Here is a 103859-nt window from a genome sequence, read left to right as displayed (position 1 = left end):
CCGTTGATCACCCTGCGGTGATCCGCCCACTGCCCACCCGGCTTGCCGTTGCCGGGCAGGAGGGGTTCGATCTTCCGCCACTGCGCGTCCGTGAGTTCGTGTCGCCGCACCATACGGGCGTCCTGCCCGGTCAACTACGAGATCACCCAGCCCACCAAGAGCCATCAGAAACGACCTAGTCGGGAAACCCCTCATCGGAACGGGTCACCCCGGCGAACAGCACGACCGGCTCCTCTTTGTCCTCATGGCCGACGCTCACTGCGACCAGGCGGTCGCCGACCCGCCAGTACAGGAGGTCGCCGAAGTATCCGCTCTCGCACAGCTCCCGGAAGAAGGGCGGGAGCTCGTCGTCGTCCGGGTCCAGGAAGGCGTTGGCGTAGTCCTCCATGGACATGGACCCGTGCGGACCCCACCGGGCGTCCAACGCCGCTGCCAGGTCCTTCAGCTCCGCCTCGAACTCCTCGCTGGTCCGCATGAGTTCGTCCCAGTCGTCGTTCGGCGGAGCGAAGTCCCTGCTCTCGCGCAGGGTCACGAGGTGGTAGGCGTCGCCGCCGGTCAGGGGGCGGGCCAGGAGTTCGTCGATGCGGGCGATGTACTGCTGCACGCTCATCGAGGGGCACTCACTGTTTCGTCGTTCACCGAGATCTTGAACCGCTCACCGACCCGCACCGTCACAGCTTCGCCTCCGTGGCCGGGACCGGCAGGGGGTCCAGAGCACCGGTCCCGGCAAGCGTCTTGTGAGCGGCGAGCACCGCCTGGGTGGACGGCGTTCCGCCGGAGCTGTCCGCGATCTCCAGCACAACTCCGCCGTGCCTGCCGGGCAGGCGCCGCAGAGCGGAGAAGTCGTCCGGGACGCGCGCGGCGCGGCTCTCCGACAGGTAGACCGCCCACCCCGCGCGTGGGTGGGAGGCCCGCAGGCCGTAGGCCGACCTGAGCTCGTTGTACAGCGGCCGGTCGTAAGTCAGCCCATGGTCCGCGTCCCACACGTCCGCCAGAAGCGCCAGCACCTCGGTGAACCGGCCCGTCAGGGGTACGGCCGCCGAATCGGACGCGGGGAACAGGTGCACCACCGCCGTGAACGGGGAGTATTCGTTCGAGCCTCCCGCGATCACCCTGGCCCGCACGTATGCGCCGTCCGACTGAGTGGCCACGACATTGGCTGTGTAGCCGAGGATGTCCCGGTCCTCCTGGGTATTGGCCGCCTCCAGTGCCGCAGCGAATTCCTCGGATTCCACGGGTACGAGCTGCCCCGGGCCGGAATCCTCCTCCCAGCGCCACTCGGCCGGCGCCCCCTCCGACAGCTCGGACAGCTCCGACAGGCCGGTCAGGAGCTCCAGCCACCGCTGAGCCAATTGCTCAGGCGTCTCCGGCCTGGGCCCCCAGGAGACCTTCACGACCACTTCGCCCGACATACGCGCTCCTCTTTCCTACTTCTCCGCCGGGATGTGCTTGACCACTACGTCCAGGTCGGCGTCGTCGAACGCCTTCTGTGCGGCCTCGGCCACCCGTTTGTTGGAGAAGTTCCATTCGACGGGCTTGCCGTTCGCAGCGCGCAGCTGGCGCTGCGCCTGCTCGATGAACTTGTCCGCCTGGGCCTTCTGAAGAGTCCCGTCCTCGCCGACCTTCTTGCCGTATCCGAACTTCGCCTCGATGTAAGTCTGCCGTGACGAGTCCCAGCCATCGAAGTCGACATCCCTGCCCGTCCTCGGATCCTTGACAGCGTATTCCTTGCCCCGCTTCACATTGGTGACCTGCTCCTGGTAGCGCATCCAGCGCTCCATGCTCGGCCAGTACGCCACCGCCTTCTTGGCCTTCCACTGGCCGTCACCGCCGTCCTTGGAGCCCTTTCGCGGGTTCTTCAGGTCGTTGTACCAGGAGGGCTTCTTCCACTTGGCGACCTTCTTGCGGCTTTCTTCCTTCTTCGCCTCCTTCTCGGCCGCCTCGGCCTCCTCGGCCTGCTTGCGGGCTTCCTCCGCCTGCTTTTTGGCCTCCTCGTCGCAGCCGCCTTCGGCCAGTACGACATAGGGGGCGCGGGACCCGCCGGCGGCGAGGACCGTGGTGCCGCTGCCGGCGGACCCGGTCAGGCCCGGGATGTCGCCGTACGGGACGCGGCGGCCGGGAGCAGAGGCAATGGTGCAGCCGGATTTCCTCGCCCTCTCCTCGGCCGCGTCCGCCGCCTCGTCGGCCTCCTTCGCCGCCTTCGCTGCGGCGTCGGCGTCACCGGCCTTGGCCGCCTTCTTGGCGTCCTCCGCCGCCTTCGCGGCTTTCTCGGTGAGCTTGCCGACTTTGCCGAGTTTCCCGAGTTTGCCGAGTTTCTGAACGATCTTGGCTTCGCCGTAACCGGGGATGAAGAGCGAGCCGACGTTCCAGACGACGTTGGTGACCGCGCGGGTTTTCTCGCCGTTGTTCCACTGGTCACGGACCTCGTCGCCCACGAACGTGTCGTCCAGGACCTTGACACCCGTGTTCAACGACGCGCCGCCCCAGTCGGTGAGCGCGTCGAAGTAGTCGCCGTTCTCCCACTTCTCGCCTGCGTCCTTGGCGTCCTCGGACCACTGGTCGCCCAGCGAGCTGCCGTAGTCCTTCAGGCCCTCCCACGCCTCACCCGGGTTGGTGACCGTGTCCCAGATGCCCGTGACGTCACCCCAGATGCCGTCGACGAACAGGCCCTGCCCCACCTGCTTGAACTGGTCCCCCACACAGCCGAAGAAGGCCCCGACGCCGGAGGTGCAGCCGTCGTCGCCGTCGTCGCCGCTGTTCCCGGCGGCCTGCTCGTCCTCCTCCCATCCTGGCTCGCCCTCAGCTGCGTCGTTCTTCTCCTCGTCGGTCTCCTCGGGGTACGAGACGGTGGTGTCCTCGCGGCCCTGCGAGGCGGAGCCGTTGTCGACGCCCTCCTCACCGACCTGGCCGCCCGAGTCGGACCCAGGGGTGCCCTGGCCTCCGGAACCGGCTCCGCCGGGCCCGTTTCCGCCGGCGCCGTCGTTCCCGGTGCCGCCGTTGCCTGTGCCGCCGTTGTCTGTGTCGCCGTTGTCTGTGTCGCCGTTGTCTGTGTCGCCGTTGCCTGTGTCGCCACTCCCCGTGTCACCGTCAGCGGATCCGCCGTTCTCGGCGCCTTGGCCGCCCTTGCCCTGACCGCCTTGGCCTTGGCCGGCTGCGCCGTCACCGTCGGTCTCGTTCGCGCCGTCGCCGGCCTGAACCTCCTCCCCGCCGTTTCCCGCTTCCGCCGGGCACGACGTTCCGGTGACCTTGCACACCGCCGACTGAATGCCGGTGAATATCTGCGTTCCCAGACCACCGACCAGCAGAGCGACGATGATCGCCGCGACCACGGCCACCAGCCCCACGTACTCCACCGCCGTCTGGCCCTCGTCCCGGCGCCAGCGGATCATCCGGGCCAGGGAGAAGGGGCGGCGTTCGGCCCTGGCCGACTCGGGGAGGCGGTACCAGTCGCGGCTGTCCCGGCGGGTGAGGAAGTAGAGGATCAGCGAGGGGAGGAAGAGCTGGGTGTAGCCGCGCGGTGATCCGTCGGTGATGTTGGATATCGAGCCGAGGATCAGCCAGATCTGTACGGCGATCAGCCCGCCCCTGATCCTCGCTCCGCCCTCCCAGGTACGTCGGGCCAACCACCAGCCGACTGCTCCTGGGGCGGCGGCGTAGGCGGTCAGGGCGAGTACGCCGCCGTCCAGGGCGTCGTACGAGGCCGCGGTGAGCAGGAGGCCGAAGCCACCGACGACCGTGACCGCGAAGAGGGTGTGGACGAGGACCAGCGCCGTCGCGAGCGAGCCGGGCAGGTCCCGCCGCCCACCACTCCCCGACGGCCACCCGGCCCCGAACTCCGGCGCTCCCCCGATCGAGGCCATGTCCCCCCCAACCTTCGTTCTGCGACACGGCCCGAGGGTAGGAAGGGGACGGCGGGACGGGATGGGCCCGTGGCCCCAAAACGGGGCCTAAACGACGGGGCCTATCGCTCGAGTACGCCGGCGCCGCGTACGTACGCCCGGGCGCCGTCGTGCGGAAGCACGGCCCACATGCGCGTACCGCCGCCCGGCTCGCGCGCATCGCCGAAACCCCAGTTGCCGCCGCACGCCTTGACCACACAGGCGAGCACCCGCAGGGACGCTCGGCGGCGGGTGTCGCAGGCCGCCGCCAGGCGGGGATTCGTGTGACGCGGGTGGCCGTCGTAGAGGATCACGCGCAGGGCGGACTCCCGGTAGCGCAGCGACATGTAGACCTCTGCGGAGGGTGTGAACCGGCAAGCACAGGCCGCGAGTTCGCCGACCGCTTGCACGGCTGCGTCGGTAACGTCCTCCAGGCTGTGGGCTCGCAGGATCGTCCGCGTCGCCGTGCGGGCGATGGCCAGGCTTTGGAGTGCGGCAGGGAGCGTGAGGCTGTAGGCGAGGGTTTCGGGGGTCGGGGGTGTGGGGGCGGTGGCCGGGGACGAGCAGGTGGTCACGGACGCGGGCATGGCAACTCCCTTGGTCGTCGGGGGATTCCGCTCCGCCGGGTGGCTCGTCTCCCTGACGCGGGCCCACCGCTCCCAGGGCAGGAGTGTGCGGGCGGGCACGCGTGATGCGCTTCCGTTTTCGGCGGAGAGTTGTGTAGTCGATCTGTCACTGACGGTAGAGCAGTTGGCGGCACTAGTGCCACTTACTCCTCAACATTGCCTCCTTTGAGTTGGCTCGGTTCCTCAGCAAGGGCAGAATGAGTCGGACCACAGAGGAGGAAGGTGCCAATGCCGACACGGACCATGCCCACCGAACGTCAACGGCGTCTGGGTGCCGAGTTGCGGAAGATGCGGCTGGCGGCCGGCAGGACCACCGAGTACGCAGCCGGGCTACTCGGGTTGGACCGGACGAAGGTCTCCAACATGGAGGCGGGGATCCGCGCCACCTCGCCCGAGCGCATCAGAGTCCTCGCCAGCAACTATGACTGCGCCGACCAGGCCTACGTCGAAGCTCTCGTCGCCATGGCCGACTCCCGCAAGCGGGGCTGGTGGGAGCAGTACCGCGGCATACTCCCCCAGGGTCTGCTGGACGTCGCCGAGTTGGAGTGGTTCGCCGAAAAGCTGCGGTCCTTGCAAACCGTGCACGTACCCGGACTGCTGCAACTGAGCGGGTACGCCCGCGCCGTCTTCGGCTCCGCACTGCCACCGCTCCCCAAGTCGGAGGTGGAGCTGCGAGTTGCCCAGCGCATGCAGAGGCAGCAGGTTCTCGAGCGGGAAAGGCCTGTGGAATACGTCGCGTATGTCCACGAGTTGGCGCTACGCATGCAGTTCGGGGGGCGGCGCACGGCCAGGGAGCAGCTCCACCACCTGTGCGAGATGTCCGAGCACGACAACGTCGACGTACGGGTCCTGCCCGTAGAGGTTGGTGTGTTCCCAGGTGCGGGGCACGCGGTCCTGTACGCCAGCGCGGCTGTGCCCCAACTCGACACCGTGCAGCTCGACTCCGCACACGGCGGAGAGTTCACTCACGCCGAGGCCCAGTTGGCCAAGTACCGTGCACACATGGACTGGTGGCACGCCAAGTCGCTGGACCCGCAGGCATCACGGGACTTCATCCACCGCATTGCCCAAGCCCTCTGAGGAGCAGTCACCATGGCCGAGATCACGTGGGAAGAGCCCTACTGCGCTGAAGGCAACAACTGCTTCCGCATAGGCACCGACGCCGACGGCAACGCCTACATCGCCGTCGCCGGGCAGGAGGAGCGCCATCTGACCGACAGCCGCGATGCCCTCCGGGCGCTCATCCGGGACATCAAGGCGGGCAAGGCCGACCATCTGCTGTAGGCCCCCACTCCGAGCCGGCCTCCGCTGCCTCGGCGTTCCCGGCGGCGGAGCGGCGATCGCCGCCTCCAACTCTCCGAGGAGCGCAGCCGAGCGGTCGTCCGGAACCTCCGCGTGACCCTCGTCGTATGCCACGGATTCAGGAGCCGCTCTCCGCCGCTGCCGCCTCGGAGAGCAGGCGCGTCGCCTCGGCCACGGCGACATTCCGGTCGATGTAGCGCCTGGCGAGGTCCTGGGCCCACGGGGAGAACTGGTCCTCTCGCCAAAGCCAGGACAGAATGCCTTCCGCGGTCCAGGCGCCAATGCGCGTGGCCCACAAATCACCGAATTCCTCCCTGCTCGCCATACGGCACGCCCAGGCGGTAGAGGACGCTGATCGCATCGAACGCCGCAAATCTGGCGTGCACACACGCCTCAGCAAGAACGGCGGCCTCTGGGACGGCGGTCACCTGGCCGTGCTCCACAGCCTTCTCCAGCGCGCGCAACAGACCATGGGCACGTGACGACGCCGCATTGCGGGCGCGTTGGGCCATGAAGAGCCGCCGCTGGCCATCGGTAAGCGGCAGATCAGGCTCCCTCTCAAACCGCTCATAGAGGGCGCGATTCTTCGGAGGTCCAGTAGCCGTCGGTGGTCGGCGGAGCGTCGGCAATCGCTGCCGCCAGTTCCCCGAGGATCTCGGGCACCTGCTGATCATCGGTCATGAGGCCCCCAGATACTCCATCGCGGACTTCGGGTCCTTACGTGTCAGCACTGGTCACCATGGCCGAGGGTACGGAACGAGGGTGGTGGGAACAGTACCGGGGTGCCCTGCTTGGACCGAGGAGTACGCCCGCACCGTCTTCGTCGCCGTACTCCCCCGGCTCAGTCGCCTCGAGGCGAGGGACTCCGTACATCGGCCGGACGCTGGCATCACCTGGGAGCAGCCGCTGAAGAGCGTTACCGTTATGGCGCCCACTCCTGCGCGGCGTTCCTCGTCGTGGCCGGCAGGCTCGGGTCGAAGGCCAGTCGCGCCAGCGCTTCCCGGCTGTCCGGCACGTCATCCATGCAATGGAGGAACCAGATGGCCTCCTCTACCGCGCTGCCGCGCCGGGCGCACCGCTCGGCGAGTTCCGCGCCCCAGAGGGCCGTCGCCGACAGAACAGCCGGTTCCTTGTCGCCTGCCGCTCGTCCGCCTTGCGGGAGGTCAGCGAGCCAGCGGAAGACGGCCGCGGTGACCCGGTCAGCGATTTTCTTGCACCAGACAGTGGCGAAGCACGCGGCGTCGATGTCTTGAAATTCGAACCCCAACGACTGGCACTCGCGCCACGCCTCGTCCATTCGCTCGCGAGTGACCAGTCGTGGGTACGGCATCAGGGCGCGCACCACCTCAGCGATGGCACTGCAGTCCGCCGGAGCGTCACTGCACATCTGCGCGTCATCCGGCGCCCGCTCGACAGTCAGACACGCCTCCAGTGCTGAACGCGCCTGGGCGAGGCTGTGGGAATCCGGCGCGGTCGCGCCCCAGTCGAAGTCGTTCTGCCAGGAATGCGGAAGGCTCTGCAGCCCTTCGGGCAGCAGCGGCTCCTCGTCTCGGGTGACTTCCCGGGCCCGATCCTCGTACACCGAACGGCGCAGCCCGAGAAGCCGGGAACGCACATACGGGCGGAAGTCCCGGACCTGGTCGTCGCGTACGAGTTCCATCAGGGCCTGCTCGCCGCGCGGACGACCGAGCGAGACAAGCAGGCGCACCGCCGCCTCGACCGCCATGCCGACCCGCACGAACGCCGCTGCGAGCAGCGCGGCGTCTTCAGACTCCCCATCGTTCAGCAATTCCGCGGTAGTTGCACGCTCGATGAAAGCGAAGGCGTCGTACGCCAGCGCCTGCCGCACCGAGGCGGCCCACTCCGCCGCCACCCTGTCGACCCACTGTTCAGTCGGTGGCTCGGGCACCGTGGGAATCCCCATGTCAGCCCAGGCTCCGACCACCTGCACCACCCGCTCCCGGGTGACCTGAGACGTGGTCGGCATGATCCGGGTCAGCCAGGCGTCTGCCTCGTCCAAGGTGTGGTCATCACGGTCGTCGTAGAAGTCCCGTAGTTCCTCGTCCCAGTCGTGCACACTCTGCCGTCGGTCGGGCAGGCACGCGCGCAGCACGTGCCGAGCCTGCTCACGTCTCTCCTCCGTGGGGGCAAGTGCCTCCAGGGCCTGAGACCTGCGGTATGTCAGATCGTGCCAAGGCGGTGGTAGCTCGCGCATGGCTGCGGGCAGCAGGTAGGTGTCCACAAGTCGCTCTCCGTCCGTGCCCCGGCAGCTTCCCGAGGCGCTGGCGTCATGAGACGCCCAGGTAATCCATCGCTTCCTTCGGATTCTTCATCCTGGACCATTCCATCGTCCCAGCCTGCTTCCGGGCCTGGATCTCTGCCTCCATCCGCTTGAGCTGGCTGGGGGAGATGTCCGTACCCGCGATCCGTACGGGTACCCCGTTTTTCGCCATTGTTCCGGCCGGTGTCCCTTCCGGCTTGTACTTGACGCCGTCCCGCTTTCCGCTCTTGTAGCCGCTGAATATATTGGTCCATTTCTCTGTGGTCTCGACCTCAACTCGCGTAGCCCTGCCTGTGTTTCCCTTCCTCTGCCATTTGGCGAGATCCTCGACCTGCCGTTCGAAGTCAGCCTTGATGGTGGCATTACCCGTGTTCTTGACCTCCACAGCGTGAACCTTGCCGTCCTTGCCCCGATAGAGAACGTCGGCGTCGTTGATCTCGGAGATGTTCACCGTTTCGCCGTTGCCGAGATCGGCGTTCTCCTTGCCGAAATCCTTGCCGACTGCGGTGTGCACAGTCGTGCCAGGTGCTGCCTCGCTGTCGGCAGCCCGCTGGACGGCGTTCAGCTCAGCACGTGCCTGGCTGAGTTCGTCGGTGTTCTTGGCGTTCGTGACCTTGCTGGTCAGCGACGAACGTGCCTCCTTGGAGATGCTCTTCGTCCTGGCCAGTTTGGAGATGTCGTCCAGCGCTCGGGCGGCCTCCTCCTTGCCGATCTCCTTTTTGTTCGGGTCCGGGTTGTCCTTTGCCCGCTGAACGAACTCGTCGATCTTCCGCGGTGCGTGCTGGACGCCCTCGTCGTCGAGTGCCTTCCTGGCGGCCTCATGGCGATCCGCCAACTCGGCCCCGTCTGCGGCCCTGTCCGCCTCGTCGGCCTGTTTGCGAGCGTCCTGGGCCTGCTGTTTGGCCTCCTCGTCGCAGCCGCCCTCGGCGAGGACGATGTACGGGGAGTCGGAAGGGCCCGCGGCGATGACCCTGGTGCCTGTGCCGGAGGAGCCGGTGAGGAGGCCAGTGGTGGTGCCGGGTGGGTTGCCGCCGTACGGGATCCGGCGGGCCGGCGCCGCGATGGTGCAGCCCGACTCGCGGGCCTGCTTCTCGGCCGCGTCTGCCGCCTCGTCGGCGTCCTTCGCCGCCTTCCGGGCGCCCTCGGCATCGCCCGCCTTGGCCGCCTTGCGGGCCTTCTCGGCCGCGTCCGCCGCCTTGTCGAGGGATTCACCGACCTCGGCCAGCTTCTTGAACTTGGTGAACTTCGTGATGGTCTTCGGGCTGAAGATGCCGACGACGCCGACGACGGTGTTGCCGATGGAGGCGCCGTAGTTGCCCTTCTCCCAGTTCTCCTTGTCGATCAACGTGTCGGTCGCAAGGTCGGACACGAAGTCCTCGGGCGAGTTGACCCAGCCCCATACGGAGGAGACGTAGTTCCCCTTGTCCCACTCCTTGCCCAGCTCGTCGGACTTGTCGCCCCACCAGTTCGTGGTGTAGCCCTTCAGGCCGTTCCAACTGTCCTTGATCGAGCCGACCGGGTCGCTGACGACGTCCATGGTGCTGGCCAGGAAGCTCTTGGTCGGGGCCACGAAGAAGCCACGGACGTGGTCCATGAACGTCCTGTCGTGGCGTTCCTGGTCGTGTACGTCGTCCCAGAGCGACCTCTGGTCGAACGGCCCCGGAGCGAGAGGGACCGTGTCGTTCGTCCCCGCGCCCTCGTAGGTGATGATCCGAGTCGACCAGGCCGGACCGCCGTCGGTGTTGTTGCCGCCCGTCCCACCGTCGGCGGTCGTGCCTTCCTGGCCGCCGGGACCGGCCTGGGTGCCCGAGTCGCCTTCCGTACCTGTCTCGCCGTTCGCGCCACCAGCGGCATCTGCCCCCGCGCCATCGTCCGCGTTCGCGCCGCCGTCCGCGTTCGCGCGGCCGTCCGCGTTCGCGCGGCCGTCCGGGTCCGCGCCGTTGCCGCCGTGGGTGCCGGTGCCGGTGCCGGTGTCCGAACCGTCTTGCTGCGCATCGTCGTTGTTGTCCCCGGCCGCACCCGTCTCCGTGCCATCGCCCTGCGGAGCGGGGCAGGCCGTGCCGGTCACCGAGCAGACCGCCGACTGGATGCCGTCGGCGATGCGCCCGCCGAGGCCGCCCACCGACAGCGCGACGATGATCGCCGCGACCACCGCGATGAGCCCGACGTACTCCACCGCGGTCTGGCCCTCGTCCCGCCGCCAGCGGATCATCCTCGCCAGGTTGAACGCCCGGCGCTCCTCCCTGTCCTGGGGAGGGGTCTCGAACCACTCTCGCGACCGGGCCCGGCGCAACAGCACGATGACCGCGATCGGCATCGCCGCCTGTGTGATGCCCCGCAGATCGCCGTGCAACAGCGTGCCGAGTGACAGCCACACGATCCACGCCTGTACGGCGATCAATGCGCGGCTCGTCCACACCCCGCCCCGCCACAGGCGCCGGGCCAGGTAGACCCCCGCCACGCTGGGCAGCGAGTCGTAGACCAGGAGCCCGAAGATTTCACCGGAGTAGTACGTCACCACCGACAGCACGGTGACCACGTACAGCGCCGTCAGCGCGAACTGCACCCACAGGAGTACCTGCGCCCAGCCCAGCTCTCGTGGCAACGGCGAACGCCGGTCCCAGGAGGGGGTGTTCTGCGCACCCCACATCCCGGTCGGGGGTATCGAGCTACCGGCACCGGACATACGTGACCTCAGTTCGCGGGCGCCAATTCAAGGTGGACACCCGGCCGAGGCTAATGAGAATCGATTACCGACACATGGGCCCCTGGACCCAACCCTGGGCCCGCCTGAACCGCAGTTGCCCCCACGAGGTCACTCACGGCGAGGCACAGCTCTCTCACCGGAGTCGGGCTGGTCAGCGGTTCAGGTCCATGACCCCGACTCCGAGCCCGGCATAGAGTTCCGGCGCGACAGTGGTCAGGAGCCCTCCGTCGGGGAGCATCGCGTTCGGCCGCGCAGTATGTACGGCTGCCGCTACGCCGAAGCCGAGACCGTCTCGGCACAGCTCGGCAACGGTCACAGCCATCGCGTAGTCGTCTTCGACGATGCGGAGGACGTCCAGCAGCACACCGGCGTGAGCGACGATCCCCCCACGCTCGCGCTCAGCCTCGAGGAGGCACAGAACTGGCACCCACAGGCGCACGTCATCGCTGGCCGCCGCCGCATGGATGAGACCGGAGACCTGCTTGTTGCCTCCCATCGCCAGGAGCGTGGCGGTGTCGAGGACATAGTGTTCGGTGAGGTTCAACGCGACGACTCCGCCTCGGCGAGCGCGGCCCGATGAGCGGCAGTGGCTTCACGCATCTTGCGCCGCATCTCCGCAGAGTCCTCATCCGTCACATAATGCCCGAACCGCTCGGCAAGCAGGGCGCGGGTGTGCTCGGCCCGTTCCTTGATCTGCTCGGGAGTCAGCGTCTGAGCAGCTATCTCCTGCATGAGGGCGCGCAGGCTGGTCCCTCGCGCCTCCGCCACGGCGGCGAGCTGGTCACGGACTTCGGCGGGCACGCGAATCATGGCGTCGGACATACAGAGAGTATACGTGACGTATACGCCGAGCGCCTCCTGTCTGTGGCACACATGCCAGAAGCCCCTCCCAGTTCGCGGTTGTACGGGACGGGGCCTCCGGCATCCGAACGGCGCTCAGCTCTCCGTGCGCGGGAAGGAGACCTCGACACGGCGATTCTTCTTGCGGCCCGCTTCCGTGGAGTTGTCCGCGATCGGGTACTGCTCGCCGTAGCCGCGCACCTCATACGTGATACCCGAGTCCGCGAGCTCGTCGTCCAGGACACCGTGTACAGCTGAGGCACGCTTGCGGGACAGGACGTCGCCGTGGGCCGACGATCCCAGGTTGTCCGTGAAGCCGAAGACGCGGACCTTCTTCGCGTTCTGAGCCTTGATCTCTTCGGCGATGTCGGCGATGCGCGCCTTGGCCTGACCGCTGAGTTTCGCGCTGTCCTTGCCGAACAGCACCTCCGCCTGCAGCGCGAACTTCACGTCCGAGTTGGTGTCCTCGCGGCGCTCCTCGCCGCCCTGGTCCTCTATGACGGATTTGATGTCGAGGATCTTGGGCTCCGCGAGAGTCGCGCCGTCGACCAGCTTCAGGTCGGGGTCGTTCGCGTCGATTTTGACCGGCGCGCTCGCCTTCGGCTCGGTGCCCGGTGGATAGCTCGGGCCGTCGGCCGCGTGAGCGGAAACGGCACCGAAAAGGTTCGTGACGACCATGACTGAGGCTGCGGTGAGGATGACTGTCAGGCGTGGGGCTCGGGTCCGGGTGTGGGTCATGGTGGTCTGCCTCAGCCGGAGATCTTGATGGTGGCGGCGGCAAACTGCGGCAGCTGGAACGACGCTTCGGTCGAGCTCTCGGGCGGCGCCGGGAACTGCATGAAGACAGGGATGGACTCGCCGGCCTTCATGGAAGGGAAGTTGGTCGTGGTGAGCGGGCGGCCTTCTGTGTCGCGGAGCACGTAATACCGCTTCTTCCCCTTGGCGTCCACCAAGGTGGCACCTCCGAGCGACCGGCCGTTCCTGATGATCTCGGTCTCGTTTCCACTGAGTTGGGGAGGCACGTTGACTGTGTCACCGCCGTCGTTCTTCAAGTTCCCTCCGAGCGTAAGGAACCCGCCTGAGTCCCGCTCAGCCGAAGTGATCTGCAGAAGCAGACCGTCCGGGCCCTTCAACTCAGCGAGCGGCTCCTCCGACCGGCCCTCCTGCGCGCTCGGATTCGAGCCGGAGTCCTTGGAAGCGGACGCTGACGTGTCACCGCTCTTGTCGTCGCCGTTGCTGCAGCCGGCCACGCCGAGGGCCAGGCTGACCACAACTGCCGCTGCGGCCATCCCCCTGCGGGCCGTCGTGGTGAACCGAATGCTCATGAGTTCCGCTTCCTTTGTTCGTCAATCTTTATCAGTCGGCCAGATGGACGTCGAAGAGGTCATCGGGACCGGGCAGATCCGAGGGATCGTCTGCGTCGAGGTCCCAGTCCTTGCCTCCGCAGTTGAGCTGCGGCAGGTCCTCGTCGTTGTCGTTGCCCTCCTCGGGCGGTTGCAAGGAACAGCGCGGCTCGATCACGGCCCTGGCTTCTGCCGTGGCGTACGTACTTTCCGTGCCGGGGACGATGCTGTCGCCGACGGGATCGTTCGTCTTGACCTCGACCGTGTAGCCCAGCGGGTCCAACTCGGGCTCGCAGCCGCCTCCCACGACGTGTGCGTCGTTGGCGTCGGCGAGTTGCTGCGCCCGCCAGCATGAGGGGTCGAGCCCCTCCACCTTCCCTTGGAGGATGTCCTGCCAGAGGTCCGGATTGAGCAGGTTGTCCAGCCATCTGCCCACGAGTTGGTTCCGCTGATCCTGCGCAGCCCCGAGGGCAGCTGCGTCCGCCGCCGTCTGCGCGCCGTTCCGTGTCGCCGCGGCCTGGCCGACCGCAAGGTACGCGAACGCAAGGAAGAGCAGGCCCGCCACCACCGTGATGTAGATGGGGAAGGCCTGCCCTGCGTCGCTGTACTTACGGGGCCTCATCAGCCGTCGGTGACCTCGGTGATCTTGTCGGTGATCGCCTCGAAGATGGACTGGCCGATATCCGTACCCGTGATCGCCAACACGATCGCCACGACCACCGCAATGATCCCCAGGTACTCGACCGCGGTCTGTCCCTTGTCGTTGCGAGCTGCGCGGGCCTGCAGGTACGAGACGGTGGTGTTGATCCAGTTGCTCATGGTGGTGTTCCCCTCCAGTACCGGCCGGCCGCCTACCGGCCGACGTACACGTCTCTTGGGCGCTAACGGCGTTTCCGGTTTCCTCCTTGCCGGTGCCGCTTTCGACACGAGAAACGTACGGCGGAACACCCCGTCCACCAGAGGGTCCCAGGGCCCAATCCAGGGCCCAATCGCGCGGGCCCAACGAACTCTTCCCCCATACCGTCACCGAAGGTCACCCCAGTCCTCGGTATGAGCCCGGTGCCGTGCCGAGCCACTTCGCCGCGGCCTCGGAGCGGCTGGTGCTGTGGAGCTTGGCGAAGATGCGGTTGATGTGGTTCTTGACCGTCTTCTCGCTGATGAAGCAGGTGGCGGCGATCTGCTGGTTGTTCATGCCGGACGCGATGAGGTCCATGATCTCCGCCTCCCTCGTGCTCAGTTGGAACCGCGACCTGTCGGGAGCGGCCGGACGGCCACTCGTCCACCCAGACGAAGACTGTCCCACATCCGGTTGCACTTGCGAAAGGTTTTCTGGGGAAGTGGGTGGGGGTGGGACGTGCGGGAGGGGCATTTCTGCTGGTTGAGCGGGTTGTTGGGGTTGATTATGCGACCATGCGGAAGCGGAATTTCCGTATGCATTCGCATTCGCCTGTCCCAGTCCATCCGGTAGCGGCGAGTTCCCCGGACCTTGGCCGTGTCCCTGCCCCTGGCCCTGCCGGAGTTGGGCCAGCAGTGCTCCCGCCGCCGTGGGGGTGAAGTGGGCCCGGCCCTGCTTGATGTCCCTGACCGCGTCGACCAGCTGACCGGCCGTGAACTCGCCGTGGACCAGGTAGCCGCCCGCCCCTCGGCGGAGGGCCTCCTGGACGATCTCCGACTCCCTGCTGTAGGTCAGCATGACGACCGGGGCGATCCGCACCAGGTACGGGAGCGCCGAGATGCCGTCCACGCCGGGCATGCGGACGTCGAGGAGGACGACGTCCGGCTGGTGCTGTTGGGCGGCCTCGTAGGCCTCGCGGCCGTCGGCCGCCTCCGCCACGACCGTGATGTCCTCGCGGCCGGAGAGCAGGGCGGTGAGGCCGGCGCGGACCACCGGGTTGTCATCGGCCACGACGACCCTGAGTCGGCTCGGCTGTGCGGGCTGCGGGAAGTCGAACGGGTTCTGTTGCGGTGGCGGCTGTGAGGCGCCGGGGTGTGGGGTCGTCTGGTCCGGCATCGGCTGCCTCCTCTCGTGTCGTGGGGGACGTGTTCGGCGTGGTCAGGGATGTCATGGGTGGTCAGCCTGGTGGTGCGGTCAGGGCCGCCAGCGGTAGCTCCAGGCGGACTTCCGTTCCCTTGGGGTGGCCGCCCCGGCCGATGCGGATGCGGGCGCCCACCGAGGCCGCCCGCTCGACCATGCCGACCAAGCCGAAGTGGCCCGCTCGGCGCAGTTGTTCGAGGGTGGTTCCGGGCGGGAGGCCGCGGCCGTCGTCGTAGACGCTGATGCGGAGCAGGTCGCCGTGGACGCCCGCGCGGACGTCGACCCGGGTCGGGCCCGCGTGGCGGTGGGCATTCTCCATGGCCTCCGAGGCGATGGTGAGGAGCTGGCGGGCCACGGCGGGCGGCACGGGGGGTACGGAGTGGTCACCGGTGGGGCGGTAGACCGCCGGGAGGCCCGTGCGGGCGCTGAAGTCCCGGGTGCGCGCGGCCAGTTCGACCAGGACGTCCGTGCCCTGGCCGGGATCCGATTCGCGGCGCAGGTCCGCCAGGAGCTCGCGGGATTCGGCCGCGGCTCGGCGGGCCGACCGGGCGACCAGGTCGGCCTGCTGCTTCACCAGGGCCGCGTCCATGTGGGCGGCGCCCGCCGAGCCCGCCAGACCGTCTGCGGCCAGGGCCACGCCGTGCAGGGTCTTGGCGACCGAGTCGTGCATCTCGCGGGCCAGCCGGGCCCGTTCCGCGCCGACCGCCTCCGTGACGGCCAGGCGGGCCTGGACCGTCGTCAGAGCCTGGGTGGCCGCGCCGAAGCGGAGCATGAGGTTGCGGAGGCTGGAGCCGACGGCTCCGGCGATGACACAGAGGCCGGGGAGGAGGGACGACTCGGCGATGCCGGGCTGGGGGTCCTCCATCGCCGCCTGGATCAGGAGGAGCAGCAGCGCCTGCAGGGAGGCGAACACGGCCGCTCCGCGCCAGCCGTAGACCAGGCCGGCGAGGAGAGGGGTGCAGACACTGACGTAGGCGAGGGTGCTGCCCGGGCCCGCCGAGATGAGCAGGAGGGCGCCGAAGAGGGTGTCCGCGGCCAGGAGAGTGGGGTGGCGCAGGAGGAGGGGGCCGAAGCGTTCCCAGTCCCTGAACAGGACGTAGGAGGTCATGAAGGTGACGACCACGGCCGCGCCCACCAGGCGGGTGGGGAGGCCCTCGTTGGCGTTGATGAGGGCGGTGGGGGTGGCCAGGGCGATCATGGCCAGCCGGAAGCCGAAGACCTGCCGGCACATGGCCTGCAGGGCGTTGATCTGGATGGGTATCGCCGGGTGTTCGGGGGCGGGTTTCGCCCGGCCTTCGACCGGGATCGGCTTCCCGGCCGTACCACCCGCGGAACCCGTGCGGCTTTCGTTGCCGGGTGCGGGTGGACCCGGTGGGAGCTGAGCACCGTCGGTGGCCGAACCGCCGTTCGCGGATACCGGCATGGCCGTGAGCGCCCCGCCCACCGCCCCACCGAACGCCCTGCCCACCGGCGCGTCCGCCAGCGCGTCCGCCCGCTCCCACCCCGGCGGCAGCGCCGGTGTCGCCGACGTCACCGGGATGTCGGGGGCGCCTGTGCGGACGTGGGCCGGCAGGACGGTGCCTGCCGGTGGGGTGGTGATCTCCGGTGTTCTCGGGCGGCGGCGCAGCCGCCCGGTGCGTTCTCCCGTCATCGACATGGTGTCGCCCCCTACTCGCCCGTGACAACGCCGAAGTCGGTGCCCGAGCCCAGGATCAGGCCGGCGCCGAGGAGGAGCATTGTGGCCGGGACCATGAAGGTCGTGATCATCATCGTGGCCTTGGGAACGGCACGCGCGGCCTTGCGGCGGGCGTTCTGGGCGTCCGTACGGCGCATGTCCTTGGCGAGGGCCACCAGCGTGTCGACGATCGGGGCGCCCAGTTCCTCACCCTGCTGCAACGCCGTGACGAACATGGCGACCTGCTCGGAGTCGTTGCGGCGGCGCAGTTCCGCGAAGGCCTGGCGGCGGCTCATGCCCAGGTCCATCTGGCGCAGGGTGATGCGCAGTTCGTCGGCCCAGGGGCCCTCGTACTTCGAGGCGACGCGGTCCAGGGCCTGGCGGAAGCCCAGGCCCGCGCTCACCACGACCGCCAGCACGTCCAGGAAGTCCGGCAGGGTCCGCTCGATCACGTCCTTGCGGATGCGGATCGCCGCCCAGATGCCGACCTCCGTCCAGAACGCCCCGAAGGCGAGCAGGAGCAGTGCCACGACGAGCTGGCCCCGCATCAGGAAGACCAGGAAGCCGACCCCGCCCAGCGCCCCGTACACCGCCCGGCGGGCCGCGTAGCGGTCGATGGTCAGGCCGCCGGGGTTGCCCGCGAGGTCGATCTTGCGTCGGTACTTGGCGACCTGCTTGGGGCCCATCAGGCGCAGCACCGCGGGGGCGTAGCGCATGCCCAGGCGGTCGATGAGCGAGTCCACCGCGCCGGTACGGGTGGAGCCGACCTCCAGGGCGAGCGCGAGGTCGCCGGGCAGTTTGGCCTCGGCCCGGTACATGCGGATGCCGGCGAAGGCGCCCCAGACGCTGAGGCCCATGACCAGTGCGAGAAGAAGTCCCATGATTCGGCTCCGGCCTTCTCAGACGTCGATGCGGGACAGGCGGCGGATGAGGATGAAGCCGACGGCGTAGAGGGAGAAGGCGATGATGACCGCCCCCTGGCCGAACGGTGAGCCCGTCATGCGCTCCAGCGCCCCGTCCTTCACGCCGTTCATCAGGAACAGGGAGCCCACGCCCAGCACCGGCACCGCATACGACGTCATGTTCACCTGCGACAGCTGCGTGCGGACCTCCCGTCGCGTCTCCTTGCGTTCCTCCAGCGTCTCTGTCAGGTTCCGCAGCGCGCTGACCACCTGGCCGCCCGCGCGGTTGGACAGCACCAGCGTGGTGACCAGGACGACCAGTTCACGGGAGGGGAGGCGGTCGGCGAGTTCGCCGAGGGCGTCGTCCATCGACGCGCCGATCGCCAGTTGGTCGGCCACCTTGCCGAGTTCCTCGCCCGCCGGGGCCTCCAGTTCCTCCGCGGCCATGCCGATCGCCGTGCGCAGCGCGAGTCCGGCCTGGGTCGCGTTGGCGAGGATGCGGGCCAGTTCCGGGAGCTGGTTGATGAACTGCTCGATCCGTTTCTGCCGCTGCCAGTTGAGGAACTGCAGGGCCGCCCAGATGCCCAGCAGGCCGGCCAGCGGGCCGAAGAACGGGGCCAGGGCCGCCTGGCCGATCAGCCACAGGCCGGCGACCGTGGCGAGCATGTAGACGAAGAACTCGCCGGGGGTGATGTCCAGGCCGGTGGCGGCCAGGCGCAGTTCCAGTTTCTTGCCGAGCTTGGTGCGCCGCAGGCGGCGGTCGATCCCGCGGAAGTTCCGGCGCCGGCCGCCGACCTGGATCTGGCCGGTGGCCGACAGACGGTCGACGAGCGCTTGCCGCTGCGCCTTGCCCATGGCGTAGGAGTGCAGGCCCATGACCGTCAGGACGCAGGTCAGCAAGGTGATGCCGGTCGTGAGCGTGATGAGCGTGTGCAGTTCCATGGGGACGGTTCCTACCTGGCTTCTCGGGTGGCTAGCTGGTCCGCGGACTGGGCGATGCCGAAGGCCTGGGGAATGGGCTGGCTCGCCATGTAGAGGCGGTCGGCGGTGCGGCGCGGGAGGGGGTGGTACTCGAAGGCGCCGTGGATACGACCGTCCGCCGCCATGGGCCGGGCGTTGAAGCGGGCGACCGTGACCAGTCGGTACGGTTCGCTGCCGTGGCTCTCCAGCAGCGCGATCTCGGTGATGCGGCGGGCGCCGTCCGCGAACCGGGTGAGCTGGACGATGACATCGACCGCGCTGTTGATCTGGTCGTGCAGCGCCACGAAGGGGATCTCCACCTCCGACATGGAGGCCAGGGTCTGCAGGCGCATCAGCGCGTCCTCCGCGCTGTTGGCGTGGACGGTGGCCAGCGAGCCGTCGTGGCCCGTCGACATCGCCTGGAGCATGTCCAGCGACTCGCCGCCGCGGACCTCACCGACGACGATGCGGTCGGGGCGCATACGCAGGGAGTTGCGCACCAGGTCGCGGATGGTGATCTGGCCCTTGCCCTCCACGTTCGCCGGGCGGGATTCCAGGCGGATCACGTGCGCCTGCTGGAGCTGGAGTTCGGCCGAGTCCTCGATGGTGATGATGCGCTCGCCCTCGGGGATGAGCCCGGAGAGCGCGTTCAGCAGGGTCGTCTTGCCGGTGCCCGTCGCGCCCGAGACGATGATGTTGAACTTCGCCTGCACCAGTCCCGCCAGCAGGTACAGCATGTGCTCGTCCAGCGAGCCCAGGCCGATCAGCTCCTGGAGGGTGAAGGAGCGTGGGAAGCGGCGGATGGTGAGGGTGGCGCCGGTCAGGGACAGGGGCGGGATGATGACGTTGACGCGTTCGCCGGAGGGGAGGCGGGCGTCGACCATCGGGTTCGACTCGTCCACGCGGCGGTTGACCGTCGAGACGATCCGCTCGATCGTCTGCATCAGCTGGTCGTTCGAGGCGAAGCGCATCGGCAGCTGCTCCACGCGGCCGCCGCGCTCCACGAAGATCGCGTCCGGGCCGTTGACCATGATCTCCGTGATGGAGGCGTCCTCCAGCAGCGGCTCCAGGATGCCGAGGCCCAGCGCCTCGTCGACCACCCTGCGGATCAGCTGCGAACGCTCCACCGTCGACAGCACCGGGCCCTCACGGCTGATGATGTGCCCGAGCACCCGCTCCAGCCGCGCTCTGCGCTCGGCGGCGACCAGCGAACTCATCTCCGCGAGGTCGATCTCCTCCAGGAGCTTGGCCCGGTAGGAGGCGACCATGTGGCCGTCCTCGCCCCGGTTGCCGTTCTCCTCCGGGGAGTTGATGCGTGCTCGCAGGCTCATACGTCCGGTGCTCCTTGCTCGTCGTTCAGTGGTCGAGCGGCATCGTGGCGGTCTTGCGTGCCGGGTCGAACTCCCAGCCGGGGACGATGGACGGGATGTCGACGGAGGCGGTGACCGTGACCTCGTCACCTCCCGGCGCCTCGGAACAGTCGGTTCCGTCGGCCAGCCAGTTGCTGACCGCGATCGTGCAGGCCTGTTGGGCGCTGCTCGGCTGGAGAGACGCGCTGCGCGCCCCCGCCCGTGCCGCCGTCCCCGCCTGCTGCGCCGTGTAGGCGATCAGCCCGAGCTGTACGGCCGCCATGGCGACGAGCAGCAGGATCGGGAGGAACCCGAGGTACTCGATGGCGACCTGGCCGCGGTCGCGCTCTCTACGGACGTACGCCATCTCACTTCACCTCCTCGACCGCACCCGCGTGGCCCCTGACCGTGAACGGGAAGGAGATCGCGCCCGGGAAGAGGACGGGGACCTCGAGCCCGACGTCCGAGGTGACATAGCCGCCACCGGTGGGGCAGTCCACCTCGGCGCCGGCCCGCCACGCGTCCGACAGCTTGTCCAGTCCGGCTGCCCGGCACGCGGCGGCCCGCTCGCCCGGCTCCGCCGCCGTCCCCGCCCGCACCGCTTCATCCGCGGCATTCCCCGCGAGCGTGTAGGTGTAGCCCACCAGCACGAGCTGCCACAGCACCACCAGCGTCACGATGATCGTCGGCATCATGCCGAGGAACTCGATGGTGACCTGGCCGTCGTCCCGCCGTCTCGCGAACCCGGGCATTCTCATCCCCCTCCCTCCTTGCGCCGCCGGAAGTTCACCGACCCCCGGTCCCCCCGCAACCGGCCCGCCTTCTGGGCGCCCTCGGTGACCTTGACCAGCCCCAGTTCGCCGGCCAGGCCCCACAGGGCCTGCTTCACCGTGCTCTTGCTCTCCAGTTCGTGGATGCGGCCCGCGTCCACGACGCTCTGGAGTTCCTTGAAGTTGGCGGGGACCGCGGTGGCCGCGACGGCCGTGCCGGTGATCTTCTGGATCAGCGGCGGCTGGATCTCCGTACCGCGCGAGTACCGGTTGACGACGACGGTTGTCTCCTCCGCCTTGCGGATCTGGAGCCGGTCCCACATCCGCACCGCACGCTTGGCGCCCCGTACCGCGACCACGTCCGGCGTCGTGATCAGCAGGGCTCTGTCGGCCATCTCCACGGCGGCCGCTCCCGCGCCGTTCAGCTGGGCGCCGCAGTCGATGACGACGACCTCGTAGCGGGAGCGCAGGGCGCTGACGATCTGGCGGGCGGCGCGGTCGGTGACGTCCTCGCCGCGTTCCCCTTCGGCCGGGGCGAGGAGCAGGACGAGTCCGGTGTCGTGGCGGAAGACCGCGTCGGCCAGGACACGCGGGGAGATGTCCGTGATGGCGGCCAGGTCGACCACGGACCGGCGGAACTGGACGTCCAGGTACGAGGCCACGTCACCGGTCTGCAGGTCCATGTCGACCAGCGCCGTGCTGCGGCCGGAGGCCTGGGCGGCGAGGGCCAGTTGGATCGCCGTCAGGGTCGTGCCCACGCCGCCCTTGGCTCCGCTCACCGTGACCACCGTGCCTCCGACACCGGTGAACACGTCGGCGCCGGCGCCCAGGTGCCGGCGTACGCCGACGGACCACTGGGCGACCGCCTGGACGCGGCTGGCGAGTTCCTCGTAGCTCAGGGGCAGGGCGACCATGCCGCGGGCGCCGTAGTCCATGGCGGCCTGCATGAGGCCGGGGCTCGCGTCCGAGGTGACGAGGATGACGCCGACGGCCGGGAAGCGCAGGGCGACTTCGCGGATCAGTTCCAGCGCGGGGACCGGGCCGATGCGCTCGTGCACGACCACGACCTCGGGCAGTTCGTCGACGGACTCGGCGGCCAGCCGCGCGAGGGTGTCGATGAGCTGGGTGGAGTCGACCACCGGGGCGACCGGCTCGGCGTCCGGGAGCTGGCTGAGGAGCGTCGTGATCGACCGGACCGCGTCCGCGTCACCGACTGCCGGGAGGATCCTCGTGGGCATGCGAGCCTCTCACTTGTCCTTCGCGAGTTCGTACGTCCGGTCCTGCTCGGGGACGGTGGTGTCGCTGCCGGGCGCGACCAGGGCGAGCCGGACGCGCTGGGCGAACGACTCGGCGTAGGTGAGGCGCTGGGCGTCCAGGGCGGACAGCGCGAAGGTGATGGGGACGGCGTCGGTGGGCTGCTGGGTACGGTTGTTCTCGTCCGGTTTCAGCGCGGTGAGTTCGCCGACGTCGAGGACCTTGGCGTTCGTCACGATGATCTTCGACTGGTCGGGGTCGCCCTCGCGCTTGCCTTCGAAGGTGGCGTAGACGTTGACCGAGGATCCGGGTGTGATCTTGCCGGCCACGCCGGTCGCCGCGTCGATCATGATGGCGACCTCCTGCTGCCCGGGCTGCAGGGCCGGCTGGCGGACGATCATGTCGGACTGGAGCAGCGAGCCCGCTTGCAGCGTGGTCACGGCGATCTTGCCCTGGATCTCGCGCAGGTCGGTGACGGCGTTGTCCGACAGCCACCGTTCGGGCATCTTGATCTTCTCGAACTGGCCCGTGCTGAGGGTGGTGTAGGGCGGTACGTCCGACTTGAGCCGGTAGGCGGTGACCTCGGGGCCGACCTTGGACTTCACGTCGCTGATGACGGACAGCACGCCGGCGAAGGCGCCGAGGGCGCAGACGACCGACAGGAGCAGGAGAATCACGCCGCGGCGCTGACGGGAGTTCATGAACCGTACAACCTCATTGGGGATATCGGTCGAGCGGAAACGAATGGGTGTGAGCGGTGGTCCGTACGGGCCTGGGCCAGGTCCCTGGGACGCGAGTCCCGTGGCGCGCCCTGTGGTTCAGGACTCACCCGACCGGTGTTTGGTTCTCGTGCGGGTTCTGGCGGGGTTGGTCGGGGACGGGCGGCGTGGCCGAGCAGAACACGCAGCGGTCGCCGATGACGTCGATGCCGCACCAGTGGCAGCGGGTCCGCCGTACGGAGGTGACCAGTTGGTAGAGGACCGACAGGTCGGGCAGATAACTGCAGAACTCGATCAGCTTGCCGGTGCCCCACCAGCCGGGTGACTCGGCCGGGAGCGGGGTCTCGCGCAGGCCCTGCACCTTCCAGGACGGGGCCAGGGTGCCGGTGACCCAGTCGGACTGGAGCTGCCCCTTGGCGACCAGCATCCAAGTGCCGAACTCGGGGCCGGGCAGGGCGGCTTCGGGGGTGATCCTGACGAGCTGCGGCTCGGGGTGGGCGAGGACGCCGAACTGGCTGCCGGGCACCCAGGACTTGGCGTGCGACTTCAGACCGACGGGGACCCGGTCGAGCCGGGCGACGGAGTTGAGCAGCGCGCCGGCGTGGATGTAGTGCACGAGCAGCCGCCCCGCCGAGGCGAGCACGCCGGGGCTGATGTCGCAGGACGCGAGCTGTCGTAACTGGCGGGCCAGGACGGCGAGTCCGAGCGGGGGCAGATCGGGCTGGAAGAGGGCGATCCGGTCGGTCTCCATGAGGGAGCGCAGGGTGTACAGCCGTCGCTGCACGGCGAGGGGAGCGGCCTGGGAGCAGACCACGATCACATGCCCGTGGTGCTCGACCAGGGTCTGCATGTCGGCGAGGGCCTGCTCCAGCGGGCGCCGGTCGACGTCCCGCAGGACGACGGCGGGCAGGGTGCGTTCGTCCTGTGGCGGCAGTGCCATGTCGGCACTGGTCACGGCAATGGCAGTTGGCACGCGCAGCTCCCCGTTTCCCCATGCCCGTCGGCGCGCCGCCTTGTCACTGCGGCCCACCTCGGTGACTTCACTGCGTGACTACCTCAGCACTGTATCCACGGCTCTGTGACCGGAGAACAGCGTTTGTGTAGCTGAGGAGCAACTGTCGTTGCACAAGATGCGTCAAAACGGGGCAGGTTGAGCATCTTGCCGGTCGCGGGCGGGGGCTCGGGGGGTCCGGGCCGGTGGTCCCGGAGGGCCCAGTGTTGACGGTGGGCCTCCGTTTGGGCCCTGAGGCCCACGCCTTGCGCCGGTGCGCGTACCTACTCTCGCCGTCCAAGGCACGTGGTTCGGGCAAGGAGGGGTGCCGTATGGCCGGCGGGGGTGGCATACGGACGTACGGGTACAGACCGGCCTTCGACGATCGCGGCGCGACCGGCACCGAGTACCTCGGCATGGTCGTCGTCAGCGCCGCGATCGTCCTGGCCGTCTCGGCCACCGGTGTCGGGCAGCTCGTCTACGACAAGATCGCCGCGCAGATCTGCAAGGTGGCCGGTGGTGGTGACTGCGCCTCGGGCGGGCCCGGGCCGGGCAAGCCCCTCACCGACGCCGACTTCGAGCCGGCGCTGTGCCAGGTCTCCTCCGTCACGGACAAGGCGGGCTCCAAGGCGAAGATCTTCTTCTGGGAGATCGGCAAGGAGTACGGCTTCCAGGAGCAGCACATCAAGGCGAACACGGACGTCAACGGCGACGGCACGGTCGACGGCGAGGACCAGCTGGTCTACCTGACCTTCACGGACGCCGCGTCCGTCGCCGCGAAGAAGGACTTCAAGCCGGGCATGAAGGTCGGCAAGTTCGGCACCGACAAGGTGGAGCTGGGGCTCGGCATCAAGGTGACCAACGGCGACACCTGGGTCTTCCAGAGCCCGGAGGAGGCCCAGCGGTTCCGGGACGACGTGGAGAAGCTGCAGATGTACGAGATGCGGCGCACCATGCCCGGGGGCGCGGAGGCCAGTCTCGGCGACAGCATCGCCTATCTCTTCGGGACCGGTCCGCTCAAGGACGAGGAGGACACCCAGAACCGGATCAAGGACCAGCTGGGCGACAACCGGAAGATCACCTACGGCAAGGTGGGTCTGGAGGCCTCGGCGTCGGCGGGCCTGAAGATCTCGGCGGGCGACGAGAAGAAGCTGAGTGCCGCGCTCGGCGGCACCTTCAAGTACTCCCCCGAGGTCACCTGGACGGACAACGCCTACAAGAACACCAAGTCGTACACGTACTCCTCGTCCATCGAGTACGGCTCCAAGGTGGGCTACGAGGCGGGCCCGCTCAGCGGCGAGTACGCGGCGAACACGACGCAGACCGGCACCATCACGGTCACCTACGACAAGGGGACCGGCAAGCTGGTCCGCGTCGACATGACCCGGACCGTCGAGAAGGGCGGCCAGAAGGACGGCGCCAAGGCCGGTGGTGACAACGGCAAGCAGGACGGCGACAAGCGGGGCGGGAACGCCGGTGTGAAGGGCACGGACTCGCAGACCGGCATCGAGATCGTCACCAACTCCGTCAGTTTCGACCCAGGGCCCGAGGGCGACGCGGACCGGGCGGTCGCCGAGCGGTGGCTGGACAGCAACAACGAGCAGATCGCCACGCCCTTCCAGTACATGTTCGACGACCACGCGCCGACCTCCCGCCCGGGCGCCGACGACCCCTTCGGGCAGCTGATGTTCGACAAGGGCAGGTCGAGCCGGATGACGTACACCGGCGAGGTGAACGCGGCCGAGTACGGCTTCGAGTTGAATCTCGGGCTCAGTCTGGGCATGACGATCAGCACGGAGAAGAAGTCGGAGACGCTGACCGACGCCCAGTTCCTGGGGGCGCCCCGCGGGGACGGTCGCTCCTATCTTCCCTACAGCTACTGTGCGAACTGACGAGACGGAGTCCAAGCCGATGAAGACCCGCCGTGCCCTCCTGGCCGCCGCCCTGCTGACGGCCTCCGTGGCCCTGACCGGCTGCGGAAGCTCCGACGCCGGCTCGGTGCCCGACGGCTGGGGCACCCTGAGGACCAAGGGCGTCGACGTCTCGTATCCGAAGGGCTACGAGGAGCAGAGCGCCGGTGAGCGCGGCAAGCACAACGCGGCCGCGGCGGTGCGCACGGAGGGCGGCAGGAAGGTCTCGGTCATCACCGTGCAGCTCCGTTTCACCGAGGCGAACTCCGCCGAGCAGGCCGCGATCGCCGCCGAGGCGGGCATCCAGATGGGCGCGGACGTCAAGGGCCAGAAGGACGTGGAGCTGGCCGGCGCGGACGAGGCGAAGCGGATCGACTTCACCTTCGAGGCGACCGGCGAGGACGGCGGACCGCCGAAGGGCACCCCGGTCGAGGGCGTGATCCTGGCAGGCCTGGACTCGGCCGACACCGCCTTCGCGGTCCGGGTCGACGCGCAGCGGGGGTCCCTGCCGGACGGGGACCTGGACCGGATCATCGACTCGGTCGAGGTGCACTAGCCATGGAGGTGCCGGGCGCCGGTTACGTCGTGCTCGCGCTGCTCGTGGCGCTGTTCGGCGCGCTGTCGTGGAAGTACGCGCGGCGCCTGGTGACGGTGGCGCGGGTGCTGCGGCGCGGGGCGCGGGCGGAGGGCGAGTGCGTCCGGGTGGAGACGGAGCCGTACCACCGCTCGGACGCCCGGCGGCACTTCTTCGCCTTCCGTACGGCCGACGGCACGCCGGTCGAGTTCGAGGACCTGGCGGGCTGGTCGACGACGGAGGGCACCCGGGTCACCGTCACCTACGACCCGCGCGATCCGCAGGGCACGGCGACGGTGGCGGGCCGGGGCAGCTGGTCCCCGGTGCTCCAGGCGCTCGCCCTGGTCGCGGGCTGCGGCATGGCCGCGCTGGGCTTCGCGGTCCTCCTCTACGTCGAGATCTTCGGGAGCGGTTGATGACGCTCGTACGCTGCTGGGCCGTCGGCATCGTCGTCCTGGTCGTCAGCGAGTACGTCCAGATGACGCTGGTGTACGGCCCGTTCGTCGGCCCGCGGGGCGTCGGCTCGTTCGGTGCCGCGCTGGCGCTGGTGCACCTGCCGAACCTGGTGTGCGTCGTACTCGCCACCTGGGCGGCGGCGCGGGTGCATCCGGAGCCGTGGCGGGAGATGCCGGTGCGGCATCTGGCCGCGGCGTGTGCGGCTCCCGCGGCGGCGCAGGTGCTGTTGCTGGCGCTGCGGCCGGGTGTGCTGGACCCGGCGGGGCCGGCGTTGTGGATGTCGACCGGCGTGCTGCTGGCGGGGTGTGCGGTCGGACTGCTGCTCGACAGGTTGGTCTGGACCTCTTGACAGTGTCGTTGGTCTGGACCATTTTCTTGTCATGTCCAGACACAGACGATCCCTGCGGCTGTGGTCGGGCGCCCTCACGGCGGCCCTGGCCCTCACTGTCACGACCGTCGGCCAGGCGTCCGCCGCCGACGTCAACAACGCCCGGAACGCCGGCTTCGAGTCGGGCCTGAGCGACTGGACCTGCTCCGCGGGCAGCGGGACGACCGTCTCCTCCCCGGTGCGCACCGGCACGGCGGCGCTGAAGGCGACCCCGGCGGGGCAGGACAACGCCCGGTGCGCCCAGACGGTCAGGGTGAAGCCCGGCTCGACGTACACGCTGGGCGCCTGGGTCCGGGGCGGTTACGCCTACCTCGGTGTCTCGGGCACGGGCACGACGGACGTGTCCACCTGGACGCCGGACTCCGCCTCCTGGAAGCAGCTGTCGACGACCTTCACCACGGGTTCGTCGACGACGTCGGTGACGGTGTACACGCACGGCTGGTACGGGCAGGCGGCGTACTACGCGGACGACGTGTCGGTGTTCGGCCCCGACGGGGGCGGCGGCACGGACCCGGGCCCGACGGTCCCGTCCGCTCCGGGCGGCCTGAGCGTCTCCGGCACGACGTCCTCCTCGGTCTCCCTCGCCTGGAACGCGGTCGCGGGGGCGACGGGTTACACCGTCTACCGCGACGGCACGAAGGTGACGGCGGTGACCGGCACCTCGGCGACGGTGACCGGCCTCGCGGCCTCGACGTCGTACTCCTTCCAGGTCACGGCGACCAACGCGGCGGGCGAGTCGGCGAAGTCGGCGGCGGTGACCGGGACCACGAACAAGCCGAACGGCCCGGGCCCCGCGCTCCCCAAGCACGCGGTGACGGGCTACTGGCAGAACTTCAACAACGGCGCGACGGTCCAGAAGCTCTCCGACGTGCCCTCCCACTACGACATCATCGCCGTCTCGTTCGCGGACGCGACCTCCACGCCGGGTGCGGTGACCTTCACCCTGGACTCGGCCGGACTGAACGGCTACACGGTCGACCAGTTCAAGGCGGACATCAGGGCCAAGCAGGCGGCCGGCAAGAAGGTCGTCATCTCGGTGGGCGGTGAACGCGGCACGGTGGCGGTGAACGACGCGGCGTCCGCGGCGAACTTCGCGAACTCCGTGTACTCCCTGATGCAGACGTACGGCTTCGACGGCGTCGACATCGACCTGGAGAACGGCCTGAACGCCACCTACATGACGCAGGCGCTGCGGTCGCTCTCGGCGAAGGTGGGCTCCTCGCTGATCATCACGATGGCGCCGCAGACGATCGACATGCAGTCGACGTCCAACGCGTACTTCCGGACGGCGCTGAACATCAAGGACATCCTCACGGTCGTCAACATGCAGTACTACAACAGCGGTTCCATGCTCGGCTGCGACGGCAAGGTCTACAGCCAGGGCTCGGTCGACTTCCTCACCGCCCTGGCCTGCATCCAGCTGGAGAACGGTCTCGCCCCGTCCCAGGTCGGCCTGGGCGTGCCGGCCTCGACCCGGGCGGCGGGCAGCGGGTACGTGGCACCGTCCGTGGTGAACAGCGCCCTGGACTGCCTGACCAGGGGCTCGGGCTGCGGCTCGTTCAAGCCGCCCCGGACGTATCCGGACCTCAGGGGCGCGATGACCTGGTCGACCAACTGGGACGCGACGGCCGGCAACGCGTGGTCCAGCGCGGTGGGCCCGCATGTGCACGGGCTGCCGTAGCGGCCCCTATCCCATCGGACGGTAGTGGCCGAGGACCCAGGCCAGCTGCGGGAACCACTCCTGAAGCCGCGTCCTGGGCCTGGCCTCCACCACGCACTCGTAGAACCTGCCGTCCATGTGGACCACGGCGACCATCAGCGCCTTGCCGTCCGGGCTCGCCCGGTAGTGGACGCCGCGGATCTCCGGCCAGCGGAACTCGACCGTGAGACCTGAGGTCTCGAAGGCGACGCCGGACGCGTCGACGACGACCGCGTTGCGCTTGTCGACGGCCAGGAAGTCCGGGCCCGCCGCCGCCTGCTGGGGCGGCGGCGGAGCCTGGGTGTACGGAGGCTGTGCGGGGGCGTACGGGGTGGCGCCGGCGCGTACTGCGGCGGGGGCGGGCCGAAGCCCGGGCCGGGTGGCGGGTGCTGGGTCATCCGGCCATTCTCCCGCCCTAGGGCCTGTCGTTTGGATCACGCCGCAGACGCGGGGTCTGGCACGCGCATCTGCGGCGTTGTCGTCGGTTGCCGATGCTCCGCATCGACGCCCTCCTCCGCCTTGCATCTGCACGCACCAGACCCCGCTCACCGGCGCTGATCAGCGCTGTCGGTTCCCTGCGACCTGATCCAAACGACAGGCCCTAGAAGAAGTCGCCCCACGGCTGGTCCCAGATCTGCTTCACGCACAGGACCAGGAACAGCAGGCCCGCGACGGCGAGCATCGCGTTGCTGAGCGGGCCGTTGCGCCATTCCCGAGGTGTCCGGGAGGAGTTCAGGAGCCAGATCAGCGTGCCGGCGAGGAAGGGCAGGAAGGCCGCGCCGAGGACGCCGTAGATGATGATCAGGCGGAAGGGCTGGCCCTCGAAGAGGAGGATCATGGGCGGGAAGGTCAGCCAGAGCAGGTAGGCGCGGAAGGGCCAGGAGCGTTCGCGGGTCCCCGAGGCGACCTCCTCGCCCTTGGCCTGGCCCGTGCCCGACAGCCGGGCCACGAAGTCGGCGAACATCAGGCTCACGCCGTGCCAGACGCCGATCAGGGAGGTGAACGACGTGGCGAAGAAGCCGATCAGGAAGAACTTGGCCGTCGCCGCGCCGTACTCGTCCTCCAGGATGTCGCCCAGCTGGATCAGGCCCTTGTCGCCGCTCGCGATCGCGACGTTCGCCGAGTGCAGGAGTTCCGCGCCGACGAAGAGCATGGCGATCACGAAGATGCCGGTCGTGGCGTAGGCGACGCGGTTGTCCAGACGCATGACCTTCATCCAGCCGGTGTCGGTCCAGCCCTTGGCGTTGACCCAGTAGCCGTAGGCCGCGAGGGTGATCGTGCCGCCGACGCCGCCGATCAGGCCCAGGGTGTTGAGGATCGAGTCCTTCTCGTCGGGCAGCACCGGGAGGAGGCCCGCGAAGGCGTCGGGGATGTTGGGCGTGACCCGGATCGCCAGGTACACCGTCACCACGAACATGACGCCCACCAGGACCGTCATGACCTTCTCGAACACCGCGTACTTGTTGAACCAGACGAAGACCAGACCGACCAGTCCGCAGGCGATGCCCCACCACTTCAGGTCCATCACATCGGGGAACAGCGCCTGGAGCGGCAGCGCGCTCGACGACATCGCCGCCGCGCCGTAGACGAAGCCCCAGACCACGACGTAGACGGCGAAGAACCAGGTCGTCCAGCGGCCGAGGCTCGCCCAGCCGTCGAACAGCGTGCGGCCCGTGGACAGATGCCAGCGGCCCGCCGCCTCGGCCAGGGAGATCTTCACCAGGCAGCCGATGATCGCGGCCCACAGGAGAGTGTAGCCGAAGTTGCTGCCCGCGATCAGTGTGGCGACCAGGTCGCCCGCGCCGACACCGGTCGCCGCGACGACGATGCCCGGACCGATGTACTTCCAACTCGCCTTACGAGGCTGGGGGTGTCGCGACGCCTCGTGGTCCGTGGTGTTTCCCGTGGTGTCAGCCATGCAGGTCAACAAACCGCAAAGAGCCTCAGCCGACAAGAGGGCAGGAGTAGTCCGACCTCAGGGGCGCGGGGAACTGCGCGATCAACCACGACGAACCCGCGGACGGGAACGGCCCCCCGGCGGCAGGGCAAGCCCCGGGGACGGCCGAACCCAGCGGAGCGTCACGGCCGTCGCCGACCACAGCCGTCCGATCCGCACGTGCCGAGCTCGAACCACACGGTCTTGCCCGGCCCGTCCCGGTGGCAGCCCCAGCGCTGGGCCAGCGCGTCCACCAGGAACATCCCACGGCCGTTCTCCCCGGTGCCGGCGTCCAGCACCCGGGGTACGCGGCGCTCGGTGTCGGCCACCTCGCAGCGCAGGACGCCGTGCGCGGCGAAGAGCGTGAGCCTGAAGCGGCTCTCGGCGTGCACCAGGGCGTTGGTGGCCAGTTCACCGACGAGCAGTTCCGCCACGTCCGCCACCTCACCGCGCTCCGCGAGCCCCCAGCCCTCCAGCTGCCTGCGCACCTGCGCGCGTGCCTCGCGGACGGCGGAGGGTTCGGGGTCGTACTCGACGCTCAGGTGGCCTGCTCCCAGGGGCGGTTGCGGGAACGGGCCGTACCGGGCGTCGGGGTCCGGGAGGTGGGGCCCGGAGAGTTGCAGCATGGCTCCAGGGTGTCTCCGGGGCCGGTCCGGCGCAGGGGGAGGACTACCCGATCCCCTACCTGCTTGCGCAGGTGGGCGGGTTACGCGTACTGGAGGCGGACCGTGGCTCCCTGGGCGTCGTCGCGGATGTCGACGTACGCGCAGACCTGCCGCGCGTACCACAGGCCCGGTCCGGGTTCCGGGCCGGTGGGCGGCGGCGGGACGAAGCCGGCGAGCGGGTCGCCGACGGGGCGGGACGACCGCAGTTCGCACACGCAGGCGGGTGCCTCGCCCCACAGCCAGGCGGTGCCGTCGAGGGGCGCCAGCACCGCCGCGGTCTCCGCGACGGCCCCGGCGAACAACTCGGCGTCGGCGGCGGGCAGCCCCCGGGCGCGCGCCCAGGCCTGCACGGCCGCGGCGTGCGGCTCCGCGAGCGGCTGCGCGTCCGCCGGTGGCAGCGGCAGCGGTACGGCGTCGAGTTCGGCCGCGAGCCGCACCGGATCCTCGTACACCTCCGTGTCGGGGTGGGCGCGGCGGGCCGCCGCGACGACGGCGGGACCGGCGGTGCGGGTGTCGTACGCGCACAGGGCGGTGGTGGCCATGGGCGCGAAGAGGAGGTTGGCGAGGGCCTCGTAGCGGATCCACTCGGTGGTCTCGCGGGCCGAGCGGCCGGCCCGGCCGCTCCAGACGGGCTCCATGAGGAGGTGGATCCTGCCCCCGGGACCGGCGTGGGCCGTGAGGTAGGAGGCGGCCTGGGCGACGGCGTTGGCGGCGGAGCCGGTGTACCAGTCGGTGTGCGGGATGCAGGTGACGTCCTTGGCGTCCCCGCCGAGGGCGTCCCGCAGGAGGTCGAGGTTGCGCGGGTCGGCGACGGCCACGGGGGGTGGTTCGCCGGGTGCGGCGAGGCCTTCGCCGAGGAAGGGCAGGGCGGCGGCCACGAAGTCGTCGTCGGTGCCGAAGACGGCCATGCGGTGGTCGAACGCGGCGGGCGTGGGGGGCTGTCGGGTGGTCATGGGTTCCCCTCGGGGTTCGCGGTACGGGCGGGTCAGCGCTGGGCGGTCACCCAGGCGGCGATCTGGCTGCGGTTGCTGAAGCCGAGCTTGCTGAGGATGCGTTCCACATGGCCTTCGGCGGTGCGGCGGGCGATCACCAGACGGTCGGCGATCTGCTGGTTGGCGAGCCCTTCGGCGACGAGCCGGGCGACCTCGGTCTCGCGGCGGGTGAGACGGACCGGGGTGTCGTCGTGCGGGGCCCCGGACTCGCGGGGGTGCGGGCGGGCCGGCTCCTGGAGCGCCTGGCCGACGAGGTCGGCGAGGCCGAGTCCGGCGCCGCGCCGGTGGGCCCGTTCGAACGCGTCCCGTCCCAGGGCCCGGCAGGCCCGCTCCTCGCTGTCCCGGCGTGCGGCGTTGAGGGTGCGCGCGCCCCATCGGGCGGCGTCGATGTCGGCCCAGACCCGGTCGGCGCCGCCCAGCAGCACGGCCGCGTGCCGGTGGGCGCCGCGTTCGGTGGCGATCGACGCGAGCAGGTCGAGGGTGAGGGCGATGCCGATGACGTCGTGGACGGCGAGCTTGAGGCGCAGGGCCTCCCGGGCGTGCCGCTCGGCCCGGGCCCAGTCGCGGCGCACGCTGTGCGCGAGGGCGAGCATGCGCAGCACGTACGACCGTACCCACTGCTCGCCGTGCCGCTCGCACAGCCCGAGGGCCCGCTCGCACACCTCGACGGCCCGGTCGGCCTCGCCCAGGAAGCCCAGCGCGCAGGCGAGTTCGACCTGGTCGAGGCCTACGACGCTGAGGTGCTGGCCGGGCACGGGGCCGCGGGCGACGGTGGTCTCGAAGTGCCGCAGCGCGCCGGGCAGGTCGTCGCCGAACAGCCTCAGGACGCCGATGACGTACTCGGCGTGGGCGGCCTCGGCGGCGTCGCCCAGGACCCGGGCGAGGGCGAGGGCGTCCTCGGCGTGGCGGCGGCCGCGGGGGAAGTCCTGGGTGGCGGCGGCGAGCAGCCCGGCGACCCAGAGGCCGCGGGCCCGTTCCGGGGTCGGTTCGGGGTTGGCGGCCAGGGCCCGGTCGAGCCAGTACAGGCCCTCGCGCGGGGCGCCGCAGGCGTGCCAGTAGAACCAGAGGGTGCCGGCGAGCCGCAGCCCCGCGCGGGCCTCGCCCGGGGTGGAGAGGCTGAAGTCGAGGGCGGCGCGCAGGTTGTCCCGGTCGGCGCGCAGCCGGGCGACGGTCTCCGGCTGCCCGGGCCCGAACCAGCCGCGCTCGCACTCCTCGACCCACCGCAGCATCCGGTCCCGCTGCCGCCGCCGGGCGGCGCCCTCCTCCCCGGCGGTCCGCCGCAACTGCTCCAGCCCGTACTGCCGCAGCGTGTCGAGCATCCGGTACCGCACCCCGCCGGGCCCCGGCTCCCGGCACAGCACGGACTTGTCGACGAGCCCGGCGACGGCGTCGAGCACGTCGTCGGCACGGATGCCCTGGCCGGGCCGGGCAGACCAGGCACCGGAGGCGTCCGCGACCGGCGGGGGTGCGGCAGGGCCTGCCGGGTCGGGCAGGGGCGGGGCCGACATCGGGCCGCTGGAGTGGGCCGGAGACGGAAACGACGTCACGGCCCCGGGGCCGGGCACGGACGGGGGCAGCATCGGGCCGCCGGAATGGGCCAGAGGCGGGAACGTGGCCATGGCCCCGGTGTCGGACACAGACGGGGGCCGCGTCAGGCCGCCGCCCGGGCCGGTCCCGGGACTCGCGCCCGGCACGGACGGGGGCACAGGCGGGAACGAGGCCATGACCCCGGGGCCGGCCACCGACGAGAGCCGCACCGGGCCGCCCCCCAGGCCGGTCCCGGAACTCGCGCCCGGCACGGACGGGGGCACAGGCGGGAACGAGGCCATGCCCCCGGGACCGGGCACGGACGGAGACCGCACCGGGCCGGTCCCGGGGCTCGGGACGATCAGGGGCTCGGGGCGCATCACGGGCAACGGCACGGGACCGCCTGCCGGAGCCGGCGTGGGCGGCACCACGTTCCCCGGATCGCCGTGGAGCGTGGGCAGCGTCGCCGTCCCCGCGAACACCGGGAGGGACAGGGCCCGTTCCCCGGAGCCGTCCGTGAACCGGGCGCCGCCCGACGGCACATCGAGACGTGCCCCGCCCTGGACACCACCCGTGCCCGCTCCGCCCGGCAGGCGCGCCTCCGTCGGTGCCGGACCCGTTCCCGGCCCGGCGCCGGGCTCCGGCGTGTCGTCCGCGCACACCGCCTCCGCCGTCGCCAGGTCGAAGCTGCCCGCGAGGACCGACAGCCGGGCCCACACGAGTTGCTCGGGGCCGGTGCACAGGTCGTGGCTCCAGGCGACCGCCGCACGCAGGGTCTGGTGGCGGGGCAGGGCGGCGGGGCTGCCGGTGGTGAGGAAGCGGTAGCGGTCGTCGAGGCGGTCCAGGAGCTGGTCGACGTCGAGGACGCGCATGCGGACGGCGGCGAGTTCGATGGCGAGGGGGAGGCCGTCCAGGCGGTGGCACAGGCGGGCCACGGAGGCGCGGTTGTCCGGGGTGAGGCGGAAGCCGGGGACGACCGCGGCGGCCCGGTCGGCGAACAGAGTGAGGGCCGGGTAGCCCTCGGCGGCGGAGAGGTCGCCGTCCGGGTCGGGCACCGGCAGGGGCCGCACCTCCAGCAGGTGCTCCTCGGTGAGGCCGAGCCGGTGCCGGCTGGTGGCGAGGACGCGGACGCCCTCGGTGCCGTGCAGCAGGGCCGCGGCGAGCTGGGCGCACGCGCTCGCCAGATGCTCGCAGTTGTCGACGACGAGCAGCAGCCGCCGGTCCCGGACCTGTTCGACGAGGGCGTCCAGCGGGGGCTGGGCGGAGTGGTCGTGCAGTCCCAGCGCGTCGGCGGCGGCGAGCGGCACGAGCGCCGGGTCGTGCAGCCCGGAGAGGTGCACGAAGCGCACGCCGTCCGGGAAGGCCCGCTGCACCCGGGCCGCGATGCGCGCGGCAAGCCGGGTCTTGCCGACGCCGCCCGGCCCGGTGAGCGTCACCAGCCGCGCGCGGGCCAGCAGCTCGCGGCCCTGGGTCAGTTCGCCACGCCGGTCGACGAAGCTGGTCGTCTCGACCGGCAGTTGGTGGTCCCGTCGTGGCGCTGATCCGCCCATGATCAGCCAGTCCTCTGGGGGTGTGGTCCGAGGGCCGACAGGCCCTAGCACGGGTCCTCACTCTCCCCCGTTGCGTACATACATGCACGCTCGGGTCACACCCGTGGGTGTACTTCGACCAGGACAGCTCGACCGCCGCGCCGCCCGCGTACTATGCGCGACCGCTTTCCATCTTGACCTGCTCATGCCATTGGCAGAACGATGTGCGCCACCCGCACCACGTACGTCGCACGGAACAACCCCACCTCCGACAAGGAGATTTCATGCGACTTCGCATACGAGGCTCCGGTGCCGGCACCGGCAGACGCACCGCCGCCCTCGCCGCCCTCCTCGCACTCGCCCTCGCGGCACCCCTGTCCGCGACGACCCCGGACGCCACCGCCGACAGCGCACGCAAGGCGGCCCCGTCGGCCGACGACGTCCGGCAGTACGAGATCCACCTGCACGCGACGGCCGAGGACCGCACGGCACTCCAGCGCACCGGAGTGACCGTGGACGAGGCCCACGACCACGGTGTCGTCGTCTCCGGACGCGCGGACCAGATCAGGAAGCTGCGCGCGCTGGGTTACGAGGTCACCCCGCTCGGCGCGGTGCCCGACCGGTCCGCCGGCGAGGACGACGTCCGGGTCTTCGACTTCCCGTCCGCCGACTCGAAGTACCACAACTACGCGGAGATGACGAGCGAGATCAACTCGATCGTCGCGGCCAACCCGTCCATCGCGAGCCGGCGTGTGATCGGCACGTCGTACCAGGGCCGGGACATCGTCGCCGTCAAGATCAGCGACAACGTGGCCAGCGACGAGTCCGAGCCGGAGGTGCTGTTCACTCACCACCAGCACGCCCGCGAGCACCTCACCGTCGAGATGGCGCTCTACCTGCTGCGCGAGCTGACCTCCGACTACGGCTCCGACTCACGCGTCACCAGCATGGTGAACAACCGTGAGATCTGGATCGTCCCGGACATCAACCCGGACGGCGGCGAGTACGACATCGCGACCGGGTCGTACCGCTCGTGGCGCAAGAACCGCCAGCCCAACAGCGGCAGTTCGTACGTCGGGACCGACCTCAACCGCAACTGGAACTACCGCTGGGGATGTTGCGGCGGCTCCTCGGGCTCGACGTCGTCCGAGACGTACCGGGGCCGGGCGGCGGAGTCGGCCCCCGAGGTGAAGGTCGTCGCCGACTTCGTGCGCAGCCGGGTCGTCGGCGGCGTGCAGCAGATCAAGGCCGGCATCGACTTCCACACGTACAGCGAGCTGGTGCTGTGGCCGTTCGGCTACACGTACTCCGACACGACGACCGGGATGACCGCGGACGACAACGCGGCGTTCAAGGCGGTCGGACAGAAGATGGCCGCGAGCAACGGGTACACGGCGGAGCAGTCCAGCGACCTGTACATCACGGACGGGTCGATCGACGACTACCTCTGGGGCACCCACAAGATCTTCGGGTACACCTTCGAGATGTACCCGAGGTCCGGCGGTGGGGGGTTCTACCCGCCCGACGAGGTCATCGAGCGGGAGACCTCCCGTAACCGGGACGCGGTGCTGCAGTTGCTGGAGAACTCGGACTGCATGTACCGGTCGATCGGCAAGGAAACCCAGTACTGCCGATAGTTACTCCGCGTCTTCCTCGAAGTACGCGTCCAGAACCGCGTCCAACTGCTCGTCCCACTCCGTGAAACGGCTCCTGGCCGGCGCCTCGATCTCGATCGGGTACCAGCGCCGGTCAGGGGTGTGGACGGTGACGGTGTAGCGCTTGCCGAAGCGGGGGGTCTCCGTCTCGACCGCCCCGATCTCGTCCCAGCGGAACTCGCATTCCTGGTCGTCCAGGGACAGGCGTACGCCTCTGCGGTCGGCGACTATTCTCGCGCGGCGGTCGGACGCCTCGAAGACGGGGCCGTCGACGTCGGCCTCCTCCGACTCGGAGGCGGCCGCCCGAGCCGTCTCCTCCGGCTCGGGGGAGGACTCCTCGGCGTCCTCGGCCGCGGCGGCCTCGGGCTCCTTCTCCGGCTCGTCGTCCTCCGTCCGTCCGGACGCGGGTGACGTGAGCCCGGGGATGAAGGCCGGGTCGAATCCGGCGCCCTCCAGGGGCTGGCTGCTCGAACCTATGCGCTGCTGCTCCACAGCGGAGCAGTATGGTCGACAAACCTGTGCCGCACACAGCCGGTCCCGACTTCGTTATCAGACGCCTACACGAACAGGCTCAATACCGCCGCCACCGCGAACCCGGCCACCGACAGCACACTCTCCAGCACGGTCCACGACTTGAGCGTGTCCCGCTCGCTGATGCCGAAGTACTTGGCGACCATCCAGAAGCCGCCGTCGTTGACGTGCGAGGCGAAGATGGAGCCGGCCGAGATGGCCATGATGACCAGGGCGACGAAGGCCTGGGAGTGGTCCCCCTCGGACAGCAGGGGTGCCACGATGCCCGCCGTCGTCACGATCGCCACCGTCGCCGAGCCCTGGGCGACGCGCAGCACCACGGAGATCAGGTACGACAGGACGAGCACCGGGAGGCCCACGTCGTTGAACGTGTCCGACAGGGCCTGGGCGACGCCGCTGGCCTTGAGGACGGCGCCGAAGATGCCGCCCGCACCGACCACGAGCAGGATGTTGCCGACCGGCTTCAGGGACGCCGTGGACACCGTCTCCAGCGACTTGCGGGACCAGCCGCGCCGGATGCCGAGCAGGTAGTACGCGAGGAACAGGGCGAGAGTGAGCGCCACGAACGGGTTGCCGAAGAACTCGATCACCGAGCGGAGGGTGGAGGGGTCCAGGGCGATCGAGGAGAACGTCGCGGCCAGGATGAGGACCAGCGGGGTGCCGATGATGCCGAGGACCGTGCCGAGGGAGACGGGCTGCTCGCGCGGCTCCGTGCCGGCCGCCCGCTGCTCGTCGACGACGGCCTGCTTGGCCTCCTCCGCGGCCTCGACCATGTCCTGCGGCACGGCGACGAAGATGCGGCGGCCGATCCACGCCGAGTACGCCCAGGCGGCGGCCACGGCCGGCAGACCGCAGACGATGCCCATGAGGATGACCCAGCCGAGGTCGACGTGGAGCAGGCCCGCGGCGGCCACCGGGCCGGGGTGCGGGGGCAGGAAGGCGTGGGTGACGGACAGGCCCGCCAGCAGGGGCAGGCAGTAGAGCAGGATCGACTTGCCCGAGCGCTTGGCGGCGGCGTAGACGATCGGCGCCAGGACGAAGATGCCGACGTCGAAGAAGACCGGGATGCCGAAGATCAGGCCGGTGAGGCCCATGGCGAGCGGGGCGCGCTTCTCGCCGAACAGGCCGAGCAGGCGACCGGCCAGCACCTCGGCGCCGCCGCTGACTTCGAGGATCGCGCCGAGCATGGTGCCCAGGCCGATGATGATCGCGACATGGCCGAGGATGCCGCCCATGCCGGACTCGATGGTGGAGACGGCGTCCGACTTCTGGACGGTGCCGAAGAGTTCGGTGACCGACAGGCCGGCCGCGAGGCCGACGGCTATGGAGACCGCGAGCAGGGCGACGAACGGCTGGAGTCTCATTCTGATGATGAGGAACAGCAGCAGCCCGATGCCGAGCGCGGCGGTGAGCAGGAGTCCGGCCGTACCGTCGACCAGGAGGAGCAGGCCTCCGGTGTGGGGTGGGGTCTCGGCAGGGGCGGACGCGGCGAGCGAAAGGGACATTCGGGGGTCCTCTACGTAAATGCATGCAGCTTCTGGGTAGGGGGGAGCGCGACGCGGCGCATCGGGGGCGCCGCGCCTCACGGACGTGCGGGAGTGGGGGGTGGGTCAGCCGAGGACGGCCAGCGCGTCGATCTCGACGAGGAGACCCGCGGGCAGGCCGACGTAGACCGTCGTGCGCGCGGCCGGCGGCCGGGTCAGGCCCTGCTCCTCGAAGTACGCGTTGTAGATCTCGTTGAACTCGGCGAAGTGGGCCACGTCGGTGAGGTAGACGCGGATCATCATCGCGTCGTCCCAGCCGGCGCCGCCCTCCTCGAGGACGGACTTGACGTTCGCCAGGGTCTGGAGGGTCTGCTCGCGCAGGGTCGGCCCGGCGGGCGTGGGCGGCTTGCCCTCCTCGGCGGGCAGGAAGCCGACCTGGCCGGCGACCTGGAGGATGTTGCCCTTCTTCACACCGTGGGAGAACTTCGCCGGCGGGGTGGTGTGGGTCCGGGGGGTGAGCGCGGTCTTGTCCGTCATGCGGTGCCCTTCACTGGTGTTCTGCCGGAGTACTCGCCGCTGATGGCGTCCGCCGTACGGCGCACCAGCGGCAGGAGGGTGAGGAGTTCGTCGGCGGTGACGACGACGTTCGGCGCGGAGACCGACATCGCGGCGACGACCCGGCCGTCGGCGCCGCGGATGGGCGCCGCGACGCAGTTGATGGACTCCTCGTGGCCGCCGAGGTCGGTGGCCCAGCCCTGTTCGCGCACCTTCTCCAGCTCGCGCAGGAACGCGGTGGCGTTGGGTGTCGAACGGGCCGTGTACGCGGGGTAGTCGAGCTTCTCCGCCACGGCCCGCCGCTCGTGCTCGGGCAGGTCGGCCAGCAGCAGCTTCGCGACCGCGGCGACGGTGATGGCGACGGGCTTGCCGATGCGGGAGTACATCCGCACCGGGTAGCGGCTCTCGACCTTGTCGATGTAGAGGACCTCGTTCTCCTCGTACACGGCGAGGTGCACGGTGTGTCCGCAGCTCTCGTTGAGACGGACCAGGTGGGGATGGGCGATCTCGCGGACGTCGAGGTTCTCCATCGCCTCCTGGGCGAGCGCGAAGAGCCGGGCGCCGAGGCGGTAGCGCTGGTCGGACTGGCGGTAGACGAGGCCGTGCTCGTGGAGGGTGCGCAGCAGGCGCAGGGCGGTGGACTTGTGCACGCCGAGGCGGTCGGCGACCTGCCCCAGGTCGGCGGGGCCCTCGGCGAGCAGCGGCAGGATGCTGAGCGCGCGGTCGACGGTCTGGCTCATGGCGTACGTACCTCCTCGGGGGCCCGCTGTGTGTCGTCGGTCCAGCCGGGGCCGAGTCGCAGTCTCCCCCATGCGGCGTCGTCCAGGGCGGCGAGGCGGTCGGCGTGCTCCCGCGCGGGCGGCGCGGCGAGGTCGCCGGGGACGGTGAGCGCGGCGGCGGCCATCAGGTGCCCGTGCCGCAGCCGGTCCCGGACGGGCAGTCCGCGCAGGGTGGCGGAGAGGAACCCGGCGGCGAAGGCGTCCCCCGCGCCGACGGCGGCGACGACGACGTCGACCCGCGGGGCGGGCACGAAGGTGACGTCCCGCTTCTCGAAGACGGTGGCTCCCGCGGCGCCCTGCTTCACGACCAGCACCTCGGGTTCGGGCAGGGCGGCGCGGACGGCCTCGGCGCCGCGCAGCCCCCAGGCCTCGTCCTGCCCGACGAACACGAGGTCCGCGCCCCGCGCGAGGTCCCGCAGCACTTCCGGGGCGTCCGCGTCGCGCCACAGTCCGGGCCGGTGGTTGACGTCGAAGGAGACCAGGGGGCGGCCGGGCCGGCGCGCGGTCAGCTCGCGCATCAGGTCCAGGCAGCTCCCGGACAGCGCGGCCGTGATCCCGGACAGGTGCAGCACGCGGCCGGCGCGGACCGCGTCCAGGTCCACGTTGCCGGCCGACATGGCCGAGGCCGCGGAGCCGGCCCGGTAGTACGCCACCTCGTGCGCGTCGGTGGCCCGGTCCCCGGCGGTGCGGAAGTAGATGCCGGTGGGGCGGGCGGGGTCGCGCCGGACATGGGCCACGTCGACCCCGTACCCGCCGATGGCCTCGACCAGGTGGTCGCCGAACGGGTCGTCCCCCACCCGGCTGACCCACCGCGCGGAGTGCCCGGCGGCGGCCAGCACGCACGCCGTGTTGGACTCGGCGCCGCCGATGCCCCGGTCGAAGGCGGGGACGTCGGCGAGCCGTCCCGGCCGGGACGGCAGGAACGTGACCATGGACTCGCCGAGCGCGACGACGTCCACGACGTCGGGGGCGTTGCAGGGTCCGGTGGGGGTCACGATGCTCGTAGCTCCTGGTTGCTCGGCGGGGGCGGCGGGTGCGGCCGCTTTCGTTGACCCCGGGTGGCCGAGATGTTAGACAGCGTTGAGCGACATACGCAATGAAGGTTGCAGATACTGCAACAGTGCTGATCAGGAGGCTTCATGACAGCCGACAGTCCCGCCGGGTCCGCCGCCGAGTCCCTCGCCCGGCTCGCCGCCGAGCGCGTCGACCACCGCTTCAAGGGCCTGCCGCCGGACGCCGACGGCCTGACCGTGGGCGAGCTCGCCGCCCAGCGCCGGAACCTGTTCACGGGCGGTTTCGCCACGCCCGTGCTCGCGCTGTCCGCCGAGCGCCTGGAGCACAACCTGAGGCTCATGGAGACCTACGCGGACCGGCACGGCCTGGCCTTCGCGCCGCACGGCAAGACCTCCATGGCGCCGCAGCTGTTCCAGCGGCAGATCGAGCACGGGGCGTGGGGCATCACGCTGGCGGTGCCGCATCAGGTACGGGTGGCGCGCGCGTTCGGGACCCGGCGCGTGTTCCTGGCGAACGAGCTGGTCGACGCGGCGGCCCTGCGCTGGGTCTCCGCCGAGCTCGGCGCCGACCCGGAGTTCCGCTTCGTCTGTTACGTCGACTCGGTGCGCGGGGTGGAGCTGATGGACGCCGCGCTGGGCGAGGCCCGGCGCCCGCTGGACGTCGTCGTCGAACTCGCCGCCGGGGAGGGCGCCCGTACCGGTGTGCGGACGGAGGCGGAGTGCGCGGCGGTCGCGGACGCGGTGGCGGGCTCGCGGTCCCTGCGGCTGGTCGGCGTCGCGGGCTACGAGGGCGAGGTGCCGAAGGCGGACCCGGAGCGGGTCACGGCGTGGCTGCGGCGGCTGGTCGCGCTGGCCGCCGACTTCGACGAGGTGGGGCGCTTCACGGACGTGGACGAGATCGTCGTCAGCGCGGGCGGCAGCGCCTGGTTCGACGCGGTCGCCGACGTCTTCGCGGAGATCCCCGAACTCTCCCGGCCCGTCCTGAAGTTGCTGCGCTCGGGCGCCTACGTCTCGCACGACGACGGCCACTACCGCAAGCTGACCCCGTTCAACCGGGTGCCCGAGGAGGGCGCCCTGGAGCCGGCGTTCCGGCTGTGGACGCAGGTGGTGTCGCGGCCCACCGCCGAGCAGGCCTTCGTCAACGCGGGCAAGCGGGACGCGGCCTACGACCTGGACCTGCCCTTCGCGCAGGTGATCCGCCGGGACGGCGCCGAGCGCCCGGCGACCGGCGTGTCGGTGACGTCCCTGTCCGACCAGCACGCCTGGCTGAGCACCACGCCGGAGGCGGATCTGGAGGTGGGTGACTGGGTCGGTCTGGGGCTGTCCCACCCGTGCACGTCGTTCGACAAGTGGCCGCTGATCCCGGTCGCCGAGGCGGACGGCACGGTCGTCGACTACGTCCGTACGTTCTTCTAGGAGGCGGGAAGCGATGGAAGAGCTGGTCATCCGGGACGCCGACGTCGTCGACGGCTCCGGTTCGGACTCCTACCGGGCCGATGTCGTGGTCGACGGCGGCCGGATCGTGTCCATCGTCAAGGAGGCCGCCGCGGCCGGCTGCCAGCGGCCGAAGGCGCGCCGGGAGCTCGACGCCGAGGGCCTGGTCCTGTCCCCCGGCTTCGTCGACATGCACGCCCACAGCGACCTGGCCCTGCTGCGCGACCCCGACCACAGCGCCAAGGCCGCGCAGGGCGTCACGCTGGAGGTCATCGGCCAGGACGGGCTGTCGTACGCGCCGGTCGACGACCGCACGCTCGGCGAGGTGCGCCGGGCGATCGCCGGGTGGAACGGGCCCGGCGACGACATCGACTTCGACTGGCGGACGGTGGGCGAGTACCTCGACCGCCTCGACCGCGGGATCGCCGTGAACGCGGCCTATCTCATCCCCCAGGGCACGGTCCGCGCCCTCGCCGTCGGCTGGGAGGACCGGGAGGCCACCCCGCGGGAGCTGGACCGGATGCGGCAGTTGGTCGCCGAGGGCATGGAGCAGGGCGCCGTCGGCATGTCCTCGGGGCTGACGTACACGCCCGGCATGTACGCGCAGGACGCCGAACTGACCGAGCTGTGCCGGGTGGTGGCGTCGTACGGCGGCTACTACTGTCCGCACCACCGCTCCTACGGCGCGGGCGCCCTGGAGGCGTACCGGGAGATGGTCGCGCTGACCCGGGAGGCGGGCTGCCCCCTGCATCTCGCCCACGCCACCATGAACTTCGGCGTGAACAAGGGCCGGGCGCCGGAGCTGCTGGCCCTGCTGGACGAGGCGCTGGCGGCCGGGGCGGACATCACCCTCGACACGTACCCGTACACCCCGGGCTGTACGACGCTGGCGGCCATGCTGCCGAGCTGGGCGAGCGAGGGCGGGCCGGAGGAGGCCCTCAAGCGGCTGGCGGACGACGTGACAGCCGAGCGGATCCGCCATGACCTGGAGGTCACCGGCTCGGACGGCTGTCACGGCGTGCCCATCGAGTGGGACACGATCGAGATCTCCGGCGTGGGCGACCCGGCCCTGGCCGATTACGTCGGCCGGACGGTCCAGGAGTCGGCGGACCGGCGGGGCGAGGCCCCCTGGGTGACCGCGCGCGGGCTGCTGCTGGCCGACCGGCTGGCGCCGACGATCCTCCAGCACGTCGGCCACGAGGAGAACGTCCGGGCGATCATGCGCCACCGGGTACACACCGGGGGCTCGGACGGCATCCTCCAGGGCGCCAAGCCGCACCCGCGCGCCTACGGCACGTTCCCGCACTACCTCGGCCATTACGTGCGGGAGTTGGGGGTGCTGTCGCTGGAGGAGTGCGTCGCGCACCTCACCTCGCGCCCGGCGGCCCGGCTGCGGCTGCCGGACCGGGGCCTGGTGCGCGAGGGGTACGTCGCCGACCTGGTGCTCTTCGACCCGGCGACGGTCGCGGCGGGGTCGAGCTTCGCCGAGCCGCGCGTGCTGCCGACGGGCATCCCGTACGTGCTGGTCGGCGGGCGGTTCGTGATCGAGGACGGGCGTCGCACGGACGCCCTGGCGGGCCGGGCGGTCCGCAGGACTCCCGCGTGACCGCCCGACCCGGGAACCCGCCCTGGCCTTACGGCTTGGGCAGGACGCAGCCGCTCGCGCTCAGGTCGAGCTTGTTGTCGATGCCGAAGCAGGACGGGATCTGGTAGGTCTCCTGGGCGTAGTTGATGCCCTTGCGGACGGTCACGTTGCCGCTCTTGTCGACCTCACAGGGGTTGTTCACCGTGCAGCGCTCGCCGTCCTCGTTGCCGGTGTTGTTGATGGCGACGACCTTGCCGGTGGCCTGGTCGACGACGGGCGAGCCGGACGTGCCGCCGATGGTGTTGCAGGCGGAGGTGTAACGGACCGAGTCCTTCCAGGTCCAGTCGCCCTCCTTCAGGCGGTACGCGAACCCGTCGATGTCGCAGCTGTAGATCCGCTTCCAGTAGCCGGAGGGGATACTGATGGCGGTGCCGGCGACCGGGTGCGTGTCGTTCAGCGTCAGCGGGCTGATGCCGTACGAGCTCTTGATCTGCCCGTAGCTGGTGGTGAGTTGGTAGAACGCGACGTCCGTGTCGGTCATCGTGGCGTACGCGAGCTTGGCGGCGCGCAGGGTCGCCACGCGCGAGCCGGAGGCGTTGAGCAGGCTGAAGGTGCGGCTGGACGCCTTGTCGACCTGGACCTCGCCGGGGCCGGGGAAGCCGGACTCCAGGCAGTGTCCGTTGGTCATCACCAGCGCGGGGTCGTCAGCCTCGGAGTCCGGCATGCGGACGACGGAGCCCGAGCAGTTGCTGAGCGCGACCGTGCCGGCGAAGTTCACGCCCTTGGGCGCGGGGTTGGTGAGCCCGGACACGGTCTCCGCTGCGGACGTGACCACGTCCGAGACGGCGGACGTGACCGCGCCCGTGTCCGCGGCCTTGCCGACGCCCGTGGGGGCGGCATCGGCGGCGGTCGCGGGAGCCGCGCCGGCCCCGGCTATCGCCAGGGCGCAGAACGCGGCTGCGAGAGGTTTTCTCATGGGGGGTCCCCTCTTGCGACGGAGGCGGCCGGAAAACTTCCGGCCGCCTGCAGTGTTGTCATGCGCATTGTGATCGTCGCAAGGCGGATGGGGCAAGGAGTTGTTCCGCGCGGAGAACCTGCCCGTCCGGCCCGACCCTACTCAACGGCCCTGGTGGCCGGACTACTTGGGGCCCTTGGTAACCGCCGGGCGGAGTTCGGACAGACGGTCGAGGAGCTGCTCGCGGACGGCGACGAGGCCATCGATGCGCTGCTGGAGAAGGGCGAGGCGGTGCCCGAAGACGTCGACCTTGGGAGTCGGGTCGGCGCAGGCATGGTCCCCGACCAGCTCGTCACGCAGGCAGTCGTCGAGGAGACGCAGGTCGTCCACCCTCGACGTTCACGTCGGCGTGAACGTCAAGCCGGCGGCTTCGGCGGTCGGGAGCGCAGGACCGGAGCGGTGGTGACAGGGCCGCGGAGACGGACTACTTGGGGCCCTTCGTGCCGCCGGGACCATGTCCGGGCTTTCCGTCGGTCCGGCCGGGCGGCGTGGCGGTGGCCGCGGGAGCGGAGGTCGTCGGGGTGGCGGCCGAGGGCGTGCCGACCGAGGGACTCGGAGTGGCCGGTTCGGACGGGGTGGGGCTCGCTTCCGTGGACGGGCCCACGGACGCCGGCTCGGACGGCTCGTCACTGTTCGCCGGTTGGGCGACGAGGGGGGTCCCGGGGGTCGGTGTCCGGCCGGTACCGGTCGACGGCACCGTCGGCGACTCCCCCGCGGTCGGGCCCGTCCGGCCGCCGCCACCCTCACGTGTCCCGCCGGAGGGCGCGTCGGAGAAGCCGAGACCGGCGATCAGCGCGGCCGCCGACACGGCGCCCACGGCTCCGACGGCGACCGCCACCCGGCGGGCACGCCACGGCGCTCGCCTCTTGCGGGAGTGGCGGCCGGCACCGGCAGGGGCGTGCACCGGCACCGGCGGCAGCTCGCGCGTGTCACCCATGCCTCGCGTCCCGCCGGTGCCGCGCGCGGCGTCCTGGCCGTCCGTGAGGTGCCGGCCGTCCATGGGGCTCCGGCCGTCCATGGGGTCGTACACGTCCTGCCAACCGTGCGCCGCCGCCGGATCGGCGTACGCGTCGTAGGGCGGTGGCGGGTCGGCCTGCGGCAGGTAGACGTTCGGCGGCCCCTGGGCAGCCCCGCCCGTCGCTCCGTCGGCGTACTCGGATGGCCTGGACATGGCGGCGCATTCTAGGCACCGAAGGTGCTGGTGGGACAGCGCGCGACGATATCCACCCAAAGCGACGCGTCTCACGTGGCGGAAAACACGACCCGTGGCGCATTACCGCGCCGTAAGCTCCCAGACATGCAGGTGATCCAGTCGACCAAGCTCGCCAACGTCTGTTACGAGATCCGGGGCCCGGTGCTCGAGGAGGCGATGCGGCTGGAAGCCGCCGGTCACCGCATCCTCAAGCTGAACACCGGCAACCCGGCCGCGTTCGGCTTCGAGTGTCCGCCCGAGATCCTGGAGGACATCCTCCGGAACGTGTCCTCCGCCCATGGGTACGGAGACGCCAAGGGCCTACTGGCCGCCCGCCGCGCGGTCGTCATGCACAACCAGACCCTCGGCATCGAGACCGACGTCGAGCACGTCTTCATCGGCAACGGCGTCTCCGAGCTGATCGTCATGGCGATGCAGGGCCTGCTGGACGACGGGGACGAGGTGCTCGTGCCCGCCCCGGACTATCCGCTGTGGACCGCCGCCGTCTCCCTGTCCGGCGGCACCGCCGTGCACTACCGGTGCGACGAGCAGGCCGACTGGATGCCGGACCTGGCCGACATCGAGCGCAAGGTCACCGACCGCACCAAGGCGCTCGTGATCATCAACCCCAACAACCCGACCGGGGCCGTCTACGACGAGGCGATGATCAAGGGGCTCACCGACATCGCCCGCCGCCACAACCTGCTGATCTGCTCGGACGAGATCTACGACAAGATCCTCTACGACGGTGCCGCGCACACCCCGACCGCCGCCGTCGCCCCCGACCTGCTGACCCTCACCTTCAACGGCATGTCGAAGGCGTACCGGGTGGCCGGCTACCGGGTCGGCTGGATGTCGATCTCCGGGCCCCGCGCGCACGCCGACTCCTACATCGAGGGCCTGACGATCCTGGCGAACATGCGCCTGTGCGCGAACATGCCGGGACAGCACGGCGTCGTCGCGGCGCTCAGCGGACGCCAGACGATCAACGACCTGGTGCTGCCGGGCGGCCGGCTGCGCGAGCAGCGGGACGTCGCCTACGAGCTGCTGACCCAGATCCCGGGTGTGACCTGCGTGAAGCCGAAGGGGGCGCTGTATCTCTTCCCGCGCCTGGACCCCAAGGTCTTCAAGATCAAGGACGACCGGCGGATGGTCCTGGACCTGCTCCGGCGCGAGAAGATCATGGTCGTCCAGGGCACAGGCTTCAACTGGCCGGAGCCGGACCACTTCCGCGTGGTGACCCTGCCGACGGTCGGCGACCTGCGGGACGCGGTGGGCCGGATCGGGCACTTCCTGGACGGCTACAGCCAGGCCTGACCGGACGCCGCGCTCACCGTACGTGTGCAGCCAGTCCGGAATTGCGAACGACTCAACTTTAGACGAAATCTAAGCTAGGATGGCTTCCTGTAAGCACACAGGAGGCCTTCCATGTACGAACCGATCCGCACCAAGTCGGTCCACAGCACGGTGGACGGCCCCGCCCCCGACTTTCCCCACCGCTCCCGCGAGGAAGAGCTGGACATCCAGCTCGCGGGCCATCTCGCCGCCCTGCTCGCCGTCACGGACGAGCTGCGGGCCACCGAGAGCTCGACCGACCTGGACACCGCGGCGGAGCGGCTCGCGCAGCAGGTGAGCCGGCTGCGGGGCGGACGTACGCCGGTCCGCGCGCCGATGAGCGGCACCCGCCGTGAGCGCGGCGTGGCGGCCCTGCACCGGCGGGCGCACGCGCTGGCCGGCCGCGCGCTGGTCGTCGCCGCCTCCCGCGCCGACACGGCGGCCGCCATCCTGTCCGCCGAGCGGATGGACGCGCACGCCGCGGCCCTGGAGCCGCGCGAACTCGCGTCCCGCTGAGCCCCCACGGGGGCTCCCCCTGACGGCCCCGGTCCGCGCGCACCCGCAGCGACGCGCGGACCGGGCGCCACAAGTCCCCGCGGACGACCCTCCCGGAACCACGCGGTATGTGGAGAGGGTCGTGCGGTTGGCGCGGAAGGCGTGGGGCTCGGCGGTCGGCAGGCCGCGGCTCTTCAGGACGGACAGCGGCAGAGAGATGTGCGGGCCTTCGGCCCACCGCGCTCGCGAAGGCCGAGCGCTCCGGTCGGCTCGGAAGGGCCGACCGGAGCGCTCAGTCATCCATCGGCACGTTCGTGAGCCCGCTGGGCGAGCCATGCCGAATCGGGCGGGGATGAGCCCTGTCGCCACCGGGTCCGTCGGGGCGGACGGAGGGCGGCGCCGGGCTCGGAACCCCGCACGCCGTTGTGCGGGACCCCGCCAGTGTGTTCCGCGGCCGGCTGTGACGATGTTGCTGGTCAGGGCACTGTCGGTTCCAGCCGGCCGCGGAGTTCGGGGGTGGGCTCAGCCCAGGCGCTGCACCAGCGCGCGGTACTCGTCCCACAGCTCCTTCGGCGTGTGCTCGCCGAAGGTGTTGAGGTGCTCGGGGACCAGGGCGGCCTCCTCGCGCCAGACCTCCTTGTCGACCGTGAGCAGGAAGTCCAGGTCGGAGTCGGCCAGTTCCAGGCCGTTCGTGTCGAGGGCGTCCTTGGTCGGCAGGATCCCGATCGGGGTCTCGACGCCCTCCGCCTTGCCCTCCAGGCGCTCCACGATCCACTTCAGGACGCGGGAGTTCTCACCGAAGCCGGGCCAGACGAACTTGCCCTCGTCGTCCTTGCGGAACCAGTTGACGTAGTAGATCTTCGGCAGCTTGGACTGGTCCTTCTCCTTGGCCACGTCGATCCAGTGGGCCATGTAGTCGCCCATGTTGTAGCCGCAGAACGGCAGCATCGCGAAGGGGTCGCGGCGCAGTTCGCCGACCTTGCCCTCGGCGGCGGCGGTCTTCTCGGAGGCCACGTTGGCGCCGAGGAAGACGCCGTGGTTCCAGTCGAAGGACTCCGTCACCAGCGGTACGGCGGTGGCGCGGCGGCCGCCGAAGAGGATCGCCGAGATCGGCACGCCCTTCGGGTCCTCCCACTCCGGCGCGATGATCGGGCACTGCGCGGCCGGGACGGTGAAGCGGGCGTTGGGGTGGGCGGCCGGCGTCCCGGACTCCGGCGTCCAGTCGTTGCCCTTCCAGTCGGTGAGGTGGGCGGGCGGCTCCTCGGTCATGCCCTCCCACCAGACGTCGCCGTCGTCCGTCAGCGCGACGTTGGTGAAGACCGCGTTGCCCCACAGCGTCTTCATCGCGTTGGCGTTGGTGTGCTCGCCGGTGCCGGGCGCGACACCGAAGAAGCCCGCCTCGGGGTTGATGGCGTACAGCCGGCCGTCCTCGCCGAAGCGCATCCAGGCGATGTCGTCACCGATGGTCTCGACCGTCCAGCCCGGGATGGTCGGCTCCAGCATGGCGAGGTTGGTCTTGCCGCAGGCGCTCGGGAAGGCGGCGGCGACGTACTTGGCCTCGCCGCGCGGCGGGGTCAGCTTCAGCACGAGCATGTGCTCGGCCAGCCAGCCCTCGTCACGCGCCATCACGGAGGCGATGCGCAGGGCGTAGCACTTCTTGCCGAGCAGGGCGTTGCCGCCGTAGCCGGAGCCGTAGGACCAGATCTCACGGTCCTCGGGGAAGTGCGAGATGTACTTCGTGGTGTTGCAGGGCCAGGGGACGTCCTCCTGGCCGGGCTCCAGCGGGGCGCCCAGCGTGTGCACGGCCTTGACGAAGAAGCCGTCGGAGCCGAGCTCGTCCAGCACCGCCTGGCCCATGCGGGTCATGGTGCGCATGGAGACGGCGACGTACGCCGAGTCGGTGATCTCGACACCGAGCGCGGACAGCGGCGAGCCGAGCGGGCCCATGCAGAACGGCACGACGTACATGGTCCGGCCGCGCATCGAGCCGCGGAACAGGCCGCCCTGGCCCCCGGAGCCCTGGAAGATCTCCCGCATCTCGGCGGGGGCCTTCCAGTGGTTGGTCGGGCCCGCGTCCGCCTCCTTCTCGGAGCAGATGAACGTCCGGTCCTCCACGCGGGCGACGTCGGTGGGGTCGGAGGCCGCGTAGTAGGAGTGGGGGCGCTTGATCGGGTCGAGTTTCCGGAAGGTGCCCTTCTGGACGAGCTCCTCGCACAGTCGCTCGTACTCGGCCTCGGAACCGTCACACCAGACCACGTTGTCCGGCTGCGTCAGCTCGGCGATCTCGTTGACCCACGAGATCAGGCCCTGGTGGGTGGTGGGGACGGTGGGAGCCGCGATGTCGCGCGCCACGATTGCTCCTAAATGAGGGATTTTTTTGATGTGGAGGCCCCGTGGGGGCTGCGACCCGGATGCTTCACGGTGAAACTTGGCGCTCATCCGGTGCCGACCGCACTCATTTGATCATCCGACGCTCGCGCCCATCTGTCCAGAGGAGCGCACAGGTGAGCAACGTGAGGATCGCCACGGTTTCTCGCGCCCCTTTACATGCACGTTGGGTTCACCTGACCGTCCGTTTGCGTAACCATCGTTCGGCCACGGTGAGAGGATGGCCACTCTTCATCGGCCAATCGACCCGACTGATAGGTCACTTACGGCTCCGTAGCTACCATTCGGCCATGACTGCGTTCGCCCCCGACGCGCCTTCGGACACGCCGGCCGACGGCCGTGGTCCCACGGCGCTCTCCCTGCCGCACCCGGTCAAGCCCAAGCTGCGCGGCTGGCTTCACCTGGGCATGTTCCCGGCTGTCCTGGTCGCGGGCCTGGTACTGACCGCCCTCGCCGACTCGACCAGAGGGCGCATCGCCTGCGGGATCTTCGCCCTGACGGCGTGCCTGCTGTTCGGCGTGAGCGCGCTGTACCACCGCGGCAACTGGAGTCCGCGCATGGACGGCGTGCTGCGCCGTCTGGATCACGCCAACATCTTCCTGATCATCGCGGGCACCTACACACCGCTGGCCATGCTGCTGCTGCCCGGCGCCAAGGGCGAGTGGCTGCTGTGGGGCATCTGGGCCGCGGCGGCGGCCGGCATCGTCTTCCGCGTCTTCTGGGTCGGTGCCCCGCGCTGGCTCTACACGCCGTGCTACATCGCCATGGGCTGGGCGGCCGTCTTCTACCTGCCGGACTTCATGCGGACCGGCGGCATCGCCGTCCTCGTCCTGGTCATCGTCGGCGGTGTGCTCTACAGCGCGGGCGGCGTGATCTACGGGATCAAGCGACCCAACCCGTCACCGCGCTGGTTCGGCTTCCACGAGGTGTTCCACTCCTTCACCCTGGCGGCCTTCATCGCGCACTACGTGGGGATCTCGCTGGTGGCGTACCAGCACGGCTGACAGCTGTCGCGCAGCCCAGGGCCATGGCTTTCCGAGCCGTGGCCCTTTCTCATGTCCTCACACATTGACAGTGGGACTCTCTTTTGAGAGTAACCCTCATTTCAGCGCTTCTGTCACTCGCTGATGATGACGCTGCGCCAGGTGGGCGGCGCCCTCGGGATCGCCCTGTTCGGCAGCCTCGTCGCGGGCACCTGCGACGAGCGGCTCGACACCGCCGGACTGCCCCCGCGGGCGGCGGACGCGGCACGCGACTCGCTCAGCGGCGCTGCTGCTGCCCGACCCGCCGACCGAGGCGGCCCCCGCCCCGGACATGGCCCGGCTGGAGGCGGATGACCGACAATGAGCCGTATGACCACGGCACGGACCCCTGTTCCCGAGGCCGCGCGGCATCTGAGCCTGCGGGAGCGCAAGAAGATCAAGACACGGATCGCGATCAGGGACGCCACGTACGCCTTGATCAAGGAACAGGGGTACGAGGCCACCACGGTCGAGCAGATCGCGGAGCGCGCCGAGGTCTCGCCGAGCACCGTTTTCCGCTACTTCCCCACCAAGGAGGACATCGTCCTGACGGACGAGTACGACCCCTTGGTGGAGGACCTGCTGCGGGCACGGCCCCAGGACGAACCGGTCCTGGAGTCGTTGCGCTGGTCGATCCGTCAGGGACTGACCGCGGCCATCGCCGACAGCCCTGACGACGAACAGGACGAGATGATCCTTCGCGTCCGGCTGATGGTCGAGGTGCCCGCGCTGCGCGCGCGGATGATGGAGAGCATGTCCGTCACCGGCCGCCTGCTGTGCCGGGCGCTGGCCGAGCGCACCGGCCGCGACCAGGACGAACTCGAAGTGCGCGTCTACGCCATGGGCCTGATGGGCGCTCTGCTGGAGACGATGATCTACTGGGTCGAACGGGACTTCCGGGACGACCTGCCGGAACTGGTCGACCGCACCCTCGACACCCTCACGGACCTGCCGAAACGGCAGGCCGCTGCCGAGCCCCCCGTGACATCCTGACCGGGTGAACGGTCCCGAGATCCACGTCGAGTTCGCTCCCGAGCTGCACGTGTTCGTCCCCCAGGCCCGGCGGTCGGGCACCCTGCGGGCCACCACGGACGGCGTCTCCAGCCTGGGTCACGTCGTCGAGTCGCTGGGTGTGCCGCTGACCGAGGTGGGTGCCCTGGTCGTGAACGGCCGCGAAGTGCCCGTCTCGCACGTCCCCGCGGCCGGCGAGTCCGTGACCGTACGGACCGTCGCCCGCCCCCAGCGGGTGCCGGGCGCGCCCCTGCGGTTCCTCCTCGACGTACACCTCGGCACGCTGGCCCGCCGGCTGCGGCTGCTCGGTGTCGACACGGCGTACGAGTCGACCGACATCGGCGATCCGGCGCTGGCCGCCCGGTCGGCGGCGGAACAGCGGGTCATGCTGAGCCGGGACCGGGGGTTGCTGCGCAGGCGCGAGCTGTGGGCCGGGGCGTTCGTGTACAGCACCCGACCGGAGGAGCAGCTTCAGGACGTCCTGGACCGGTTCCAGCCCGAACTGCGGCCCTGGACGCGGTGCACGGCCTGCAACGGGCTGCTCCGCAAGGCGACCAAGGACGAGGTCGCCGATCAGCTGAAGCACGGGACGCATGCGACGTACGACGTGTTCGCGCAGTGCACCGCGTGCGGCCGGGCGTATTGGAAGGGTGCGCACCACGAGCAGTTGGAGGCGATCGTGGAGCGTGCGCTTGCGCTTCGCTCCGAGCGCCGTTGAGTGGTGAGCGCCGTGGGGAACCGCGGGGCCGTTGTGGCTGGTCCCGCAGTTCCCCGCCTCTGAGGGGGCGCCCCTCTCAGGGCAATTTCAACGTCTGGTCAGGTCCTGCCTGCCGCAGGCGATGCCGTCGCCGTTCCGGTCCAGGCCCAGCGGATCGTCCCTGCCGTTGACCTTCAAGCGGCCGTAGTCGTTCGCCTTGAGCCACGCGCAGCGGGACGCCGTCGTCTTCTTCACCTCCGCCGGGAAGTCGGTCGGCACGCAGACGTTGACCGAGCCGTAGTGGCGGTCGCAGCCGGAGATCGTCGGGCTGACCTTCTGGGACGTGCGCTTCGTGCCGGGTCCCGCCACCTTGCCCTCGGGCGCGTCCGCGAAGTCGTGGACGTGGGCCGAGGCGTCCGTCGCCTTGAGCGCCTGCGGGCCCTTCAGGTGCACCCACTTCGCCACCGACGGCACACCGTTCGCGTCCACCGCGAAGAGCATGTACCAGCCGGGCGGGGCCAGATTGGGATTGCTCGTCACGTTCAGGTCGACGTTGTTGCCGTCGACGGACAGCGGCAGGTCCACGAACCGCTGGTTCGGGTCGGAGGAGTGGGTGACGGCGGCCGGGCGGATCAGCTCGGCCTTGGCGATGGGCCGGTCGACGGTGATCCGCTGAGTGTCGCCGTAGTTCCACTCGATGTCGATCACCGAGGTGATCGCCGGTCTCGGGCCCTTGAACAGGTAGGGCGGGCTGTAGACCGACACGTCGTGGTTCCAGGAGCCGTTGCCCGGGTTGTCGCCGGTGGTCATCACGCGGCCGTCGGGGAGCAGGAACGCCGAGGAGTGGTAACCGCGCGCCTCGGGGTCGACGGCCACCGGGTCGAAGGTCTCCGACTCCGGGTCGAAGAGCGACGTCTCGTAGACCGGGTTGGCGCGGTTGTGCAGCGCGCCGCCCGTCTCCAGCACCTTGCCGTCCGGCAGGAGCACCGCGGAGACGTACATCTTGCCCTGGTTCCCGGTCTGCGGGACATGCCCGTTGCCGAGGTCGACCGTGCCCTGCGGGATCGGCGGCCCGGCCACGTAGGACGGGCTGGGCTGCTTGAGGTCGATGATGTCGGTCAGGCGGTTCGCCTCCGGGTTGGAGTCGATGTTGCCGCCGCCGAGGGTGAGGACCTTCTGGTCCTGCGCCGGAGGCAGCAGCACGCTGGCCGACTGGTCGCGCTCGTCCTTCTTCTGCAGGCCCGGGACCTGGGTGGTGGTGTTGGCGCCGTAGTCGTAGATCGCCGAGCCCGTGCCGGGGATGTTGTTGCCGAAGACATGGCTGCCCGAGTAGAAGAGGCGGCCGTCCTGCATGAGGATCATCGACGGGTACAGACCCCAGTACGACCAGGTCTGGTTGACCTTCCACAGCGGCTGCCACCGCTGCTCGGCCTCGGAGAACAGCTCGGCGGTGACCGAGCCGGTGGAGTCCTCCTTCAGACCGCCGAAGGAGATGACGTCACCGTTGCCGAGGATCGTGGCCGACGGGTACCAGTGGCCGTCGTTCATGTCGTTGGTCTTGGTGTAGGTCTCGGTCTCCGGGTCGAAGATGTACGAGTCCTTGTAGCCCTGGTAGCCGACGCGGCCGTCCGCCGTGGGGTAGCCCTTGTTGCCGCTCATCACCAGCACCCGCCCGTCCTGGAGCTGCACGTGGCCGGCGCAGAACATGTCCTTCGGCGTGGGGACGACCTTGTAGGAGCCGTTCGCCGGGTCGTAGACCGCCGAGGTGAACGTGCCCGCCTTGAACATCGACTCGTCGTTGCCGGAGCCCGCGATCAGCAGCACCTTGCCGTTGTGGAGGACGACGGAGTGCATGGAACGGACCGGGTTCTTCGTGGGCAGCACGTCCCACTTGCCGTTCGCGCACTGCTCGGCCGTGCCCGTGCACTTCGGCGGCAGGACCGGGTCGGGGACCTGGTCCATCCGATAGTCGTCGGTGGTGGCGGAGCCGGTGCCGTAGACGGAGACGCCCCAGGAGATGCGGTCGGTGCCGGCCGGGACCTCGGGGGTGCGGACCGTGGCCTCGGTCCAGGTGCCGGCCAGGTCCAGCGTCTTGAGGTCGGTCCAGTACTGCCACCCGGCGGTCTTGTCGTGCCGGAAGAGGGTGACCGAGGCGTCCGGGGTGGTCGTCTTGTACCAGAGCCCGAGGTCGTACTGCTTGCCCGGCGTCACCACCGGCGCGCACTCGGCGGACTCGGTGATCAGGGCCTTGCGATCGCCCTCGGCGCGGCGGGTCAGCTCGACCTTCATGGCCTTGGAGCCGGTGTGCGCGTCGTTCGTGGTGGTGAAGGTGAAGTCGTTGTCGCCCCAGCCGGACTTCTCCCAGCAGTACGGCATGTCGCCGGCCCCGGCGGTCTCGAAGCCGGGGTTCTTGATGAGGTTGGCGGCGGAAGCGGGCTGGGGCGCGGTCAGCAGGAGACCGGCCGTGAGCGCGCCCACGCCCACGAGTGCCGTTCTTCTCCGGTACCTGTCCAGGTACTTGTTCACACGGCTCTCCTCGCGGTGCGGCTCTCACGCACGGGCTTCTCAGGGCCCCGGCGCGGCAGGTAGACCAGCGCTTCGGTGGCCGCGAAGCGCAGGACGAACGTCGTCACCAGCGCGAGCGCGGTGGCGGACAGCACGCCCAGGTGCAACTGGTGCACGAACAGGGCGATCAGCGGGATGCGCAGCACCAGATCGGCGTTGGCGAGCAGCGCGAACCGCCCGGCCCGGTCCCACCAGCGGCGGTGCCGGCGCCGCTCGCGGAACAGCAGGTGCTCGATGAGCACGAAGTTCCAGGCGACGCCTAGCTGGTTGGCGAGGATCTCCGCCGGTACGTAGTGCATGCCGGCGGCGGTCAGCGCCCACAGTCCCAGCAGGTTCGGCAGGAAGCCGGTGAGCCCGATCAGGCCGAAGCCGACCATGCGCGCGACCGGCGAGGCGGCACGCAGCCCGGCCAGGTGGCGCAGGAAGCGCAGACCCTCCTGGGCGGTCGACTTGGACTCCCCGGCGAACCGGTCCTGGAAGACGAAGGGCACCTCGGTGACCGTGCGCGGGCGGCTGCGGACGGCGAGTTCGAGGAGGATCTTGTAGCCGAGCGGCTGGAGCACGTCGGCCGTGACCGCGCTGCGGCGGATCGCGAAGAAGCCGCTCATCGGGTCGCTGATGCCGTGCAGCCGGCGCGGGAACAGCGCCTTGGTCAGCCACGTCGCCCCGCGCGAGACGGCCACGCGGTAGCTGCCGGCGAGCCCGGCCCGGCTGCCGCCCTTGATGTACCGGGAGGCGACGACGAGTCCTGCGTTCGCCCGCTCGCCGGTGGCGACCAGGTCGGGGACGAGGGACGGCGGGTGCTGGCAGTCGCCGTCCATGACGACGATCCAGTCGGACGTGGCGGCCTTCAGCCCCTCGACGACCGCGCCCCCGAGCCCGCCCACCGGCTCCTCGCGGTGCAGCACGGTCACCGGGAAGGGGCAGTCCCGCGCCGCCTGCTGGATCACGTCGGGCGTGTCGTCGGTGGAGTCGTCCACGAAGACGACCTCGCACGGCAGCCGGGCCGGGACGGCCTCGGTGATCTGCCGCAACAGCTGCCGTACGTTCGCCGACTCGTTGAACGTCGGTACGACGATGGTGACGGCGCCCGGTTCGGGGATCTCGGCGGTCTCGACGACCTCTCCGGGGACGGTGGACTCCTGGCTCATCGCGCGCCTCCGGCGGTGGTCTGGATCTGGCGGATCTCGATGCGGTCGGGACCGGTGCCGAAGGTGGCGACCGGGGCCGAGTGCTCCATGGCGGACTTGACGTTGGGCAGGTCGGCCGCGTCCCGCCGCACGGTCGGCGAGGCGACGACGTAGTCGAGGTCCTTCCAGCCGCGCGGCATCGTCTTCGTCACCGCCGGGTCCAGGTCGGCCTTGTAGAACCAGATGACGCCGAGCCCCGGCCGGTAGCCCTGGTGCACGAGGTCGAGCCAGAGCGCGTCGTCGACCAGGACGCGGGTGCGCTCCGGGTTCTCGACCTCGGTGGCCAGCCACTTGGAGGCGGCCTTGTAGGGGGCGTTGGCGTCGGTGGTGACGGCGGTGCGGGCGCCGTCGTACCAGTGCGGTACGACGTAGGCGCCGGCGGCGAGGGCGAGGACGGTGGCGAGCGCGTACCGGCCCGCGCTGACGTACCGTTTCTCCGCCTCGGAGCGCCGGCGGCGCAGTACCGCGTGGGCGACGGAGGCGGTTCCTCCGGCGAGGACGAGGGCGAGGAACGGCAGGCCCTGGATGACGTACATCGCGGGCAGGTAGCCGTTGGGGCGCAGGGCCAGCGCGGCGAAGATCGCGACGGCGAGGGCCGGTCCCGCCAGGGCCCGGGCGGTGACCGACCAGCGCCAGGTGACGAGGAGCAGCAGCGCGCCCGCGAGGCCGCCGAGGGGCAGGATCTTGTCGTAGTACAGCCACGACTGGAGCACGCCCCAGGAGCCGGAGCCCTGGTCCAGGATGAAGCCCGAACCGGGTCTGGTCATCTGGTACTTGACGCCGTCCCAGAGGGAGACGTGCCCGGCGCCCGGCAGCAGCTCGCCCTTGAGCAGGGCGAACAGCGGATACGAGAAGCCGATCAGGGCGCAGGCCGTGACGGCTCCGGTGAGGGCGAACTTGCGGGTGTCCTTGTGGCTGTGCCGCCACATGGTGAGGAACAGGGCGGGCAGGACGATGAGCATCGTCTCCTTGGTCAGGACGGCCGTCGCCGCCGCCATGCCCGCGCCGAAGTGGTGCCACAGGTGGCGGCTCGGGGAGGCGGCCAGCGTGAAGGCCAGCAGCGTCCACATCACCGCGAGGTTGTCGAGGAAGATCTCCCGCTGGAGGACGACCGACAGCGGCGAGAGGCCGAAGAACACCATGCCGAGCGCGGCCGCCCAGCGGGGCAGGGCGAGGCGGCGGCCCAGTACGTAGACGAGGACCGCGCTGATGCCGCTGATCACCAGCATCGTGGCGCGCATGGTGCCGACGGTCATCGACTCGGGGCTGATCAGCGCGGGGATCCAGGTCAGCACGGCGATCTGGATCCAGCCCAGCGGCGGGTGGTCGTACCAGTAGGTGTAGTGGGCGAGGCCGTCGCCCTGCTGGACCGACCAGGCCTGGGCGAGGTAGGTGCCCTCGTCGTCGCTGAGGGCCGGGTAGTCGGCGATGTTCCAGCCCTGCACGACGAGGATCGCCACGAGCAGGACACCGCACAGGAGCAGGTCGGACCGGGAGGAGCGCAGCCGGCTCGGCGGCTCCGCTTGTCGGTGCGCACCGGCGCCGGACACAGGCCGGCGCTGCGCGGGGACCTTCGCTGTGGTCACCGCGGGAAGGGTGGAGGTCACGCGGGAACGTCCTCTCGGGTCGCGGGAACGTCCTGCCGGGCCACGGGAACGTCCTGCCGGGTCACGGCCGTCTCGTCGAGATGCGCGCCGACATGCGTCGTCAGCTCCCAGTCGTTGCGGCCGCGCTGCTCGCGCCACACGGCACGGACGGCCGCCCCGGCGAGCAGGACCTGGTAGAAGGGGCCGCCCACGACGAGCTTCAGGTAGTGCGCGAACCGCACGCGCAGCCCGTACTGCTTGCCGAAGTCGTGGAGTCCGACGATCTCGAAGACGAAGGTGACCAGCGCGGTGACGGCCGGCAGGAAGGTGATGAAGGCGATGCCGACGGGCACGTCCAGGAACAGCGCGATCGCCACGTTCAGCGGGATGACCAGGCCGGTGAAGGCCTGCATGAACGGCGTCATCAGGGTGTAGCGGGCGAGCAGCCGCTGCCCGAGGGTGGGCAGTTGCTTCCAGTCCTTCTTCCGGTACACCTGAAGGAACCCCTGGTTCCAGCGGGTGCGCTGCTTCAGCAGGGACATCAGCGAGCCCGGGGTCTCCTCGCGGGTCACCATGTCGGAGTCGTAGGCGACGACGACCTTCTTGCCGACGCTGGAGAGCCTCACGCCCAGGTCGCAGTCCTCGGCGAGGCAGTCCGGGTCCCAGCCGCCGGCTTCCCTGAGGACGTCCGTGCGGACGAAGACGGTATTGCCGCCGAGCGGGATGAAACCTTTCTGCGCGTGCAGGTGGAGCCGCGAGCGGAACCAGAAGAAGTACTCCAGGCAGTTGCGCAGGCTGTACCAGCTGGAGTGGAAGTTGATCAGCTGGACCCCGCCCTGGACGACGTCCGCGCCGGTGGTGCGGAAGGCGTGGTCGACGTGCGCGAGGAGTTCGGGGTGGACCTGGTCCTCCGCGTCGAAGACACCGACGACGTCGCCGCGGCAGTGCGGCAGGGCCGTGTTCATGGCCTTCGGCTTGTTCTTCTTCTCGTGGGTGTCGACGACGACGCGCACCCTGGGATCGCGCGCCGCGGCCTGCTCGGCCACGGCGGTGGTCTCCGGGTCGTCGTGCCCGACGATCACGATGATCTCGAAGTCGGTGTGGCTGGACTCCAGCAGCCTCTGGATCGTGTGGTCCAGCACCGCCTGTTCGTGCCGCGCGGGCAGCAGCAGCGAGAACGAGACGTGCTCGTGCCCGTCCGGACTGCTGAACCGCGTGGAGGCGAGCACTTCCGGCGTACGCCAGGCGTGCATCTGCCACCACAGGGTGAACGCCGCCATCCAGAACAGGGCCAGTGAAACGGCAGCGATGAAGACAGACGTCAGCAAACAGATCCCCCCAGATCCCAGAACCCCCCGCCGTGACGGCTTGCCTCATCCGTCACGGCACTGTGCAGAGATTAAGGGGGAACTGTGAAGCCTGGGGCCTGTTCAGATAAAGAGCATGTTTCCGTTGATTCCCGACTTCAGTTGATCAACGCCGCCCGCAACCTCTCAACTTCGGTCGTCGGGGCGTCACATGTGAAGTTACGGCAGACGTACGCGGCGGGTTCACCGCCGACCAGCGGACGGTCCGCGAGCAGCGGGAACTCCTCGCTCTCCGGGGCACCGACAGCGACCACGGCCCCGGGCGCGGTGCTCAGAAGCGCCGTGCGGTGCAGGGCCCTCGTCCCCTCGTGATCGAGGGACGGCCCCACGATCGCGACCTCGCGCGGCCCGTCCAGCGCGGCCTCGGCGGCGGCGAGCCCCCAGCCGATGAAGCGCGGCACGCGCGGCCCGAGCGCCTTGACGACGCCCAGGGCCTTCTCCGCGGCGGTGCGGTGGGGCTCCGACCCGGTGTGCGCGGCGTAGCTCAGCAGGGCGCCCGCCGCCGCGCTCCAGCCGGACGGGGCGGCGTTGTCGGTCGGGTCCTGCGGGCGGCGGATCAGCCGCTCGGCGTCGGCGGCCGTGTCGAACATCGCGCCCGACTCCTCGTCGGTGAAACGCGCCAGGACGTGGTCGAGCAGGAACCCGGCGAACTCCAGCCAGACGCCCTCGCCTGTGACGGACGCCAGCGCGAGGAAACCCTCCGCCACGTCGCCGTAGTCCTCCAGCACGCCCGCGTTGGCGCCGGCGTGACCGTCCTTGCTGGTGCGGGTGAGCCGGGCCTGCTCGTCGAGGTGCAGCCGGACGAGGAGGTCGGCGGCGGCGAGGGCGGCCTCCACGAGGTCGGGCCGGTCGAAGTAGGCGCCGGTCTCGGCGAGCGCGGCGATCGCGAGCCCGTTCCAGGCGGCGACGACCTTGTCGTCCCGGCCCGGAGCGGGACGACCGGCCCGCGCCGCCAGCAGCCGCTCCCGGACGGAGGCGATCTTGTCGGCGTCGAACAGACCGTCCTGCTGCGGCAGTTGGAGGACGGACTGACCGTGCTCGAACGTGCCCTCCTCGGTCACCCCGAAGTACCGGACCGCGAGCTCGGCGTCCTGCTCGCCGAGCACCTCGCGCAACTGCTCCGGCGTCCACACGTAGTACGCGCCCTCGACGTGCCTGCCGGTGCCGTCGTCGCTGTCGGCGTCCAGCGCGGAGGCGAACCCGCCCTCGGCGGTGCGCAGTTCGCGCACCATGAAGTCGGCGGTCTCCAGGGCGACCCGGCGGGCCAGCTCCGAGCCGGTGGCGCGCCAGAGGTGGGCGTAGACCCGGCACAGCAGCGCGTTGTCGTACAGCATCTTCTCGAAGTGCGGCACGATCCAGTCGCGGTCGACCGAGTAGCGGGCGAAGCCGCCGCCGAGCTGGTCGTAGATGCCGCCGCGGGCCATGCGCTCGCAGGTGTCCTGCGCCATCTGCAGGGCGCCCTCGGCACCGGTCCGCGCATGATGCCGCAGCAGGAACTCCAGCACCATGGACGGCGGGAACTTCGGCGCCCCGCCGAATCCGCCGCGCTGCGGGTCGTACTCACGGGTGAGCGCGAGCAGCGCCTGCGCGAGTTCCTGCTCACCGGGCGTCTGCGCGTCGCCGTAGGAGATCTCCCGCCCCGCCAGGTCCCGGACGATCTTCCCGGCGACCTCGGTGACCTCGTCCCGCCGGTCCTCCCACGCCTGGTGGACGCCCTGGAGCACCTGCCGGAAGGACGGCATGCCCTGGCGCGGGGCGGGCGGGAAGTACGTGCCGAAGTAGAACGGCTCGGCGTCCGGGGTGAGGAAGACGGTCATGGGCCAGCCGCCCTGGCCGGTCGCCGCCTGCACGGCCTCCATGTAGACGGCGTCGACGTCCGGGCGCTCCTCGCGGTCGACCTTCACGCTCACGAAGTGCGCGTTGAGGTACTCGGCGGTCTGCTGGTCCTCGAAGGACTCGTGAGCCATCACGTGACACCAGTGACAGCTGCTGTAGCCGACACTGAGCAGCACGGGCACGTTCCGCTTACGGGCCTCCTCGAAGGCCTCCGCCGACCAGGGCCACCAGTCCACGGGGTTGTCGGCGTGCTGAAGCAGGTAGGGGGACGTCTCGTGCGCCAGTCGGTTCGGCATGGTTCCCATCCTGCCGCAGTACCCGGTCCGGCACGCGTCAGGCACCGCACGGGCGCCGTCCGGGACGCGCGCCCGACGGACGCGCGGCGCCTCAACCCGCCCGTGTCTTCACACAATCGGGCCGGGCACGCCCCCTCGCCCCGATGCGCCGTGGGCAGCACACTTGACCAAGGAAACGACCGGTACGACGACCTAGGTACGCCGGTGCCGCCGGAGGGGGACGTGACATGCGGGACAGTCATCGGGCGGATGCCGAGCGGCTGTTGGCACGGGCCGTGGAGGAGGAGGTGCGCCGGACGGGCGGGCGCACGGACGGGAAGGTGCTGCTCGCGCGGGCGCGCGGGGCGCTCGACGCCATGGCGCAGAGCGCGGCCGAGGAGTACGAGGCCTACACCCGCGCCCTGGACGAGGCGGCGGCCGGTCAGCTCACCTTCGGGCAGCGCTACGCCCGGGAGGGCGGCGGGACACCGCTGCTGGTGGCCGCGGTCGCGGCGGTCGCGGCCGTCGTCGCCGACATGGCCCTCGGCACGGACACCGGGACGGCGCTGGGCGCGGGCCTGACCGTGGGTGTCGTGGGCGCCGCGGCGACCGTCGTGAAGGTCGTCGGCTCGCATCTGCCGGCCGCACACCACCGGGCCGGGGCCGCGAGCCAGCCGGGCGGGCCCGAACAGCTGCGGCTGCAGTGGCTGACGGCACTGGAGGTGCGCGGCATCCGGCCGTTCCTGGACCAGCAGCGGGTGCTCGCCGCCTCCACGGGGCCGAAGAAGACCGGGCCGCGGCTGCGGGGCGCCGACAAGAGCGCGGCGGCGCGCGGGCGCAACGTGCTGGAGCAGTCCTTCGCGCAGCTCCCCGAACCGGCTCGGCCGTTCGCGGGGCGGCGGCACGAGCTGGCCCAGATCCGGCAGTGGGTGCAGGCGGCCCGGGCGAGCACTCAGACCCAGCCGACGGTGGTCGTCCTCCACGGCACGCCCGGCAGCGGCCGCACGACCCTCGCGGTGCACGCCACGCACGAACTGAAGGACTACTTCCGCGGCGCCTGCGTCGTCGACCTGCGCGCCGACGGCCCGGGCGAGTCCCCGCTGTCCACCCGCGACGCCCTGCTGCACCTGCTCAACCGGCTCGGAGCGCCCCGCGAGCAACTGCTGTTCCGCGAGCGCTCCTCCCCCGACCAGCAGGTCAAGCGGCTGGGCGAGCTGTACCACCAGCATCTGACCGGCCTGCCGGTCACGGTCGTCCTGGACGACGCCTCGGACGCCGGGCAGGTCCGCGCCCTGGTCCCGGAGCGGTCCGACAGCCTGGTGCTGGTGACCGCGCGGGGCCCGCTGGAGCTGGGCGAGCTGCCCGCGCGGGTGCACCAGCTGCCCGTGGCGCCGCTGGACGCCGCGGGTGCGGAGGAACTGCTGGGCGCGGCGGCCCAGGACCGTTCCGGGCCGTACGACGCCGAGTCCGCCGACCGGGTCCGGGAGCTGTGCGGCGGGCTGCCGCTGGCCCTGCGCATCGCAGGGTCCTGCCTCGGCCCGCGCTCCCCGCGCGCGCTGGCCACGGACCTCGGGGCGTACGGCCCGGTCGATCCGGTCGAGCGCGCCCTGTGGCTGCGCTACACCGACCAGCCGGAGCCCGTACGGCGGCTGCTGCGCCGGCTGGCCCTGGCCGGCCGGGCCTCACTGGGCGCCGCCGCGGCCGCCGCGCTGCTGGCCACCGACGAGGCGGAGGCCACCCGCCACCTCCAGGCCCTGACCCGCGCGGGCCTGATCGACCACGTCCGGGGCGACCGCTACCGGCTGCACGACCTCGTCCGCGCCTTCGCCCAGGCCCGGCTCCTCGACGAGGAGGAACCGGCCGAGCGCACGGCGGCGCAGGAACGGCTGATCGTGAACTACGCCGAACTGGCCGACTCGGTGCTGCGCATGGTCGACGGCAACATGTCGACGCGCACGAACCGCTTCAGCCCGTACGGCTTCCCCTCCCTCGACGAGGCGCTGCGCTGGCTGGACGACGAGTCGAGCTTCATCACGGCGGCGCTGCGGCACGCCGAGGGCGTGAACCAGGCGGCGGTCCTGAACCTCCTGGGCGCCCTGTGCGACTACTGCCTGCTGCGCGGCGACCTCTACCGCCTGGGCGAGATCAGCGAACTGGCCCAGGCGGTGGACGAGGGCCTGCTGGTCCGCTCCGTGCAGTGGCGCACCGGCATCGCGGCACGGCAGCTCGGCGAACTGGACAAGGCGCGCACGACCCTCGCCTCGGTCGTCGACCTCTACCGCGAGGCCCATCACGACGCGGGGGCCGCCCGGGCCCTGTGCTCGCTCGGCATCACCCTGCACCACCAGGGCAACCTGACGGAGGCGTCGGCGAAGCTCCGCGAGGCGTTGACCCTCCAGTCCTCCCCCGAGCTGGCGACGGACCGGGCGTGGACGATGCACGCCCTCGCGGCGGTGGAGCGGGACAGGGCCCGGCTGGCGGAGGCGCTGGAGCTGCTGACCGAGTCGCTGGTGCTGCACCGGCGGGGCGAGTCCGTGCACGGCCAGGCCTGGGCGCACTTCCAGCTCGGCCAGCTGGGCCTGCGCATGGGCGACGTCCCGCGCGCCGAGTCCGAGCTGCGCGCGGCCCTTGAGCTGTACGGCCGCACCCGCGACGCCCGCGGCGAGGCCTGGGCCCTGACCCAGCTGGCCCGCGCCCTGCTGGTCGCCGGTGACGCGTCGCCGGCCGTGGAGGAACTGCGCGGGGCCGCCGCCCGGCACCGTGAGAACGAGGACGCGCGCGGCGAGGCGTGGACGCTGTACTACCTCGGCCAGGCCCTGGAGGAGACGGGCGACCTGGACCAGGCCGTCCGCGAACTGGAACGCTCCCGCACGATGTTCTCCCGCATGCGGGACGTCTACGGCCTGGCCTGCGCCCGCCACCACTCGGCCCGCGTCACCCGCGACCAGCGCGCGGCCCAGACGGGCTCCCTGCGCAACTCCGGCTTCGCCCGCCAGCTGCTGGTGGACGCCCGCGCCGACTTCCAGCGCATCGGCGTCGCCCACGGCGAGGCGTGGACCTGCCTGGAGCTGGCGGTGGTGGACGCGGGCAACGCCCGCACCCAGCAGGCCCTGGTGCTGTGCGACGAGGCGGCCGGCCTCTTCGCGTCGTACGGCGACCGCCGGGGCGAGGACTGGGCCCGCTTCCTGCGCTGCACCCTGCTGCCGTACGCGGCCCCCGGCGGCATGGAGGTCGGCACGGCCGTGGCCCAGGAGGAACTGGCCCAGCTGTCCCGCGCGAGCCATCCGCTGCGCGACCAGAAGTTGGACGACTACCTCGACGCGTACGCCCTGCTGCTGGAACGCGGCGTGACCCTGGAGGCGGGCTGGCAGGCCTGGCGCCTGGGCATGGTGCCGAACCGGCATGCGCGGGAGGTGATGGGGGTGGCCGTGGAGCCGAAGGCCTAGGGACACCCCAGGGCGGGCGCGCGACGTACCCGTCGGCGGCGGTCGGCCGCCGACGGGTGTCCTCCCGGGGAGAGGCGCATCGCCCCGCCCCGGGAGGGGCGTCAGCCCTGCTTCTGCTTGCCCTGGCCGGAGGTCTCCGCGTCCGCGGACTCCGGCTCCGCCTGCCCGGCCTGCTCCGCCTGCTCGGCCTTGGGGTCCGGGACCTGCGTGAAGTCGACCCTGTTCATGTGCCGGCTCATCGACTTCATCAGGGCCCACACCGCCAGGGCCATCGCCGCGAAGACGATGAAGCCGAGGACGCCGGGGGTGACCTTGTCCTCGTCGACCTCCTTGGCGAAGGTGACGAGGTGCGTCATTGCCAGGCTTGCGCTTGCGCTCATGTCAGGCATTGTCGCGGACGCCCGCGAAGAGGTCGTCCTCGGGGAGGGAGGTATCCACGAGGGACTTCGCCAGCTCGTACTCCTCCGTCGGCCAGACCTCCTTCTGGATGTCCATCGGGACCTTGAACCAGCCGCCGTCGGGGTCGATCTGCGTGGCGTGCGCGATCAGCGCCTTGTCGCGGATCTCGTAGAAGTCGCCGCAGGGCACGTGCGTGGTGAGCGTGCGCTCCTTCATGCCGAACTCGTCCCAGCGCTTGAGCCAGTCCCCGTAGGGCGACTCCAGGCCCCGGTCGAGCATCGCCTGGTGCAGCGCCTCGGTGCGGGGGCGGTTGAAGCCCTGGTTGTAGTAGAGCTTCTGCGGCTGGTACGCGGGGCCGTACTCGGCCTCCGGGTACTTCTCGGTGTCCGCCGCCCCCTCGAACGCCACCATCGAGATCTTGTGGGTCATGATGTGGTCGGGGTGCGGGTAGCCGCCGTTCTCGTCGTAGGTCGTGATCACCTGGGGACGGAAGGCGCGGATCTTCCGCACCAGCTCACCGGCCGCGTGGTCGACGTCCTGCAGGGCGAAGCAGCCCTCCGGCAGCGGCGGCAGCGGGTCGCCCTCGGGCAGGCCCGAGTCGACGAAGCCGAGCCACTCCTGCTTGACGCCCAGGATCTCCCGGGCCTCGTCCATCTCCTTCTTGCGTACCTCGTGGATGTGCTCCTCGACGTACTTGTCCCCCTGGAGCTTCGGATTGAGGATGGAGCCGCGTTCCCCGCCCGTGCAGGTCACGACCAGCACGTCCACCCCCTCGGACACGTACTTGGCCATGGTCGCCGCGCCCTTGCTCGACTCGTCGTCGGGGTGGGCGTGGACGGCCATCAGTCGCAACTGGTCAGTCAAGACTCATTCCTCAGTAAGTCGGCGCCCTGTGTGCGTCGGCGCAATCAGCGGCTTCTATAGTGACCGAACCGGGGGGCGAATAATTCCGGGCCCCGGTCCCGGGTCGCCTTACGGGGCGTTCGTCCCGGCCCTGTCTGGAGGACGATCATGAGTACGGCGAGCACGCGACTGCCCGAGGGGCGTTACGGCCGTTCCTCGGACGAGCGCGCCGACCGCACGCTCAAGATCGTCGGCGCTGTCCTCGCGGCGGCGCTGCTGGGGCTCGTCGGCTGGTTCGGCTACCACTACGTCGCCCAGAGCGAGATCAGCGCCGAGGTGATCAGCTTCGAGCCCGGCAAGGAGTCCGTGCAGGTGCACCTGGAGGTCCGCAAGGACGCCGGTGCCGAGGGCTACTGCACCGTGCGCTCGCAGGCCGAGGACGGTGCCGAGGTCGGCCGGGCCGATTTCCGCTTCGCCGGGGACGCCACCCGCATCGACAAGGTCGTCACGCTCCGTACGACCTCCCCGGGGACGACGGCCGAGCTGCTGGGCTGCCACACGGGCTGAGACCCCGCCCGGGTCACCCGCAATACGTAGCGCCTGACCTGCGTTGACGTGAAACTGGTGGCTTATGTCCTCCCCCTTCTGCCCCTGAATTGTTAGGCTCGTGGTTTCGCCCATCCGTGAAGGAACATGCTTCTGGGTAGGGCGATGCTTTGTATTCCCAGTACCTACGAGGAGCACCTGTGACCCAGACCAGCGAGAACGTCACCTGGCTGACCCAGGAGGCGTACAACAAGCTCAAGGCTGAGCTTGAGTACCTTACTGGTCCCGCGCGGGCTGAGATCTCCGCGAAGATCGCCGCCGCGCGCGAGGAGGGCGACCTGCGTGAGAACGGCGGGTACCACGCAGCCAAGGAGGAGCAGGGCAAGCAGGAACTCCGTGTACGCCAGCTCACCCAGCTCCTCGAGAGCGCCAAGGTCGGCGAGGCGCCCGCGGCGGACGGTGCCGTGGCGCCCGGCATGGTCGTCACGATCGCCTTCGACGGTGACGAGGACGACACCCTGACGTTCCTGCTCGCCTCGCGCGAGTACGCGAGCGCCGACATCGAGACGTACTCCCCGCAGTCCCCGCTGGGCACCGGCGTGATCGGCCACAAGGTCGGCGAGGACGCGCAGTACGAGCTGCCGAACGGCAAGAAGGCCTCGGTGAAGATCCTCAAGGCCGAGCCGTACGAGGGCTGAACCGCCCCTGCCGAAGTCCTGACCCGCCCCCGGCGTCCTCGCGGCGCCGGGGGCGTCGTCATGCCGTCGCGGACCGGTACTTGCGCACCGCCAGTGTCCGGAAGACGACCAGGATCAGGATCGAGTAGATCAGCGAGGCCCAGACCGGGTGCTGCATGGGCCAGGCGTCCGACGACGACTGGCCGGGGTTGGCGAACAGCACGCGGCAGGCCTGGACCGTGGCGCTGAAGGGGTTCCACTCGGCGATGTGGCGCAGCCACGGGGTCATGTGGCTGGTGTCCACGAAGGCGTTCGAGATGAAGGTGACCGGGAAGAGCCAGATCAGCCCGCTGGACGTGGCCGCCTCCGGAGTCCGCACGGACATGCCGATCAGGGCGCCGATCCAGGTGAACGCGTAGCCGAGCAGGAGCAGCAGGCCGAAGGCCCCGAGCACCTTGCCGGCGTTGGTGTCGCCGTCCGACCCGACGCGCCAGCCGACCAGGAGGGCGACGACCGCGAGGACGACCAGGGTGAGGGCCGTCTGCGCGGAGTCGGCGAGGGTGCGCCCCGTGAGCACCGCGCCGCGCGCCATGGGCAGGGAGCGGAAGCGGTCGATGAGGCCCTTGTGCATGTCGTCGGCGATACCGGCGCCGGAGCTGGCGGTGGCGAACGTGACGGTCTGCGCGAAGATGCCCGCCATCAGGAAGTTCTTGTAGTCGACGGCGCTGGTGCTGCTGCCGATCTGCATGGAACCGCCGAAGACGTAGGTGAAGAGCACCACGAACATGATCGGCTGGATCAGTCCGTAGATGATCATTTCCGGGATCCGGGACATGCGGATCAGGTTGCGTTGCGCGACGACCAGCGAGTCACGGATCGACTGGCTGACCGGGTTCGCGGCAGGCGCGACCCGCACGGTGTCGGTGACGGCGCTCACTTCACGGCCTCCTCGTCGTCGTCCTCGTTCTTCGCCTCGGCCACGTGTCCCGTCAGCGACAGGAAGACATCGTCGAGGGTCGGCCGGCGCAGGCCGATGTCGTCGATCTCGATGCCCCGGGTGTCCAGCTCCCGGATGACCTCGGCGAGGAGCTTGGCGCCGCCGGTGACGGGCGCGGTGAGCTTGCGCATGTGCTCCTCGACCGTGGTGTCGCCCTTGCCGAAACCGGTGAGCACCTCGGCGGCGGCCGCGATGTGCTCGCGCTCGTGCACCACGACCTCGACGCGCTCGCCGCCGGTGCGGGCCTTGAGCTGGTCGGAGGTGCCCTGGGCGATGACCTTGCCGTGGTCGACCACCGCGATGTCGTGCGCCAGGTGGTCGGCTTCTTCCAGGTACTGCGTGGTCAGCAGCAGCGTCGTGCCGCCGGAGACCAGTTGCTTGATGACCTCCCACAACTGCTGGCGGTTGCGGGGGTCGAGGCCGGTCGTCGGCTCGTCCATGAACATCACGGGCGGCGAGACGACGAGGGCCGCCGCGAGGTCGAGCCGGCGGCGCATGCCTCCGGAGTAGGTCTTGGTGGGGCGGTCGGCCGCGTCCGCGAGGTGGAACTGCTCCAGCAGTTCGCCCGCGCGCTCTTTCGCCGCCTTCGCCTTCATCTGGTAGAGCCGGCCGACCATGTACAGGTTCTCGCGGCCGGTCAGGTACTCGTCGACGGCCGCGAACTGGCCGGACAGGCCGATGGAGCGGCGGACGGCGTCGGGCTGTTTGAGCACGTCGATGCCCGCGACGACCGCTCGGCCGCTGTCGGGGCGCAGCAGGGTGGTCAGGCAGCGGACGGTGGTCGTCTTGCCCGCGCCGTTCGGCCCGAGCAGGCCGAGGACCGTGCCCTCGGGCACGTCGAGGTCGACTCCGTCCAAGGCCCTTACGTCACCGAAGGTCTTGACCAGCCCTTCGGCATGGATGGCGGCTGGCATATGAATCTCCGCGTCTTCGGGGAGTGCCGGACAGGGGATCACATTCACGACACACCATAACGCGATGTATCGCGTCTCACAATGAGGCTTTCCGCGTTCCGCTCCGGCGACGAAAGGATCTTGAGCCCGGCGCGGCGAGCTCGGCAGGCGGTCAGCTCATGACCGTGTAGCCCGCCTCGCGCAGCGCCTGGCCCACCTCGGCGCAGTGCGCCGGGCCCTTCGTCTCCAGGTGCAGTTCGACCTCCGCCTCCGTGAGCCCGAGCCGTGGGTCGGTCCGTACATGGCTCACATCGAGGACGTTAGCGTCGACCACTGACAACACGCCCAGAAGTGTGGCCAAAGCTCCGGGCCGATCCGTCAGCCGCAGCCGGACGGCCAGGTAGCGGCCCTGCGCGGCCATGCCGTGCCGCAGCACCCGCTGCATCAGCACCGGATCGACGTTGCCGCCGGACAGCACGGCGACGACCGGCCCCTCGAAGGAATCGGGCCGGCTCAGCAGCGCCGCGACCGGGCTCGCCCCGGCCGGCTCCACGACCAGCTTGGCGCGCTCCAGGCACAGCAGCAGCGCGGCGGACAGCTCGTCCTCGCTGACCGTCCGCACCTCGTCGACCAGATCGCCGACGATCCCGAACGGCACGTCACCGGGCCGCCCGACCTTGATGCCGTCGGCCATCGTCGCCGGATTCTCGACCGTGACGGGCCGGCCCGCCGCCAGCGACGGCGGATAGGCCGCCGCGCCCTCCGCCTGGACGCCCACGATCCGCAGGTCCGGCCGCAGCGCCTTCACCGACACCGCGATCCCGGCCGCCAGCCCGCCCCCGCCGATGCCGACCACGATCGTGCGCGCCTCGGGGCACTGCTCCAGGATCTCCAGGCCCACCGTGCCCTGGCCCGCGATGATGTCGGGGTGGTCGAAGGGGTGGATGAACACCGCGCCCGTCTCGGCCGCGTACTCCTGCGCGGCGGTCAGCGTCTCGTCGACCACCTGCCCGTGCAGCCGCACCTCGGCCCCGTAGTCCCGGGTGGCGCTGACCTTGGGAAGCGGGGCGCCTTTCGGCATGAACACCGTGGAGCGCACGCCGAGCAGCGCGGACGCCAGGGCCACGCCCTGCGCGTGGTTGCCGGCGCTCGCGGCGACGACGCCGGCGGCGCGCTCCTCGGGCAGCAGACCGGCGATCCGGACGTAGGCGCCGCGCAGCTTGAACGACCCCGTCCGCTGGAGGTTCTCGCACTTGAGGTGCACTGGCGCGCCGACCATCTGGGACAGGTGCCTGCTGCCCTCCATCGCGGTCACCCGCGCCACGCCCGAGAGCATCTTCTGGGCGCCGCGCACGTCGTCGAGGGTGACGGGCCGCAAGGAGTCCGCCGTGCCGTAGCTCATGACTCCAGCATCGCAGTTCACGAACGGGAACGGCCGTTGTGACCAAGGTCCGAGACCCGCTTTGCGCAGCGCCGGTACGGCCCGCCCCCCGGCCGCGTACCCTGTCCCCCAATCAGCCAGCCCTTCACGAAGTGAGCCCCCGGCCATGCCCACAACACCTGAAATGTCGATGGACATGACGACCGTCGGTGACACCGGTCTTCTCGACACCCTCCAGCACGAAGTGGCGGTGTTCGCGCGCCGTGCCGAACAGACCCGGCTCGGCGGGGTCGGGCAGGTGCGCAACTCCATGGACCGCGCCGCGTACCTCCTGCTCAACCGTCTCGACAAGGAAGGCCCCATGGGCGTCAAGGCCCTCGCCGCGAGCATGGGGATCGACTCGTCGACGGTCACCCGGCAGGTGGCTCCGCTGGTCGACACCGGCCTGGTCAAGCGCACGTCGCACCCCGAGGACGGGCGTGCGGTGGTGCTCCAGCTGTCCCCGCGCGGGCAGGCGCGGCTGGAGGAAGTGCGCTCGTCCCGGCGGCAGTTGATGGCCGAGCTGACCGAGGACTGGCAGCCGGAGGAGCGCGAGGCGTTCTGCTCGCTCCTCACGCGCTTCAACAGCGCGCTGTCCGCGCGGATGGCGGTCCAGGGAGTGCCGGAGCCGGAGGCGCAGTCGCCGTCCTGATCCCCACGCGCGCGTGGCCGGTGGAGCGGGCGGGACGCCGACGCCGTCCGCCGACGGTCCGCGACGCACCTGTGGCAGGCGGTCGGCCGGGCGGGCTCCGGCCGCGGTGCGGCCCGCGCCTGCCGCAGCCGTCCCACTCGGTGCGCGGCTCTTGACCTCGGGGCCACCCCTGGCCTGATATGAGACCGGGTCCCCGTCGTACGCGGCCGTCACGCGTGTACCCGGCCGGACCCGCATCCTCAGGGTCGCCGTCGGGCGGGAGGCGCGATGCGAGAGCGGCATGCGTCCCGGGCAACCCGCCGGGCCCGGGAGTTCGAGGCGTTCGTCGCGGGCGCGGCCGGGCGGCTGCTGCACGCCGCCACCCTGCTCACCGCGGAGAGCCCCGACGACAACCCCCGCGCGCGGCGCCTGCTGACCCTGTCGCTGGCGCACACGTACGCGTGCTGGGACCGGCTGCGCGGCGAGGATCCGTACGACCGCACCCGGCAGTTTCTGGCGACCCGCTTCGCGCGCGGCGCGTGGCACCACTACGGCGGTCCCGGCCGCTCCCGGCCGCACCCGTCGAGCCCCCTGGCCCCGCTCGGCCCGCAGGAGCGGCTCATCGTGGTGCTCATGCTCTACGAGGGCGTCGCCGAGGAGCAGACGGCGGCCCTGCTCGGCCTGTCCGCGGAGCGCGTACGGGCCGTCTGCCACCGGGCGACGACGACCCTGCTGCACCGCGCGCGGGGCCCGGCCCCGGCAGTGACGGCCGCGAAGGCGGTGCCGTCATGAGGGGAAACGACCGCGAGGCGACCGTACGGCGGCTGCTGGAGCAGGCGCCGTCGCGGCCCGTGCCGCCCGAGATCCACGCGGAGGCGGTGCGCCGGGGCAACCGGATGCTGCGGCGCAGGACGGTGGCCCGGCGCCTGCTGTGGCTGCTGATGTGCGCGGCGGCCGTGGCGTTCACGGTGTGGGCGCTGACGGCCCGCCCGTGGGTGGAGCCGCCGTCGGACACGACTCCACCTCTCACCGGCTGGTGACCCCGCCCGGTTCTTCCTAGCCGAGCGCCTGCTGGAGGTCTTCCAGCAGATCGTCGGCGTTCTCGATGCCGACGGACAGCCTCACCAGGTCGCCGGGCACTTCCAGGAGCGAGCCGGCCACGGAGGCGTGCGTCATCCGGCCGGGGTGTTCGATCAGCGACTCGACGCCGCCCAGGGACTCGCCCAGTGTGAACACCTTGGCGCGGTTGCAGACCTCGACGGCCGCCTCCTCGCCGCCCGCCACGCGGAAGGAGACCATGCCGCCGAACGACTTCATCTGCTTGGCGGCGACCTCGTGACCGGGGTGCTCCGGCAGGCCCGGGTACAGGACGCTCAACACGCGCGCGTGCCGGGTGAGCATGTCGGCGATTTTCGCGGCGTTCTCGCTGTGCCGGTCCATGCGCACGGAGAGGGTCTTGGTGCCGCGCAGCACCAGCCAGGAGTCGAAGGGCCCGGCGACCGCGCCCATCGCGTTCTGGTGGAAGGCCAGTTCCTCGCCCAGCTCCGGGTCGCCCGTGATCAGGGCACCGCCGACGACGTCCGAGTGGCCGCCCATGTACTTGGTCAGCGAGTGCACGACGACGTCCGCGCCGAGCGCGAGCGGCTGCTGGAGGTAGGGCGTGGCGAAGGTGTTGTCGACGACGAGGCGGGCGCCGGCGTCCCGGGCGACCTGGGCGACGGCGGCGATGTCCGTGATGCCGAGGAGCGGGTTGGAGGGGGTCTCCACCCACACGGCCTTGGTCTTCGGGGTGATCGCGGCCCGTACGGCGGCCGGGTCGCTGGTGTCGGCGACCGACCACTCCACTCCCCAGCGGGCGACGACCTTGGCGATGAGGCGGAACGTGCCGCCGTAGGCGTCGTTGGGAATGACCATGTGGTCACCGGGCCTGAGCAGCGTGCGCAGCAGGCAGTCCTCGGCCGCCAGCCCGGACGCGAACGCGAGACCCCGGCGGCCGCCCTCCAGGGCGGCGAGGTTCTCCTCCAGCGCGGTCCTGGTCGGGTTGGCGCTGCGGCTGTACTCGTAACCGCCGCGCAGACCCCCGACGCCGTCCTGCTTGTAGGTCGACACCTGGTAGATCGGCGGGACGACCGCGCCCGTCAGGGGATCGGCGGTGTTGCCCGCGTGGATCGCGAGCGTCTCGAAGTGCTGACTGATATGCCTGTCGCTCATGAGCACCGAGGGTAGTGCGCCGACGCGCTGAGTGCCCGGGAGCGGGGATTTGCCCCCGGCGGCGGGGCGGCGCGGGCCGGGTTTTCCACAGGTTCGCGGACCAGGTTGGCCAATTGTCGGCGCGGTCTGGTTCGCTTGTTGCATGGAGATTCTCTGGGTCCTGATCGCGCTGGTCATGCTGGGCTTCGTGCTGCTCCCCTTCCTGCGGCGCAGGCGCGGGGCCGCGATCGGGCTGGTCTCGCCCGACCACCCGGACGCCGCGGACCCGGCGAACTACGGCTTCGTCCGCGAGGAGGAGCTGGACATCCGCATGCCCGGCCCCGACCAGGACCTGCTGGACGTGCTGGACGTGGTGCAGCGCACGCAGGACTACCGCGCGGCCCAGCAGCTCCTCGCCGGTACGGAGACGGAGGGCGAGCGCCGCTGGCAGCGCGTGCAGGCCTTCGCGGGCGCTGCCTCGCTGGAGCTGCAACAGCGACCCGGCGGGGTGAGCGAGGCGCCGGGCGGGCAGTGGCTGCGGGTGTGGCGGGCCGAGGCGCCCAAGGACGCGGGCGGGGCCGCGGTGCACGCCGAGTTCCTGGTGCAGCAGGCGTGGCGGACGGCGACGCCCGGGACGGACGAGTTCCGGATCATCATGGAAGAGGCGAAGGCGGCGTGCGGTGAGGCGGCGCTGCTGGCTCCCGGCGACCCGATCCCGTACATCGTGGAGCTGTCGGTGGCCCGCGGGCTGGGCTACTCCCAGAAGGAGTTCGAGCAGCTCTGGCTGAAGATCCTGGACCGCGCCCCGGCCCACATGGGGGCGCACCTGGCCGCGCTGCACTTCTGGTGCGAGAAGTGGCACGGCTCCCGTGCGCTGGCGCATGAGTTCGCGGAGGCCGCGGCGGCCCGCGCGCCCAAGGGCTCCCTCCTGGCGGCGATGCCCCTCTTCGCCGTGTTCGAGCACCTCCCCGAGGTGACCCTGGTCAGCAGCTTCTGGCAGACCGAGGTCGTCACGAAGGCGGTCCACGGCGCGCTGCACGCGGTGCACTCGGCCCGCCCCGACGACCCGATGCTGGCGCACGTACGGCACATGCTGGTCTTCTTCCTGGTCCGCGGCGAGCGCTGGTCGGAGGCCATGAACCAGCTGGTGCACATCGACGGGCATGTCGGCGCCCTGCCCTGGACGCTGTCCGCCGACCCGGCGGCGGAGTTCGCGGTGTACCGGGCCCTGGCGGTGGCGGGCTACGAGGCGAACGGCGGCAGCCCGGCGAGCCTCCCGCACTGAACCGCGAGCGGGGCGAAGGCCCGGGGCGTGGGCTCGCACCACCCTTGGGCAGGGCCCCGGCCGGAATTCCCCCCGGCCCTCGCGCGTTGAACAGGGCGTCGCCCCCGCGTGGGAGTCGTGCCGATTGGAGACCGCATGTTCCTGCACAGCCGTACGCCCCAGCTGCCGACCCCCGAGCAGGCGCTGCCCGGCCGCCCGGAGCCGGCGTTCTCGGTCCCCGACCGCCACACCGTCCTCGGCAACCCGCTGCTCGGTCCCTACCCCGAGGGCCTGGAGACCGCCGACTTCGGCCTGGGCTGCTTCTGGGGCGCCGAGCGCAAGTTCTGGCAGCTCCCGGCAGGGGTGTGGACGACCCTGGCCGGCTACCAGGGCGGTTACACGGAGAACCCCACGTACGAGGAGGTCTGCTCGGGCCTGACCGGCCACACGGAGGTGGTCCGCGTGGTCTACGACCCCGAGGTGATCTCGTACGAGCGCCTCCTGAAGACGTTCTGGGAGTCCCACGACCCGACGCAGGGCTTCCGCCAGGGCAACGACGTGGGCACGCAGTACCGCTCGGCGATCTACACCCACACCCCCGAGCAGGCGGCCATCGCCAAGTCCTCCCGCGACGCCTACCAGAAGGTGCTCACCGCGTCCGGCCACGGCGAGATCACCACGGAGATCGTCCCGGCCGAGGGCCGTCCGTTCTACCCGGCGGAGGGCTACCACCAGCAGTACCTGGACAAGAACCCGGCGGGTTACTGCGGCATCGGCGGTACGGGCGTGTCCTGCCCGATCGGCGTGGCCAAGGCCGAGGGGTGACGACCGGCGTCACCCCCTAGACGAGACTCCCCCGGTCCGACCGCATCAGCCCGTTGGTGACTGCTCGGAGGAGGACCTCGGGCGCCCCGCCGTCGTCCTCGTTCACAAAGACGCGTACCTCTTCCTGCGCCCGGCTGAGCGCGAGGTAGAGGAACGACAGGTACCGGATGCGTTCGTTCGCGGTCTGGGCCGACGCGTTCAGATCCGGGATCCCGGCCACGAGCACCGAGTCGAACTGCAGCCCCGCGAGATACTCCGCCGTCCCGACGACGAGCCCGCGGCGCCGGTAGCCGAGTCCCTCGATGTCGGACCGCCCGGAAACGGTGGACACATGGAACTTGCCGGAGTGCCCGATCCGCGAGGCGAGCTCGCTGAACCTCGACCACTGGCGGTAGTCGACCACCGCGAGCGCCAGTCGGCCCGACGGGTACAGGGCCTGCACCGCACGGGCGATGTCATCTTCCTCGCCGCTCCGTGAAGCCGCAGAGATGAGGCGCGGCAGAGGGCCGTCCGCCTGCGCCGACTCCACCCTGGTGAAGTCGATGTCCCATTCCTCTCCGAGATCGAGCGTGGGGAATTCGTGGTGGACGTGCTTGATGAGTTCGAGGATCTGCGGGGTGAAACGGTGGACGGTCGTCAGCTCGAAATTCGCGACGTCACCGAGGTTGTCGTCCGCCGGCACCCCGCTCGACGACTTCGTCTCGTCCGCGGCCAGTCCGATGAAGGCCTCGGAGGGTGACTGCCGAGGGTCCACGGCCATGAAGATGCGTGGGTATACCGAGGTGTCCCGGGTGAGATCGTGGAGCACTTGTCGCTCCAGCGGACTGAACAGATGAAACTCGTCCACGAACACCAGGTCGTAGCCCTGCACCCGACGGGCTCGGTTCCAGGTGTTCGTCGACAAATGGATCAGGAAGTCCGCCAGCACCTGATCGGACGTGGTGAGTGAGCGCTGGTCGAGGCTCGCCCAGTAGCGCGTGTACAACTCGAAGACGACGCGCTGGTCCTCCCGGGTGTTGAGGGGAAGCATCCAGGAAGCACGCGGGAGTTGGTAGTAGCGCAGATCCGATCCGGCCCCGGGGAAGATGGCCGCGGCACCGATGACGGACCCGAACTCGATGAGCAGATCCCAGGCCAGAGCGCGCCGCTCGCCCTCGTCCGGCGAGTCGAATCTTTCGCGCAGCCCTTCGCTGACGCTCGCCTTGTAGGTGATCCAGTCCCCGGTGAGGAATTCGGCCAGGACTTCCTGGATCTCATCCAGCTGAGCTTGTTTGCCGCTGAGACTGTCCTCGCCGATCAGGCTGAAACCGGAGGAGACGTCCTGGACGTACTGAGGGGAGATCATCCTCGCTATTTCGAGCAGGGGGAAGACGTCGATCTCCTGCAGCAGTCCGAGGCCCATCGAGTCGATGGAGTCCGAGATCTGAGCCGCCAGTGCCCAACTGTGCGTCACGACGAGGACCCGTACGTCCCCACCGGTTTCGCGGGAGTTGAGGACCTCGCGGATCGCCTTCAGCGTCAGGGCGACCGTCTTGCCGGATCCCGCCGGGCCGCGCAGCCGTATCGACTTGTCGGTGTTCGCGTCGATGAACGCCCGCTGCTCCTGGCTGACGGCCTCCTTCCACTGCTCGAAGGTCCAGCCCTTGGTCGTCGACTGTTCGAGAGCCGGAAGGCTCATCTCCACGTCGGCGGGTTGGGAGCGCGCCTGGGAGAAGTGCTCCCGTGCGGCTGCGACGGCCGCTGTCCAGGCTCCGTCCAGTGCGGGCGGGGTCGGCCGCTTGGAGCCGAAGTCCTCCAGCGAGGACTTCTTGTCCGACGTGGTCGTTCCCCAGAAGATGATGTCGGCACGCTCGCCGGGGGTGACCTCCGTGATCCAGCGGCTCGCCTGGGCGTCGAACCTCGGCGCCGACCTGAAGGCGATGAAGTTGTTGTACTTGTACTGGTGCCACTGTCGCGGTAAAGAGAGCGGCCCGGTGCTCCGCGCCCGCTCGGCGAAACTCGCCATGCGGCTCAGAACATCTCTCCTGATGCTGACGAGATGCTCCGGGACGAAAGGCTCCTTGACGTTCTTGTCACGCATCACGACGATGCGCTGGACTCCTTCGTCGTCATCCGCGGCGATCAGCAAGTCCAGTTCGTCCGTGCTGTATTCGAAGAGCACCGCTGACGACGCGACGGCGTCGGGCGACAGCCCGGTGGCAAGCTCACTCAGCGCGCGAACGGTGGTGACCAGCGGCTTCATCCGAGATTGTCCCCCTGAATCGCTGCATGCAGATCACGAAGCTCTTCGTACTGCTGCGGAAGACCGATCGACATGAACACCATCGCGAACCTCTGCACGAGGGCGTGTGTGAACCGGTCCCGCATCCGTGAGATCCGGCGGTACGCGACCTCCGTGTGCGACGGCCCGCGCGCGATCTCGGGCTCCCAGACCTGCTCGATGTGCCGGAGATAGGCGAAGTAGCCGGATTCCTGTCCGGGTCCGATCGCCGACAGGAAGAGTGCGTCGCCCGGTGGCTGTGTGTACACCCCTCGTAAGTGGTTCACCACCTTCTTCACCGCGCTGTCGCGTTTCGGCGGGCCGACACCGACGAGCTGTGCCTTCACCAGCAGGTCGACGCTCTCCTTGAGGCTGCCCGGCAGCGCGTCCATGATGCCGATGGCTTCGAGGGCGGCCCTTGCCTTCTGCGCGTCCGACTCCCCCAGGTCGAGCATTTTGACGATGTCCGCGGGCGCCTGTTCACTCGCCCACTCCCTCAGTCGCCGGTCGCCGATGGCGGGCACCGTGGCGTTCGAGAAGATCTGGCGCAGTTCCTTCAGTTGCCGCTTGACGAGCTGCTCGCGGATCTTGGGGATCTGCATCTCCCGGAGGTACTCGTCCGCGGCGAGCAGGGGGACACAGGTGACCCGCCCCTGGTGCTTGGCGTAGGCGAAGTCGCAGTCGGCCGTCATGACGAGGAGGTGGCGCCGCCACATCGTCGCTGCCCCGTCCGCGGCCTCCAGGACGTCTCCCTGCCGCAACGGATCAGCGGCCTTGACCTCTCGGTACTCAGCGAACGGCTCAGCCATCGTTGCGTCCCTTCACCCCGTATGGTTCGCACCGCGCGGCTACCGTATCGGAGTGATCGGCCGTGGCAAGGGGACTTGGTGGCAATAAGGTGCCTTCGTGACTGCGCCCTTGAGTTCCACGAAGACCCGTGACGCGCTCCGGATATCCGCCCGCGTCTCCGCAGAGTTGCTGCTGGTGCTTGTGATGCTTGCAGTGGCTCTGTGGCTGCTGGGGCGGATGTGGTCGGTGGTCTGGCCGCTCGTCGTCGGGTTGCTGCTGACCACGCTGACCTGGCCCGCGGCCCGCTTCCTGCGTCGGCGCGGGTGGCCGCCCGCGCTCGCCGCGTCGGTGGTGACCGTGCTGTTCCTGCTGGTCGCCGCGGGTGTCGTGGCGCTGATCGCCGTGCCCGTGGCGTCCCAGTCCGGTCAGCTGACCGACGGCGTGGTCGAGGGCATCCAGAAGATGCGCGAGTGGGCCGCCGGGCCGCCGTTGAACATCGGGGACGCCCAGATCAACAAGGCCTTCGACACCGCCGTCGCCCGCGCCCAGGAGGGCGTCGGCAGCATGGTCGGCGCTGTCGTCACGGGGGTGAGCACCGTGGTGAACGGCTTGGTCACCGCCGTTCTCGCCCTCTTCCTGATGTTCTTCTTCCTCAAGGACGGCCCGCGGTTCCTGCCGTGGCTCTCCCGCCAGCTGCCCGGCCGGCTCGCCGCCGACGTCCCGACGGTGTTCGAGCGCGGCTGGAACACGCTGGGCGCCTTCGTGCGGTCCCAGGCGGCCGTCGGCCTGCTCGACGCCGTCCTGATCGGACTGGGCCTGTGGATCCTGGGCGTGCCGCTGGTGCTGCCGCTGGCGGTGCTGACCTTCGTGTCCGCGTTCGTGCCGATCATCGGCGCCCTGTTCGCCGGTTTCGTCGCGGTCCTGATCGCGCTCGTCTCCAACGGCCTGACGGACGCGCTGATCGTGCTGATCATCATCGTCGTGGTGCAGCAGCTGGAGGGCAATGTCTTCCAGCCCATGATCCAGAGCCGGGGGCTGGGCCTGCACGCGGCCGTCGTGCTGCTGGCGGTGACGCTGGGCGGCAGCCTGGCCGGCATCGTGGGCAGCCTGCTCGCCGTCCCCGTCGCCGCGCTGATCGCGGTGGTCTGGAACTACGTGCGCGAGCAGCTCGGCGAACCGCCGCAGGAACCGGACAGCGCCGCTGAACCGGACGGCACCGACGAGCCGGACAGCGCCGCCCCCGTCCCGTCGTAACGGTCCCGGCCGCACGAACCGTCCCGAGCCCAGGAGGACGAACTCGAAGGCACGAACGGCCCCGCCCGGGTCGCGGGGCTCCTCTTCGCTTGCGAGCCTGCAGGCGAAGGGAGTGCCGCCCCATGGTTCCTGTCACCCCGTCGCCCGTGCGCCTGGAGGCGTCCGTCGACGACCGGCTGTCCCGATGGCTGTGGCTGGTGAAGTGGCTGCTCGCCGTCCCGCACTACATCGTGCTGTTCTTCCTGTGGATCGCGTTCGCCCTCGTGAGCGTCGTCGCGTTCTTCGCCATCCTGTTCACCGCCCGGTATCCCCGGCCCCTCTTCGACTTCAACGTCGGCGTGCTGCGGTGGAACTGGCGGGTCAGCTACTACGCCCACACCGCGCTCGGCACCGACCGGTACCCGCCGTTCACCCTGGCCGACGTACCCGGCTATCCGGCCCGCTTCGACGTGGCCTACCCCGAGCGGCTCTCGCGCGGTCTCGTGCTGGTCAAGTGGTGGCTGCTGGCGATCCCGCAGTACATCGTCGTCGCGATGTTCGTGGGCGGCGGCTGGGGCTGGGACGACGGGGACGGCTGGCGGGGCACGGGGCTGATGCCCTTCCTCTCGCTGGTCGCGGTGGTCGTCCTGCTGTTCACCGCCCGCTATCCGCGGCACCTCTTCGACTTCCTGCTCGGCCTCGCCCGCTGGTGTGCCCGGGTGACCGCGTACGCCGCCCTGATGACCGACCAGTACCCGCCGTTCCGCCTCGACATGGGCGGGCAGGAGCCCCCTGACCGAGGGCCACTGACGAAGGGTCCGTGACAAGGTCACCGCAATCCCCGGCGGAAGCGATTCCTCCCGCTCTACGCTCCTGCGCATGACGGTCAGACGAGCCTTACAGATGATCATGGTCGTCGCCCTGGCCCTCGCGGGGGCGGTCCAGGGCGGGGTGAGCTCCGCGCATGCCGAGGACGGCGGACGGCAGCTCCTGTTCTACAACCACGCCTACGGTGTCCTCGACCGGGAGACCGCCGACGCCATCGAGCACTCCGGCTACCTGCGGGACTTCGCCAACTTCCAGGTCCGCACCACGACCGGGGCCGGCGGGCAGACCTGGACCGGCCGCTACCTGCTGGGCCGCGAGACCTACCTCGAGCTGTTCGGGATCGGCGACGTCCCCGGCAAGGACGGCACCCTCGGCGCCACCGGCATGGGCGTCTCGGCCGAGCGGGAAGGCGACCTGGCGACGGCGACCGCGCGGCTGCGCGAGCTGGGGATCAGCGACCCCGTCGAGTTCCAGCAGACCCGCGACTTCGGCGACGGCGTCCCGGTGCCCTGGTTCGACGCCGTCTTCACCACCGCGGAGTACGACCTCTTCGGCGCCTGGGGCATGGAGTACCGGGCAGAGTACTTCGCCGACCCGCGCAGCAACACCGAACCCGCCGCGCACCCCGGTGACGTGGGCCGGGAGCGCTACCTGTCCGACGGCTACCGCGACCACCTGATGCGGGACGTGACCGGCATCCGGCTCGCGGTGACCGCCCGGGACCTCGCGGGCACGGTGCCGCTGCTGAAGGCCGGCGGGTTCGCCGTCCGGTCCCTGCCCGGCGGGGGCGCCGTCGCGAAGGGCGGCGGCACCACGCTGCGGTTCGACGCCGTGCCGCTCGACCAGGTGGGTCTGCGGCAGGTCGAGATGTCACTGAACACGCCGGTGTCGTACCGGCACGAGGAGCGGATCGGTCACTCGGCCCTCGTCGTCGGCCCGGGGCCCCGCGCCGTGTGGACCTTCGGCGGGCAGGACCGGCCGGCGGCCCGCTGACACCGGGGCGCGAAGGCTCAGCCGACGGCTCGGCCACCGCTGCCGTACGGCCGGGTGATGATCTCCAGGCGGTGGCCGTCGGGGTCGTCGAAGTAGGCGCCCCGGCCGCCGTCGTGGTGGTTGATCTCGCCGGGACGGCTGTGGAACGGATCCGCCCAGTACGTCAGACCGGCCTCCTGGATCCGGGCGAAGATCTGGTCGAACTCGTCCTCCGAGACGAGGAAGGCGTAGTGCTGCGGCGTGATGGCGCCGGGGCTGTCCATGTAGTCGAGCGTCACTCCGTTGGGGATCTCGACCGGGAGGAACGGGCCGTAGGGCGGGGCCACGTCCAGCCCCAGGATGTCGGCGAGGAACCGGGCCGAGACGCGCTTGTCACGCGCGGCGACGATGGTGTGGTTCAGCTGCACGGTCATGGCGAGCCTCCCCTGACGTACCTGGCGGACGGCGTACCTGGCGACCCCCTGGTGCACTCCCCCACGTGTACCCCGCGGGCACCTCCTCGTGCATCACGAACACTCCGAGGGCCCCGGCGCGCTGCCGGGGCCCTCGGGGCGTGTCCGTGGGGCGGAGACGGAAACCGACCGGTCTCAGATGGTCGCGGTGTCGATCACGAACCGGTAGCGCACGTCGCTGGCGACCACCCGCTCGTACGCCTCGTTGATCTGGTCACCGCTGATCAGCTCGATCTCGGCACCGAGGCCGTGCTCGGCGCAGAAGTCCAGCATCTCCTGGGTCTCCGCGATGCCGCCGATCATGGAACCGGCGAGGGTCTTGCCGCCGCCGATCACCGAGAAGAGGTTGAGGGAGATGGGCTCCTCGGGGGCGCCGACGTTGGCCAGCGTGCCCTCGGTCTTCAGCAGCGACAGGTAGGCGCCGAAGTCCAGCGGGGCCGAGACCGTGGAGACGATCAGGTCGAAGGTGCCGGCCAGCTCCTCGAAGGTCTTCGGGTCGCTGGTGGCGTAGTAGTGGTCGGCGCCCAGCTTCAGGCCGTCGTCCTTCTTGCGCAGGGACTGCGACAGCACGGTCACCTCGGCGCCGAGCGCGTGCGCGATCTTCACGCCCATGTGGCCGAGGCCGCCCAGGCCGACGATCGCGACCTTCTTGCCGGGGCCGGCGCCGAAGCGCTTGAGCGGGGAGTAGAGGGTGATGCCGGCGCACAGCAGCGGCGCGGCGACGTCGAGGGAGAGGCCGTCGGGGATGCGGACGACGAAGTTCTCGTCGACGACGACCTTCTGCGAGTAACCGCCGTAGGTGGGCTCGCCGTCCTTGCCTATGCCGTTGTACGTCGGGACGTTGCCCTTGACGCAGTACTGCTCACGGCCGGCCTTGCAGTTCTCGCACTCGCGGCAGGAGTCGACCATGCAGCCGACACCCACGCGGTCGCCGACGGCGAACTTCGTGACGCCCGGGCCGACCTCGGAGACGACACCGGCGATCTCGTGGCCGGGGACCATCGGGAAGATGCCCTCGCCCCAGCCCTCGCGGGCCTGGTGGATGTCGGAGTGGCAGATTCCGGCGAACTTGATGTCGATCAGGACGTCGTACTCGCCGACCTCGCGGCGCTCGATGGTGGTGCGCTCCAGCGGGGCCTTGGGCGCGGGGGCGGCGTACGCAGCAACAGTGGTCATGCCGGGGGTTCTCCTAGCGGGGTTCCGTGCCCGGCTGCCTTCTGGATGTTCTGACCGGGCACGATCCCGAGCGTGCCAAACCCGCGAGCATCTACCCAGGCCACGGTTTTGCGTACGCACAGCGTGCGTACCACTGGCGGGGTCAGGCTCGTGTGCGTACGACCGTGAATACTGGAGGGCATGGACGAACAGCCCGAACCCGTACAGGAGCCCGCACCGCACACCGGCGGGGGCCTGGACCGGCGTGCCGAGCTCAGTGAGTTCCTGCGCACCCGGCGTGCCCGGCTGAAGCCGGAGGACGTGGGGCTGCCCGACTTCGGGCGGCGGCGGGTGCCCGGGCTGCGCCGCGAGGAGCTGGCCCAGCTGGCCGGGGTGTCCGTGGCGTACTACACCCGCCTGGAGCAGGGCAACGGGCGCAACGTCTCGGCGGAGGTGCTGGACGCGATCGCGCGCGCCCTGCGGCTGACCGGCGCCGAGCACGCCCACCTGATGCACCTGGCGAAGCCCAAGCAGCACAAGAAGAAGCAGGCGGCGCGGGCCCAGCAGGTACGGCCCGCATTGCAGCATCTGCTGGACTCGATCGACGCCGTCCCGGCGTACGTCGTCGGGCGCCGCTCGGACATCCTGGCCTGGAACCGGATGGCCGCGGCGCTCTTCGGCGACTGGGCGGAGCTGCCGGCGCCGGAGCGGAACTGGGCACGGCTGGTGTTCCTCAGGCCCGACTACCGCGAGCTGTTCGTCGAGTGGGACCAGAAGGCGTCCGACATCGTCGGTTATCTGCGCATGGACGCGGGCTGCCATCCGGACGACCCGCGGCTGTCCGCCCTGGTGGGTGAGCTCTCCGTGAAGAGCGAGGAGTTCCGCCGGCTGTGGGCCGCGCACGACGTCAAGGAGAAGAGCTACGGCGTCAAGCGGATGCGGCACCCGCTCGTCGGCGACCTGACCCTGTCCTTCGAGACGTTCCGCCTGGTCGACGACGGCGAGCAGTCCCTGCTCACGTACCACGCGGAACCGGGCTCCCCGTCGGCGGAGGCCCTGCGGCTGCTGGCGAGCTGGGGCGCGGACGCGACCCGGGCGGGGAGCGGTACGCCGGCCCGGTGAACGGGAGCGGCCCGCCGGAAGCCGAGGCTTCCGACGGGCCGCTCGCTGACGAGTCCTACAGTCGAGTCCTACGGCTCACTTGCCGTAGTACGCGTTGTAGATCGAGATCGTCGACTTGTTGCCCTTCTTGTCGGCGATCTTGGCGTGGAAGGAGATGGCCTTCCCCTTCGCCGGGTTCTTGAAGCTGACCTTGCCCTTCTTGACGGTGAGCTTCTTCCAGGTCTTGCCGTAGTCGTACGACACGTAGACCGACAGCGACTTCAGGTTGCTGCCCTTGGCCGCGCCCTCGACGGTGACCGGGACGCTGACCGTCTTGCCGGCCGGGACCTTGCTGTCCAGCCCGGTGACCGCGTTGAAGCGGACCGTGGAGGCGGGCAGCTGCTTGATGCCGGAGGCCTTCTTCGAGCGGAACGTCCAGCTCGCGTCGATGCGGGTGGAGGCCGCCGCGACCTTGACGCTGCGCTTGACCGACGTCGTCAGCTTGTACTCGGCGTCACCGGCCGGGACCTTGAACTGCTTCTCACCGAACAGCGGGTCGTCGTTGCTGCCGACCTTCTTGCCGTTGCGGTACAGCGTCGTGTCGACCGCGGAGAAGGTCGAGTAGCCCGCGTTGCCCTTGCCGTCCGCGAACAGCGGCAGGGAGCCGTAGAGCTGGTCGCCCTCACGGAAGAGGCCGAAGTCGGCGTTGAGGCGCGGTCCGAAGACGGCCGTGTTGACGGTCTTCGAGTAGGTCTTGCCGGCGGCGAACTTGTGCGTGCCCATCGCGTAGCCGGCCTCGTCGATCGGGAAGCCGTCCTCGTCGACACCGCCGGACTGGGAGAAGTCGAGCCCCCACTTCACGTCGCCCGCGGTGGACAGGTGCAGCGTCCGGGTACTGGGCAGGGACTGCTCGATGCCCATCGAGGAGGCGCTGTTGCTCCACGGCAGCCAGCCGACGGCGCTGATGGCGCCCTTCTTGCCCTTCGCCGCGGCGCCGAGGCCCGCCTTCACCGTGGCGAACTCGCTCGCCTTGTAGTGCTTGGTGTAGCCGGTGGCCACCTGCTTGACCTTGCCGCCGCCGGTGACGTCGTACTGCTCCTTGTCACCCTTGGTCCAGTGGCCGTCCCACTGCTGGGTCAGGGAACCGTCGGTGATCTGCGGGCCGACGTGCGCGGTGCGGATGTCGGCGTAGGTGTCGAGGAACCAGCCGAAGCCGTAGCTGGAGTCCTTGGTCTCCACGGTGTAGTCGGGCGAGGCGAACTCCGACTTGGCGGCCTTGTCCGGCACGGTGATGTCCACCGGCCTGGCCTTGCGGGCGTCCAGCGTGACCGTCGTGTTCTTGGTGACGTCCAGCTTGGGCTGGGCGATCCAGTCGACGCCCTGGAACTTCTCGGGGTCGTCACTCACGAAGACGTTGGAGTTGAGGATGAACCCGCCCTTGGGCACGCGGGTGGTGACGGTGCCGTCCGCGTCGTACGGCGCGTAGAACTTGCCCTTGCCGAGGCCGGAGACGGCGGCCAGGTCGGCGCTGTAGTTCTTGGAGGGCTTGCCGTCACGGTCGAGGAACTTCAGCGTGAGGTCGTACGACTCGACCTCGCGCTGCACCGCGGCGGCCGTGCGGACGGTCTGGCCGCCGCCCGTCGCCGTCACGTACGACGAGTAGGCGCCGTCGACCGTGCCGCCCAGCTTGGTGTTCACGGTGAACGGGACGGAGGCCTTGCCGCCGGCCGGGACGGTCACCGAGGTGGCGCCGAGCTTGAAGAAGCCGGCCGGGGCGGCCTTGCCCTTCGGGTCGGTGGCGGTCGACGCCAGCTTCAGCGTGACGTCCTTCGTACCGAGGTTGCGGTACGTCAGTTCCTTGGTGACCGGCTTGTCGTCGGTGTGCGGCCACTGCTGGACGCCGAAGCTCACCGAGGACGGGTTGGCGATCACGGACTGCTTGATGGCCTGGTCGACCTGGATGCGGCCCGAACCCTGCTGGAAGGGCGTGTACTTGCCGCCCTTCGTGGAGCCGGTCAGGGCGCCCTTCAGCTCGGGGTACTTCCACTCCGGGTGCTGCTGCTTGAGGATCGCCGCCGCGCCCGCGACGTGCGGGGTCGCCATCGACGTACCGGAGATCGTCATGTAGCCGGCCGGCTTCTCGCCGACCTCGGCGGCTATCTGGTTGCCGGGTGCGGAGGCCGCGGTGATGTCCACGCCGGGCGCGGTCACGTCGGGCTTGAGGGCGCCGTCCATGCCGGGGCCGCGGCTGGAGAAGTCGGCCAGCACGTCCTTGTCGTCGACCGCGCCGACGGTCAGGGCCGCCTCGGCGCTGCCCGGGGAGCCGATGGTCTGCTCGCCGAAGTCGCCCTCGTTGCCGGCCGCGATGGCGAACAGGATGCCCTTCTCCTCGGACAGCTTGTTCACCGCCGCTTCCAGCGGGTCGATCGCGGGCGTGTCGCCGCCGCCCAGGCTCATGTTGACGACGTCGGCGCCCTCCGCGGCGGCCCACTCGATGCCGGCGAGGACTTCGGAGTCGCTGCCGAATCCGCCGTCGTCGAGCACCTTGCCGTTGATGATCTTCGCGCCGGGCGCGACGCCCTTGTACTTGCCGCCGGACTTCGCGCCGGTACCGGCGGCGATGGAGGCGACGTGCGTGCCGTGGCCGACCTTGTCGGAGGTGTCGGGCGAGGTGGTGAAGTTCTTGGCGCCGATCACCTGGCCCTTGAGGTCGGGGTGGGTGGCGTCGACACCGGTGTCCAGGACGGCGATCTTCACGCCCTTGCCGTCGTAGCCGGCGGCCCACGCCTTGGGGGCGCCGATCTGCGGGACGGACTTGTCGAGGCTGGCCTTGCGGACGCCGTCGAGCCAGACGTGCGCGATGCCGGAGGCGGTCTTGTCGCCGTTGGTGACCGCGTCCCACAGCTCGGGCGCGTCCTCCTGCGGCGTCTGCACCGCATCGGCGTTCACGGTCTTCAGGGAGTGGCTGAGCCGGCCGGCGTCGCGGACGTCGGCCTTGGTGGCCGCGGCACTGCCCTGGTAGCCCACGATGACCTTCAGGCCCTTCTTCTGGGCCTTGCGGGTCGCGGACTTGTTGAGCTCGGTGACGTCGAAGAGCCGCTGGTCGAGCTTGCCGGTGGCGACCAGGCGGGCCGCGTCTGCCGGGATCACCAGCGTGTGGCCGTCGAGCTTGCGGACCTGGAAGGGAATGTCCTCGCGTCCCTTGGCCCGCTCCAGGCCGACGACCCGTCCCTTGGCGTCCAGGACGACCCGGTCACCGGTGATCAGTGTGATGCGGTGCTTGGCGGTGACCGACGCCTGCTTCGCGGCCGCGGTCGTCTGCTCGCCGTTCGCCGACGCCGGGCTGGTCATACCCGCCGCCAGGGCCACGGCCGCAGCTGTGGCGACCGTGGCCGCGCACGCCCTTTTCACTTGTCTGCGCAAGTTTCCCCCTTGCAGAAGTACCGGGCGAATTCCCCGTTCACCCGGCCGGGGGTGGTCTCGTACGCATGGGCGTACACCCCCCGGAATTACGCAGTATGCCGAGGTGTGATCAGTCACTCAATAGATGAGAGGGAGGTAAGAGATCCGTCGGCAGGCTGTTACAAGGCTGCGGGAACTCCGTTACAGGGCAGAACGATTGGGCACGCGTGTTCCCCTTGACACGGCCGCACACAAAGGGCGAGCCGCCGCCCGCCCCGGGACGGGGGCAGGGCGGCGGCTCGCCCTTGTGTGCGGCTGCCGATCCGTCAGACCGCGGAACCGGCCTTCCAGTCGGCCCAGTTCATGTTCCAGCCGTTGAGGCCGTTGTCCGGCGCGATGGTCTTGTCGCCGGTGTTCTCGACGACCACCACGTCACCGATGATCGAGTTGTTGTAGAACCACGCGCCCGGGGTGTTCGGGTCGTTCGCACCCTTGGCGTCCTGGAGACCGACGCAGCCGTGGCTCGTGTTCACGTTGCCGAAGATGGACTTCGCGCCCCAGTAGTTGCCGTGGATGAACGTGCCCGAGCTGGACAGGCGGATGGCGTGCGGCACGTCCTTGATGTCGTACTCGCCCTTGCCGTCGTCGTCCGTGAAGCCCACGGTCGCGCCGTTCATGCGCGTCTCCTTGAACTTCTCGGACATCACCATGACGCCCTCGTAGGTCTTGTTCGCGGGCGAGCCGGCGGAGATCGGGATCGTCCGGACGACCTTGCCGTCCTGCGTGATCTTCATCTGCTTGGTCTTCGCGTCGACGTACGAGACCTGGTTGCGGCCGATCTTGAAGGTGACCGTCTTCTGCTGGACGCCGAAGACGCCCTTGGCTCCCTCGACACCGTCGAGCGCGAGCTTCAGCGTGACGGTGGAGCCTTCCTTCCAGTAGTCCTCGGGGCGGCAGTCCATGCGGTTGGCGTTGAACCAGTGGCAGGCGACCTCCTGGCCGCTGGTCGTGCTGACCTTGATGCCCTTCTGGACGGCGGCCTTGTTGGTGATCGCCTTGTCGAAGTTGATCGAGACCGGCATGCCGACGCCCACGGTGGTGCCGTCGTCCGGGGTGAAGTTGCCGATGAAGCTGTTGGCCGGGGAGACCGTGGTGAACGAGGCGTTCTCGTGGGCGACGCGGCCGTCGGAGTCCTTCGCCTCCGCCGCCAGCTTGTAGGTGGTGGAGCGCTCCAGCTGAGTGCTGGGCTTCCAGCTGGTCTTGTCGGCGGATATCTGGCCGCTGATCTCCGTGCCGTCGGACGTCGTCATCTTGACGCTCGTGAGCGTGCCCTTGCTGACGGTGACGGCTGCGGAGTTGTTGATGGAGGCGTTGTCGGAGCCGTCCTCGGGTGTGATCTTGATCTGGGCCTCGGACGCCTTCTTGGCCGCGGCCTCGTCGACCTTCGACTGGGAGCTGTCGCCGCCGTCACTCCCGGAGGCGTTGTCATCGCCGCCGGAACAGGCCGAGAGCACCAGCACTCCGCCGAGCAGTGCGGACGCGACCGTCAGGCCCTTGCGCCGCTTACTGACCGTCATCACACGCTTCTCCATCGTTGCCGATTTCCCCAAAACCCCGGATGTCCCCGTCGCAGTCCAAGTGCCCCCGTCAGGACTCGTGAGTCCTCGTCCGGAACCTTCAACGCTACGACCGGTTCGTCCGGTTCCCCATGTCGCGCACGTGTGGGGATCACCACGTCCACACCCGTCCGCGGCGCACGGGCGCAGACGGTGCGGCTCAGGGTGGTGCGCCGCTTGAGACGCAGTGACCCCGGACGACGGTTGCCGCCCGGGGTCACTATTTTCTCAAGTGCCTCAGTTGTCACTGTCGTCGTCGACATCATCCTCGTCGAGATCCCAGTTCGGCGCATCGGGGTCGTAGTCGATCCGCTCGCTGCTCCAGGAGGCCTGCTGGAGCTCCACCCCCGGCACCTGGCTGACCAGGTCGAACGGGTCGACGAGGTACGCGAGGGCCTCGGCAGTGTCTTCCGTCACAGCGGCCTCGCCGTGGGTCCGTTCCGCCGTCGGCATCTCACCGTCGTCGGCGATCCGGCGCAGCGCGGCCTTGGTGATCCCGTCCGCGTCCTGGACCTCGAGAACGAGTTCCACCCGAAGCCGGACAAAACGTGATGTCTCTGGAGTGCTCATGGCGCGAGCGTACGTCCAGGTCCTCCCGTGACTTTCCCGTGACCCGCGACTTTCACTAACATCGCTCCACACGGCCAATTCGCCAGCGCCACAAGGGGATCGATATTCCGTGTCATCCGCTCGCCGTCCGTTGCTGACCGCCACCGCCGCGGCGACCCTGCTGGGCGCCCTGTGGTTCGTCCCGTCCGCCAACGCGACGTCACACTCGCCGGTGAGAGACGCGGTCGCGGCGAGCCCGTCGCCGCAGGTCACGGAGCAGGCGCGGATCGCGGCCACGACCGCGGGCGACTCCGTCACCGGCACGCGCCTCGCCGACACGGGCAGCTTCGACAGCACGCCGTACGTCCTCGGCGGCACGTTCTTCCTCACGCTGGGCGCGGGCTTCGTCGTGTACTCGGTCCGCCGGGAACGGCTCGGTTTCTGAGGCCGGCTTCTGACGTCACGCGCCCGGTGCCCTGCCGTGTGGCGGGCCCCGGGCGGCCTTCCGCCTACTGAAGCGGGCCGGTGACCGTCTCCACCGCGGCCAGCAGCCGCCCGTCACGCACGAACGCGTCCGCCGCGGCCAGGTCGGGAGCGAGGAACCGGTCCGGCCCCGGACCCTGCACCCCCGCTTCCCGCAGGGCGTCGATGACCGCCCGCGTCGCGGGCGCCGGGGTCAGCCCCTCGCGCAGTTCGATCGCACGCGTGGCCGCGTACAGCTCCACGGCCAGGACCCGGGTGAGGTTGTCGACGGCCGTGCGCAGCTTGCGCGCCGCCGACCAGCCCATCGAGACGTGGTCCTCCTGCATGGCGGAGGACGGGATCGAGTCGGCGGACGCCGGTACGGCGAGCCGCTTCAGCTCGCTCACCAGCGCGGCCTGGGTGTACTGAGCGATCATCAGGCCCGAGTCCACACCGGCGTCGTCGGCGAGGAACGGCGGCAGGCCGTGGCTGCGGTTCTTGTCGAGCAGCCGGTCGGTGCGCCGCTCGGCGATGGAGCCGAGGTCCGCGACGGCGACGGCGAGGAAGTCCAGGACATAGGCGACAGGCGCGCCATGGAAGTTGCCGTTGGACTCCACACGCCCGTCGGGCAGCACCACGGGGTTGTCCACCGCGGCGGCCAGCTCGCGGTCGGCGACCAGCCGGGCGTGGGCCATGGTGTCCCGCCCGGCCCCGGCGACCTGCGGGGCGCAGCGCACCGAGTAGGCGTCCTGGACGCGCGGCGCGTCGTCCTGGTGGTGTCCGGTCAGGCCCGAACCCTTCAGCACGGCCAGCATGTTGGCGGCACTGGCGGCCTGCCCCGGGTGCGGCCGGATGGCGTGCAGCTCGGGGGCGAGGACCTTGTCGGTGCCGAGCAGGGCCTCCAGCGACAGCGCGGCCGTGACGTCGGCGGACCGGTAGAGCATGTCCAGGTCGGCCAGGGCCATGACCAGCATGCCGAGCATGCCGTCGGTGCCGTTGAGGAGGGCGAGGCCTTCCTTCTCACGCAGTTCGACCGGCTGGATGCCGTGCGCCGCGAGGAGTTCGGCGGCCGGGCGCACGACACCGTCGGGGCCCTCGGCGTCGCCCTCGCCCATGAGCGCGAGCGCGCAGTGGGACAGCGGGGCGAGGTCGCCGGAGCAGCCGAGGGAGCCGTACTCGTGCACGACCGGGGTGATACCGGCGTTGAGGAGGTCGGCCATGGTCTGCGCGACCTCGGGCCGTACGCCGGTGTGCCCGGAACAGACGGTCTTCAGCCGCAGCAACATCAGGGCCCGTACGACGTCCCGCTCCACCCTCGGCCCCATGCCGGCGGCGTGCGAGCGGACGATGTTGCGCTGGAGCTGTGCGCGCAGCTCCGGGCTGATGTGCCGGGTCGCCAGGGCACCGAAGCCGGTGCTCACGCCGTACACGGGGTCCGGCTTGGCCGCCAGCGCGTCCACGATCTCGCGGGCCGCGGCGAGGGCGGCCAGCGCCTCCTCGGAGAGCTGGACGCGGGCGCCGCCGCGCGCCACGGCGAGCACGTCGGACGCGGTCACCCCGGACGTCCCCACCACCACAGTGTGCATATCCATATTCAGGAGCGTACGCAGTGAATTCGATGATGTCACCACTGGGGCCCCGGTTCACCCCTTACCGATACGTCACATGCACGGCTCGCTGTCCCTACGGCGCATGCCGCCCCCGGAAACGCCGGCGCTCGGAGTCGGCCTCCTGGGACGGCTCGTCCGCGAGCCGCACGACGGGGTCGTCGGGCCCGGCCCGCCCGGCGACGACCGGCCGCGTGGCCCGCTCGGCCTTCGCCCTGTACTGGGCCGCGTCGGCGAGCCGGAACAGCCTCCGCGCCGAGCGCACCGGACCGATCGGGTCCTCGGTGGACGCCACGCCGCAGGCCACGCCGTCCCCGAGCTCCAACTCCGCTGCCCGCCGGCACAGTTCACCGGCCGCCTTCACGACCTGGTCGGCGGGCGACCCGACCGCGAGCAGACAGAACTCGTCCCCGCCGAGCCGTGCCGCCAGGGCCCCCGGCAGCATGGCCCCGCACAGCGACAGCACGGAGCCGAACCGCTCCAGGAGCCGGTCGCCGGCGGCGTGTCCGTGGGTGTCGTTGACCCGCTTGAGCCCGTTCAGGTCGCAGACGACGAGGCTGACGACGGCTCCCTCCCTGCGGTGCCGCTCGATCGCCTGCTCCAGGTGTACGTCGACGGCACGGCGGTTGGCGAGCCCCGTCAGCGCGTCGGTGAACGCAAGGCGCCGGGCCTCCTCCAGCCGCTCGGTCTGGGCGATGCCGGCGGCGACGACGGCGGCCAGGACGGTGGCGAAGTCGGCGTCGCCCCGCTCGAAGACGGGTTCCCCGACCGGCCGCGCGACGTACAGCTCGCCCCAGGCCCGGCCGTGCAGCACGATGGGCGCGACCACGCAGCAGCCGCGGCCCCGGCGGCGCAGGGCGGCCACGCGCTGATGGCAGTACCCGGGACGCCGCCCTGCGGCGGGCCCCTCGGCGGTCTCCACCCAGGCGTTCGGCTCCCCGCCACCGGCCCACTGTTCGTGCAGGAACTCGGTGATCTCCGCGAACTGATGCACGGGGTAGGACTCGTCCTCCGGGAACTCCTCCTCCCCCTCGGCCAGCTCACCGACGTTCACGAGGACCTTCAGCCGCCCGAGCTCCCGCTCCCACACCGACAGCGCGGCAAAGCTCCCGCCCAGCGCCCGGCACGCTCCGACCGCCGCCGCACGCCACGCCTCATGCAACCCGTGCGTGGCCGCCATCCCCTGAGCCAACGCGACGACAGCCGCGAGCCGTCTGTCCTCACCCATCACCCCAGGCTAGGCAGTTTCCAGCCATTTGGTCCGGTTGACGGCGCGAACGGGGCGCCCCAGCTGCGGGCAGTCGCGCCTCCCCCAGTGCCTTAAGGGCCTGGGAGGTACCCCCAGGGCGGCACGGGTGGGCGCAGCGGCACCCCGCACCGCCGGGCTGCGGACCCACCCTGCCCCAGCGTCACGCCCAGTACAGATCACTCCCCGGGCCACTGAGGCTTGCGCTTCTCATTGAACGCGGCGACCCCCTCCGCCCGATCCCCCGAGAAGGCCACAGCCCGCCAGGCCGCGTCCTCCACCTCGAGCCCGGCCCGCAGATCCAGCCCCTGCCCCAACCGCAACGCCCGCTTCGCCGCCCGCAACCCCACAGGCGAGTTCCCGGCGATCCGAGCAGCGAGCTCCAGCGCCGACTCCCGGTCCCGCCCCTCCTCCACCACCTGATCGACCAGCCCCAACTCCCCCGCCTCAACGGCCTCCACCCGCCGCGCCGAGAAGATCAGCTCAGCCGCCCGCGCCGCCCCCACCCGCCTCGGCAGCAACTGCGTCCCCCCACCGCCCGGAATCACCCCCACCGACACCTCCGGCAGCCCCACCACCGCGGTCCGGTCCGCCACGATCACGTCACACGCCAGCGCCAGCTCGAACCCGCCCCCCAGCGCGAACCCGTGCACCGCCGCCACCGTCGGCACCGGCAGCTCCAGCACCCCGGTGTACGCCCCCCGCGCGACGGGCCGCTGCCGCACCAGCTCCGCGTCGCTGAACGAGTTCCGCTCCTTCAGATCGGCCCCGACACAGAACGCCCGCTCGTGCGACGAGGTCAGTACGACCACCCGTACGTCCCGGTCCTCCCCCAGCGCCGCACACGCCCCGGCGATGGACCGCGCCATCTGCGTCGACACCGCGTTCATGGCCTTGGGCCGGTCGAGGACGAGCTCCGCCACATGCCCCTGCTCATGCCGCCGCACCAGCACGAACTCCCCGAACCGTTCCTCACTCATGACACCCTCCGGTTAACGCGGGTTAACTACCTGACCGCTCCGATCATCGCAGCCCCACCCCACCCGCGAAAGAGCGGACGCGTCCGGTTCCCGCACCACGACCCCGCCCACCCGTTCGAGTGACATCACCCCAACTCCGGTCCGATCGCCCATGGGAGTGCATAGCGTGCATCCGCCACGGCGCACTGGGGGCGCGTGCGTACCGGGGAGGGACCATGACGACGACGAACAGGCCGGCGACGCCGCAGCGGGACGCGGGAGCACCGGGGGAAACCGACTCCTTCTCACCTCGCGCCCGAGGCGGCCGCCACCGCAAACCCCGCCCCCGCAAGGCCTTGCTCGCCGCCGGCGGCCTCGCCCTGGCGGCCGGCGCCCTGAGCCTCGTACGCCTGACCTCCGGCCCCGGCACGGACAGCGTCGGCACGGTCGAGGCCGAGCCCCGCCCGGACCCGGTCACGACCGGCACGGACGAGGCGACGAACACCGCCGCCACCGCTCCCGCCGCCCCCGAGGCGAGCCCCTCGTCACCCACGGCCCTGGGCGGCCTGCCCCCGTCGCCGGGCACCCGCGGCCCGGCCACCGCGTCGCCCACCCCGACGGCGTCCACGTCCGTCGACACCCGCCGCGCGGACACGGCCGCGACTCCCCGGTCCACGACCGTCCCCGACACCACGAACCCCCCGGCACCGACGGCCAGGGGCGAGGCCCCACGCCCGGCCCCGACCCCGCCCGCACCGCCGAGCCGGACCACACCCGCCCCGGCACCCGAGCCCGAGAAGCCGAAGAAACCGCGGGACCCGGGCCTGTGCGTGCCGGTCATCGGCGTGTGCGTGGACCCGCTGGACTGAGCGGCCCTGCAGCCGTCCGCGCCGGCCTCGTCAGCCGCTGTCCCGCCGCGTGAGCAGCCACGGCTCCACGACGCCCAGCCCACGCACCGGCCGCTGCCACATCGGCTGCAACGCGAACCGGTACGTCGGCGGCTCCTCGCCCTCCTTCTCCGCAGCCGCGGCCTCCTCGGCCGCCTCCGCCTCCGAGGACGGGGCGTCCTGCGTGCGGATCAGCTCCTCGGCGAAGGCGGTGTCGACGAGGACGGCGTCCTTCGGGGCTATCGAGGTGAGCCGGGAGGCCAGGTTCACGGTCGTACCGAACACATCACCCATACGGGTGGTCACCGTGCCGAACGCCATGCCGACGCGCAGCTCCGGCATCGTCTCGTCGTGCGCCATGGTCTCGATCAGCCGCAGGGCGATCTCGGCGGCGACGCCCGCGTCGTCGGCGGCGTAGAGCACCTCGTCGCCGAGGGTCTTGATCAGCCGGCCGCCGTTCGCGGCGACCAGGTCGGCGGCGGTGGTCTCGAACGCCTCGACCAGCTCGCCGAGCTCCTCCTCCTCCATCCGGCGGGTCAGCCGCGTGAACCCCACCAGATCGGCGAAGCCGACCGCGAGCCGCCGGTCCACCATCTCCTCGTCGTCGGCGGCCTGCACGACCCGTCCGGCCGAGGCGGCCAGCTGCCGGCGCCAGACGTAGACCAGGAACTCCTCCAGCTCGGGCAGGAGCAGCTCGACGATCGGGTACGTCACCTCGGTGCGCGTCATGCCCGGCTCGGGCGGCTCGGTCAGCCCCTCCAGGAAGGAGTCGATCTGCCACTCGGCGAGCCGCGCTGTGGTCTGCCCGGTGGACCGGGCCACCTGTACGGCCATCGCCTCGCTCAGCAGCCCCGCCTCGACGAGACCGGCGAGGCGCCGCAGCGCGAGGACGTCCGCCTCCGTGAGGGCCTTGGCCTGGCCGATGTCGGCGAAGCCCATGGCCCGCCAGAAGCGGGAGGCCAGTTCCATGGAGACGCCGGCGCTGCGGGCCGCCTGGAACGGGGTGTAGCGGCGCTCGGCGCCCAGGATGAGCCCTTCGAGACGCAGGGCGAGCGGATCCTCGCCGGAGTCGGCGCCCTGCGCGTCCTCGCCGGAACCCGAGTCGTCGACGGTCACGCGTGCTGCCCTTCCGATCTGTCACGGTCATGTATCGACCGGCCTCAACTCTACGGCAGGTGTGCGCCAGCTCACTCCGTTAGGTGGAGCCAGGGGGTGAGGTGCTCGGCGTTGCACGGGCACCCGGAGCTGCCCCACCGTCCCCGGGGGCTCCGCCCCCTGGACCCCCGATCGGCCTGAACCGCCTCGTCCTCAATCGCCGGACGGGCTGAGTGGGCTGATCGATCCACCAGCTGCGGGCCGTCGGTCCGCAGAGCTGCGGGCAGTCGTGCCGCTTGGGGGGGCACGGGTGGGCGCAGCGGCACCCCGCTCCGCCGGGTTGCGCACCCACCCCACCCCGGCTCAAGCAGGCCTCAGGTGCACGATGTCCCCCGCGCCGACAGGCTCCTGCACCCCCTCCCCCGTCGCCAGCACCAACCGCCCGTCCCCGTCCACCGCAACCGCTTCCCCCACCACGGCCCGATCCCCCGGCAACTCCGCCCGTACTTCCCTGCCGAGCGTCGCGCACCCCGCCGCGTACGCCTCCAGCAACCCGCACGCAGCCGCGTCGCCCCCGGCCGCACGCCACTTCCCGTACCACTCCTCCAGCGACCGCAGCACCCCCCGCAGCAACGGATCCCGGTCCGTGCTCACGGCCCCGGCCAGCCCCAGCGACCCCGCCGTGGGCACCGGCAGCTCGTCCTCCTTGAGCGTGACGTTGATGCCGACGCCGATGACGACCCCGCCGTCCCCGGCCCGCTCCGCCAGAATCCCCCCGGCCTTGCGCTCCTCGCCGCGCACGGTGACCAGCAGGTCGTTCGGCCACTTCAGCGCCGTGTCGACACCCGCCGCCCGCGACAGCCCCGTCGCCACCGCGACACCCGTGAGCAGCGGCAGCCACCCCCACCGCTCCACCGGCACCTCGCCCGGCGTGAGCAGCACGGAGAAGAACAGGCCGGAGCGGGGCGGCGCCGTCCACTGCCGGTCCAGACGCCCGCGCCCGGCCGTCTGCTCCTCGGCGACGAGCACCGCGCCCTCGGCGGCGCTACCCTCGGCGGCCCGGGCCACCAGGTCGGAGTTCGTGGAACCGGTGCGCTGCACGACGTCCACCTCGGACCACAGCCCTCCCTCGTGCACCAGGCCCCGGCGCAGGGCGGTGATGTTGAGGGGCGGACGGTCCAGGTCGGACCAACGGCTCCCGTTCGGCTCTGATGCATCTCGCGGCGTCATGCAAGCCACCCTAGGTGTGGTAAACGCCGCACTGCCGATGCGGAGGCACCCCACTAGTCTACGGATGAGTAACCGTCCCCCCTTTTGAGCAGGCAGGGAGCCACATCCCGATGTCCGAGCCGGAAGAGTTGCAGCAGCCCGACATTCACACGACCGCGGGCAAGCTCGCGGATCTCCAGCGCCGCATCGAAGAAGCGACACACGCCGGCTCCGCACGCGCCGTCGAGAAGCAGCACGCCAAGGGCAAGCTGACGGCCCGTGAGCGGATCGAGCTCCTGCTCGACGAGGGCTCCTTCGTCGAACTCGACGAGTTCGCCCGGCACCGCTCCACCAACTTCGGCCTCGACAAGAACCGGCCCTACGGGGACGGGGTCGTCACCGGATACGGCACCGTCGACGGCCGCCCCGTCGCTGTGTTCTCCCAGGACTTCACCGTCTTCGGCGGGGCCCTCGGCGAGGTCTACGGGCAGAAGATCGTCAAGGTCATGGACTTCGCCCTGAAGACCGGCTGCCCGGTCATCGGCATCAACGACTCCGGCGGTGCCCGGATCCAGGAGGGCGTCGCCTCCCTCGGTGCCTACGGCGAGATCTTCCGCCGCAACACCCACGCGTCGGGCGTCATCCCGCAGATCAGCCTGGTCGTCGGCCCGTGCGCGGGCGGAGCCGTCTACTCCCCCGCCATCACCGACTTCACGGTGATGGTCGACCAGACCTCGCACATGTTCATCACCGGGCCCGACGTCATCAAGACCGTCACCGGCGAGGACGTCGGCTTCGAGGAGCTGGGCGGAGCCAGGACCCACAACTCGACGTCCGGCGTCGCCCACCACATGGCGGGCGACGAGAAGGACGCCATCGAGTACGTCAAGCAGCTGCTGTCGTACCTGCCGTCCAACAACCTCTCCGAGCCCCCGGCCTTCCCGGAGGAGGCCGACCTCGAGGTCACCGACGAGGACCGCGAGCTGGACGTGATCGTCCCGGACAGCGCGAACCAGCCGTACGACATGCACGCGGTGATCGAGCACGTCCTGGACGACGCCGAGTTCTTCGAGACGCAGCCGCTGTACGCGCCGAACATCGTCACCGGCTTCGGGCGGGTCGAGGGCCACCCGGTCGGCATCGTCGCCAACCAGCCGATGCAGTTCGCCGGGTGCCTGGACATCAAGGCCAGCGAGAAGGCGGCCCGCTTCGTGCGGACCTGCGACGCCTTCAACGTCCCGGTGATCACCTTCGTCGACGTCCCCGGCTTCCTGCCCGGCGTCGACCAGGAGCACGACGGCATCATCCGGCGCGGCGCCAAGCTGATCTACGCCTACGCCGAGGCGACCGTCCCGCTCATCACCGTCATCACCCGCAAGGCCTTCGGCGGCGCCTACGACGTCATGGGCTCCAAGCACCTGGGTGCCGACCTCAACCTCGCCTGGCCCACCGCCCAGATCGCCGTCATGGGCGCCCAGGGCGCGGTCAACATCCTGCACCGCCGCACGATCGCCGAGGCCGAGGCGAACGGTGAGGACCTGGAGGCGGTCCGGGCCCGGCTGATCCAGGAGTACGAGGACGCCCTCCTCAACCCCTACGTCGCGGCCGAGCGCGGCTACATCGACGCGGTGATCCTGCCGTCCGACACCCGCCGGCACGTCGTACGAGGCCTGCGTCAACTGCGGACGAAGCGGGAATCCCTGCCTCCGAAGAAGCACGGCAACATCCCCCTCTAGACCGGCGAGCCCAGGAGGCCCACATGACGATCAAGGTCGTACGGGGCAACCCGACCCCCGAGGAGCTGGCCGCCGCCCTGGCGGTGGTCAGGGCCCGCGCCGCGGCGGCGGCCGCAACGCCGCCCGGCGCGCCGGACACCCGCGACTCCTGGTCCGACCCGTCCCGCATCGCGGCCCACCGCCTGCCCCAGCCGGGGCCGGCGGCCTGGGGCCGCACCTATTGGCCAGGGTGAGATCGGCTTTCTTCAGGGGCGCGAGGAACCGCGCACTGGGGAACAGGGCGGGGCGCCAATATGAGTACCCCTACTCAGGCGCCCCGCCCTGCCAGGCCGCACGCTGGTCTCATGCTGTGGTCCGACCCCGAGAACGAACCGCCCGAAGAACTGCGTGACACGCAGGACATGCTGCGGCGGCTGAGCGTTCTCCTGGCCCTGGCCATGGTGCTCGCGATGATCGTGATCGGGGTGAGGTGAGCCGGCCTCCATCAGGTGGCTAACCTGACGGCATGACTGCTCAGCGCCGCAGGCGACTCGTCCTCGCCTCCCAGTCCCCCGCCCGGCTCGGGCTGCTCCGCCAGGCCGGACTCGCCCCCGAGGTGATCGTGAGCGGCGTCGACGAGGACGCCGTCACCGCACCCACCCCCGCCGAGCTGGCGCTCGCCCTGGCCGAGGCGAAGGCCTCCGTCGTGGCGGCCCGGCCGGAGGCCAAGGGCGCGATCGTCATCGGCTGCGACTCGGTGCTCGACCTGGACGGCCAGGCCCTCGGCAAGCCCGAGGACGCCGAGGAGGCCACCGCCCGCTGGAAGGCGATGCGCGGACGCGCCGGAACCCTGCAGACCGGCCACTGCGTCTACGACACGCTCTCCGGCCGCTACGCCTCCGCCACCGCGTCCACGGTCGTCCACTTCGGCGAGCCCACGGACGAGGAGATCGCCGCCTACGTCGCCTCCGGCGAACCCCTCTACGTCGCCGGTGCGTTCACGCTGGACGGCCGCTCGGCCCCGTTCATCGACGGCATCGACGGCGACCACGGCAACGTGATCGGCATCAGTCTGCCCCTCGTCCGGCGGCTGCTCGCCGAACTGGGCGTCGGCATCACGGAGTTGTGGGAGCCGGCGGGGAAGTGACCGGAGCGCCGTCGCCGCCCGTCCCGTCCTGGGGCGCGGCGCCGGCGGGCTCGGCCGCCGGACGGTCGTACGTCATCAGCAGCAGCACGATCAGGCCGAGCACCAGCACCATGAACAGGAACGCGGGCCAGCCCACGAGCCCCCAGGTGAACGCGCCGAGCAGCCCGTGCACGACCGCGGCACTGATCATCAGCACCCGCCCGAAGCCCGCCGGGGGCCGGTCCCGCAGCGCCACCAGCAGGGCGACCAGGCCGCACAGCGCGAAGTAGAGGCCGAAGGCGATCCCGCCGATCTTCGACGACACGGACATCATGTGCGGGTCGAGTCCGGCCAGGGACATGTCCTGCCGGTCGACGACGACGCCGAGGAACCAGTTCAGCGCGGCGATGCCGAACGCCTCACCGAACAGCACCGCCGCAACGATCCACGCCACCGGCCTGCGCACCACCGGGCCCACCCACTTACCCCTAGTACGTTCGAGACATCGCGAACGCTACTAACGAGTAAACCCTGGGACAAGGGTTCTGCGGCGGGCAAAGAATCATTGGGCCATTCGTAGGGACTCCACAAAGAAACCGAGTGGCCCGCAGCACGTGATGACAGAGACCTTGACCACAAAGGAGGGCTAGGGTTTCCCGGAGGAGTACTGCGTACCGCGGTGCGACAAGGGATTTCGCGGGTCGAGCGAGCCTCGCATCACGCTCCGTGTGGGCAAGCTCACCACTGGGGACGGGTCGAAGTGCCGTGTCGGCAGTCCCTAAACTCGGCTTGTTTCAAGGAGGGAGCCTCATCGTGCGCAAGGTGCTCATCGCCAACCGTGGCGAAATCGCTGTCCGTGTGGCCCGGGCCTGCCGGGATGCCGGCATCGCGAGCGTTGCTGTCTACGCCGACCCGGACCGGGACGCTCTGCATGTCCGCGCCGCGGATGAGGCGTTCGCCCTGGGCGGTGACACGCCGGGCACCAGCTACCTCGACATCGAGAAGGTGCTGAAGGCCGCCCGCGAGTCGGGCGCGGACGCGATCCACCCCGGCTACGGATTCCTCTCCGAGAACGCGGAATTCGCACAGGCGGTCCTGGACGCGGGCCTGATCTGGATCGGCCCGCCCCCGCAGGCCATCCGCGACCTGGGCGACAAGGTCGCCGCCCGGCACATCGCGCAGCGCGCGGGCGCCCCGCTGGTGGCGGGCACGCCCGACCCGGTGTCCGGTGCGGAGGAGGTCGTCGCCTTCGCCGAGCAGCACGGTCTGCCGATCGCCATCAAGGCGGCGTTCGGTGGCGGTGGCCGCGGCCTGAAGGTCGCGCGCACGCTCGAAGAGGTCCCGGAGCTGTACGACTCGGCGGTCCGCGAGGCCGTCGCCGCCTTCGGCCGGGGCGAGTGCTTCGTCGAGCGCTACCTCGACAAGCCGCGGCACGTGGAGACCCAGTGCCTGGCCGACCAGCACGGCAACGTGGTCGTCGTCTCCACCCGTGACTGCTCCCTCCAGCGCCGCCACCAGAAGCTGGTCGAGGAGGCCCCCGCCCCCTTCCTCTCCGACGAGCAGATCGCCGAGCTGTACTCGTCCTCCAAAGCGATCCTGAAGGAGGCCGGCTACGTCGGCGCCGGCACGGTCGAGTTCCTCGTCGGCAACGACGGCACGATCTCCTTCCTGGAGGTCAACACCCGCCTCCAGGTGGAGCACCCGGTCACCGAGGAAGTCGCCGGCATCGACCTCGTCCGCGAGATGTTCCGCATCGCCGACGGCGAGGAGCTCGGCTACGACGACCCGGCGCTGCGCGGCCACTCCTTCGAGTTCCGCATCAACGGCGAGGACCCGGGCCGCAACTTCCTCCCGGCCCCCGGCACGGTCACGACGTTCGCCCCGCCGTCCGGCCCGGGCGTGCGGCTGGACGCGGGCGTGGAGTCCGGGTCGGTCATCGGCCCGGCGTGGGACTCCCTGCTGGCCAAGCTGATCGTCACGGGCCGCACGCGCAAGGAGGCGCTGGAGCGGGCCGCGCGGGCCCTGGAGGAGTTCCAGGTCGAGGGCATGGCGACGGCGATCCCGTTCCACCGCGCGGTGGTGAAGGACCCGGCGTTCGCGCCTGAGCTCACCGGCTCGTCCGACCCGTTCACGGTCCACACCCGCTGGATCGAGACGGAGTTCGTCAACGAGATCAAGCCGTTCGCGGCGGCTGGGGACGCCCTGGACGCGGACGAGGAGCCGGGCCGCGAGACGGTGGTCGTCGAGGTCGGCGGCAAGCGCCTGGAGGTCTCCCTCCCGGCGTCCCTGGGCATGTCCCTGGCCCGCACGGGCCTCGCGGCCGGGGCCAAGCCCAAGCGCCGCGCGGCGAAGAAGTCGGGCCCCGCCGCCTCCGGCGACACCCTCGCGTCCCCGATGCAGGGCACGATCGTCAAGGTCGCGGTGGAGGAGGGCCAGGAGGTCAAGGAGGGCGACCTGGTCGTCGTCCTCGAGGCCATGAAGATGGAACAGCCTCTCAACGCCCACAAGTCCGGCACGATCAAGGGCCTCAGCGCGGAAATCGGCACGTCGGTCACGTCGGGCGCGGCGATCTGCGAGATCAAGGACTGAGCGACCGGGACGGACACGCCTACGGCGCGGCCCTGGGTCGGGGCCGCTCCGGTGTCCGGGACCTGCTTGACGAGTACGACGATGTTCACGGGCGTCTTCCTTCAGCCGGGGCGGTCAGCGGAACGCCGGGTATCCGG

Annotated in this window: 95 protein-coding genes and 2 pseudogenes; 35 read left to right on the top strand and 62 right to left on the bottom strand. The window is 70.5% G+C overall.

The window, feature by feature from the left end; genetic code table 11:
• The 5 genes and pseudogenes from ABZ192_RS32315 to ABZ192_RS32295 form a co-directional block, all read right to left on the bottom strand.
• A pseudogene (locus ABZ192_RS32315) lies at nt 1-110 on the bottom strand (IS5/IS1182 family transposase); the annotation flags it as partial.
• Between the two features lie 65 nt (nt 111-175).
• Entirely contained in the window at nt 176-610 is a 435-nt protein-coding gene (locus ABZ192_RS32310) for a hypothetical protein (RefSeq protein WP_356928029.1), read from the bottom strand.
• A 61-nt stretch (nt 611-671) separates the two neighbouring features.
• Complete coding sequence (locus ABZ192_RS32305; protein WP_356928028.1) at nt 672-1412, bottom strand: hypothetical protein; 741 nt, start codon at nt 1410-1412, stop codon at nt 672-674.
• A gap of 15 nt (nt 1413-1427) precedes the next feature.
• The gene (locus tag ABZ192_RS32300) at nt 1428-3860 is read right to left on the bottom strand and encodes a Tox-REase-5 domain-containing protein (RefSeq protein ID WP_356928027.1); all 2433 of its coding nucleotides are present in this window, start codon (nt 3858-3860) and stop codon (nt 1428-1430) included.
• Nucleotides 3861-3961: 101 nt separating this feature from the next.
• A complete protein-coding gene (locus ABZ192_RS32295) occupies nt 3962-4465 on the bottom strand; it encodes an ATP-binding protein (RefSeq protein WP_356928026.1) in 504 nt (167 codons plus the stop codon).
• Nucleotides 4466-4732: 267 nt separating this feature from the next.
• Between ABZ192_RS32295 and ABZ192_RS32290 the strand changes: the two genes are divergently transcribed.
• Nucleotides 4733-5584: a helix-turn-helix transcriptional regulator gene (locus ABZ192_RS32290; protein ID WP_356928025.1), complete on the top strand. Its 852-nt coding sequence runs from the start codon at nt 4733-4735 to the stop codon at nt 5582-5584.
• Nucleotides 5585-5596: 12 nt separating this feature from the next.
• Entirely contained in the window at nt 5597-5788 is a 192-nt protein-coding gene (locus tag ABZ192_RS32285; RefSeq protein ID WP_356928024.1) for a hypothetical protein, read from the top strand.
• Between the two features lie 136 nt (nt 5789-5924).
• Here the strand turns inward: ABZ192_RS32285 and ABZ192_RS32280 are convergent, their stop codons facing one another.
• The 19 genes from ABZ192_RS32280 to ABZ192_RS32190 all read right to left on the bottom strand — a co-directional run bounded on the left by ABZ192_RS32280 (nt 5925) and on the right by ABZ192_RS32190 (nt 23581).
• Entirely contained in the window at nt 5925-6131 is a 207-nt protein-coding gene (locus ABZ192_RS32280; RefSeq protein WP_356928023.1) for a hypothetical protein, read from the bottom strand.
• A gap of 597 nt (nt 6132-6728) precedes the next feature.
• On the bottom strand, nt 6729-8048 hold the full coding sequence (locus ABZ192_RS32275) for a hypothetical protein (RefSeq protein WP_356928022.1): 1320 nt from the start codon (nt 8046-8048) through the stop codon (nt 6729-6731).
• A gap of 46 nt (nt 8049-8094) precedes the next feature.
• Nucleotides 8095-10773 (bottom strand): hypothetical protein, encoded by a 2679-nt coding sequence (locus ABZ192_RS32270; RefSeq protein WP_356928021.1) that lies wholly within the window; start codon nt 10771-10773, stop codon nt 8095-8097.
• A gap of 172 nt (nt 10774-10945) precedes the next feature.
• Complete coding sequence (locus ABZ192_RS32265; protein WP_356928020.1) at nt 10946-11338, bottom strand: hypothetical protein; 393 nt, start codon at nt 11336-11338, stop codon at nt 10946-10948.
• Complete coding sequence (locus ABZ192_RS32260; protein ID WP_356928019.1) at nt 11335-11616, bottom strand: Arc family DNA-binding protein; 282 nt, start codon at nt 11614-11616, stop codon at nt 11335-11337. The genes ABZ192_RS32265 and ABZ192_RS32260 overlap by 4 nt, the downstream gene beginning before the upstream one ends.
• Nucleotides 11617-11730: 114 nt before the next feature.
• The gene (locus tag ABZ192_RS32255) at nt 11731-12372 is read right to left on the bottom strand and encodes an OmpA family protein (RefSeq protein ID WP_356928018.1); all 642 of its coding nucleotides are present in this window, start codon (nt 12370-12372) and stop codon (nt 11731-11733) included.
• Between the two features lie 11 nt (nt 12373-12383).
• Nucleotides 12384-12959 carry a hypothetical protein gene (locus ABZ192_RS32250; protein WP_356928017.1) on the bottom strand — a complete coding sequence of 192 codons (576 nt, stop codon included), beginning with the start codon at nt 12957-12959 and terminating at the stop codon, nt 12384-12386.
• 31 nt (nt 12960-12990) lie between these two features.
• Nucleotides 12991-13599, bottom strand: coding sequence for a pilus assembly protein TadG-related protein (locus ABZ192_RS32245; protein WP_356928016.1), 609 nt, complete (start codon nt 13597-13599; stop codon nt 12991-12993).
• Nucleotides 13599-13796, bottom strand: a complete 198-nt coding sequence (locus ABZ192_RS32240) for a hypothetical protein (protein WP_356928015.1) — start codon at nt 13794-13796, stop codon at nt 13599-13601. Before ABZ192_RS32240 ends, ABZ192_RS32245 begins: the two co-directional genes overlap by 1 nt.
• A 214-nt stretch (nt 13797-14010) precedes the next feature.
• Nucleotides 14011-14988 (bottom strand): response regulator transcription factor, encoded by a 978-nt coding sequence (locus tag ABZ192_RS32235; RefSeq protein ID WP_356928014.1) that lies wholly within the window; start codon nt 14986-14988, stop codon nt 14011-14013.
• Nucleotides 14989-15049: 61 nt separating this feature from the next.
• Nucleotides 15050-16669, bottom strand: coding sequence for an ATP-binding protein (locus ABZ192_RS32230; RefSeq protein WP_356928013.1), 1620 nt, complete (start codon nt 16667-16669; stop codon nt 15050-15052).
• 11 nt (nt 16670-16680) lie between these two features.
• Complete coding sequence (locus ABZ192_RS32225) at nt 16681-17568, bottom strand: DUF5936 domain-containing protein (RefSeq protein WP_356928012.1); 888 nt, start codon at nt 17566-17568, stop codon at nt 16681-16683.
• A gap of 18 nt (nt 17569-17586) precedes the next feature.
• On the bottom strand, nt 17587-18531 hold the full coding sequence (locus ABZ192_RS32220; RefSeq protein WP_356928011.1) for a type II secretion system F family protein: 945 nt from the start codon (nt 18529-18531) through the stop codon (nt 17587-17589).
• A gap of 11 nt (nt 18532-18542) precedes the next feature.
• Nucleotides 18543-19880: a CpaF family protein gene (locus tag ABZ192_RS32215; RefSeq protein WP_356928010.1), complete on the bottom strand. Its 1338-nt coding sequence runs from the start codon at nt 19878-19880 to the stop codon at nt 18543-18545.
• Between the two features lie 25 nt (nt 19881-19905).
• Nucleotides 19906-20265: a TadE/TadG family type IV pilus assembly protein gene (locus ABZ192_RS32210; protein ID WP_356928009.1), complete on the bottom strand. Its 360-nt coding sequence runs from the start codon at nt 20263-20265 to the stop codon at nt 19906-19908.
• A 1-nt stretch (nt 20266) separates the two neighbouring features.
• Nucleotides 20267-20656, bottom strand: a complete 390-nt coding sequence (locus ABZ192_RS32205; RefSeq protein ID WP_356928008.1) for a TadE/TadG family type IV pilus assembly protein — start codon at nt 20654-20656, stop codon at nt 20267-20269.
• On the bottom strand, nt 20653-21906 hold the full coding sequence (locus ABZ192_RS32200; protein WP_356928007.1) for an AAA family ATPase: 1254 nt from the start codon (nt 21904-21906) through the stop codon (nt 20653-20655). The genes ABZ192_RS32205 and ABZ192_RS32200 overlap by 4 nt, the downstream gene beginning before the upstream one ends.
• A gap of 9 nt (nt 21907-21915) precedes the next feature.
• Nucleotides 21916-22623, bottom strand: a complete 708-nt coding sequence (gene cpaB, locus ABZ192_RS32195; protein WP_356928006.1) for a Flp pilus assembly protein CpaB — start codon at nt 22621-22623, stop codon at nt 21916-21918.
• A gap of 124 nt (nt 22624-22747) precedes the next feature.
• A complete protein-coding gene (locus tag ABZ192_RS32190; protein WP_356928034.1) occupies nt 22748-23581 on the bottom strand; it encodes a hypothetical protein in 834 nt (277 codons plus the stop codon).
• 383 nt (nt 23582-23964) lie between these two features.
• Here ABZ192_RS32190 and ABZ192_RS32185 point away from each other — a divergent pair, with 383 nt between their 5' ends.
• The 5 genes from ABZ192_RS32185 to ABZ192_RS32165 are packed head-to-tail and all read left to right on the top strand — an operon-like array spanning nt 23965 to nt 28641.
• Complete coding sequence (locus tag ABZ192_RS32185) at nt 23965-25524, top strand: hypothetical protein (protein ID WP_356928005.1); 1560 nt, start codon at nt 23965-23967, stop codon at nt 25522-25524.
• A gap of 19 nt (nt 25525-25543) precedes the next feature.
• Nucleotides 25544-26098: a hypothetical protein gene (locus ABZ192_RS32180; RefSeq protein WP_356928004.1), complete on the top strand. Its 555-nt coding sequence runs from the start codon at nt 25544-25546 to the stop codon at nt 26096-26098.
• Between the two features lie 2 nt (nt 26099-26100).
• Nucleotides 26101-26532, top strand: coding sequence for a DUF3592 domain-containing protein (locus ABZ192_RS32175; protein WP_356928003.1), 432 nt, complete (start codon nt 26101-26103; stop codon nt 26530-26532).
• Nucleotides 26532-26921: a hypothetical protein gene (locus ABZ192_RS32170; RefSeq protein WP_356928002.1), complete on the top strand. Its 390-nt coding sequence runs from the start codon at nt 26532-26534 to the stop codon at nt 26919-26921. Before ABZ192_RS32175 ends, ABZ192_RS32170 begins: the two co-directional genes overlap by 1 nt.
• Nucleotides 26922-26952: 31 nt before the next feature.
• Nucleotides 26953-28641, top strand: coding sequence for a glycoside hydrolase family 18 protein (locus ABZ192_RS32165; RefSeq protein ID WP_356928001.1), 1689 nt, complete (start codon nt 26953-26955; stop codon nt 28639-28641).
• 6 nt (nt 28642-28647) lie between these two features.
• Here the strand turns inward: ABZ192_RS32165 and ABZ192_RS32160 are convergent.
• The 5 genes and pseudogenes from ABZ192_RS32160 to ABZ192_RS32140 all read right to left on the bottom strand — a co-directional run bounded on the left by ABZ192_RS32160 (nt 28648) and on the right by ABZ192_RS32140 (nt 35329).
• Nucleotides 28648-29057, bottom strand: a pseudogene (locus tag ABZ192_RS32160) (hypothetical protein).
• A 203-nt stretch (nt 29058-29260) separates the two neighbouring features.
• Nucleotides 29261-30577 carry an Nramp family divalent metal transporter gene (locus tag ABZ192_RS32155; RefSeq protein ID WP_356928000.1) on the bottom strand — a complete coding sequence of 439 codons (1317 nt, stop codon included), beginning with the start codon at nt 30575-30577 and terminating at the stop codon, nt 29261-29263.
• A gap of 161 nt (nt 30578-30738) precedes the next feature.
• Nucleotides 30739-31221 carry an ATP-binding protein gene (locus tag ABZ192_RS32150; RefSeq protein WP_356927999.1) on the bottom strand — a complete coding sequence of 161 codons (483 nt, stop codon included), beginning with the start codon at nt 31219-31221 and terminating at the stop codon, nt 30739-30741.
• Between the two features lie 80 nt (nt 31222-31301).
• Nucleotides 31302-32213 (bottom strand): MEDS domain-containing protein, encoded by a 912-nt coding sequence (locus ABZ192_RS32145; protein WP_356927998.1) that lies wholly within the window; start codon nt 32211-32213, stop codon nt 31302-31304.
• 32 nt (nt 32214-32245) lie between these two features.
• Complete coding sequence (locus ABZ192_RS32140; protein ID WP_356927997.1) at nt 32246-35329, bottom strand: LuxR C-terminal-related transcriptional regulator; 3084 nt, start codon at nt 35327-35329, stop codon at nt 32246-32248.
• 263 nt (nt 35330-35592) lie between these two features.
• Between ABZ192_RS32140 and ABZ192_RS32135 the strand changes: the two genes are divergently transcribed.
• Nucleotides 35593-36945 carry a M14 family metallopeptidase gene (locus tag ABZ192_RS32135; protein ID WP_356927996.1) on the top strand — a complete coding sequence of 451 codons (1353 nt, stop codon included), beginning with the start codon at nt 35593-35595 and terminating at the stop codon, nt 36943-36945.
• On the opposite strand, the gene ABZ192_RS32130 is transcribed toward ABZ192_RS32135, so the two are convergent.
• From ABZ192_RS32130 to ABZ192_RS32110, 5 genes are all read right to left on the bottom strand, one after another.
• Nucleotides 36946-37455 (bottom strand): hypothetical protein, encoded by a 510-nt coding sequence (locus ABZ192_RS32130; protein WP_356927995.1) that lies wholly within the window; start codon nt 37453-37455, stop codon nt 36946-36948. It lies immediately after the preceding gene.
• A gap of 65 nt (nt 37456-37520) precedes the next feature.
• Nucleotides 37521-38999, bottom strand: a complete 1479-nt coding sequence (locus tag ABZ192_RS32125) for a gluconate:H+ symporter (RefSeq protein ID WP_356927994.1) — start codon at nt 38997-38999, stop codon at nt 37521-37523.
• A 105-nt stretch (nt 39000-39104) separates the two neighbouring features.
• On the bottom strand, nt 39105-39515 hold the full coding sequence (locus tag ABZ192_RS32120; RefSeq protein WP_356927993.1) for a RidA family protein: 411 nt from the start codon (nt 39513-39515) through the stop codon (nt 39105-39107).
• The gene (locus ABZ192_RS32115) at nt 39512-40273 is read right to left on the bottom strand and encodes an IclR family transcriptional regulator (RefSeq protein WP_356927992.1); all 762 of its coding nucleotides are present in this window, start codon (nt 40271-40273) and stop codon (nt 39512-39514) included. The genes ABZ192_RS32120 and ABZ192_RS32115 overlap by 4 nt, the downstream gene beginning before the upstream one ends.
• The gene (locus ABZ192_RS32110; RefSeq protein WP_356927991.1) at nt 40270-41307 is read right to left on the bottom strand and encodes a sugar kinase; all 1038 of its coding nucleotides are present in this window, start codon (nt 41305-41307) and stop codon (nt 40270-40272) included. The genes ABZ192_RS32115 and ABZ192_RS32110 overlap by 4 nt, the downstream gene beginning before the upstream one ends.
• A gap of 144 nt (nt 41308-41451) precedes the next feature.
• Here ABZ192_RS32110 and ABZ192_RS32105 point away from each other — a divergent pair, with 144 nt between their 5' ends.
• Complete coding sequence (locus ABZ192_RS32105) at nt 41452-42741, top strand: amino acid deaminase (RefSeq protein WP_356927990.1); 1290 nt, start codon at nt 41452-41454, stop codon at nt 42739-42741.
• A 13-nt stretch (nt 42742-42754) separates the two neighbouring features.
• Nucleotides 42755-44365 (top strand): D-aminoacylase, encoded by a 1611-nt coding sequence (locus ABZ192_RS32100; RefSeq protein WP_356927989.1) that lies wholly within the window; start codon nt 42755-42757, stop codon nt 44363-44365.
• Nucleotides 44366-44393: 28 nt separating this feature from the next.
• On the opposite strand, the gene ABZ192_RS32095 is transcribed toward ABZ192_RS32100, so the two are convergent.
• From ABZ192_RS32095 to ABZ192_RS32085, 3 genes are all read right to left on the bottom strand, one after another.
• Nucleotides 44394-45320 (bottom strand): serine protease, encoded by a 927-nt coding sequence (locus ABZ192_RS32095; RefSeq protein ID WP_356927988.1) that lies wholly within the window; start codon nt 45318-45320, stop codon nt 44394-44396.
• Between the two features lie 162 nt (nt 45321-45482).
• Nucleotides 45483-45689: a hypothetical protein gene (locus ABZ192_RS32090; protein WP_356927987.1), complete on the bottom strand. Its 207-nt coding sequence runs from the start codon at nt 45687-45689 to the stop codon at nt 45483-45485.
• 94 nt (nt 45690-45783) lie between these two features.
• Nucleotides 45784-46530: a hypothetical protein gene (locus ABZ192_RS32085; protein WP_356927986.1), complete on the bottom strand. Its 747-nt coding sequence runs from the start codon at nt 46528-46530 to the stop codon at nt 45784-45786.
• Nucleotides 46531-46656: 126 nt separating this feature from the next.
• Here ABZ192_RS32085 and ABZ192_RS32080 point away from each other — a divergent pair, with 126 nt between their 5' ends.
• Complete coding sequence (locus ABZ192_RS32080) at nt 46657-47868, top strand: pyridoxal phosphate-dependent aminotransferase (RefSeq protein WP_356927985.1); 1212 nt, start codon at nt 46657-46659, stop codon at nt 47866-47868.
• A 111-nt stretch (nt 47869-47979) separates the two neighbouring features.
• Nucleotides 47980-48402 carry a hypothetical protein gene (locus ABZ192_RS32075; protein ID WP_356927984.1) on the top strand — a complete coding sequence of 141 codons (423 nt, stop codon included), beginning with the start codon at nt 47980-47982 and terminating at the stop codon, nt 48400-48402.
• A gap of 501 nt (nt 48403-48903) precedes the next feature.
• On the opposite strand, the gene ABZ192_RS32070 is transcribed toward ABZ192_RS32075, so the two are convergent.
• The gene (locus tag ABZ192_RS32070) at nt 48904-50733 is read right to left on the bottom strand and encodes a phosphoenolpyruvate carboxykinase (GTP) (RefSeq protein ID WP_356927983.1); all 1830 of its coding nucleotides are present in this window, start codon (nt 50731-50733) and stop codon (nt 48904-48906) included.
• Between the two features lie 326 nt (nt 50734-51059).
• Here ABZ192_RS32070 and ABZ192_RS32065 point away from each other — a divergent pair, with 326 nt between their 5' ends.
• The 4 genes from ABZ192_RS32065 (at nt 51060) to ABZ192_RS32050 (ending at nt 53520) form a co-directional block, all read left to right on the top strand.
• Nucleotides 51060-51773, top strand: a complete 714-nt coding sequence (locus ABZ192_RS32065; protein ID WP_356927982.1) for a hemolysin III family protein — start codon at nt 51060-51062, stop codon at nt 51771-51773.
• A 126-nt stretch (nt 51774-51899) separates the two neighbouring features.
• Nucleotides 51900-52106, top strand: a complete 207-nt coding sequence (locus ABZ192_RS32060) for a hypothetical protein (protein ID WP_356927981.1) — start codon at nt 51900-51902, stop codon at nt 52104-52106.
• Between the two features lie 15 nt (nt 52107-52121).
• Nucleotides 52122-52784: a TetR family transcriptional regulator gene (locus ABZ192_RS32055; RefSeq protein WP_356927980.1), complete on the top strand. Its 663-nt coding sequence runs from the start codon at nt 52122-52124 to the stop codon at nt 52782-52784.
• A gap of 4 nt (nt 52785-52788) precedes the next feature.
• Nucleotides 52789-53520, top strand: a complete 732-nt coding sequence (locus tag ABZ192_RS32050; protein WP_356927979.1) for a Mut7-C RNAse domain-containing protein — start codon at nt 52789-52791, stop codon at nt 53518-53520.
• A gap of 87 nt (nt 53521-53607) precedes the next feature.
• On the opposite strand, the gene ABZ192_RS32045 is transcribed toward ABZ192_RS32050, so the two are convergent.
• From ABZ192_RS32045 to ABZ192_RS32025, 5 genes are all read right to left on the bottom strand, one after another.
• Nucleotides 53608-56025 (bottom strand): galactose oxidase-like domain-containing protein, encoded by a 2418-nt coding sequence (locus ABZ192_RS32045; protein WP_356927978.1) that lies wholly within the window; start codon nt 56023-56025, stop codon nt 53608-53610.
• On the bottom strand, nt 56022-57215 hold the full coding sequence (locus tag ABZ192_RS32040; RefSeq protein ID WP_356927977.1) for a glycosyltransferase family 2 protein: 1194 nt from the start codon (nt 57213-57215) through the stop codon (nt 56022-56024). The genes ABZ192_RS32045 and ABZ192_RS32040 overlap by 4 nt, the downstream gene beginning before the upstream one ends.
• The gene (locus tag ABZ192_RS32035; protein ID WP_356927976.1) at nt 57212-58861 is read right to left on the bottom strand and encodes a phospholipid carrier-dependent glycosyltransferase; all 1650 of its coding nucleotides are present in this window, start codon (nt 58859-58861) and stop codon (nt 57212-57214) included. Before ABZ192_RS32035 ends, ABZ192_RS32040 begins: the two co-directional genes overlap by 4 nt.
• Nucleotides 58858-60168, bottom strand: a complete 1311-nt coding sequence (locus ABZ192_RS32030; RefSeq protein ID WP_356927975.1) for a glycosyltransferase — start codon at nt 60166-60168, stop codon at nt 58858-58860. Before ABZ192_RS32030 ends, ABZ192_RS32035 begins: the two co-directional genes overlap by 4 nt.
• A gap of 137 nt (nt 60169-60305) precedes the next feature.
• The gene (locus ABZ192_RS32025; protein WP_356927974.1) at nt 60306-62339 is read right to left on the bottom strand and encodes a thioredoxin domain-containing protein; all 2034 of its coding nucleotides are present in this window, start codon (nt 62337-62339) and stop codon (nt 60306-60308) included.
• Between the two features lie 227 nt (nt 62340-62566).
• Here ABZ192_RS32025 and ABZ192_RS32020 point away from each other — a divergent pair, with 227 nt between their 5' ends.
• Nucleotides 62567-65764, top strand: coding sequence for a tetratricopeptide repeat protein (locus ABZ192_RS32020; RefSeq protein WP_356927973.1), 3198 nt, complete (start codon nt 62567-62569; stop codon nt 65762-65764).
• A 101-nt stretch (nt 65765-65865) separates the two neighbouring features.
• On the opposite strand, the gene ABZ192_RS32015 is transcribed toward ABZ192_RS32020, so the two are convergent.
• Together ABZ192_RS32015 and mca are read right to left on the bottom strand one after the other, a co-directional pair.
• Nucleotides 65866-66153: a hypothetical protein gene (locus ABZ192_RS32015; protein WP_356927972.1), complete on the bottom strand. Its 288-nt coding sequence runs from the start codon at nt 66151-66153 to the stop codon at nt 65866-65868.
• On the bottom strand, nt 66146-67027 hold the full coding sequence (gene mca / locus ABZ192_RS32010) for a mycothiol conjugate amidase Mca (protein WP_356927971.1): 882 nt from the start codon (nt 67025-67027) through the stop codon (nt 66146-66148). The genes ABZ192_RS32015 and mca overlap by 8 nt, the downstream gene beginning before the upstream one ends.
• Before the next feature lie 147 nt (nt 67028-67174).
• Here mca and ABZ192_RS32005 point away from each other — a divergent pair, with 147 nt between their 5' ends.
• Nucleotides 67175-67573, top strand: coding sequence for a DUF4307 domain-containing protein (locus ABZ192_RS32005; protein ID WP_356927970.1), 399 nt, complete (start codon nt 67175-67177; stop codon nt 67571-67573).
• 179 nt (nt 67574-67752) lie between these two features.
• Nucleotides 67753-68250, top strand: a complete 498-nt coding sequence (greA, locus tag ABZ192_RS32000) for a transcription elongation factor GreA (protein ID WP_086842376.1) — start codon at nt 67753-67755, stop codon at nt 68248-68250.
• Nucleotides 68251-68308: 58 nt separating this feature from the next.
• Here greA and ABZ192_RS31995 read toward each other — a convergent pair whose 3' ends face one another.
• From ABZ192_RS31995 to ilvA, 3 genes are all read right to left on the bottom strand, one after another.
• Nucleotides 68309-69166, bottom strand: coding sequence for an ABC transporter permease (locus ABZ192_RS31995; protein ID WP_356927969.1), 858 nt, complete (start codon nt 69164-69166; stop codon nt 68309-68311).
• Nucleotides 69163-70140, bottom strand: a complete 978-nt coding sequence (locus ABZ192_RS31990; RefSeq protein ID WP_356927968.1) for an ATP-binding cassette domain-containing protein — start codon at nt 70138-70140, stop codon at nt 69163-69165. The genes ABZ192_RS31995 and ABZ192_RS31990 overlap by 4 nt, the downstream gene beginning before the upstream one ends.
• Before the next feature lie 151 nt (nt 70141-70291).
• Nucleotides 70292-71521 (bottom strand): threonine ammonia-lyase, encoded by a 1230-nt coding sequence (gene ilvA, locus ABZ192_RS31985; RefSeq protein ID WP_356927967.1) that lies wholly within the window; start codon nt 71519-71521, stop codon nt 70292-70294.
• A 163-nt stretch (nt 71522-71684) separates the two neighbouring features.
• Here ilvA and ABZ192_RS31980 point away from each other — a divergent pair, with 163 nt between their 5' ends.
• The 3 genes from ABZ192_RS31980 to ABZ192_RS31970 all read left to right on the top strand — a co-directional run bounded on the left by ABZ192_RS31980 (nt 71685) and on the right by ABZ192_RS31970 (nt 73210).
• On the top strand, nt 71685-72191 hold the full coding sequence (locus tag ABZ192_RS31980; RefSeq protein WP_356928033.1) for a MarR family transcriptional regulator: 507 nt from the start codon (nt 71685-71687) through the stop codon (nt 72189-72191).
• A 267-nt stretch (nt 72192-72458) separates the two neighbouring features.
• On the top strand, nt 72459-72962 hold the full coding sequence (locus ABZ192_RS31975) for a sigma factor-like helix-turn-helix DNA-binding protein (RefSeq protein WP_356927966.1): 504 nt from the start codon (nt 72459-72461) through the stop codon (nt 72960-72962).
• Nucleotides 72959-73210 (top strand): hypothetical protein, encoded by a 252-nt coding sequence (locus ABZ192_RS31970; RefSeq protein ID WP_356927965.1) that lies wholly within the window; start codon nt 72959-72961, stop codon nt 73208-73210. The genes ABZ192_RS31975 and ABZ192_RS31970 overlap by 4 nt, the downstream gene beginning before the upstream one ends.
• Nucleotides 73211-73226: 16 nt before the next feature.
• Here the strand turns inward: ABZ192_RS31970 and ABZ192_RS31965 are convergent, their stop codons facing one another.
• Complete coding sequence (locus ABZ192_RS31965) at nt 73227-74381, bottom strand: cystathionine gamma-synthase (RefSeq protein WP_356927964.1); 1155 nt, start codon at nt 74379-74381, stop codon at nt 73227-73229.
• Between the two features lie 142 nt (nt 74382-74523).
• On the opposite strand from ABZ192_RS31965, the gene ABZ192_RS31960 reads away from it, so the two are divergent.
• Nucleotides 74524-75645: a hypothetical protein gene (locus tag ABZ192_RS31960; protein ID WP_356927963.1), complete on the top strand. Its 1122-nt coding sequence runs from the start codon at nt 74524-74526 to the stop codon at nt 75643-75645.
• Nucleotides 75646-75780: 135 nt separating this feature from the next.
• Nucleotides 75781-76449: a peptide-methionine (S)-S-oxide reductase MsrA gene (gene msrA / locus ABZ192_RS31955; RefSeq protein ID WP_356927962.1), complete on the top strand. Its 669-nt coding sequence runs from the start codon at nt 75781-75783 to the stop codon at nt 76447-76449.
• Nucleotides 76450-76465: 16 nt separating this feature from the next.
• Here msrA and ABZ192_RS31950 read toward each other — a convergent pair whose 3' ends face one another.
• Both ABZ192_RS31950 and ABZ192_RS31945 read right to left on the bottom strand, forming a co-directional pair.
• The gene (locus ABZ192_RS31950; protein WP_356927961.1) at nt 76466-78691 is read right to left on the bottom strand and encodes a UvrD-helicase domain-containing protein; all 2226 of its coding nucleotides are present in this window, start codon (nt 78689-78691) and stop codon (nt 76466-76468) included.
• Nucleotides 78688-79518, bottom strand: a complete 831-nt coding sequence (locus ABZ192_RS31945) for a hypothetical protein (protein WP_356927960.1) — start codon at nt 79516-79518, stop codon at nt 78688-78690. The genes ABZ192_RS31950 and ABZ192_RS31945 overlap by 4 nt, the downstream gene beginning before the upstream one ends.
• Before the next feature lie 97 nt (nt 79519-79615).
• Between ABZ192_RS31945 and ABZ192_RS31940 the strand changes: the two genes are divergently transcribed.
• The 3 genes from ABZ192_RS31940 (at nt 79616) to ABZ192_RS31930 (ending at nt 82552) form a co-directional block, all read left to right on the top strand.
• A complete protein-coding gene (locus ABZ192_RS31940; protein ID WP_356927959.1) occupies nt 79616-80752 on the top strand; it encodes an AI-2E family transporter in 1137 nt (378 codons plus the stop codon).
• A gap of 122 nt (nt 80753-80874) precedes the next feature.
• Entirely contained in the window at nt 80875-81555 is a 681-nt protein-coding gene (locus tag ABZ192_RS31935) for a DUF4389 domain-containing protein (protein ID WP_356927958.1), read from the top strand.
• A 79-nt stretch (nt 81556-81634) separates the two neighbouring features.
• Nucleotides 81635-82552, top strand: coding sequence for a DUF5829 family protein (locus ABZ192_RS31930; RefSeq protein WP_356928032.1), 918 nt, complete (start codon nt 81635-81637; stop codon nt 82550-82552).
• Between the two features lie 17 nt (nt 82553-82569).
• On the opposite strand, the gene ABZ192_RS31925 is transcribed toward ABZ192_RS31930, so the two are convergent.
• Together ABZ192_RS31925 and ABZ192_RS31920 are read right to left on the bottom strand one after the other, a co-directional pair.
• Complete coding sequence (locus ABZ192_RS31925; protein ID WP_356927957.1) at nt 82570-82965, bottom strand: VOC family protein; 396 nt, start codon at nt 82963-82965, stop codon at nt 82570-82572.
• A 174-nt stretch (nt 82966-83139) separates the two neighbouring features.
• Nucleotides 83140-84180 carry an NAD(P)-dependent alcohol dehydrogenase gene (locus ABZ192_RS31920; protein WP_356927956.1) on the bottom strand — a complete coding sequence of 347 codons (1041 nt, stop codon included), beginning with the start codon at nt 84178-84180 and terminating at the stop codon, nt 83140-83142.
• A 180-nt stretch (nt 84181-84360) separates the two neighbouring features.
• Here ABZ192_RS31920 and ABZ192_RS31915 point away from each other — a divergent pair, with 180 nt between their 5' ends.
• Nucleotides 84361-85281: a helix-turn-helix transcriptional regulator gene (locus ABZ192_RS31915; RefSeq protein WP_356927955.1), complete on the top strand. Its 921-nt coding sequence runs from the start codon at nt 84361-84363 to the stop codon at nt 85279-85281.
• A 75-nt stretch (nt 85282-85356) separates the two neighbouring features.
• Here ABZ192_RS31915 and ABZ192_RS31910 read toward each other — a convergent pair whose 3' ends face one another.
• The 3 genes from ABZ192_RS31910 to ABZ192_RS31900 all read right to left on the bottom strand — a co-directional run bounded on the left by ABZ192_RS31910 (nt 85357) and on the right by ABZ192_RS31900 (nt 90848).
• Entirely contained in the window at nt 85357-88671 is a 3315-nt protein-coding gene (locus tag ABZ192_RS31910; protein WP_356928031.1) for a S8 family peptidase, read from the bottom strand.
• A gap of 317 nt (nt 88672-88988) precedes the next feature.
• Entirely contained in the window at nt 88989-90239 is a 1251-nt protein-coding gene (locus ABZ192_RS31905; protein ID WP_356927954.1) for an Ig-like domain-containing protein, read from the bottom strand.
• A gap of 276 nt (nt 90240-90515) precedes the next feature.
• Nucleotides 90516-90848, bottom strand: a complete 333-nt coding sequence (locus ABZ192_RS31900; protein WP_356927953.1) for a hypothetical protein — start codon at nt 90846-90848, stop codon at nt 90516-90518.
• A gap of 109 nt (nt 90849-90957) precedes the next feature.
• Here ABZ192_RS31900 and ABZ192_RS31895 point away from each other — a divergent pair, with 109 nt between their 5' ends.
• Nucleotides 90958-91272 (top strand): hypothetical protein, encoded by a 315-nt coding sequence (locus tag ABZ192_RS31895; RefSeq protein ID WP_356927952.1) that lies wholly within the window; start codon nt 90958-90960, stop codon nt 91270-91272.
• A gap of 64 nt (nt 91273-91336) precedes the next feature.
• On the opposite strand, the gene hutH is transcribed toward ABZ192_RS31895, so the two are convergent.
• The 3 genes from hutH to ABZ192_RS31880 form a co-directional block, all read right to left on the bottom strand.
• Complete coding sequence (hutH, locus tag ABZ192_RS31890; RefSeq protein WP_356928030.1) at nt 91337-92875, bottom strand: histidine ammonia-lyase; 1539 nt, start codon at nt 92873-92875, stop codon at nt 91337-91339.
• 97 nt (nt 92876-92972) lie between these two features.
• A complete protein-coding gene (locus tag ABZ192_RS31885; protein WP_356927951.1) occupies nt 92973-94124 on the bottom strand; it encodes a GGDEF domain-containing protein in 1152 nt (383 codons plus the stop codon).
• A gap of 197 nt (nt 94125-94321) precedes the next feature.
• On the bottom strand, nt 94322-95122 hold the full coding sequence (locus tag ABZ192_RS31880; RefSeq protein WP_356927950.1) for an enoyl-CoA hydratase-related protein: 801 nt from the start codon (nt 95120-95122) through the stop codon (nt 94322-94324).
• 215 nt (nt 95123-95337) lie between these two features.
• Here ABZ192_RS31880 and ABZ192_RS31875 point away from each other — a divergent pair, with 215 nt between their 5' ends.
• Complete coding sequence (locus ABZ192_RS31875) at nt 95338-95970, top strand: hypothetical protein (RefSeq protein ID WP_356927949.1); 633 nt, start codon at nt 95338-95340, stop codon at nt 95968-95970.
• A gap of 30 nt (nt 95971-96000) precedes the next feature.
• On the opposite strand, the gene ABZ192_RS31870 is transcribed toward ABZ192_RS31875, so the two are convergent.
• Entirely contained in the window at nt 96001-97104 is a 1104-nt protein-coding gene (locus ABZ192_RS31870) for an adenylate/guanylate cyclase domain-containing protein (RefSeq protein ID WP_354741509.1), read from the bottom strand.
• Between the two features lie 342 nt (nt 97105-97446).
• On the bottom strand, nt 97447-98313 hold the full coding sequence (locus ABZ192_RS31865) for a biotin--[acetyl-CoA-carboxylase] ligase (protein WP_356927948.1): 867 nt from the start codon (nt 98311-98313) through the stop codon (nt 97447-97449).
• 110 nt (nt 98314-98423) lie between these two features.
• Here ABZ192_RS31865 and ABZ192_RS31860 point away from each other — a divergent pair, with 110 nt between their 5' ends.
• From ABZ192_RS31860 to ABZ192_RS31845, 4 genes are all read left to right on the top strand, one after another.
• On the top strand, nt 98424-100028 hold the full coding sequence (locus ABZ192_RS31860; protein ID WP_356927947.1) for an acyl-CoA carboxylase subunit beta: 1605 nt from the start codon (nt 98424-98426) through the stop codon (nt 100026-100028).
• Between the two features lie 23 nt (nt 100029-100051).
• Nucleotides 100052-100261, top strand: a complete 210-nt coding sequence (locus tag ABZ192_RS31855; RefSeq protein WP_086605521.1) for an acyl-CoA carboxylase epsilon subunit — start codon at nt 100052-100054, stop codon at nt 100259-100261.
• Between the two features lie 111 nt (nt 100262-100372).
• Entirely contained in the window at nt 100373-100501 is a 129-nt protein-coding gene (locus ABZ192_RS31850) for a hypothetical protein (protein WP_107062905.1), read from the top strand.
• A 32-nt stretch (nt 100502-100533) separates the two neighbouring features.
• Entirely contained in the window at nt 100534-101154 is a 621-nt protein-coding gene (locus ABZ192_RS31845; protein WP_356927946.1) for a nucleoside triphosphate pyrophosphatase, read from the top strand.
• Here the strand turns inward: ABZ192_RS31845 and ABZ192_RS31840 are convergent.
• The gene (locus ABZ192_RS31840; RefSeq protein ID WP_356927945.1) at nt 101123-101602 is read right to left on the bottom strand and encodes a hypothetical protein; all 480 of its coding nucleotides are present in this window, start codon (nt 101600-101602) and stop codon (nt 101123-101125) included. The genes ABZ192_RS31845 and ABZ192_RS31840 overlap by 32 nt on opposite strands.
• Nucleotides 101603-101946: 344 nt before the next feature.
• Here ABZ192_RS31840 and ABZ192_RS31835 point away from each other — a divergent pair, with 344 nt between their 5' ends.
• On the top strand, nt 101947-103722 hold the full coding sequence (locus ABZ192_RS31835) for a biotin carboxylase N-terminal domain-containing protein (RefSeq protein ID WP_356927944.1): 1776 nt from the start codon (nt 101947-101949) through the stop codon (nt 103720-103722).
• Nucleotides 103723-103859: the final 137 nt, after the last annotated feature.

This window comes from Streptomyces sp. NPDC006235, from assembly GCF_040613735.1.
In the GTDB taxonomy this organism is placed as follows: Bacteria; Actinomycetota; Actinomycetes; order Streptomycetales; family Streptomycetaceae; genus Streptomyces.
Note: the sequence above shows the minus strand (reverse complement) of the source record. Positions and strands in the feature narration are given on the sequence as shown.

Excerpts from the sequence above, each read along its gene's own strand:
- ABZ192_RS32310 (WP_356928029.1), bottom strand. The coding sequence starts at position 610 with ATGAGCGTGCAGCAGTACATCGCCCGCATCGACGAACTCCTGGCCCGC.
- ABZ192_RS32305 (WP_356928028.1), bottom strand. The coding sequence starts at position 1,412 with ATGTCGGGCGAAGTGGTCGTGAAGGTCTCCTGGGGGCCCAGGCCGGAG.
- ABZ192_RS32300 (WP_356928027.1), bottom strand. The coding sequence starts at position 3,860 with ATGGCCTCGATCGGGGGAGCGCCGGAGTTCGGGGCCGGGTGGCCGTCG.
- ABZ192_RS32295 (WP_356928026.1), bottom strand. The coding sequence starts at position 4,465 with ATGCCCGCGTCCGTGACCACCTGCTCGTCCCCGGCCACCGCCCCCACA.
- ABZ192_RS32290 (WP_356928025.1), top strand. The coding sequence starts at position 4,733 with ATGCCGACACGGACCATGCCCACCGAACGTCAACGGCGTCTGGGTGCC.
- ABZ192_RS32285 (WP_356928024.1), top strand. The coding sequence starts at position 5,597 with ATGGCCGAGATCACGTGGGAAGAGCCCTACTGCGCTGAAGGCAACAAC.
- ABZ192_RS32280 (WP_356928023.1), bottom strand. The coding sequence starts at position 6,131 with ATGGCGAGCAGGGAGGAATTCGGTGATTTGTGGGCCACGCGCATTGGC.
- ABZ192_RS32270 (WP_356928021.1), bottom strand. The coding sequence starts at position 10,773 with ATGTCCGGTGCCGGTAGCTCGATACCCCCGACCGGGATGTGGGGTGCG.
- ABZ192_RS32260 (WP_356928019.1), bottom strand. The coding sequence starts at position 11,616 with ATGTCCGACGCCATGATTCGCGTGCCCGCCGAAGTCCGTGACCAGCTC.
- ABZ192_RS32255 (WP_356928018.1), bottom strand. The coding sequence starts at position 12,372 with ATGACCCACACCCGGACCCGAGCCCCACGCCTGACAGTCATCCTCACC.
- ABZ192_RS32250 (WP_356928017.1), bottom strand. The coding sequence starts at position 12,959 with ATGAGCATTCGGTTCACCACGACGGCCCGCAGGGGGATGGCCGCAGCG.
- ABZ192_RS32245 (WP_356928016.1), bottom strand. The coding sequence starts at position 13,599 with ATGAGGCCCCGTAAGTACAGCGACGCAGGGCAGGCCTTCCCCATCTAC.
- ABZ192_RS32240 (WP_356928015.1), bottom strand. The coding sequence starts at position 13,796 with ATGAGCAACTGGATCAACACCACCGTCTCGTACCTGCAGGCCCGCGCA.
- ABZ192_RS32235 (WP_356928014.1), bottom strand. The coding sequence starts at position 14,988 with ATGCCGGACCAGACGACCCCACACCCCGGCGCCTCACAGCCGCCACCG.
- ABZ192_RS32230 (WP_356928013.1), bottom strand. The coding sequence starts at position 16,669 with ATGTCGATGACGGGAGAACGCACCGGGCGGCTGCGCCGCCGCCCGAGA.
- ABZ192_RS32225 (WP_356928012.1), bottom strand. The coding sequence starts at position 17,568 with ATGGGACTTCTTCTCGCACTGGTCATGGGCCTCAGCGTCTGGGGCGCC.
- ABZ192_RS32220 (WP_356928011.1), bottom strand. The coding sequence starts at position 18,531 with ATGGAACTGCACACGCTCATCACGCTCACGACCGGCATCACCTTGCTG.
- ABZ192_RS32215 (WP_356928010.1), bottom strand. The coding sequence starts at position 19,880 with ATGAGCCTGCGAGCACGCATCAACTCCCCGGAGGAGAACGGCAACCGG.
- ABZ192_RS32210 (WP_356928009.1), bottom strand. The coding sequence starts at position 20,265 with ATGGCGTACGTCCGTAGAGAGCGCGACCGCGGCCAGGTCGCCATCGAG.
- ABZ192_RS32205 (WP_356928008.1), bottom strand. The coding sequence starts at position 20,656 with ATGAGAATGCCCGGGTTCGCGAGACGGCGGGACGACGGCCAGGTCACC.
- ABZ192_RS32200 (WP_356928007.1), bottom strand. The coding sequence starts at position 21,906 with ATGCCCACGAGGATCCTCCCGGCAGTCGGTGACGCGGACGCGGTCCGG.
- cpaB (WP_356928006.1), bottom strand. The coding sequence starts at position 22,623 with ATGAACTCCCGTCAGCGCCGCGGCGTGATTCTCCTGCTCCTGTCGGTC.
- ABZ192_RS32190 (WP_356928034.1), bottom strand. The coding sequence starts at position 23,581 with ATGGCACTGCCGCCACAGGACGAACGCACCCTGCCCGCCGTCGTCCTG.
- ABZ192_RS32185 (WP_356928005.1), top strand. The coding sequence starts at position 23,965 with ATGGCCGGCGGGGGTGGCATACGGACGTACGGGTACAGACCGGCCTTC.
- ABZ192_RS32180 (WP_356928004.1), top strand. The coding sequence starts at position 25,544 with ATGAAGACCCGCCGTGCCCTCCTGGCCGCCGCCCTGCTGACGGCCTCC.
- ABZ192_RS32175 (WP_356928003.1), top strand. The coding sequence starts at position 26,101 with ATGGAGGTGCCGGGCGCCGGTTACGTCGTGCTCGCGCTGCTCGTGGCG.
- ABZ192_RS32170 (WP_356928002.1), top strand. The coding sequence starts at position 26,532 with ATGACGCTCGTACGCTGCTGGGCCGTCGGCATCGTCGTCCTGGTCGTC.
- ABZ192_RS32165 (WP_356928001.1), top strand. The coding sequence starts at position 26,953 with ATGTCCAGACACAGACGATCCCTGCGGCTGTGGTCGGGCGCCCTCACG.
- ABZ192_RS32155 (WP_356928000.1), bottom strand. The coding sequence starts at position 30,577 with ATGGCTGACACCACGGGAAACACCACGGACCACGAGGCGTCGCGACAC.
- ABZ192_RS32150 (WP_356927999.1), bottom strand. The coding sequence starts at position 31,221 with ATGCTGCAACTCTCCGGGCCCCACCTCCCGGACCCCGACGCCCGGTAC.
- ABZ192_RS32145 (WP_356927998.1), bottom strand. The coding sequence starts at position 32,213 with ATGACCACCCGACAGCCCCCCACGCCCGCCGCGTTCGACCACCGCATG.
- ABZ192_RS32140 (WP_356927997.1), bottom strand. The coding sequence starts at position 35,329 with ATGGGCGGATCAGCGCCACGACGGGACCACCAACTGCCGGTCGAGACG.
- ABZ192_RS32135 (WP_356927996.1), top strand. The coding sequence starts at position 35,593 with ATGCGACTTCGCATACGAGGCTCCGGTGCCGGCACCGGCAGACGCACC.
- ABZ192_RS32125 (WP_356927994.1), bottom strand. The coding sequence starts at position 38,999 with ATGTCCCTTTCGCTCGCCGCGTCCGCCCCTGCCGAGACCCCACCCCAC.
- ABZ192_RS32120 (WP_356927993.1), bottom strand. The coding sequence starts at position 39,515 with ATGACGGACAAGACCGCGCTCACCCCCCGGACCCACACCACCCCGCCG.
- ABZ192_RS32115 (WP_356927992.1), bottom strand. The coding sequence starts at position 40,273 with ATGAGCCAGACCGTCGACCGCGCGCTCAGCATCCTGCCGCTGCTCGCC.
- ABZ192_RS32105 (WP_356927990.1), top strand. The coding sequence starts at position 41,452 with ATGACAGCCGACAGTCCCGCCGGGTCCGCCGCCGAGTCCCTCGCCCGG.
- ABZ192_RS32100 (WP_356927989.1), top strand. The coding sequence starts at position 42,755 with ATGGAAGAGCTGGTCATCCGGGACGCCGACGTCGTCGACGGCTCCGGT.
- ABZ192_RS32095 (WP_356927988.1), bottom strand. The coding sequence starts at position 45,320 with ATGAGAAAACCTCTCGCAGCCGCGTTCTGCGCCCTGGCGATAGCCGGG.
- ABZ192_RS32085 (WP_356927986.1), bottom strand. The coding sequence starts at position 46,530 with ATGTCCAGGCCATCCGAGTACGCCGACGGAGCGACGGGCGGGGCTGCC.
- ABZ192_RS32080 (WP_356927985.1), top strand. The coding sequence starts at position 46,657 with ATGCAGGTGATCCAGTCGACCAAGCTCGCCAACGTCTGTTACGAGATC.
- ABZ192_RS32075 (WP_356927984.1), top strand. The coding sequence starts at position 47,980 with ATGTACGAACCGATCCGCACCAAGTCGGTCCACAGCACGGTGGACGGC.
- ABZ192_RS32065 (WP_356927982.1), top strand. The coding sequence starts at position 51,060 with ATGACTGCGTTCGCCCCCGACGCGCCTTCGGACACGCCGGCCGACGGC.
- ABZ192_RS32060 (WP_356927981.1), top strand. The coding sequence starts at position 51,900 with ATGACGCTGCGCCAGGTGGGCGGCGCCCTCGGGATCGCCCTGTTCGGC.
- ABZ192_RS32055 (WP_356927980.1), top strand. The coding sequence starts at position 52,122 with ATGACCACGGCACGGACCCCTGTTCCCGAGGCCGCGCGGCATCTGAGC.
- ABZ192_RS32040 (WP_356927977.1), bottom strand. The coding sequence starts at position 57,215 with ATGAGCCAGGAGTCCACCGTCCCCGGAGAGGTCGTCGAGACCGCCGAG.
- ABZ192_RS32025 (WP_356927974.1), bottom strand. The coding sequence starts at position 62,339 with ATGCCGAACCGACTGGCGCACGAGACGTCCCCCTACCTGCTTCAGCAC.
- ABZ192_RS32020 (WP_356927973.1), top strand. The coding sequence starts at position 62,567 with ATGCGGGACAGTCATCGGGCGGATGCCGAGCGGCTGTTGGCACGGGCC.
- ABZ192_RS32015 (WP_356927972.1), bottom strand. The coding sequence starts at position 66,153 with ATGCCTGACATGAGCGCAAGCGCAAGCCTGGCAATGACGCACCTCGTC.
- ABZ192_RS32005 (WP_356927970.1), top strand. The coding sequence starts at position 67,175 with ATGAGTACGGCGAGCACGCGACTGCCCGAGGGGCGTTACGGCCGTTCC.
- ABZ192_RS31990 (WP_356927968.1), bottom strand. The coding sequence starts at position 70,140 with ATGCCAGCCGCCATCCATGCCGAAGGGCTGGTCAAGACCTTCGGTGAC.
- ilvA (WP_356927967.1), bottom strand. The coding sequence starts at position 71,521 with ATGAGCTACGGCACGGCGGACTCCTTGCGGCCCGTCACCCTCGACGAC.
- ABZ192_RS31980 (WP_356928033.1), top strand. The coding sequence starts at position 71,685 with ATGTCGATGGACATGACGACCGTCGGTGACACCGGTCTTCTCGACACC.
- ABZ192_RS31975 (WP_356927966.1), top strand. The coding sequence starts at position 72,459 with ATGCGAGAGCGGCATGCGTCCCGGGCAACCCGCCGGGCCCGGGAGTTC.
- ABZ192_RS31970 (WP_356927965.1), top strand. The coding sequence starts at position 72,959 with ATGAGGGGAAACGACCGCGAGGCGACCGTACGGCGGCTGCTGGAGCAG.
- ABZ192_RS31965 (WP_356927964.1), bottom strand. The coding sequence starts at position 74,381 with ATGAGCGACAGGCATATCAGTCAGCACTTCGAGACGCTCGCGATCCAC.
- ABZ192_RS31960 (WP_356927963.1), top strand. The coding sequence starts at position 74,524 with ATGGAGATTCTCTGGGTCCTGATCGCGCTGGTCATGCTGGGCTTCGTG.
- msrA (WP_356927962.1), top strand. The coding sequence starts at position 75,781 with ATGTTCCTGCACAGCCGTACGCCCCAGCTGCCGACCCCCGAGCAGGCG.
- ABZ192_RS31950 (WP_356927961.1), bottom strand. The coding sequence starts at position 78,691 with ATGAAGCCGCTGGTCACCACCGTTCGCGCGCTGAGTGAGCTTGCCACC.
- ABZ192_RS31945 (WP_356927960.1), bottom strand. The coding sequence starts at position 79,518 with ATGGCTGAGCCGTTCGCTGAGTACCGAGAGGTCAAGGCCGCTGATCCG.
- ABZ192_RS31935 (WP_356927958.1), top strand. The coding sequence starts at position 80,875 with ATGGTTCCTGTCACCCCGTCGCCCGTGCGCCTGGAGGCGTCCGTCGAC.
- ABZ192_RS31930 (WP_356928032.1), top strand. The coding sequence starts at position 81,635 with ATGATCATGGTCGTCGCCCTGGCCCTCGCGGGGGCGGTCCAGGGCGGG.
- ABZ192_RS31925 (WP_356927957.1), bottom strand. The coding sequence starts at position 82,965 with ATGACCGTGCAGCTGAACCACACCATCGTCGCCGCGCGTGACAAGCGC.
- ABZ192_RS31920 (WP_356927956.1), bottom strand. The coding sequence starts at position 84,180 with ATGACCACTGTTGCTGCGTACGCCGCCCCCGCGCCCAAGGCCCCGCTG.
- ABZ192_RS31915 (WP_356927955.1), top strand. The coding sequence starts at position 84,361 with ATGGACGAACAGCCCGAACCCGTACAGGAGCCCGCACCGCACACCGGC.
- ABZ192_RS31905 (WP_356927954.1), bottom strand. The coding sequence starts at position 90,239 with ATGACGGTCAGTAAGCGGCGCAAGGGCCTGACGGTCGCGTCCGCACTG.
- ABZ192_RS31900 (WP_356927953.1), bottom strand. The coding sequence starts at position 90,848 with ATGAGCACTCCAGAGACATCACGTTTTGTCCGGCTTCGGGTGGAACTC.
- hutH (WP_356928030.1), bottom strand. The coding sequence starts at position 92,875 with ATGCACACTGTGGTGGTGGGGACGTCCGGGGTGACCGCGTCCGACGTG.
- ABZ192_RS31885 (WP_356927951.1), bottom strand. The coding sequence starts at position 94,124 with ATGGGTGAGGACAGACGGCTCGCGGCTGTCGTCGCGTTGGCTCAGGGG.
- ABZ192_RS31880 (WP_356927950.1), bottom strand. The coding sequence starts at position 95,122 with ATGAGTGAGGAACGGTTCGGGGAGTTCGTGCTGGTGCGGCGGCATGAG.
- ABZ192_RS31875 (WP_356927949.1), top strand. The coding sequence starts at position 95,338 with ATGACGACGACGAACAGGCCGGCGACGCCGCAGCGGGACGCGGGAGCA.
- ABZ192_RS31865 (WP_356927948.1), bottom strand. The coding sequence starts at position 98,313 with ATGACGCCGCGAGATGCATCAGAGCCGAACGGGAGCCGTTGGTCCGAC.
- ABZ192_RS31860 (WP_356927947.1), top strand. The coding sequence starts at position 98,424 with ATGTCCGAGCCGGAAGAGTTGCAGCAGCCCGACATTCACACGACCGCG.
- ABZ192_RS31855 (WP_086605521.1), top strand. The coding sequence starts at position 100,052 with ATGACGATCAAGGTCGTACGGGGCAACCCGACCCCCGAGGAGCTGGCC.
- ABZ192_RS31850 (WP_107062905.1), top strand. The coding sequence starts at position 100,373 with ATGCTGTGGTCCGACCCCGAGAACGAACCGCCCGAAGAACTGCGTGAC.
- ABZ192_RS31845 (WP_356927946.1), top strand. The coding sequence starts at position 100,534 with ATGACTGCTCAGCGCCGCAGGCGACTCGTCCTCGCCTCCCAGTCCCCC.